Origin of the sequence: Janthinobacterium sp. SUN033 (assembly GCF_030397595.1) — a bacterium.
In the GTDB taxonomy this organism is placed as follows: Bacteria; Pseudomonadota; Gammaproteobacteria; order Burkholderiales; family Burkholderiaceae_D; genus Janthinobacterium; species Janthinobacterium kumbetense.
On sequence record NZ_JAPQNV010000004.1, the window covers coordinates 284,121 to 399,463 of the forward strand.

Below are 115,343 nucleotides of genomic sequence, written 5' to 3' on the forward strand. Positions count from 1 at the left end.
GCCGTCGGCGTAGCACAACAGAGCGATATTCGCGGTGCGGTTTGGATCGTATTCGATACGTTCCACTTTCGCTGGAATACCATCTTTGGTGCGCTTGAAGTCGATCAAGCGATAGTGTTGCTTATGACCACCACCGATATGACGGGTGGTGATGTGACCGTTGTTGTTACGACCAGCGGTCTTGGATTTCTTTTCAACCAGGGCAGCGAACGGACGACCTTTGTACAGGTCGGCATTCACCACCTTTACCATGCCGCGACGGCCTGGCGAGGTTGGTTTCATCTTAACGAGTGCCATTATGCAGCCTCCTCGGAGAAGTTGATTTCCTGGCCAGGCTTCAGGCACACGAAAGCACGCTTGGTATGGTTACGACGACCGTTGAACTTGCCGGTGCGCTTTTGCTTACCTTCGCGGTTTGCAGTTTGCACGGACAGAACTTCAACCTTGAACAGCAGTTCGACCGCTGCCTTGATTTCAGGCTTGGTTGCATCCGGCAATACGCGGAATACAATTTGCTCGTTCTTTTCCGCGACCATGGTGGCCTTTTCGGAAATCACGGGCGCCAACAGCACCTTCATCAAGCGTTCTTCGCTATGTTTCAAAATCGCGCTCATGCCAGCATCTCCTCAATCTTGGCCAATGCAGCTTTGGTGACCAGGATCTTCTTGTAGAACACCAGGGACATCGGGTCTGCGTGACGTGGCTCAACGACGAGTACGTTAGGCAGGTTGCGCGATGCCAGTTCCAGGTTTTCGTTCAGAACGTCGGTGATGATCAGAACCGAATCAAAGCCCAGGCCGTTCAATTTTTGCGACAGCAGCTTGGTTTTTGGCGCGTCGATCGTCAGATCGTCGATGACGATCAGGCGCTCTTCGCGAGCCAGCTGCGACAGGATCGAGCAGATACCTGCGCGATACATTTTTTTGTTCACTTTGTGGGTGAAGTTTTCGTCAGGCGAGTTCGGGAAAATCCGACCACCGCCGCGCCACAGTGGCGACGACGACATACCAGCACGCGCGCGGCCGGTACCTTTTTGGCGCCATGGCTTTTTCGTCGTGTGGTGAACTTCTTCACGGTCTTTTTGCTTGCGGTTACCACTACGTGCATTCGCTTGATAAGCGATGACGACTTGGTGGATCAGCGCTTCATTGTAGTCACGGCCGAAAATCGTATCGGCTGCAGCAACGTTCGAGGCGGCTTGACCTTGCGCATTCAGAAGCTTGAGTTCCATCGTTTAAGCTCCCTTCTTGGCTTTGGTTTTGATGGCTGGCGAGACAACTACCTGGCCATTTTTCGCACCTGGAATCGCGCCTTTGACCAGCAACAGCTGACGGTCGGCATCGATACGGGCGATCACGAGGTTCTGGATCGTACGGTTAACGTCACCCAGATGACCGGTCATGCGCTTACCAGGGAAAACGCGACCTGGATCTTGTGCCATACCGATGGAACCTGGAACGTTATGCGAACGCGAGTTACCGTGCGTTGCACGGCCAGAAGCGAAGTGGTAACGTTTGATAACGCCTGCATAGCCTTTACCGATGGTAACGCCTTGCACGTCGATCTTTTGACCGACTTCGAACAGGGAAGCAGCGACAACATCGCCAGCTTTCAGTTCAGCGGCTTTAGCAGCGTCAACGCGGAACTCTTTCAACAGAGTACCGGCTTCAACACCAGCTTTAGCGTGATGACCAGCAACAGCTTTGGTCACGCGGGAAGCGCGACGTTGACCGAATGCGACCTGAACAGCGGAGTAACCATCTGTTTCAGGGGTTTTGATTTGCGCAACACGGTTGTTCGATACGTCCAACACGGTGACAGGAATCGAATCCCCTTCATCCGTGAAAATGCGCATCATACCAACCTTGCGACCGAGAAGGCCTAGGCTCATTTTTTCTCCATTCCCACCTGCGATTGGGCGGGGCTTGTTTAACTACAAAGTAACGTAGGACTCAAAAAAGACGAATCCATACCGAAGCCGGCTAGTATATAGCACAAAAACCCTTGACGCAACAAGTTAACACGAGGTATGTCAAAGTGTTGCGCGACGCCCCTGCAGGAGTTGTCGAACACCTCCCGCAATTGTCGCAGCGCCTCGTCAAAATGAGCATCCATGCGCCCTGACGCCACAAAAAGAAGGGCGCGGACCAGGCCTGTGCCCCGTCCGCGCCCATGCGTCATGCGAGTCGCTGGTCTAGCCGTTGCAGCGCTCCAGGCAATGTTGGAGCAGGTCACGGCAAATCGGGCTGCCGCCCAATGAACCGGTGCAGCCAACATAGCTGCTGTCGCAGCGCGAACGGCATTGCCAGACATCCTCACTCGCCGCGGCATACGCGTAACCGGCACTCAGGCCACAGGCGAAGAGGAAAAAAGCCAGTTTCTTGATCATGGTGCTGTCTCCAGATTGTTATGTTGGAATGAAAGGAACTGCCCGGTGGCGGCAAGCCATCCTTCCTGCCGCCCGCTATTACTCCCGCAAACCGCAACACACAATACCGTGCTGCCCGGAAAGCAATACCAAAGACTACCGTAAACAATACCAACTTAAAACCAATTATTTTCCAAATCAGCAATCTTTTTCATGCCTCACTGGAGCAGGCTCTGACGATTGCTGCCCTCCCCTGCCTACCTGATACCAGTCCACCTTGCGCGTCGCCACCATGATGGCGGCCAGCACGGCGAACAGCAGGATGCTGCCCATCACCAGCGCATTGTTTTCCGAGCTCAGCAAGCCATACAGGGCGCCATACAGCACGGTCAGCGCCACGCCGAAGCCGATGCCGCGCCAGGCGTTGTGCAGCACGTGCACCAGGTAAAAGCTGGTCAGCACGATGCACGCGGCGCTGGCGATCAGATAGGCGGCCAGGAAGGCGATATGCTCGGCCAGGCCCACCAGCAGCAGGAAGAAGATCACCAGCGACAGGCCCACCAGCAAATATTGCACCGGGTGGATCGGCAGGCTTTTCAGGATTTCAAAGATGAAGAAGGCGGCAAAGGTCAGTGCCACGAACAGCAAGCCATATTTCGTGGCCCGGTCCGACTGCGAATACACGTTCACCGGCTCGATGAAGCCCACGCTGAAGCGGTCGATCTGGCCCAGCGGGGCGCTGTCGGGCACCTTGAATTCCCCTTCGATCGTGCTCAGTTGCGTTTGCGCATTGGTGGCCAGCGACGAGATATTCCACGCTACATTGAAGCCCTGGGCATCGATCTGGCGATTCTTCGGCGACGGCAGGAAGCGCCCGCCAAACTGCGGATGGGGCCAGTTCGACTTGATCTGGATCTGACTGTTCTTGGCCACCGGCACGAAATGCTGGCGTTCGATGCCATCGAGGCCCAGGTCAAAGCTGAAGCGCACCTGTTGCGGCGCCGCCAGAGGCATGGCGCCCAGCGGCGCATGCAAGCCGCTGCGGAAGGCAAGCAGGTCGGTACCCTGCTCGAACTCGATCTTTTGTCCGCCCCAGTCGATTTTCGGAATATTGCGGATGCCGCGCACGTCCTCGATGGAGAGGGCGACGAAAGGCTGGCCCAGGGTCACGCGCGAGTCCGGCGACTTGCGCGGCAGTTGGCTGCTGGCCGGCACCGTGAAGTCGCCCTTGAAGGCATGCTGGCCGCTGTAGACCAGCACCTGGTGGATGCCGCGGTAACGGCGGTCCGTCTCGATGTTGCCGTTGATCTGCAGATCGTTCGGGTACACGAGCAGGCGACGCTGCACCAAGCGGCGCAGCAACTCCGTGCGCGCAGGCGCTTTCGCTTCCTTGTCATCACCCTTGGCCACTTCCACGCGCTCTTCGTACTGCTCCGTGTAGGGAATCACGAGGATGGGGCCGATGATGGTTTGTTCGCGCACCGAATCGGCGGCGATGCTGTTGACGGCTTCCTGGCGGAACTCCATCCGCTCCTTGATCGTTTCCTGAATCATCAGCAAAGGCAAGCCGATTAACAACATCAGGCCGAACACGATCATCGCTTTGACTAAGAGAGTTTTTTGCATGGCGCATCCTTGAAGTAAGGCGGCCAGTGTAGGAAAGCTGTATGCGCTGACGATGCAGTCTGTGTGAAGCCTGTAAATATAGTGCGCTAAGCCAGCGGCAGACACAGGCACGCGCAGGCACCGCCTTCCGCATGATTGAGCACCTCGACCGTGCCGCCATGCAGGGAAGCGACCTCGCGCACGAAAGGCAGGCCCAGGCCCGTGCTTTTACCGGCGCTCGGGCGCGGCAAGGAGTAGAAGCGCTCGAAGACGCGTTCGAGCGCATATGCGGGGATGCCCGCGCCGCGGTCACGCACGGCAATTTCCACCTGGCTGCCCTGGCGCCGCGCCGTCAGGTCGATGCAGCTGCCGGGCGGGGCGAAGCCGGCCGCGTTATCGAGCAGGTTGCCCAGCGCCTGGCGCAGCAACAGGGGGTCGCCCGCCACGCTCGCCTCGTCGTGCTGCAGCTGCAGACGCACGCCGCGCGCCGCCAGGGTGGCGGCCGCATCCTGCGCCACTTGCGCCAGCAGGGGCGCCAGCGCGATGCGCTCAGGGTTATCCAGGCGCTGCTGCTTTTCCACGCGCACCAGGGCCAGCAGCTTGTCGATCAGTTGCCGCTGGCGCGCATTCTGCTCCAGGATGCTGGCGAGAAACTGGCGGCGCTCGGCCGGCGGCATGTCTTCCTGCAGCAGCTCGGCAGAGGCCTGGATGGCGGCGATCGGGCTTTTCAATTCATGCGCCAGCGTGTGCATCAACTGCTCCACATACTCCTTGCCCTCCAGGCGTGTGCGCATCGCCTCCAGCGCCCGCCCCAGGGTGCCGATCTCGTTCTGGCCCAACGCCGGCAGCGCCACCTTGCGCCCCGCTTCCACGTCGCCGATGTAATGCATCAACTTGCCCAGCGCATGGTGCAGCCACCAGGCGAATGCCAGGCCGATCAGCAGCGACAGCAGCAACAGCACGGCGCCGCGCTGCAATATCTTGCGCTGGCTGCGCTCGACAAACGCCTGCACGCTGGCATTCGGCTTGGCCACCGTCAGCACGCCGATCACCTCATTGCCGTCGCGGATCGGCGCGGCCACGTGCATGACCGTCGACATCTCGTCGTCTGGCCGGCTGCGCGTGCTGCGCGCGCCATACTTGCCCTGCAAGGTGAGGTACACGTCATTCCAGCGCGAATAGTCGCGGCCCACGTCGCGCCCGCTGGAATCGAACAGCACGATGCCATGCCGGTCCGTGATGGTGATGCGGTAATCGAGCGTGCGCTTGCGCACGCCGTTGATATTGACGTCCACGCCATGGCGCGCGTAATCCTGCATGCGTTCTGCCACGGGCGACTGCGCCAGGCTGCCCGCCTTCACGTCGGGCGCCACCAGGCTGGCCAGCAGCTGCGAAGTATCAACCAGGGTGTCTTCCAGGGTCGAGCGCACACCGGGCTTGACCTGCTCCATGAAGACGTTCAGCAGGAACCATGCGGCCAGCCCGACGATCAGGAAGTAGCCGAGCAGGATGCGCAGGCCGATCTTCATGCGCCGGCCAGGCTGTAGCCTAGGCCACGGTGGGTGTGGATGGGGTCGACTTGCGCATCGATGGCGCGCAGCTTGGCGCGCAGCGATTTGACGTGCGCGTCGACGGTACGCTCGAGCGTGTCCGGCGCCCCGCTCCACACGCGCTCCATCAGCTGCGCGCGCGACAGCACGTGGCCGGGATGCGCGAGCAGGGTTTTCAGCAACAGGTATTCATAACGGGTCAGGTCCAGCGGCTGGCCGTGAAAGAGCACCTTCGCCTCCAGCGCGCGCAATTCGAAGCGCGCCGACGCGGCGACAGGCGCGACTATCGTCATGCCAGTCTCGCGGGGAGCTTGCGCGACACCTGCGCGGCGCAGGATGACGCGGATGCGCGCCACCAGTTCGCGTGGCGAAAACGGTTTCGTGACGTAATCGTCGGCGCCGATTTCCAGGCCGACGATACGGTCGATCTCGTCGCTGCGGGCCGTCAGGAAGATCACCGGCACCTCGGAAAACTGGCGCAGCCGGCGGCACACTTCCAGCCCGCTCATGTCGGGCAAGCCCACGTCGAGCACCACCAGAACGGGCATCTGCGCGGCTTCGCCGGGCGTTGGGCGCAACGCGGCCAAGGCTTGCTCGCCCAACATCACATGGCGCGGCGCAAAGCCGTCCGTGCGCAAGGCATAGGCGATGCTGTCGGCAATCGCCTGTTCATCTTCCACGATCAGGACAGTCTTGGACATGGCGGCGGCACGCAGTAGTGGACAGACCCGGAGTATCCCTGAAGCACGCAAGCGGCGTCAATCGCGCGCCTTGCCGCGCGCCGGCAAAAAGCCACCCACCCCAAAAAACTTATAGTATATTTATCGCAGCATGACTCCACTGATACACCGTGTCCAACACCCGTCCGAGGAGACTATGAAGAACCATACCATCAGCCTGCTATGCGCTGTCAGCCTGCTGGCCGCCTGCGCGGTGCCAGCGACGATCACCACCTCCAACGCACAACAAGACGCCTGCAACGCGGCCGAACTCAAGGGCCAGTTTGGCGAAGCGGAACTGGCTTGCGTACAGGCGCTGCGCAGCGCCGAGCAGGCTGGGGCCAGCGCGGACATCCTCTCGCAGCGCCAGTACAACCTCGGCCGCATCAAGCGCTTGCAAGGCAAGAATGCCGAAGCGGAGCAACTGTACCGGCAAGCCCTGGCCACGGAAGAAGCGGCGCAGCCACGCAGCGATGCGCGCGTTGGCCGCCGCATGGTGGAACTGGCGTCGGCCCTGGCCGCGCAAGGCAAGTGGCAGGAAGGCACGGGCTACCTGGAACGCGTGCTGCCGTTGCTGCCGAAGCTGTCATCCGCGTCGCGCACGTATTCGGCGGAAGTGTTGCGCCAGTACGCCAGGCAGCTGCAAGGCGGTCCGCAGGCGGCACTGGGGGGGCGCTTCGACGCGGTGGCGGCCAGCCTGCAATAAGCAACTCCCGGGCCCGGCCTAGGGCTGGGCGACGTGGATGCTGGCCTTGATGTGCTTGAGGTGGGCCACGATGGTGAAGGTCATCACCACCAGCAGCGACCAGGAGCTCCATTTGCTGACATGCACCACCGACCAGGCGCCAAGCTGGTTCGGATAGCGCCACACGCCCCAGAAAGTGCTGATGTTTTCAGCCAGCCAGATGAAGAAGCCGACCAGCACGAAACCGAGCAGCAAGGGCATGCTGCGGTCGCGGTCGAGCGGACGGAACACCACGGTGGTGCGCGCGTACAAGCCCAGCGCGCAGGCGGCCAGGTACCAGCGATAGTCGCCGATGTAATGATGAGTAAAGAAGTTGGCGTAGATCAGAACAGCGATCAGCACCGCCATCCAATATGGCGGATGGTGGCGAATCCGCATGTCGAGCAGGCGCCAGGTCTGGATGATGTAGCTGCCGACCGCCGCATACATGAAGCCGGAAAACAGGGGAACGCCGAACACTTTGGTATAGGCAAAGTCGGGATAGCTCCACGACTGGATCGTCCCCGATACCTTGAATACTTCCAGCGCAAAGCCGACCGCATGGAACAGGCAAATGGCTTTCAGCTCATCCCACGTTTCCAGTCCGCTCCAAACCATCGCCGCCTGGATCGCCAGCGCCACCAGCAGCAGCACGTCATAGCGCGGCAGGCCGAACAGGCCGGCGCGCGGCACCAGGAACACGGCAGCAAAAAACAGCCCCACGAACAGGCACGACCTCGCCTCCTTGATGCCGAAATACAGGAATTCGGTCAGGAAGCGCGGCCAGCCGCGCAGGCGCTGGCGTGGAGTCGCATTTAACAGGTGGGTATCGAGGGCATTGAGCATGCAGCAACTTTATCGACGGGCTGCAGCACTGTAAAGCGATTTTGCACGCAGGCAGGTGGCGCCAGTACTGGGCAGGCACCAATAGCAATGGGGCCGGGCGCACTCACGATCGTGAGCAGGCCCGGCCCCATCATCAGGCAGCGGGACACCCCGCCGGCCTGGAACAGCTGTCAATACCTGATGCTACGGTGTTGTCAGCTGCCCTGAAAACTCTTATTGCAGTTTGATTTCGACATCAACACCAGCTGGCAGATCCAGCTTCATCAGCGCGTCAACGGTTTTGTCCGTTGGGTCAACGATGTCCATCAGGCGTTGGTGCGTACGGATCTCGAACTGATCGCGCGAAGTTTTGTTGACGTGCGGGGAACGCAGCACATCGAAACGTTGAATACGGGTAGGCAGTGGTACTGGGCCTTTGACGACAGCGCCGGTGCGCTTCGCGGTTTCAACGATTTCCAGAGCGGACTGGTCGATCAGCTTGTAATCGAAAGCCTTCAGGCGGATACGGATTTTTTGGTTTGGTGCCGACATGATATTTCCTTAAAAGAACGAACCGCGCAGTCTGCACGGCAATGAGGTCATACGGGAATTTCTGACGCTACAACCGTCAGGGTCGACATGATAGCACCAAAATGCTTGCCAACCCCGGCAGTTGAATAAAAAGAAGGGCGCCGGGCGACGACGCGTCTTCTTTTCTATTCGCTTAATAATTAAGCGATGATTTTGGCAACAACACCAGCGCCGACGGTACGGCCGCCTTCGCGGATAGCGAAGCGCAGACCTTCTTCCATCGCGATCGGGTTGATCAGCTTGACGGTGATCGACACGTTATCGCCTGGCATGACCATTTCTTTGTCTGCTGGCAACTCGATCGAACCGGTTACGTCCGTCGTACGGAAGTAGAACTGTGGACGATAGTTGTTGAAGAATGGCGTATGACGGCCGCCTTCGTCTTTCGACAGAACATAGATCTCGCCGGTGAAGTGAGCATGCGGCTTGATCGAGCCTGGTTTTGCCAGAACTTGACCACGTTGCACGTCTTCACGCTTGGTGCCGCGCAGCAGCAGACCAACGTTGTCGCCTGCTTGACCTTGGTCCAGCAGCTTGCGGAACATTTCCACGCCGGTGCAAGTCGTTTTGACGGTATCGGTGATACCAACGATTTCGATCTCTTCGCCGACTTTAACAATGCCGCGCTCGATACGACCGGTCACAACGGTACCGCGACCCGAGATCGAGAACACGTCTTCTACTGGCATCAGGAAGGCGCCGTCAACAGCGCGCTCTGGCGTTGGGATGTAAGCATCCAGCGCATCGGCCAGACGCAGCACTGCGTCAACACCCATTTCGCCTTCTTTGCCTTCCAGCGCCATACGTGCCGAACCTTTGATGATTGGCAGGTCGTCGCCTGGGAATTCGTACTTCGACAACAGCTCGCGCACTTCCATTTCAACCAGTTCCAGCAGCTCTGCGTCGTCGACCAGGTCGCACTTGTTCAGGAACACGATGATGTATGGAACGCCAACTTGGCGGGCCAGCAGGATGTGTTCGCGGGTCTGTGGCATTGGGCCGTCAGCTGCGGAGCACACCAGGATCGCGCCGTCCATCTGGGCAGCACCGGTAATCATGTTTTTGATGTAATCGGCGTGGCCTGGGCAGTCAACGTGCGCGTAGTGACGCGTTTCCGTTTCGTACTCGACGTGGGCGGTGTTAATCGTGATACCGCGCGCTTTTTCTTCTGGAGCTGCATCGATCTGGTCGTATGCTTTAGCTTCGCCGCCGAATTTCTTCGACAGAACCGTTGCGATTGCAGCGGTCAGCGTGGTTTTACCGTGGTCGACGTGGCCGATGGTGCCGACGTTGACGTGCGGCTTGGTCCGTTCGAATTTACCTTTTGCCATTTTATTCTTCCTTAGAACAATGATTTAAATGTAGGGACCGGCATTCTCGTGAAAGCCGGCCCGGAACTTCTATTACTTAGCTTTCGAGCTTACGATTGCTTCAGTCACATGCTTAGGTGCTTCAGCATAGTGCTTGAATTCCATCGTGTAAGTCGCACGACCTTGGGTCGACGAACGCAACGACGTAGCGTAGCCGAACATTTCCGACAGAGGCACTTCGGCCTTGATGATCTTGCCGCCACCGCCAGCAATTTCATCCATACCTTGCACCATGCCGCGACGCGACGACAGATCGCCCATCACGGTACCGGCGTAGTCTTCCGGCGTTTCCACTTCCACGGCCATCATCGGCTCCAGGATGACTGGCGATGCTTTGCGGCAGCCATCTTTGAATGCCATCGAAGCGGCCATGCGGAATGCATTTTCGTTCGAGTCAACATCATGGTACGAACCGAAGAACAGCGTGACTTTAACGTCAACGACTGGGTAGCCAGCCATCACGCCCGAAGTCAGCGTGTCGCGCACACCTTTTTCAACTGCAGGGATGTATTCGCGAGGAACGGTACCGCCCTTGATCGCGTCAACGAATTCAAAGCCCTTGCCCGGTTCTTGCGGTTCGATCTTCAGAACCACGTGACCGTATTGACCACGACCACCCGATTGCTTGACGAATTTGCCTTCCGACTCTTCGCACACTTTACGGATCGTTTCGCGGTAAGCCACTTGTGGCTTGCCGACGGTGGCTTCAACGTTGAATTCGCGCTTCATGCGGTCAACGATGATGTCCAGATGCAACTCGCCCATACCGGCGATGATGGTCTGGCCCGATTCTTCATCGGTACGCACGCGGAACGATGGATCTTCTGCTGCCAGACGGTTCAGCGCCAAGCCCATTTTTTCCTGGTCGGCCTTGGTTTTTGGCTCAACCGCTTGCGAAATCACTGGCTCAGGGAAGACCATGCGCTCCAGAACCACGCTTGCCTTGTCGTCGCAAAGCGTATCGCCAGTGGTGGTGTCTTTCAGACCCACAACGGCGGCGATGTCGCCAGCGCGCATTTCCTTGATTTCTTCGCGTTCGTTCGCTTGCATCTGCACGATACGGCCGATACGCTCTTTCTTCTGCTTCACGGAGTTCAACACCGAGTCGCCCGAATTCAGGGTACCCGAGTAGCAACGGATGAAGCACAGCTGGCCCACGAACGGATCGGTTGCGATCTTGAACGCCAGCGCCGAGAATTTCTCGTCGTCGTCAGCTTTACGCTCGACAGGCTGTTCATCTTCATCCAGACCAGGTACTGGCGGAATGTCGATTGGCGATGGCAGGTACTCGATGACCGCGTCCAACATGGCTTGTACGCCCTTGTTTTTAAAGGCGGTACCGCACAGCATTGGAACGATTTCGCTGGCGATGGTACGTTGACGCAGAGCAGCCTTGATCTCGGCTTCCGACAGGTCGCCTTCTTCCAGGTACTTGTTCATCAGGTCTTCCGACGCTTCAGCAGCGGCTTCAACCATGTTCTCGCGCCACTTGGCAGCATCAGCGGCCAGGTGTGCAGGAATGTCTTCGTATTCAAACTTCATGCCTTGCGAAGCGTCGTCCCAGATAACCGCTTTCATCTTGACCAGATCGATAACACCGGTGAAGACGTCTTCAGCGCCGATAGGCATCTGAATAGGTACTGGGTTGGCTTTCAGACGCGAACGCATCTGATCGTAGACCTTGAAGAAGTTGGCGCCGGTACGGTCCATCTTGTTCACGAAGGCCAGACGTGGCACTTTGTACTTGTTAGCCTGACGCCATACCGTTTCCGATTGTGGCTGCACGCCGCCGACTGCACAGTAAACCATGCAGGCGCCATCCAACACGCGCATCGAACGTTCCACTTCAATGGTGAAGTCAACGTGGCCTGGGGTGTCGATGATGTTGATGTGGTGAGCTGGGAAGTTGTTAGCCATGCCTTTCCAGAAGCACGTAACAGCAGCCGAGGTAATCGTGATACCGCGCTCTTGCTCCTGTGCCATCCAGTCGGTGGTGGCAGCGCCATCATGGACTTCGCCCAGCTTGTGGTTCACGCCTGTGTAGAACAGGACGCGCTCGGTCGTGGTCGTCTTACCTGCATCGATGTGAGCGGAGATACCGATATTACGATAGCGCTCAATGGGGGTCTTGCGGGCCATAATTAATCCTAAATGAATGGACAAAACCGAGCAGCATTTTTTTGCAAAAATGAGCCCGGCCTCGAACAACAGATGCTTGACAGCCGCCTTGCGGTAGCTGGCTTTATATTAGAAGCGGAAATGCGAGAACGCTTTGTTCGCTTCAGCCATACGATGGACTTCGTCGCGTTTTTTCATCGCGCCGCCGCGGCTTTCAGCCGCTTCCATCAGCTCACCGCCGAGGCGTTGTGGCATCGATTTTTCGCTGCGCTTGTTAGCAGCTTCACGCAACCAACGCATGGACAGAGCCATACGACGGACTGGGCGAACTTCGACCGGCACCTGGTAGTTTGCACCACCGACGCGACGGGATTTCACCTCAACCAACGGCTTGGCGTTGTTGATTGCGGTAGCAAAAACTTCGAGTGGATCTTTACCCGATTTTGCTGCGATGTGCTCGAAAGCACCGTAGATGATGTTTTCTGCAACCGATTTCTTACCGGACAGCATCAGCACGTTTACAAATTTAGCGACATCAGTGTTGCCGAATTTTGGATCTGGCAAAATTTCGCGCTTGGGTACTTCACGACGACGTGGCATATCAATTCCTTTCAATCTTCAGTTGAGCGCGCGTTCTTCGCACACTCGCGGACGACCATCATAGTCCTCCACTTACTCGACCAGATGCGGTCGACTACATTCACTTAGCTAGTTGCCACTGAGCGAAACTTGGGTTTGCTGCGTACAACCTATTACTTCTTGCCTGCTTTAGCGCGCTTGGTACCGTACTTCGAACGCGATTGCTTACGGTCTTTAACGCCTTGGGTATCCAGGGCACCGCGAACCATGTGGTAACGCACACCCGGCAAATCCTTAACGCGACCGCCGCGCAACAGCACAACACTATGCTCTTGCAGGTTATGGCCTTCACCGCCAATGTACGAAATGACTTCGAAACCATTGGTCAGACGAACTTTAGCGACTTTACGCAGAGCCGAGTTAGGCTTCTTTGGAGTCGTGGTGTAAACACGTGTGCAGACGCCACGTTTTTGCGGGCTGTTTTCCAGCGCCGGCGATTTGCTCTTCACGGTCAAAGCGACGCGTGGATTGCGAATCAATTGATTGATGGTTGGCATCGTTATAAATCCAACAAAAAACTACGATTAATAACCCGGGCAAGATGCCCGGCGACTAAAACCTCGTCCCGCTTTCATCTACTGCGCACCGGAGGCGCCCGCAGCCACTCGATAAGGAGCGGCCATGAAATGCCAAGCAATACGTAAACGATGAGCAGAATAAAATCGAGAACTCGCTAGTTTAGACCTTGTGTTACAGGGGGTCAATCAGTTTACCGCTTTTTGCTATAAAAAAAGGCAAAAAAGCGGCACTTTTGTGGCATTTTGACTAATCTTTGGGGGCGGCGCGCGGGCGCCGGCACCTCGCAGCGCTTGATGATTTGGCATTCTTTCTCTACAACCAAGCATCGGGGCCACACATTCTTGTATGACCGCAAGACAACAAAAGGATTGATAATAGCGGACATTTTTCGCTGCCCTCCTTTATGCGCCCCTTGCTTCGCCCCGCCAATCTGTTCCTGCTGCTGACCTACGCCTTGCTGACGGCCGTGCCCTTCATCCCCGCGCTGCTGGGACGTGCGCCCGAGCATCCCTGGCAGATGCTCACGTTCGAACTGCTGGCCTGGCTGGCCGTCTGGAGCGTGTTCAAGCGCCCCGCATATTTCCACTGGCTGCTGGTGCCCGCCTTCCTGGCCCTGCCGACGGAAATCTACCTGTTCATCTTCTATGGCCAGGGCATTTCCACGCACCACCTGGGTATCATCTTCGAAACCAGCCCCAAGGAAGCGATGGAATTCCTCGGGCAAAAAGTATGGCTGATGGGCGCCGTCATGCTGAGCGTGATCGCCTGGTGCGCTGCCAGTTGGTTTGCGGCCGCGCGCACGCGCGACCTCGACTGGCGCGGCAAGACGCGCCCGGCCGCCTTCGTGCTGTTACTCCTGCTGGGCGGTTTCTGGTGGTATGGCTATGAATTCGGTTTCGACGCCAAAGTCCTGCACAGCGCCCCAGCATCGGCCAAGGCCGGCAACTCGGCGGCCAGCGGCAAGGCGGGCGCCTCCGGCTTCGGCGACGCCAGCTCGGCCGATGACGAAACGGCCGAGGAAGACGAGGAAAGCAGCAAGCCGGAAAACGCCAGCATCGCCGGCGCCGATGAGACGGGCCTGGGCTGGCCCAGCCTGCCTCACTGGGCGCGCCTGCCCTACGCCTTCGACACCGTCAGCAATTCCTGGCCCTTCGGCCTGGCCGCGCGCGGCTTCGATTTCTACAAGGAACGCAAATACCTGGCCGAACTGGGACAGAAAAGCAGCAGCTTCCGTTTCGGCGCGCACCAGCAACAGCCCGATCCCCATCCGGAAGTGGTGGTCATGGTGATCGGCGAATCGTCGCGCTACGACCGCTGGAGCCTGAACGGCTATGAGCGCGACACCAACCCGCTACTGAAACAGGAAAGCAACCTGGTGCCGCTGGCCGACGTCATCACGGCCGTTTCCGCCACGCGCCTGTCCGTGCCCGTCATCATCTCGCGCAAGCCGGCCACGCAAAGCCTCAAGGATGGCTTCTCGGAAAAATCCTTCCTCACCGCCTACAAGGAAGCGGGCTTCAAGACCTACTGGCTGTCGAACCAGATCTCGTTCGGCCAGTTCGACACGCCCGTGTCCGTGTTTGCCAAGGAAGCGGACGTGGTGCAATTTCTGAACCTGGGCGGCTTTACCAACAATTCGAACTTCGACCAGATCCTGTTCGATCCGTTCAAGAACGCGCTGGCCGACCCGGCGCCGAAAAAACTCATCGTGCTGCACACGCTGGGCAGCCACTGGAACTACAGCCAACGCTATCCCAAGCAATTCGACAAGTGGCAGCCGTCGCTGTTCGGCGTCGACAAGCCCGTCTACACGGACACGGCCATCAAGCCGCAGCTGAACAACAGCTACGACAGCTCCATCCTGTACACGGACTGGTTCCTGTCGCACGTGATCGGCATGCTGAAGGACGATGGCCAGCGCACCGCCCTGCGCAGTTCTCTCGTCTACGTGGCCGATCACGGCCAGACCCTGTACGACGGCACCTGCCGCCTGGCCTTCCATGGCCACAACACGCAGTTCGAATTCCACGTGCCCGCCTTCGTCTGGTATTCGCCGCAATTCCAGCAGCACTATCCGGACAAGGTGACGCAGCTGCGGCGCCATCAAAAGGCGCGCCTGTCGACGGAAAACATGTTCCACACCCTGCTCGACCTGGGCGACATCCGTTTTGCCGGCGAACAGCCCGAATGGAGCATCGCCAGCCCCCGCTTCAAACAGCACAAGCGCTACGTCGACAGCTATGGCTGGACCAACTACGACAACGCCATCATCCGCGGCGATTGCCGCGAAGTGATCGACAAGAGCACGCCGGAGAAACAGGAAAAGTAAGCGCGGCCATCAGGCCCGTTCGAGAACGCCGCCGCAATCGGCCGGCTGCGCCATGTGCGTGCTGAGCCAGTCGAAGACGCGCCCGGCCTTGTCCGCGATGCCGGCGTCAAACCCGCGCTGCGCCAGCAGGGCGATGCCATTCGTGGCCTGCAGCACGCCGGGCGCCAGCAGCAGCGCGCCCTTGTCATCACGGCGCACGCACCATGACGCCAGACAGTCTTCCAGCAAGGGTCCCAGCACGAGGTTGTGCGACGAGACGATCACCAGGTGCTCAGCGGCCAGGCTGTGCAGCACGGCGGCCGCCGCCGCCACCGATTCGAGATGGTTCGTACCGCGGAAGATTTCATCGATCAGGAACAGCGCCGGCGCACCCTCCTCGGCCAGCGCCAGCAATTCGCGCGCGCGCCGCAATTCGGCAATGTACAAACTTTCGCCGCCATCGAGCGAGTCTTCATTCTGCATGCTCGAATACAGGGGCAGCATGGGCACCCGGGCCGCCTGCGCATAGCAAAAGCCGAAGGCGCGCGCACTGATCAGATTGAGCCCCACGCCGCGCAACAAGGTACTTTTGCCCACCGCATTCTGCCCCGAAATGAAGGCGCCGCGGCCATCGAGCCGCAGCGACAGGGGCTTGGCGCCGTCCAGCAGCGGATGCACCATCGCGTCGAGCGACAATTGGCGCGCATCGCTTTCCTGCGCCCAGCAAAACTGCGCGCGGCCGCGCAGGTGGCGCGCCAGGGCCAGGTCTGCTTCCAGCTGGGCCACCCGGGTAAAGCTGTCGCGCAAAAAGGGCAGCTGCTGCGCCGCCAGCTGGCGCGTGCGGAAATAGCGCTTGACGTTTTTCAGCAGGAGCCAGTCGCCATATTCGACTAGTACCGTATCGATGAAGGGCACGTAATGCAGCAGCGAACGCTCGATGGCCCGCGTCAGTTTTGCCGCCTGCGCGCCCTCCGCAGCCAATGGCAAGGCTGCCGGCACATCGAGCCGCGCCAGAGCGGCACGGGTTTTCAGCAGGTACCGCAAGGTATCGAGCGTGCGCTCCCACGCCTTGGCGCTTTCGTAAAAACGCGCCTGCACGGTCATCAGCGCCACGCAGGCGGCCACCACGCCAAACAGGGCCGGCCACCCCGTCAGCCAGGTAGCGGCGATGGCCAGCAACAAGGCCAGCGGCACCAGCCAGAGCCAGGCGCGCCACCAGGGCGCCGGCGCCAGCGCCGCACCAAACAGGGTTGCGCACACTTCCGTATCAGCCTGACGCAAGGGCAAGCAGGCGCGCTGCAGGCTGGCCGCCTGGGCCGGATCGTCCAGCAATTGCCGGACGCGCGCAATGGAGGCAGGATCAGCCTGGCCGCCGCTCAGACGCCGGTGCAGCTCCTGCTGGCCGAAGATGCTGGTCTCGCGCGCCAACTGCGCCGCATACTGGTCGAGCAGCAGCTCGTCCCAGGTCTGCTCATCCAGCGCTGGCGCCTCGCCCGCCAGCCGCTGCAGCATTGCCACGTCGCTGCGCGCAAAAGGATAATCGAGCGCCGGCGCGAAGACACGGGCAGGGAAAAGTTGCTGGAGGAACGGATGCATGGCGCCTGTGGAGGAGTCTATGAAAGGTATGTTCCCGCAGATGCAGGCGATTGCCAATTTATCAAGTGCAACCTGCGCGGACGGACATGCTGGACAGCGCGGACACGGCGGACAGCCGGACGAAAAATATTTTTCCCATTCAAATCAATGACTTAGCAACTGGCACGGATCGTGCATTGAGAAAGGTATCCTTCACGAGACCTGACCATGATCCGCGATACTTCCTCCCAAGACGCCGTCCTGTCCGCCCCGCCGGGCCAGCGCCACAAGCAACGCGCCCTGCTGCTGGCCGGCGCCGCCGTCGTCATCAGCGCCGCCATCGCTGCCGTTGCGGGCTGGCGCAACAGCGAACATTCCGTCAATGCCGACCGCCTGCGCATCGCCGACGTCACGCGCGGTACCCTGATCCGCGACGCCGCCGTGAACGGACGCGTGGTCGCCGCCATCAGCCCGACCCTGTACTCGACCACGGTGGCCACCGTCACGCTGAAAGCGAAGGCCGGCGACACCGTCAAGAAGGGTGACATCCTGGCCGTGCTGGAGTCGCCCGACCTGTCGGACGCGCTGAAACGCGAGCAGTCGAGCGTGCAGCAGCTGGAAGCGGAAGTGGCGCGCCAGCAGATCCTGGCCAAGAAACAGAAACTGCTGGCCCGGCGCGAAGCGGACACGGCGGAAATCGAGCGCCTGTCCGCCCAGCGCACGCTGGAGCGCTATGAAAGCGTGGCGCAGGTGGGCATCATCGCCAAGATCGATTACCAGAAGGCCAAGGATGCCTTGAATTCCGCCGAGATCCGCAGCAAGCACGCTTCGCAGGCGGCGGGCCTGGAAGGCGAGGACGTGACCCTGGCGCTGAAGACCCGGGTCAACGAACTGGAACGCCAGCGCCTGAGCCGCGACAACGCCCAGCGCAGGGTCGACGAGCTGACCGTGCGCGCGCCCGTCAATGGCTTCATCGGCACACTGTCGGTGGCCAACCGCAGCGTGGTGCAGGCCAACACGGCCCTGATGACCCTGGTCGACCTGTCGCAGCTGGAAGTGGAGCTGGAAGTACCGGAAACGTATGTGGCCGACATCGGCCTGGGCATGAGCGCCGAGATCGAAACGGGCGCCATCCGCGCCTCCGGCAAGCTGTCGGCGCTGTCGCCCGAAGTGGTCAAGAACCAGGTGCTGGCGCGCGTGCGCTTCAACGGCGAACAGCCGGCCGGCCTGCGCCAGAACCAGCGCGTCTCGGCACGCCTGCTGATCGACGAGCGCCCCAATGTGCTGATGCTGGCGCGCGGGTCCTTCGTCGAAGCCGAAGGCGGACGCTTTGCCTACGTGGTGCGCGATGGCGTGGCCGTTCGCACGCCCATCAAGCTGGGCGCCACCAGCATCTCGGCCGTCGAGATTCTGGGGGGCCTGAAGCTGGGCGACAAGGTGGTGGTCGCCGGTACGGAAAATTTCGCGAACGCGGCCCGCGTCGCACTCAATTAATTTCAGTCAACAAGGAGGCTTCCCATGCTGCGCATGCAAAACCTGAGCAAGATCTACCGCACCCACATGATCGAAACGCACGCGCTGCGCGGCTTCGAGATCCACGTTCGCCAGGGCGAATTCGTCACCGTCACGGGACCGTCCGGCTCCGGCAAGACAAGCTTCCTGAACATCGCCGGGCTGCTCGAGGAATTCACCGATGGCGAATACATCCTCGACGGCGTCAACGTCAGGGGCATGGACGATAATGCCCGCTCGCGCCTGCGCAATGAAAAACTGGGCTTCATCTTCCAGGGTTTCAACCTGATTCCCGACCTGTCGCTGTTCGACAACGTCGACGTGCCGCTGCGCTACCGGGGCTTCAACAGCGCCGAGCGCCGCGAACGCATCGAGGATGCGCTGGCCAAGGTGGGACTGGCCTCGCGCATGAAGCATTATCCGGCCGAACTGTCGGGCGGGCAGCAACAACGCGTGGCGATCGCACGCGCGCTGGCCGGCTCGCCGAAACTGCTGCTGGCCGATGAACCGACGGGCAACCTGGACACGCAGATGGCGCGCGGCGTGATGGAACTGCTGGAGGATATCAACGCGCAAGGCACGACCATCCTGATGGTGACGCACGATCCCGAACTGGCGCTGCGTTCGCAACGCAACGTGCACATCATCGACGGCCAGGTGTCGGACCTGGTGCAGCATGGCGCCACGCTGTCGGCCAGGCCACAGCACGCGACCGCCTAGGAGCCGCCATGTTCCACTACTATTTCAAGCTGGGCCTGCGCAACCTGCGCCGCAATCCCGCCCTGACGGCATTGATGGTGCTGACCCTGGCTGTCGGCGTGGCCGCCAGCGTGGCCACCGTGACCATCCTGCACGCCATGTCGGGCGACCCCTTGCCGCACAAGAGCGACCGCATGTTCGTGCCGATGATCGACGTAGTTCCCTTGAAAGGCTATACGCCGGGCACCAAGCCCAGCTTCGGCCAGGCACAACTCGCCTATACCGATGCGAAGAACTTCATGGCCAGCAAGATAGGCATCCGCCGCAGCGTCATGTACGGCGTGGCCGGCCCCGTGGAACCGGCGCGCAGGGACCTCGGCGCCTTCCGGGCCCAGGGCCTGGCTCCCACACGCGATTTCTTTGCCATGTTTGAAGTGCCCTTCCTGTATGGCCAGCCATGGAGCGAGGCCGACGACGACAGCGGCGCCGACGTCATCGTCCTGAGCCGCGCCCTGGCGGAAAAGCTGCTGGGCACAGTCAATCCCGTGGGCCAGCGCGTGACGGTGCTGGGACGTCCCTATCTGGTCAGCGGCGTGCTCGCTCAGTGGGACCCCGTGCCGCGCGTGCACCGCATCATCGGCAGCAAGGGTGCTTTCGGCACGGAGGATGAATTCTTCATTCCGTTTGCCAGCGCCATTCGCCACGAAACGGGGCATGACGGCGGCATGGCCTGCAGCGGCGTCGAGCGCAGCCCCGGTTACCAGGGTATCCTGGCATCGGACTGCACCTGGCTGCAATTCTGGTTTGAAATGGCCAGCGCCGGCGAACGGAGCGAACTGCAGGCTTATCTCGACAGCTATGCGGCCGAACAGCGCAAGCTGGGCCGCATGCCGCGCCATGCGCCCAACATGCTGTACGACGTCAGGCAGTGGCTCGATTTCCTGAACGTTGTCGACAACGACAACAAGCTGGCCGCCTGGCTGGCCTTCGGCTTCCTGCTGCTCTGCCTGGTCAACACCATCGGCCTGCTGCTGGCCAAGTTCTCCGTGCGGGCGGCGGAAGTCGGCATCCGCCGCGCGCTGGGCGCCACGCAGCGCGACATCTTCCGCCAGTTCCTCATTGAGACAGGCGTCATCGGGCTGGCCGGCGGCGTGCTGGGCCTGTTGCTGGCCTATGCCGCCCTGGCCGTGGTGAGTTCGCAGTCGAAAGAGCTGGGCACCGTGGCGCACCTGGATGTCCCGATGCTGCTGCTGACGTTTGCCGTTTCCGTACTGGCGGCCTTGCTCGCAGGGCTGTTGCCCACCTGGCGCGCCTGCCAGGTCACGCCGGCCATGCAGCTCAAATCCCAATGACACCCACCTTTTCACAATGAGGCCCAACATGGAAATCCGCCCCATCCTGTCGGCGCTGATGCGCAACAAGACCGGCGCCGTGCTCGTCGCCGTGCAAGTCGCCATCAGCCTCGCCATCCTGGCCAACGCCTTGTACATCGTCAACCTGCGCCAGGCCATCGCCGCCCGTCCCACCGGCGTGGTAGCCGAAAACGACATCTTCTATGTCAAAGTCCAGAGCATGGACAAAGGCAGCCCGCAACGCCAGATAGCCGAGCAGAAGCGCCAGGCCGCGATACTGCGCGCCCTGCCGGGCGTGGTCTCCGTGGCGCAAACCACGCAGGCGGTTCTGTCGCGCTCCGGCAGCAGCACCAACGTCGCGGCCAAACGCGGACAGGCCGCGGCCAGCGCCAGCACCTCGATGTACGTCACGCCCGATTCGCTGGTCAAGACATATGGATTGAAGCTGGTGGAAGGGCGCGATTTCCATGCCGACGAGGTCCCGGAAATCAATGAAGACGTCGATGAAAGCTTCCCCAAGGTGGTGATCGTGACGCGCGCCGCGGCGCAAAAGATCTGGCCCGGCGAAACCAGCTTTGTCGGCAAACCCCTGTTCAATGGCACCGGCGACAACGATGACGAGATGCGCGTGATCGGCGTGGTGGAACGGCTGCAGACCCAGGTCGGCCAGGTCGGCGCCCAGGGCGAGTATTCGATCATCCTGCCGGCGCGCCTGACGGGCGGGCGCGATTCGCTGCTATTTGCCGTGCGGGCAGAACCAGGCCAGCGCGACCGCCTGATGAAAGAGGCGGAACAAGCGATCCGCAAGTCCAGCAGCGAGCGCCTGCTGGTGCGCACGGATACCCTGGAACAGCACCGCAAATCACGTTATCTGGCCGACCGGGGCTTGTCCTGGATGCTCATCGCCGTCAGCACCCTGCTGCTGCTGGTGACGGCCAGCGGCATCGTCGGCATCGCCAGCCTGTGGGTCTCGCAGCGGCGCAAGCAGATCGGCGTGCGGCGCGCGCTCGGCGCGCGCCGCATCGACATCCTGCGCTATTTCCTGACCGAGAATTTCATGATCACCAGCGTCGGCGTGGCATGCGGCGTGCTGCTGGCATTGGGCTTGAACCAGCTGCTGGTAAGCCAGCTGGAAATGGCGCGCCTGCCGCCCGGCTATCTGGTGGCCGGTGCGCTGGTGTTCTGGCTGCTGGGCGTGGGCGCCGTGTACGGTCCGGCATGGCGCGCGGCCAGTATTTCGCCGGCCACTGCCACCCGCAGTACCTGAGCCGGCACCTGAGTGATATGCTGCGCGCATGCCTACCGTACTGATTATTGACGACAATGCCGCCGTGGCCATCGCGCTCGACGTGCTGTTCTCCCTGCACGAGATCGACGCCGTGCGCGCCGCCTCGCCCGAGGAAGGCCTGCAGCTGCTCGAACGCCACGCCATCGATCTGGTGGTGCAGGACATGAACTTCACGGCCGACACCACCTCGGGCGAGGAAGGCAGCGCGCTGTTCCACGCCATCCGCGCGCGCTACCCGGACCTGCCCGTGGTCCTGCTGACGGCCTGGACGCAGCTCGACGCGGCCGTCGACCTGATCAAGTCCGGCGCGGCCGACTACCTGGCCAAGCCATGGGACGACCGACGCCTGATCGCCAGCGTGCAGAACCTGCTGGAGCTGGGACAAGCCAACCGCGCGCTGCGCCAGCGCGTGGTGGCCGAGCAGCGCCAGCGCCATGCTCTGGAACACGACTTCGACCTGCGCGGCATGGTGTGGCAAGACCCGGCCACCGAACGCGTGGTGCACCTGGCGTGCCAGGTGGCGCGCGCCGACGTGCCCGTGCTCATTTCGGGGCCGAACGGCAGCGGCAAGGAACGCATCGCCGCCATCGTGCAAGCCAATTCCCAGGTCGCCAGCGGTCCTTTCGTGGTGCTCAATTGCGGCGCGGTGCCGGTGGACCTGATCGAGGCGGAACTGTTCGGTGCCGAGGCCGGCGCGTACACGGGCATCACCCGCGCGCGCGACGGCAAGTTCGATGCGGCCGACGGCGGCACGCTGTTCCTCGACGAGATAGGCAACCTGCCGCTGGCCGGGCAAATGAAGCTGCTGCGCGTGCTGGAAACGGGACGCTTCGAGCGCCTCGGCTCGAACCGCGAGCGGCAGGTGAAAGTGCGCGTCATCAGCGCCAGCAACGCCGACCTGCCGGCGATGATCAAGGCCGGCACGTTCCGCGAAGACCTGTTTTACCGCCTGAACGTGATCGAACTGCGCCTGCCGCCGCTGGCCCAGCGCCCGCTTGACATCCTGGTACTGGCGCGGCATTTCCTGGGCAGCGAGAAAACGCTCGATGCGCAGGCGCAGGCGACCCTGCTGGCCCATGGCTGGCCGGGCAATGTGCGCGAACTGAAAAACGTCATGCAGCGCGCCAGCCTGCTGACGGCAGGTCCCGTGATCCGCGCGCAGGAGACGGGCTTGCCGCTGGCAGGCGTGCCATCGCTGCGCGCGCCGCAGGATGGCGCCGCGACGGAGCCGGACCGCGACAGCGTCACCGCGGCGCTGGCGCGCGCGCAAGGCGTGGTGGCGCAGGCGGCGCAGGAACTGGGGCTGTCGCGCCAGGCGCTGTACCGGCGCATGGAACGCCTGGGCATCGCGCGCGGCTGATGGCAAACCGCCCCATGCGCCTCTCCCTGCTCACGCGCTGGACGGCGCTGATCGTTACCTTGCTGGTACTGGGCATCGTCATCGCCCTGCTGCTCGCGCATTTTTTACCCGACCAGCCGCTGCTGGTGCTGGCGGGTACCCTGCTGTGCGTGTTGCCGGTCGCCGTCATTACCATCCGCGCGCAGCTGCAGGCGATGCTGTCGCTGTTTCGCGCCCTGAGCGGCACGGTCGCCAGCTACCAGGACGGCGACTTCGGCTTCAGCTTGCGCTGGCCGCAGAACGATGAACTGGCCGACCTGGTGGCGGCCCACAATGCGCTCGGCGACGTGCTGCGCAAGCAGCGCCTGGACCTGGTGCAGCGCGAACTGCTGCTCGACACCATGGTGCAAAACACGCCGGTGGCCATGCTGCTGGTGGCCGAGGGCAGCGCCATCGTCTACGCCAACCTGGCCGCGCGCCAGCTGCTGCACCATGGCCGCCGGCTCGAAGGGCATCACCTGGCCGACATCGTGCAGCAGGCGGCACCGGCCTTGGCCGAGGCGCTCGCGCGCCGCAACGACGGCCTGTTTACCAGCGGCGAGGGGGAACAGGAAGAGGTGTATCACCTGGCGCGGCGCAGCTTCAGCCTGAACGGGCGCAAGCACGAACTGCTGCTGTTGCGCCAGCTGACACTGGAACTGCGCCGCCAGGAAGTGCAGACCTGGAAAAAAGTCATCCGCGTCATCAGCCATGAACTCAACAACTCGCTGGCGCCGCTGGCCTCGCTGGCCCATTCCGGTGCCGAACTGGTACGCCGCGGCCAGACGGAACGCCTGCCGCAAATCCTCGCCACCATCGAAGAGCGCACGCGCCACCTGGAAACCTTCATCCTCGGCTATGCGCGCTTTGCCAAGCTGCCCGCGCCGCGCCTGGCGCCGTGCGAGTGGCAGCCTTTCCTCGATGGCCTGGCCTCGCAGGCGGCCTTCAGGCTCGACTGCCCGCCGCCCGCGCAGGCGGCCGTGTTCGATGCGGCGCAAATGCAGCAGGCACTGCTGAACCTGCTCAAGAATGCGCTGGAATCGGGCTCGCGGGAAGAGCACATCGGCCTGCACGTCAGCCTGGCGCAAGGGCAGTTGCGCATCGAAGTGCGCGACCGCGGCCCGGGCATGAGCGGCGCCGTGCTGGAAAACGCGCTGGTGCCGTTTTATTCCACCAAGCGCAGCGGCACGGGACTTGGCCTGGCGCTGGCGCGCGAAATCGCCGAAGCCCATGGCGGGCGCATCACGCTGGCCAACCGCGAGGACGGCGGCCTGGCGGTAACTCTAATTCTTCCCTTGCTGGACAGAAATTAGTTACTGGCGCAACGATTTTTCCATCACATGCTGCGCAATTATTTTTCAGTATTATATTGATAATTAGAGTTTTTAATATTGCAACATAACGAGCGCCATGCCCGTGTATTAGAAATAAGCTATTTAAGTTTGCATAATGATATAAAAATAGCTCATTGACAATGAAATGTCCTGGCGATAATTTATCTGAGCGGTACGGTTTTTTTGAAACATTAATCGTTTTTTCGCGGGGATAAAAATGAAACTGAAATCACTCATAGCAGTAGCACTCTTGAGCGCGGCTACCATCGGCGTAGCGCAGGCGACAGCGTACAACGTGGACCTGACCAACACCACCGGCAACCTGTGGACGGGCGGCTTCAACGCCACGCCCGATCCGCTCGGCGCCTTTACCGACACCTTCACCTTCACGCCCGACGCCACGTTCGGTTCGACCGCGCAAGCCTTCCTGGCCAACCTGTCGGTCACGGGCAGCGATGCTTCGTCCATCAACTTCAGCAGTGCCAACCTGAACGGCATCGCCCTGACGGGCTTTGGCGGACCCACCGTCTTCGGCTATGCCCAGGGCGAAGTGCTAGCGCCAACCAACCTGCTGTTCAACGGCCCGATGGTCCTGACCGTGATGGGCAACAGCAATGGCGGCAGCTATGGCGGCACCTTCAACCTGAACCTGGCTCCCGTTCCTGAACCAGAAACCTATGGCATGCTGCTGGCCGGCCTGGGCGTACTGGGCTTCCTGGCACGACGCCGCAAGCAATCTTGAGCTCCCCACCAAAAAGACGCTGCGGCGTCTTTTTTTCAGCCGGCTGCTAAACTGGCGCCATGACGACCGACTTCACCTCCACCAGCCATACCGCTTTCAGCCACCCGGGCCACCCGCCTGCCACCACCACCGAACACCGCGGCATCCGCTACCTGCACCTGGGGACCAAGTGGGTGCAGGGCGCCATGCGCCTGGACAAACCCGACGCCATCGAGCTCGAATACGTGCAGATGATGATGATGTGGATGCTGTTCAAGACGCAGCCCAAACGCATCGTGCAGCTGGGCCTGGGCAGCGCCGCGCTGACCAAATTCAGCTACCGCCGCTTCCCCGACGCCACGGTCACGGCCATCGAACTCAATCCGAACGTGATCGCCATCTGCGGCGCCCAGTTCGCGCTGCCGCCGAACGACGCGCGCCTCGACGTGCGCGAAATGAATGCGCTCGACTTCGTGCTTGATCCGGCCAACCACGGCACCGTCGATGCGCTGCAAGTGGACCTGTACGACGAAGACGCGCGCGGCCCCGTGCTCGACACGCCCGAGTTCTACCAGGCTTGCTTCGACTGCCTGACGGACGACGGCATCATGTGCACGAATGTCTTCGGCGACTTCCCCAACTACGACAAGAATCTGCAGGCGATGGAGCTGGTTTTCGACGCCGTCGTCTGGGTGCCGGAAATGGAAGATGAAAACATCGTCGTGCTGGCCTTCAAAAAATCGCCGTCGCTCGACTTCAGCGATTTATACGAACGCGCCGCCACCATCAAGAAGCAGTTCAACCTGCCCGCCAAGAACTGGGTCAACGGCTTGAAGCAGTGGATGCAGGACCAGCAATAAGGTAGCTGCATCACGCCGGCAGCAACCTACCCAGGCGGCGCGCCAGGCCATCCATGTTCTCGGCCGGCACCTGGGCATAACCGAGCAGGAAACCATTCCAGCCCCCCGCATCTCCCGTGCCATGCGCGGACAGGGCCAGCGCCACGATGCCGTCCTGCGCGGCGCTGCGGCTCAGCGCCAGGTCATCCCATGCGCCATCATGGAAACGCAGTGCCAGGTGCATGCCGGCCGTGCCGCCATGGATGGATGCGCCCGCGCACGCATGGCGCTGCAGCGCCTCGCTCAAGGCATCGCGGCGCTGGCGATACAGCCGGCGCATGCGCCGCACGTGGCGCGCAAACAGGCCGCTGCGCAGGAACTCGGCCAGCGCCAGCTGTTCCGCCACCCTCCCCCGCGCGGCACCCTGCGCCTGCATCTGTGCGAAGACCCCGGCCAGCGCGGCCGGCACGACGATAAAGGCGATGCGCAAGGCGGGAAACATGGTCTTGCTGAAGGTACCCAGGTACACGACGGGCGCGTCAGCCACCAGTCCCTGCATCGCGGCCAGGGGTGGGCCGCCATGGCGAAACTCGCTGTCGTAATCGTCTTCGATAATCAGGGCGCCGGCCACGCGGGCGCGTTCGAGCAGCGCCATGCGGCGCGCGGGACTGAGCACGCTGCCCGTCGGATACTGGTGCGACGGCGTGGTGTAGATGAGGCGCGGCGGCGTGTCGCGCCAGTCGTCATCCGTCGGTGCGATGCCGTCCATGTCGACCGCGATACCGGTCACCTGCAAGCCCGCGCCACGGCCCGCCGCCAGCGCGCCGCCATAGCCTGGATGCTCGATCCACAAGGTGTCGCCCTGGTCGGCAAAGGCGCGCAGGCAGACATCGAGGCTGCTTTGCGTGCCGTCCGTGATGAACACCTGGCCCGCATCGCAGACGACGCCGCGCGCGGCGCGCAAATGCTCGGCAATGGCCATGCGCAACGACGGCTCGCCGGCCGGGTCGCCGTAATTGAGCTGGCGCGGCGTCAGCGCGCGCCAGGCGCGGTCCAGCATGCGCCGCCACTGCGCCAGCGGAAACTCATCGAGCGCCGGTACGCCAGGCGCAAACGCGCCCATGGCGTCGGCGGGAAACACGACCGACGCATTCACATCCTGTCCCGCCACGCCGCGCAAATGCCGCGCGCGGCGGGACAAGCCACCGTTGCCCCCTGCCGCAGGCGCGGCCGCAGGCACACCGGCGCTGCCGGCGACGACGGTGCCGCGCCGGTCCGGCAAGACAAATCCTTCGCTGGCCAGCTGCTCGTAGGCGTACAGCACGGTATTGCGCGCCAGTCCCAGTGCGGCCGCCAGCACGCGCGTGGCGGCCAGCCGCGTGCCGGGCGCCAGCTGGCCGCCGCGGATCGCCGCGCGCAGGCATTCATGCAGCAGGCGCTGGCGCGACCAGCCCCGCCCGCGGTGCGTGCGCTCGAACGCATTCAGCAGCAAAGCGAAGTCCATGCTTCCCCTTCATTGTGGCTCTAAATTATTTATCGGTTCTGGATCTTTTTTCAGGGCCAGATGCCGATTATAGTGCGACCTGCTTCTTCAACCAACGGGACTTCCACCATGACCGCTACCGCCCTGCCCCCCAGCCCCCGCACCCGCGTGCGCCGCGTCGCCGAACTGGCCAGCTATGAACAGACCACCCTGCACGCCATCCTCGATGCCGCCTATCTGTGCCATATCGCTTTTCGCGACGACAAGGGCAGCCATTGCATCCCGACCGCCTGCTGGCGCATCGGCGGCCACCTGTACATCCATGGCTCGAACGGCAGCCGCATGCTCAAGCAGCTCTTGCTCGACGGCGGCGCGTGCGTGACGGTCAGCCATCTCGACGGCCTGGTGCTGGCGCGCTCCGCCTTCAATCACACCATGAACTACCGCTCGGCGATGGTGTATGGGCAGTTTGAGAAAGTAAGCGACATCGGCCAGCAGCATGCGGCCATGGACGCGCTGATGGAGAAGCTGGCGCCAGGACGCCTGACACAGGTGCGCGGCGGCAGCACCAAGGAGTACGCGGCCACCACCGTGCTGCGCATCGCGCTCGACGAATGCGCCGTCAAGCAGCGCACGGGCGGCCCGCTCGACGATGCGGGCGACATGGCGCATGCCGTCTGGACGGGCGAACTGCCCTTTACGCACGGCCGTGGCGCGGCCATCGCCGATGCGCTCAACACCTGCGACATACCCGCGTATGCCGCCGCCTGGGGTACGGAATCCGCTTGACCGGCCAGCGTGCTTGCCCGATGATCGGCGTTGATGGCGATCGCCACCAATTGACCAACCGATCCAATCACGCATGGAGCAAATGATGATGAAGCGAGTATCCCTGGCCACGGCCCTGACGGTCATGCTGGCCTGTGGCGGCAGCGGCGCGGCGCTGGCTGCCGATGCGGGCGACGCGGCCCTGAAGGCCGCCATCGCCGGCAGTGCGCGCACGCCGGCCAACGCGCTGCGCGACAGCGCCCGCCACCCGTATGAAACGCTGACGTTTTTCGGCATCAAGCCGACCATGACGGTGGTGGAGCTAGCGCCCGGCGGCGGCTGGTACACGGAAATCCTGGCGCCCTACCTGCGCGACCACGGCAAGCTGATCGCCGCCGGCAACGACCCGCAGTCAAGCAGCGAAGGTGCACGCCGTGGCGCGGCGCGCTTCCAGCAAAAACTCGACGCCAACCCGAGCGCTTTCGGCAAGGTGGAACTCGGCGCCTTCGCACCCCCCACCACCTACCGCATCGCGCCCAAGGGCACGGCCGACATGGTGCTGACCTTCCGCAATATCCACAACTGGATACCGATCGGCGACGAGGGCATGAAAACCCTGTTCAAGGAAGTGTATGACAGCCTGAAACCGGGCGGCGTGTTCGGCGTCGTCGAACACCGCCTGCCGGCGAACAAGGCGCAGGATGCCACGGCCAGCAGCGGCTACATGCACGAAGCGTATGTGATCAAGCTGGCCGAAAGCGCAGGCTTCAAACTGGCGGCCAAGTCGGAAATCAACGCCAATCCCAAGGATACGGCGGACCATGAGGGCGGCGTCTGGGCACTGCCGCCCACCTACGCCAACAAGGATGTGGAGCGCGCCAAGTACACGGCCATCGGCGAGAGCGACCGCATGACCCTGAAGTTCGTCAAGCCATAGCGTAAAAAAGGCCACCTTGCGGTGGCCTTCTGCTTTTACTTCTTGCCTTCCTTCGCCTTCACCGGCACCAGGCTCAAGTCCTGGAAGTCATAGCTGAAATCCGTCTCGGCCGACACGGGCGCCATCTTCACGCGGTCGATGCTGCCATCGGGATTGAGCGAAAACGTCACGTACGCATCGGCGTTGAAATTGCGCTCTTTCCAGCGCACGATGAAGGTGTCGTGCTGCCAGTGTTCCAGCTCGCCCGTCAGGTCCGGCGTGCGCGTGAAGCTGAGGATGTGTTTTTTTCCTTCCGGCTTGATCACGACCTTGCCATACCAGGCATCCTCGTACTCACCGTCGTACGCCGCCAGCGGCAGCGACGGCTGCGATTTGGCTGCGCGCGCGCTCGACGCCTTGCCCTGCTTTTTGACTTCCTCGGCATGCTGGTCCTGCTCCACCTTGGCCACCAGCGCCAGCCAGTCCGACGGCGCCGCCTGCAGGTAATGGTCGAGGATGCGCCATTGCAGCGCCGTCATGGAACCGCCATTTTCCGCATTGGTCAGAATGGCCACGCCCAGTTTTGCTTCCGGCACCATCACCACGCGCGAATAAAATCCCTGCAGCGCGCCGCCGTGCATGGCCACTTTCATGCCCTTGTAGTCGCGCAGCTGGAAGCCCAGGCCATATGCGCTGAAGTTCGGCTTCGTCGCGGCCAGCGCCGGCTTCGGCTCGGCAATCTTGATCGGCGTTTGCGCCGTCCACATTTCGCGGCCCTGCTTTTCGCTGAACAAACGCGCTTCCTTGCCGTCCTTGTCCTTCACGCCGGCGATCTTGCCGCCGTCGAGCAGCACCATCATCCACTTGGCGATATCTTCCGCATTCGTGTTGATGCCGACGGCGCCCACGGCGTTCGGCACAGGCATGGACTTGACGGCGGTGATCTTGCCGTCGATCTTGCTGTGAGCACTGGCGACGTCGGGCTTGCCCACGTTTTCAAGCAGGCTGGTGGTGGTGCCCGTCATGCCCAGCGGCGCCAGGATGCGCTCATGCATGGCCTCGCCCCAGCTCTTGCCCGCCTTGTCGGCGATGATCTTGCCGGCCACGATATACAGCAGGTTATCGTAGGCATAGCTGTTGCGAAAACTCGTGGCCGGGCGGATGTAGCGCAGCTTCTCGATGATCTCGTCGGTGCTGAAGGTGGTGGTCGGCCACCACAGCAAGTCGCCCGCGCCCAGACCCAGGCCGCTGCGGTGCGTCAGCAGGTCGCGCACGGTCATGGCGCCCGTCACGTAGGAATCGTGCATCTGGAAGCCGGGAAGGTGCTTGGTGACGGGATCGTCCCAGGCCAGCTTGCCATCGTCGACCAGCATGGCCAGCGCGGCGGCCGTGAAGCCCTTCGAGTTCGATGCTACCTCGAACAGGGTCTGCGCATCGACAGCGGCCGGCTCGCCGAGTTTACGCACGCCAAAGCCCCTGGCGGTGATGACCTTGCCGTCCTTGACGATGGCGATCGCCATGCCGGGCACGTCGAACACTTTCAGTGCGGTGGCGACGTCGCGGTCAAGGTCGAAGGCGGGCGCCGGCGCGGATGCGGCGGCAGCGACAGGTACGGCATCGGCTGCCAGCACCGGCACGGTGATGCCGGAAAACGCCAGCATGATGGCGGCGGCGAGACGGTTCATGGTATGCATGGTCAGGATGTCCAAAGAAGGTTCAATGCGCTTGCGCGGCCATCAATTTATCGACGCTTTCCTGCGTCACCGGGTGGTAGCGTTCGCGCGCCTGCGCATACACGTCCTTGGCCCAGGCATGGCCCTGCGGCGTCTTCATCAAGGCGCTGTACAGGGGCACGACGAACTTCTGACGGCCCACGCTCATCAGGAACGCCTGCAAGGGCTGGCGCACGTCATAGCCGGCGTTCACGGAGGCCAGATAAAAGCGGTAGGCCACTTCATTGTTGCCGCTCTTGCCCACGCCGTAGACCTGGTCCAGCTCACGCAATTGCGCCGCGCTGGCCTTGTTGTTGATATCGTTCAGGAAGTGCATCGATTCGATGGCGATCCACTTGTCCATGCCCAGGTCCTTCGTCGCCAGCTCGCCTTTCAGCCAGGCGTCGCGGTGCTGGTCGAGCAGCGCCAGGCGCGGCGAGACGACGCGCTGCGCGCTGGCCGGCACGCCGGTGCCATACAGCCATTCATCGAGTTCCGCTTCCGGCATGACGTCCGGATGCTGCGCCAGCAGGTTCTTGCGCAGGTAGGAGATGAACTGCTCCGTCGTCACGCTCTGGAACGCGTGCTGGTCGAACCAGCCGCGCAGGAAGGGGTCGAATACGGCGCGGCCGGCACGGCGCTCCATGGTCGCCAGGAACCAGGCGCCTTTCGGGTAGATGATGCCGTCGTCCGTGTACGTTTCCGCCGGATTGGCGTCCGCATCGCGCGTGATCAATGCCGTTTTCGCTGCCGGCAATTCCTTGATCGAGGCCGCCAGTTCTTCCTGGTCGACCTGCACGCCCATCTGCGCCACTTCGCTGCCATACAGCTGTTCGACGATGCGCGTCGTGACGTAGGTGGTAAAGCCTTCGTTGAGCCACATGTGCTTCCACGACGCGTTGGTGACCAGATTGCCCGACCACGAGTGGGCCAGTTCATGCGCGATCAGGTCGACCAGGCTGCGGTCGCCCGCAATCATGGTCGGTGTGAGGAAGGTCAGGCGCGGGTTTTCCATGCCGCCGTAGGGGAACGATGGCGGCAGCACGATCATGTCGTAGCGGCCCCAGCCATACGGGCCATACAGGGCCTCGGCGGCCTGGATCATCTTTTCCGTGTCGGCCAGCTCGTATTCGGCGGCCTTGATGCGCGGAGGTTCCGCATACACGGCCGAGCGGGGGCCGAGTTTACGCACTTCCAGTTCGCCGATGGCGATGGCCAGCAGGTACGAAGGAATCGGCTGCGGCATCCTGAATTTCCAGCCGCCCTTGCCCGTCGCCTTTTCATCATTCTCGGCGCTCATCACGACGCGCATGCCCGCTGGCGCATCGATGCGCGCGCTATAGGTAAAACGCACGGCCGGCGTATCCTGCGACGGCACCCACGAACGGGCATTGATGCTTTGCGACTGGCTGAACATGAAAGGCAGCTTGCCCGACATGGTCTGCTGCGGCGTGAGCCACTGCAGCGCGATGGCATTGGGGGCCGTGTGATAGTAGACGCGCACTTTGCCCGGCTGGCCCGAGGTGGTGATGCGCAGCGCCTGGCCTTTTTCCGGGTCGGCCTTGTCCAGCTGGTACGGCGCCATCTGCCATGCGCCGCGCTTGTCCTGTACCTGCACCTTCGCGATCGACAGGTCGCGCGTATCGAGCACCAGGGTGCGCGCCGCCGGGTCGATCCAGTTCAAGGACAGCTCGGCATAGCCGCTCAAGGTCTTTTGCTTGAAATCCGCTTTCAGATCCAGCTGCAGGTCGCGCGTGCGCACCTGGTCGTAGCGCGCGTAGCTGAGCGGGTCGGCGTGCGCGGCCAGGGTCACCTGGCAAAGTAGCGCACAGCCCAGCGCGCGCAGGAAGGTCAAAGTTTGCATGGTCGTCTTTTGAATGATTTGCGAAAGCCCCGGTCCGTGTGCGCCGGGGCGTCGCGCAGAATAGCACTTCCAGCGCGGACCTGGCAGAAAAAGCGCCGGACTGGCCGGCGCTGTTTCCCTATTTTGCTTCCGGCCTGGCTTCGGCCTTGGCCTCGGGTGCCTTCAGCGGCACATTAACATCCTTCATCAGGTTGTTCTTGTCGCGGTCCTGCTTGAACAGCTCCAGGCGCGATGGCGTGATTTTTCTCGGCCAGGCGTTATTGCTGATGTCGATGTCGGCCGTCTCCCAGTACGGGTCCTGCACCAGCCCCACCATCGGCTCGTCCGTGATGATGACCTTGCTGATCTTGTGCGGCGAGTAGCGCCACACTTCGGCCGGCACGCGCTCGACAATCTTCTTGCCGCTTTTCAGTTCGATTTCCAGGATCAGCGGCATCACCAGGCCGCCGAGATTCGAGAAATCGACCAAGTACAGATGCTTTCCCATGTTGTGCTGTTCCAGCAGCTTTCTCTCCCATGGCTCCAGCGTTTCCTGTTCCTCCGCATAGCTGTTGCGGTCCTTGTTGGTGACCGTGAATTCATCGTGCCGGTTATAGAAATCCTTCAGCGCAGGATCGAGGTCGATCTTCTTCGGCAGCGCCTTGTTGCGCTGGTCCGAGATCGATATGGGCTGCGCGGCCTTCTGCGCCTTCTTCCACGCTTTTTCGATTTCCGGATTCTTCGTGCTCACGCCATATTCGCTGATGCCGTCGATGCTGATGTCGACCGCGTCGGTGGTATAGAACCAGCCGCGCCAGAACCAGTCCAGGTCGGTGCCGGACGCATCTTCCATGGTGCGGAAAAAGTCGGCGGGAGTCGGGCGTTTGAATTTCCAGCGCAAGGCGTACTGCTTGAAGGCGAAGTCGAACAGTTCGCGCCCGAGGATGGTCTCGCGCAGGATGTTGAGCGCCGTGGCCGGCTTGTCGTAGGCGTTCGCCGTGAACTGCAGCAAGGACTCGGAGTTGGTCATGATGGGTACCTGGTTCTGGCTGCGCATGTAGTCGACGATCTTGCGCGGCTCGCCATTCCAGGACGGAAAATGCTCTTCCCACGCCTGCTCGGCCAGGTACTGCAGGAAGGAATTCAGACCCTCGTCCATCCACGTCCACTGACGCTCGTCCGAGTTGACGATCATGGGAAAATAATTATGCCCCACTTCATGGATGATCACGCCGATCAGGTCATACTTGGTCGTCTTCGAATACGTGCGTTCCCCCGTCTTCTTGTCCTTCACGGGGCGCCCGCCATTGAACGAGATCATCGGATACTCCATGCCGCCGACGGCGCCGTTGACGGACATCGCGCTCGGATACGGATAGTCGAAACTGTACTTGTTGTACTGCTCGATCGCGTGCACGACGGCGCGCGTGCTGTACTGCTGCCACAGCGGATTGCCCTCGTTCGGATAGTAGGACATGGCCATCACGCGCTTGCCGCCGCTATTCAAACCTTGCGCATCCCAGATGAACTTGCGGCTCGACGCCCACGCCACGTCGCGCACATTGGCCGCCTTGAAGTGCCAGGTTTTCATGCCCGTGGCTTTGCCCTTTTCCGCCGCCATCGCCTCTTCCGGCGTGATCACCAGCAGCGGCGTATCGCTGTTTTTCGCCCGCGCCAGGCGCTCGCGCTGCGCCGCGCTCAAGACGGCGGCAGGATTTTGCAGCTCGCCCGTGGCGGCCACCACATGGTCGCCCGGCACCGTCAGATACAGCTCGTAATCGCCAAACTCCAGCGTGAATTCCCCTGAGCCGAGGAATTGCTTGTGCTGCCAGCCGACGGCGTCGTAATACGCGGCCATGCGCGGAAACCACTGCGCGATCTGGAAGATCGCGTTCTTGTCGTCCTCAAAATACTCGTAGCCGGAGCGTTCGACCAGCACCTTCTGGTCATTGATCTGATACGACCAGTCGATGTTGAACGTGATGCTCTGGCCAGGCGCCAGCGCCACCGGCAAATCGATGCGCAGCATGGTCTGGTTGACCACATACGGCAGCGGCTTGCCACTGGCCGCTTTCACGGCGGTGAGCTTGAAGCCGCCGTCAAATTCGCGGCCCGCATGGATGGCGCGCAAGTCCTCGAATTTCAGCGCCTCCTCTTCGCTGCTGCTGAGCCAGGCCTGGCGCGACGGCGCGCTCAGGACGCGGCGCTGGTCGGCATCCTTGCGCAAGCCATTCTGGTCCAGCTGCAGCCACAGATACGCAAGGCTGTCGGGCGAGCGGTTGTGATAGGTGATCTGCTCGCTGGCCGTGATTTCGCGGCGCGCTTCGTCCAGGGTAGCGCGGATTACGTAATCGGCGCGCTGCTGCCAGTAGGCGTGGCCAGGCGCGCCGGACGCCGTGCGGTAGGCATTCGGCGTGGGCAGCAATTCTTCGAGCTGGCGGAACTTGTCGTCGAAGGACGCGGCGGCGCACAGGCCGGACAAGGGAGCAAACAAGGTCAAACACAAGGCAAGCAAGCGGACAAGGACCGGCATGGCGCATTCCATCTGGGAGTCGTGGACAGACTGCATTCTAAGTCGAGTCTGTTTGCAAATCGATCATTGTTGTCGAAGTCCCACACACCAGGCCGCAGTATCCCCCGCCGGCACTGGCGCCGGCGCGGGCATTGGCGTATGATGCGCCTCGAACATTGGGGAGTAGTCGTCCTGCGGTCCTGCCGCAGGAACCTGTATCAACATAATTGGCCCGCAGGCCATGGTGCAGGTGGTTGCAAAACTTGACGAGACCATTGATCCAGGGCGGCCGCATGGGCCGGAGTCGCCCGTGGATCATTGGTTAATTCGTCCGGCCCGCGTACCTCTTGCAATCTCATGGAAGCATTCCTCATCTCCACCGGCATCGTCGGTCTCGCTGAAATCGGCGACAAAACCCAACTCCTGGCCTTTTTGCTGGCCGCCAAATTCCGCAAGCCCTTGCCCATCGTGCTGGCGATTTTCGTCGCCACCATCGCCAACCACGCGTTTGCCGCCGCCGTCGGCGCCTGGATCACCAGCATGCTGGGGCCCGACGTGCTGCGCTGGGTACTGGGCGTCTCCTTCCTGGCGATGGCTGCCTGGACCCTGATCCCCGACAAGCTCGATGAAGACGAAACCAAATTGGCCAAGTACGGCGTCTTCCTGACCACCCTGATCGCCTTCTTCATGGCGGAAATGGGAGACAAGACGCAGGTCGCCACGGTGGCGCTGGCGGCGCGCTACCACGACATCTACTCCGTCGTGCTGGGTACCACCTTCGGCATGATGCTGGCCAACGTGCCGGCCGTGTACCTCGGCGACAAAATCGCCAACCGCGTCCCGCTGCGCCTCGTGCATGGCATCGCGGCGCTGGTCTTTGCCGTGCTTGGCGTGGCCACCCTGCTGGGCGCGGGCGCGGCCCTGGGGTTTTGACTCAATCTTAAATAATTTCTCATTTACAATGTTCATGTCTATAATTACAATGTCGCCGACATGAATACTGGCGCGGTGCCACCTGGTGGTCACCGCGCTTTCTTGAGGAATCTATGCATTTGAATGGAAAGATGGCAGCGCTGTGCCTGGCCGCCTGCGCAAGCCAGTTGCCCGCTGCCACGGCGGCACCTACGCCCCCTCAGCTCGCAACGCAATCCGAGCCCGCCGTACGCACGCGCGACCTGCTGTTGCTGGGCGCCGGCCTGATCCTGCTGCTTGGCAGGCGCCGGCCCGAATACGATACGTGGCAGGTACGGCGGCAGGACTAAACCAGCAGTAGCACCACGTACTCGCGGCTCTCGTCGCGCAGGGCGATGCTGTTGCCCCCCTGCGCCACGCCATCGAGCGACAAGCCCGCAGGCCGCCCCTGCGCCTGTTCCACCGTGATGGCATAGCTGCTGGCGCCGAAGCGGTAATGCAGCTTGAAGCTGTCCCACTCTGCCGGCATGACCGGCACCACGCGCAGCACGTCCGCTTCGCGCGTCAAACCGAGCAGGGATTCGACGATCAGCCGGTACAGCCAGCCCGACGATCCCGTGTACCAGCTCCAGCCGCCCCGTCCCACGTGGGGCGCCACGGCATACACGTCGGCCGTCACCACGTAGGGCTCGACCTTGTAGCGCTGCACCGCCTGCGCGTCAACGCCGTGGCGCACGGGATTGATCATGCGCAGCAGTTCCCACGCTTTTTCGCCATCGCCCAGGCGGGCAAACGCCATCGCCGTCCAGATGGCCGCATGCGTGTACTGGCCGCCGTTCTCGCGCACGCCCGGCACGTAGCCGCGGATGTAGCCGGGGTTCAGGCTGGATTTGTCGAATGGTGGATCGAGCAGCTGGATCACGCCGGAATCACGGCGCACCAGGCGTGCATCGACCTGGCGCATGGCGCCGGCGACCCGTTCCCTGTTGGCCGCGCCCGACAGTACACCCCAGCTCTGCGAAATCGAATCGATCTGGCATTCCTCGTTCATGTGCGAGCCGAGTGGCGTGCCGTCGTCGAAATACGCGCGCCGGTACCACTCGCCATCCCACGCATGCTCCTCGACATTCGCCGCCAGTTTCGCCGCTTCATCGCGGCAGAACTGGGCAAACGCGGCATCGCCGCGCAGCACGGCCACCTCGGCGAAACGCTGCAGCACTTCGTACAGGAAGAACGCCAGCCACACGCTCTCGCCCTTGCCGTGTTCGCCCACCTTGTCCATGCCGTCGTTCCAGTCGCAGGAGCCCATCAGAGGCAAGCCGTGCACGCCCAGGCGCAAGCCATGGCGGATGGCGCGCACGCAGTGCTCGTACAGGTCGGCCGACTCGCCCGAGCGCACGGGCAGGTCGTAATACGAATCCTCTTCCAGCTTGACGGCGCGCCCCTCGATGAAGGGCGCCACTTCCGACAGCACGTTGACGTCGCCCGTGGCGATCACGTAGCGGCAAGTAGCCAGCGGCAGCCACAGATAGTCGTCGGAACAGTGCGTGCGCACGCCCCGGTCCGACGGTGGATGCCACCAGTGCTGCACGTCGCCCTCGACAAACTGGTGCGCCGCGCACAGCAGCAAGTGCTTGCGCAGCAGCTGCGGCGCCGTGTGGATCATGGCCATCGCATCTTGCAGCTGGTCGCGGAAGCCGTAGGCGCCACCCGACTGGTAATAGCCGCTGCGCGCCCACAGGCGGCAGGCGATGGTCTGGTACATCAGCCAGCCATTGGCGATCACATCGAGCGATGGATCGGGCGTCTCGATGCGCACGGCACCCAGAGTGCTTTCCCAGTGCGCACGCACCGCGTCGAGCGCCATGCGGGCCGCTTCCTTGCCCGCATGGCGCTGTACCATGGTGCTGGCGTCCGCATTGCGGCGCCCGCCCACGCCGAGCAGGAAAACGATTTCGCGCTCCTGCCCCGGCTGCAGTTCAAACGGTACCTGGATCGCTGCGCACGGGTCCAATCCCGTGCCCGCCTTGCCGGACAGGCGCACGCGGCGCAAGGCGGCTGGCTGCGCCAGACTGCCATTGCGGCCGATGAATTCATTGCGGTCGCAAGTGATGGAACGGATGCTGGCATCCGTATTGAAAAAGCCGACCCGGCCCGAAAACTCCGTGTTGTAGTTATTGCGCGCAAACAGGGCGCCGCTGATCGTGTCGACTTCGGTGGCCACGTGCATGCCGGACTTGGCGCGCAGGTCGGCCATCACCCATTCCACGTAACCGGTGACGGACAGGCGGCGCGGCACGCCGCTGTCGTTGCGTACTTTGATCACCGAGTATTTGACGGCCGCGTCCAGCGCCACATAGGTGCACAATTCGGTGGCGATGCCCCCTTCGCTGTGTTCAAAAATGCTGTAGCCGAAGCCGTGGCGCGTGACGTAGTCGCCGCTGCCGCGCGCGGGCAGGGACGACGGCGACCAGAACTGGCCGCTCTGCTCATCGCGCACATAGAATGCTTCGCCGGACAGGTCGGAGACCGGGTCGTTCTGCCATGGAGTGAGGCGGAATTCATGCGCATTTTCGCTCCACGTATACGCCTGGCCGGCTTCAGACACCACGGTGCCGAATTGCGCATTGGCCAGCACGTTCGACCATGGCGCCGGCGTCTGTTTATTTTCTCCCGTGGTGATCACATATTCGCGCCCGTCGGGCGTGAAACCGCCCAGGCCATTTTCCAGGATCAGCTCGCGCCTTGGCGCCCGGTGCGGCACGCCGCCATGGTCGCGGGCCGGGTCCTGCAGCAGCGGCGGCATGCGCAGCACGGGGCTGGGCGGACGCTTGACCTGCTCGGCCAGGGTGCCGCGCAAGTCGCTGATGATGGCGCGCGCCACCGATTGCAGCAAGATGCGGTCTTCATTGGCGATCTGCTCGGCCAGGCGCACGAAGATGCCGCCCGGGCGGTCGATCGCCTGCGCATCGATGCCCGAGGCGATCAGGCCCATGATCTGGTCGTGCAGCAGCTGGCGGTAGCCCGACTGCTCTTCGTACCAGATCACCAGGTCAACCACCAGCCCCTTCAGGCGCCAGTAGGCATGCGCCTGCACCATCTGGCGCGCCAGTTCGATATTGGCCGAATCGCGTATCTGCAGCAGCACGATGGGCAAGTCGCCGGAAATGGCATACGCCCACAGGCCGGACTGGCCGCGCTGGTTCTTGATCAGGATGCTGGCCTCGGCACGCAGGGCCGCATTCGGATAGATCACGGCATTGGCCAGGCGCGCATACAGCTGCGCGTCCGCTTCGCTGGCATTCAACTGGCGCAGCACCACCTGGCTGTGCGTCCAGGCCAGTTCGAACACGCGGTCGGCCAGGTGGCGGTCCTGGTATTTGTCGATCAGGTGCAGCGCCGCCTCGCGCTGCTCCACCATGCCCGTCACGCTGTCGACCGTCACGGCCTGGTCGGGGGCCAAGGTGATGACGTAGCGGATGGCCACGACGGGGTCGAGTACGGAACCGTGGCCGCCACTGAGCGGCCCACTTTCCTGCAGCGCCAGCGGCAATTGCGCCGTGTTGCCACGGCCGATGAAGCGCGCGCGGTCCGTCTCGAAGGAGACTTCGTAGCGCTCGATATCGTGCACGGTCATCACGTGCAGCAGCCACGGTATCTGCTCGTCTTTCGAGCGGGGCCGGCGCGTACATAAAATCGCCTTTTCATGCGGGAGGATTTCCGTCTGCACGAACAGCTTGCTGAACGCGGGATGGGCCGCATCGGCCGCCGCCGGCGCCATCACCACTTCGGCGAAACTGGTGATCTCGATGCGCCGCTGGCGGTTCGAATTATTGCTGATGCGCGTGCGCCGGATTTCAATGTCGTCCTCGGGCGAGACGACGATTTCCGTGTACAGGTCCAGGCCATGGTCGGCGCGGCGGAACTCGGCCCGCCCTTCCGAAAAAATCACTTCGTATTTCTTCGGCTCGGCCAGGGTCGGCTGGTACATGGTGGACCAGACGGCACCGTCGTCGAGGTCGCGCAGATAGCAGAAATTGCCCCAGTTATCGCGCGTGCTGTCTTCGCGCCAGCGCGTCACGGACAGGTCTTTCCAGCGGCTGTAGCTGCCGCCCGCATTGCTCACCATGACGTGGTAGCGGCCATTCGACAGCAGCTGCGTTTCCGGCACGGCGCTGTTGGCTTGCGTGAGGATGCGCATCGGCATGGCCTGTTCGGGGACGCCGCTGCGCAGCACCGCCAGTTCGGCCGTGTTCGAGTAAAACGCGCCGGCCTGCGGCGTGCGTTCCTGCAGCACCAGCAAGGCCGATTGCAGCAGCGGATCGGACTCGAAACGGCGCTGCATCGGGCGGTCGTGCAGCAGGTAACTGAGGGCCAAAAATCCCATGCCCTGGTGGTGCACCATGAAGGAGCGGATGATGGCGCTGCCCTGCCCGCGCGGCAGGCGCGCCGTGGTGAAATCGATGGCTTCAAAGAAGCCGTAGCGGCCCATATAGCCGGCCGCCTGCATGCGCTGCAGGTTCTGGCACGCCGCTTCCGGCTGCACCATCAAGCCCATCATGCTGGCGTACGGCGCCACCACCAGGTCGTCGGCCAGGCCCCGCTTCAAACCCAGCCCCGGCACGCCAAACGCGCGGTACTGGTAATTCAGGCTGGCGTCGACCGTGTTGTAGCCGGACTCGGAAATCCCCCACGGCACATCGCGCTGGCGTCCGTAATCGATCTGCGCCTCGATGACGGAGTGGTACGTCTGGTCGAGCAAGGTGTTCGGATAATTCGGCATCACCAGCAGCGGCATCAGGTACTCGAACATCGAGCCGCTCCACGACAGCAGCACGGGCTGGCCCGCCACCATGCACAACTGGCGGCCCAGAGCGAACCAGTGCTCCTGCGGCAGCTGCCCCTGGGCGATGGCGATGAAGCTGGCCAGGCGCACTTCGGAGGCCAATAAATCGTAGTAGCTGGGGTCCAGGCGCCGTTCGCTGACGTTGTAGCCGATGGCCAGCAGTTTTGTCGACGGGTTGTACAGGAACGCGTATTCGATCTGCGCAAAGTCGCGCGCCTGGCCCGCCGCATGGGCGATGTCGCGCATGTGGCGTCCTGCCTGGTCGCGGCCCTGCGCCAGCAAGGCGGCCAGCTCGGCAGGCAGGCCTTCCGGCGTTTCCAGGTTGGCCAGTTCGCGCAGGGTCGGCACGCGCAACCACGCAGGATCCACGCCCGCCTGCGCCGCCCATGGCGCCAGTTGCAGCAACTCGGCCAGCGCCGCGCGGCACTGGCGCGCCAGCGCACCGCACCACATGGACAGCTCGCCATCCTCGCTTTGCAAGGTCAGCGACAGCAGCGCGTCGGCAGCGCCATTCGCGGCGGTGAGATAGGCATGCCATTCGGCCAGGCTGGCGGGCGCGGCCTGCGCCTGCAGCAGGCTCATGCTGTCGCGCATGGCCTTGCCCTCGCCTTCGGCGGCGATGAATTCCTGCAGCACCTGCGCCGTCGTGCGGATGCCTTGCACCACCTGCGCGCCGATGATGGGCGCGTCGTACAGTTCCACCAGTCCCGGCTGCAAGGTCAGCAGATGGCCGGCCAGGTTGCCGCTGTCGACCGTCGAGATGTACATCGGTTGCAGCGCCTTGAGCGTTTGCGTGTCGTACCAGTTATAGAAATGGCCCTGGAAGCGTTCCAGTTCGCCCATGCTGTGCAGGGTGGCGCGGCTGCGCTCGATCAACTGGCCCAGGGTGAGGTAACCGAAATCGTAGGCCGTCAAATTCGCCAGCAGCGCCAGGCCGATATTCGTCGGCGAGGTGCGGTGCGCCACCACCAGGTTCGGATGCTCCTGCATGTTATCGGGCGGCAGCCAGTGGTCATCGGGACCGACGAAGGTATCGAAATACGCCCAGGTCTTGCGCGCCACGCCGTGCAGGAAACGTCCCTGCTCGGCCGACAGGCGCGCCACGGCCCGCTCGATGGGGCGGCTGATCCACCAGGCGATGGTGGGTGCAACGAGCCATAACAGCAGTACCATGGCGGCGGCCGGCAAAGCTTGCGGGCGCCAGGTCAGCAAGGCGCCAAAGGCGGCCAGCGCCAGCGCGGGCGAGCACCACATGGCGCGCCAGCTGTCGGCCTGCGAACCTGACGATGTGTGCAGGTTCGAGGCGCGCCAGTCGAGCAAGTGCTTGTGCGACACGCCCAGGCGCCACAGGGTGCGCACGATGGCGTCCAGGCTGATCCACGCTTCGTACGGCAGGAAGACGAGGGTCAGCATGGCGTGCGAAAACTGCACGCCGCAGCGCCGCTCAAAGGCGGCCAGATGCTGGCGCCACAGGGTGTCGCGCGGTTTGCGCAGCAAATCGTACAGGGCGGAAAACACGGGCGGCAGGAAGATGATGGCCAGGACCGCTGCGCTCCAGAAGGCCACGTGCGGCAGGAAGCCCCACACCAGCAGCAGCGACAAGGTGGTGGCCGGCGCCACGACGCTGCGGCGCAGGTTGTCGAACAGCTTCCAGCGCGACAGCATCGACAGGGGATTGCGTTCGCGCTTGCCGGCGCGGCCCGGCACCCGGCCCAGCAGCCAGCCGAGCAGCTGCCAGTCGCCGCGTATCCAGCGCTGGCGCCGGCTCACGTCGGCGTCATAGCGGGCCGGATATTCCTCGTACAGTTGCGAGTCGCTGAGCAGCCCGGCGCGCAGGTAACAGCCTTCCAATAAATCGTGGCTGAGGATCTTATTGTCGGGCAGACGCTGGCCCAGCACGCGCTCGAACATGTCGAGATCGTAGATGCCCTTGCCGATGAAGGAGCCTTCATAAAACACGTCCTGGTACAGGTCCGACACGGTGCGCGTGTAGGGGTCGATGCCTGGTTCACCGCCGCACAGCAGCTCGTAGCGCGACGCGTTCGCGCTGGGCAACGCCACGGCCACGCGCGGCTGCAGGATGCCGTAACCGGCCACCACGCGCGAGCCGGCCGCGTCCAGCACGGGACGGTTCAACGGGTGCATCATGGTGGAGATGAATTCGCGCGCCGCATCGCGCGGCAGCTGCGTATCCGTGTCGAGCGTGATCACGTATTTGATCGTGCGCAGGCCGCGCAACTCGCCTTCCACCAGCGAGAATTTGTCGCGCGCGCCGCCGCGCAAAAACGCGTGCAGGTCGGACAATTTACCGCGCTTGCGCTCCTGTCCCATCCACGCATTCTGCTGCGAATTCCACAGGCGCGGACGGTGCAGCAGCAGGAACGGCCCCACATGGCCCAGCTCTTCGTGGTCGGCCGGATCGCCGTTTTCCTTGAACGCGACACCCTCCACGCGGTATTTCTCGTTCAAGCCGCGGATGATGTCCTGCGCCTGGCGCAGCAGGGCTTCGTCGCCCGGCATCGTTTGCGCCTGCGCGTCGACAAAGTCCGTCAGCAGGCAAAAGCGCAGGTTCGGGTCGCGGTTGGCGAGATAACGCACTTCCAGCGCCTCGCACAGTGCCGCCACGTTGTCCTCGCTGTAGATCAGGGTCGGCACGACGACGATGCCGCGCGCATCCGATGGAATGCCGGCCTGGTAATCCATGCGCGGCAGCGGATGCGGCGACGTCATCAGGGTCGCCAGCCAGTTCACCACGGCCACGGCCAGCTGGCTGCTGCCCAGCAGTGCCAGCACGCCCAGCGCCGCCAGGGGCCAGCCCTGCACGCCATGGCGCACGGCGCGCTCAAGCAGCAAGGCGCTCGTCGCCAGGGTCAGGAACGAGATCGCGCCCAGGTAGACGGCCAGCGGCGCCGCGCGCGCCGTATGCTGCAGCGCCTCGATGAAGGGCAGCTTCGCGCCGGCCTGCTTTTCCAGCACCAGCACGCCGCGCCCCACCAGGTAAAAGCCGATGTGGCCGCGGCGCGCGTCATTGCCGTTGCCGTGCGTGTGCGCCAGCTGCACCACCATCTCGGCCACTTCCACTTCGCTGCGCGCGCTGCGCCTGGCGATGCGTTCGATGGCGTGGCGGTAGCTGTCGCGCGTGGCGAAATCCATCAAGCCATAGGTGCCGGCCGGATCGAGGCGCAAGGTCTGCTCAACCACGCTCATGGTCTCGACGAATTCCTGCCAATCCATGGTGCCGAGAAAACGCAGGCTGCCGATGCTGTTGGCGATCGACACCTGGTCGGCCGCCTGTTGCCCGATTTCGGACTGTATCTGCTGCTCGATCGTGAGGCCCGACTCGGCCAGCTTATGCGTCAGCCACGACAGCGCCAGGGTCAGTGACGAACTTTGTCCCTGCAGGCGGCGCGACAATTCGGCCACGAAGGCGCTGGTCATGGGCGGGTTCGAACGGGCCATGTCGGCCACCAGCAGGATCAAGCCGCTGGGATTGCGCTCGGCGATCTCCGTCATCTGGTCGGCCCAGGTATTGGCCAGGTCGCGCTGCATGCGGTCGTCGGCCACGCGCGCGGCGACGCGGCGCAGGTTTTCGATCAGGGCCAGGCGCAGCATGATGGGCACGGCCCACAGTTCACCCAGGGTCAAGGTGGCCACGTCCTGATAAGCCTCGACGAAGTGGCACAGGTTTTCCAGGTCGACGCGGCCATCGCCGTGCGAGATGATTTCCAGCGCGATCTTGTACACGCGCGGGCAGCCCGCGTCCGCGCCGGAAGTCAGGCGTGGCAACTCCTTGCTGTAGTTCTTCGGCAGGTGGCGCCGCGTGGTGCGGATCTGCTCTTCGATCAGATAGAAATTATCGAGCAGCCATTCCGAGGCGGGCGTGACCTGGCGTCCGCTCTTGACGGTCGCCGTCAGCTCGTTGACGGTGGCCGTGATCAGGGCCGCATTGTCGGCCAGGCGCGCCAGCAGGCGGTCGCGCCCATGGTGTCGTCCCACCGCATGGCCGGCAGCCACGTGCTTGCCGTGGGCAGCCATCTGCATGGCGCTGAATAATTCGGAACGCAAGGGCAAGGCATCGTCGCGCGCGGCGTCGAAGGTTTCCGGTGCAAGGGAATGGTCGCGGAAGATTTCTTTAACTTTGGAAATCTGTTCCTTGATCTGCTGCGTGACAACTGCTGTGTACTCTTTCAACTTGGCCTCGCTAGGTGCGCGCAGGCAGCCAGCGGCCGCCGTCACGCTGGCCCAGTCTGGAAGAACACGATCGGACACTGGCGAAGACGGAAAGCGAAGCGCCGGAGCGTTGCGACGAATCTCAGGGTGTAGGGAGATTTTCTCAACTTCATCGTAGGGGCGCCCTGGACGCAAGACCGTGCGCTAGCGTACATACCCGGCGCTTTAGGGGCGTGCCGGCAAAGAAATCAGCGAATGAAACGGGAGAAAGATTCCTGGAGGAAATGAATAGAGGGAAAGGAGTAGCGGCACCGTGCCAATGATGACACGGTGCAATATTTCAAGGAAGAAAGTTCAAGCCGCTCAGGCAGCGATGGCCAGCGGGTGACGCGTCGCCTCCGCCATCGCCATGCCGCCGTTGAGCTGCCATGCCGCGCCGTGACCGAGGCGGCGCAGGCAGGCGGCGGCGCGCGCGCTGCGGTTACCGCTACGGCAGAAAAAGACCAGCGGGCGCTGCGACTGCTGCAACCATTCAGCCACCTGTCCCGCCAGGCGGCTCAGCGGTACGCTGCGCACCTCGCAACCCTCGAATACCGTGCCGGCGCACGCCGCGTGTTCATACGCTTCGCGCACATCGACGAGGATGGCGTCGGGATGCTGGCGCAGGAAGGTCGGCAAAGCGGCCGCATCGAGCTGCAGTTCGGCGCTCGGCACGATACCGTCCCGTACGCTGCGCACGGTACCGCAAATGCCGCCATCATCGCTTGACGCGCACAGCACGGTGTCTTGCGTCACCAGCGCCGCATCCAGCAAGGGCGTCAACGCCTCGGGCGCCAGCGCGCCGATGAAGGCAAAGCGCTGCTCCAGCAGATACACATGGTTTTCGCCACACTCGACGCGTCGCAGGCGCTGCTGGCCCAGTGCCAGCTCACCGTCGATATCGATGCGGCCCACCTGTTCGATGGCGAGTTCCTGCAGCAAGGCCAGGCGCGCCACGCCATGGTCGGCCGGGGCGGCCGTGTGCACGATGGCGCGCAAGGCCAGGTGCTGGCAGCGGATGTAGGCGGCCAGGCGCGGCACCAGGGCGGCGACGGGATCGATGACGACGCAACTGGCGCTGGCTGCGTCGCTGAGCAGCCAGGTGCACTGGCCATCGACGCTCAACTGGATCACGCCGTCCTGCGGCGATGGCGCCAGCGCCGATGGCAGCAGGCAGCTGCTGCGCAGCGCTTCGCCGCAGCGCTCGATGCGCGCGCAGGCGGCCGTCACCGTCGCCGCATCGATCAGGGGGCCGAACGACAAACGGATGGCCGAGCTGGCGCGCCATTGCGGCACGCGCATCGCCTCCAGCACATAGCTGGGGAGCGCCTTGGCGGCGGAACAGGCGCTGCCCGAGCTGACGCGCACGCGCGCCGCGTCGAACAGATCCAGCAGCTCTTTCGACGACAAACCGGGCACGGAAAAATTGAGCGTCGTCGGCAAGGACAAGTCGAACGGCATATTGAACACGATGCCGGGGAAAGCGCGTTCCAGGCTGGCCACCAGCTGCTCGCGGAAAGCAGCCAGGTCGGCGTGGCTGCGGAAGGTCTTGCCATCGTCGAGCGCGGCCAGCACGGCGCCCAGCGCGGCGATGCCGGCCATGTTTTCCGTGCCCGAGCGCAGGCCCGCTTCCTGGCCGCCGCCCATCATCAGGGGGGTGAACGGCGCGCCGGCGCGCACATACAGCATGCCGATGCCCTTGGGCGCATACAGCTTGTGGCCGGAAAACGGCGCGTAGTCGATGCGCGTGGCGGCCAGGTTCAGCTTCAGCTTGCCCAGCGCCTGCACGCAATCGACCATCCAGTAGGCATCGGCACCCCGTTCCTGCAGCAGCTGGGCGATGGCGGACAAGTCGCTGACGACGCCCGTTTCATTATTCGCCGCCATCGTGCACAGCATGGCCGCGTCGCCGATCAGCGCATCGAGCGCCTGCAAATCGTGGCGTCCCTGCGCATCGACGGGCAGCTTGCGCACTTCCAGGTTCAGGCCCAGGAGCCGGTTCCAGTGCGCCAGGCTTTCCGGCACGGCCTTGTGCTCGGTCGCGCCATACAGCAGCAGGCTGCCGATGCGCTTGCCTGCGTCGCGCCGTTCGCGCAGCGCGCACAGGGCCGACAGCACGGCCGTCTGGATGCCTTCGGTGGCGCCGCTGTTGAACATCAACCGGCCGTCGCCCACGCCCAGCAGGCCGCTGGCGCGCTGGCGCACGCCATCCATCATGGCCTTGGCCTGCAATCCCGTCGCGTGGGTGCTGCTGGGATTGCCATAGCCCTGCTCCATCGCTTGCCGGGCGGCGGCAACGGCGGCGGGCAGCACGCAGGTGGTGGCATTGCTGTCGAGGTAGATTTCTTTCATGATGGCAGTCTGGGGATTCTATAAATAAAGGGGCAGCACTGGCGGCTGGCACGTATGAACAGTCTACCGGCCCCCGCCCGTGAAGATATGCCAAAAGACACTGCAAACACGGTAATATGCAGCATGTTCATGCTATAAAGACAGGAATAGTGAAATGCATTCACCAAACACTCCGCTCGACAAATTCGACTGCGCCATCCTGGCCGCCCTGCAGCAGGATGGCACCTTGTCGATCGCCGCCCTCAGCGAGAAGATCGGCTTGTCGAGCACGCCGTGCTGGAAGCGGGTCAAGCGCCTGGAGGAAGAGGGCTATATCGAGAGCCGCGTGGCCATCGTCAACCGGCAAAAAGTGGGTTTGCCCGTGACCGTCTTCGTCAGCGTGCGCACTGGCCAGCACGATGAAAAATGGCTGCGCCGCTTCGCCGCCGCCGTCATCGTCTTGCCCGAGGTGCAGGAATTTCACCGCATGAGCGGCGATATCGACTACCTGCTGAAAGTCGTTACCACCGACATCAAGGGCTACGACACCTTCTATAAAAAGCTCATCAAAGCGGTGCAGCTGACGGGCGTGTCGTCCGCCTTCTCCATGGAACAAATCAAGTGCAGCACGGAATTGCCGCTGGAATTGATCGCCCACGGCTTGCCTGCCTGAACGTTTTTCCGCGCAGCATGGGGACACATGAAAACTGCGCATGTTTACACCCAGCCATCGTTGCCATACGGCAACACATCTACATCAAATACGGGATTCCTCCCCTATATTCTCCCTATCCGTCGCTATACTGCGCACTTGCCTGTGCATGTTTGGCAACCTCTGCCAGTCGCGCAGGCCCATTCCCAGGGTCGTCCATGCATCTGCTTCGCCACCTTTCCATCCAGAAAAAATTGATGTTCAGCATGGGTTTGTGCCTGCTGCTGTTCATGGGCATTTCATCGTTCCTCAGCGTGCGCATGAGCAGCGATTATGTGCGCGAGCGCGTCGTCGGCCAGGAGCTGCCGGCCCAGGTGGGCGAAATCCGCAACGACGTGCTGCGACAGATCAGCCAGCCGCTGTCCGTGGTACAGACGATGGCGAATGATGTCTTTCTGCAAGATTGGGAAGACGCGGAGCTGGCCGACAGCGGCATGGCCACTTTCCAGCGCTACGCCAGGATGCTCAAGGAAAAAAACAAGGCGGCCGTCGTCAGCTGGAGTTCACAAGCTGCATCCAGGTACATGACCGATGCGGGCCTGATCCGCACGCTGGACAAGCAGTTGCCAGCCGATCACTGGTTCTTCAGCATGCTCGGCGAAAACAAACAGCACACGATCAATCTGGATCGCGATCCGGCCTCGGGCAGTTTCATGCTGTTCCTGAATGCGCGCGGCCAGACGGCCGGCGGCAAGGCCGTCATTGCAGGCATGGGCTTGAGCGTCGACGCGATGGCCGAGACCATCCGCAGCTACAAGGTCGGCCAGACGGGCCATGTCTACCTGGTACGCGCCGACGGCAACCTGCTGATCCACCGCGATCCGGCCTTGGCCGACGGCAAGCATCAGTTGAAGGACTTGCCCGGCTTTAGCGAAGCACTAAGCAAGGCTCTGCTGACCAGCAACAAATACACCTATGCCAGTTATGCGGCGCCGACCGGCAAGCAGCTCGTCGCCGCCTCCTTTGTGCCGGAATTGAATCTGTATGTGATGGCCGAAGTGCCGGAAGCGGAAGTGCTGGGCAACGTCACGCGTTCGGCCCTGATCGCCGCCCTGATCGCCGGCCTGGTCGGTGGCGGCATCGCCCTGCTCATCATTTATGTCATCAGCCGCGCCATCGCCGCCCCCGTCGCGCGCGCGGCCGACATGCTCAGCGAGATCGCCAGCGGGAATGGCGACCTGAGCCGCCGCATGCCCGTCGAATCCGAAGACGAGGTCGGCGCCCTGGCCGCCGCCTTCAACCGCTTCGTCGCGTCGCTGAATGTGACGATACGTGAAGTTCGCGACAGTACCGGGGCGATTGCCAGCGCATCGAGCCAGATCGCGTCGGGCAACATGGACCTCTCGGCGCGTACGGAAGCCCAGGCGTCAAGTCTGGAAGAGACGGCGGCGGCCATGGAAGAGCTGACATCGACCGTGAAACAGAACGCGGACAACGCGCGTCAGGCCAACCAGTTGGTGGTGTCGGCTTCAAGCCACGCCGTCAAGGGCGGCGAAGTAGTCGGACAAGTCGTGCAAACGATGGGCGCAATTACGGAGAGTTCGCGCAAGATCGCAGATATTATCAGCGTGATCGACGGCATTGCCTTCCAAACCAATATCCTCGCGCTGAACGCAGCGGTCGAGGCGGCGCGCGCGGGCGAACAGGGACGCGGCTTTGCCGTGGTGGCAACCGAGGTGCGCAACCTGGCGCAGAGGTCAAGCCAGGCGGCGAAGGAAATCAAGGACTTGATCGTCGACTCGGGCAGCAAGGTGGACGCGGGCAGCAAGCTGGTCGACTCGGCCGGCGCTACCATGCAGGACATCGTCGTCTCCGTGCAAAGAGTCGCCGACCTGATGGGAGAAATCGCTTCGGCCAGCCAGGAGCAAAGCCAGGGCATCGCGCAAGTCAATGCCACGGTCACGCAGATGGATGACGCCACCCAGCAAAATGCGGCGCTGGTGGAAGAAGCGGCGGCGGCAGCCCAGTCCCTGCAGGATCAGGCCGGGCGGCTGGCGCAGGTGGTCAGCGTCTTCAAGCTGGAAGAAACCGGGCATGCCGCGCAGCAGCCGGCCGGCAAGCCGGCGCTGCCCAAGCCGGCCCGTCCAGCACTGGCCAAGGCAGCAGCAGCGCGCCCGACAGCGCCGGCCAGCGATGCGTGGGAAGAATTTTAAGGGTGCTGGAAAACGCTTAAATCGCCGGCGCTTTCACGCTTGCCGCTTGCTTGAAGAAATCATAAATGCCGCTCTCGCTCATGCGGCGGGCATTCGCCAGTTCGCCGCCCTTGGTGGCGTACAGCACCTGGTTGTTGTCGCTCGATACGAGCACGGCGGCGGGGATGCCTTTCTTGAGCGGATTGCCATAGGCTTGCGCCACGTCAAGGTTATGGTCGAAGTTACCCACGTCGACCTTGACGACCTTGAACTGCTGTTGCATCAGCTCGGCATTCTTGCCTTCCTTCAAGGCCTTGTCGAGCGCGCGGCAATCCTCGCACCAGTTGGCGCCAAAGATCAGCAGGACTGGCACGTGCGCCGCCTTGGCCTCGGCCAGCGCGCGGGCCACGTCGGCCTTGGCATCGGCCGCCGCGTTATACGGCAAATGCGGCGTGGCGACGGGGTTGGCCGGCGTCGGGGCGGCGGCAACGGCGGTGCCGGAAAGCAGCAGGCTGGCAAAGAAAAGGGAAACGAAACGGGAAACGCGCATGCGGGACTCCTGAGAGAGATCGTGAAGCCAGCTGAACAGCTGCCAGCGGGCGTGATTGTCTAGAATATGCGTACCTGTAGGAAATATCCACCATTTAATTGCACTGTGCTTATGCGAAAAACGTATAAGCACGCCAAGGATAAGCCACTTGAACATGCCAGACAGCCTGCCCCCAACGCTATCCGGCGCCGCGCGCATGCTGTGCAGCGCCTATCCCGGCGGCATGCCAGACTCGGCGTACTTCGCCGTGCTGGACCTGTTGTATGAACACTTTTCCGACCGCAACCTGGCCGAGCTGATGGCCGCCATCGCGGCCGTCGGGAACTTGCTGGCGCGGCACGGCCTGCACGCCGTCTGCGCCGGGGATTAATGCCCGCAGGCAGCGAAATGGAACGCATGGGATAATATCGGGCTCACACAGAGCAACGCGGCCCGAACGCGCCCTCCCCATGACGACTTCTTTCCTGGCACGCTGGCTGCCGCAACCAAACAACGGCAGCCGCCGCGAACAATTGCGCGCCTGCGCGGGCGCCATCTGCGGTCTGTTGCTCACTGGACTCATCTGCCACTTCCTGCTGGCCCCCGACAGCGCCAGTGTCTACCTGATCGCGCCCATGGGCGCCTCTGCCGTGCTGCTGTTCTGCCTACCGGCCAGCCCGCTGGCGCAACCGTGGTCCGTGGTGGGCGGCAACGTCGTCTCCGGCCTGGTGGGCATGGCTTGCGTGAAGTGGCTGGGATCGAGCGTGGGCGTTGCGGCCCTGGCCGCCTGCCTGGCCATCGGCGCCATGTTTGCCCTGCGCTGTTTGCATCCGCCGGGCGGGGCCGTGGCGCTCACCACCGTGGTCGGCGGCGCCAGCGTGCATGCGGCCGGCTTTGAGTTCGTCTTCATCACCGTGCTGTTCAATTCCGCCGTGCTGGTCGCTTGCGCCGTGCTGTACAACAACCTGACGGGGCGTCGCTACCCGCACATCCAGCAACTGGTGGCACCGCATCCGCACGCCACCCGGGATGACGTGCCCAGCAACCGCCTGGGCTTTTCGCCGGACGACCTCGATGCCGTCTTGCGCCAGCACAGCGAAGTGCTCGACATCAGCCGCGACGATTTGCAAGCCATCTTCCTGCAAACGGAAATGCGCGCCTACCAGCGCCGTTTCGGCGTCGTCACCTGCGCCGACATCATGTCGAAGGATGTGCTCAGCGTGGAATTCGGCACGCCGCTCGATGCTGCCTGGCGTACCATGCGCGAGCACGAGGTGGGCGCCCTGCCCGTGCTGAACCGGGCGCGCCGCGTCATCGGCATCATCACGCAGACGGATTTCCTGCGCCATGGCGGCCTCGACGATTATCAAGGCATGCGCCAGCGCCTGCGCGGCTTGCTGCAGCGCAGCGGCCTGTCCCACGGCGACAAGCCGGAAGTGGTAGGCCAGCTGATGACGCCGTCGCCGCACACGGCCCGCCTGGGCACGCCCATCATCGACCTCGTGCCCCTGATGGCCGACGCCGGCTACCACCATATTCCCATCCTCGACGAGGATGAACGCCTGGCCGGCATCATCAGCCAGTCCGACCTGATGGCGGCCCTGTACGAAAGTCGCTTTGCCGAGGCCGCCGCATGACGCCCTTCCAGGCACTGCTGACCGGTCCCGATGGCGGCCCGGCTGGCACGCCCGTCAGCGCACATTTCTTTGGCACCCAACTGGCCATCGATGCGCCCGGCCATGGTGTCGACGTGGCGCAGCTGGTCGTCAGCGTGGGCGGCGTCGACGGGCCGGAACTGTTCCTGAACTGGCTCGACGAACAAGGACGACAAGCGTCGCTGAAACCGCTCGGCGCGGAGGACATCGCCATCGTCTTGCGCGAAGCGCCGGCGGCGCTGCAGCCGCCACTGCAGCGTTTGTGGGGCGAGCGCCAGCGCAACCGGCGGCAGGTGTCGGGCTGGCTGCTCGGTTTGACGGGCGCCACCGTCGTCGCCACGGCCCTGCTGTGGTGGCAAGGCGGCCATGCCGTCGGCGCGCTGGCGGGGCTGATTCCCCTGTCCACGGAAAAGCAGCTGGGCGAACTGGCCCTGGCGCAAGTACGCGCGCAAGGCGGCATCAGCGAGAGCGGCGTGGCGCAGCAAACAGTGCAGGAAATCGGCCGCCAGCTGACGACCGGTTCGCGCTACCAGTACCGCTGGCTCGTCAAGCAGGACGACACGGTCAACGCGTTTGCCATGCCGGGCGGCATCATCGTCGTGCATACGGGCTTGCTGCGCCAGGCGGGGGATCCGGGCGAGCTGGCCGGCGTGCTGGCGCATGAAGTGCAGCACGTGGAGCAGCGCCATTCGTTGCGACAAATGATCAGCAGCCTGGGCTGGGGCGCCCTGATGGGCGTGACCATCGGCGACATCAGCGCCGTGGCCGCCATGCTGGCGCACCAGGCCGGCACCCTGTATTTCAGCCGCGACATGGAAGAAGAGGCGGATCGCCTGGGTTTGCTGGCCTTGCAGCGCGCGCGAATCCGCCCGGACGGCATGCTGCGCTTTTTCCAGAAGCTCGACGACAAGGACAAGGCCAGCGTACCGGGATGGATTTCCTCACACCCGCAAACGGCGGCACGCGCGCAGCAGATCCGCAGCCTGATCGCTGCCACGCCCTGTCCTGCCTGCGTCCCCTTGGTCAGCCAGCACTGGCAGGCGATGAAAGCCCTGGTCGCGCCAGCGGACAAATAGCAACATTTCTCCCGCACAATTTATCCAAACGCACTGGGCAATGGCGTATGCTTACGCCCCGGCTGTTCCATCTTGAACGGCCACCCCGACCCCGCCAAGAACGCCTATCAAAACCTACTGCGCGTCGTAATTTGCGGTCTGCGATGCTCACTGTACCTTCGTACAGTTGCGCTTCTCGACCACAACTTCCTTCCGCTCGCTACGGTTTTATTAGGCGTTGTAAGCCTCCGTTCATTCCCTCCTTACAAAGGATCTCGCGCATGAAGCATCGTTTTGCCGCCGGCACCCTCGGCACCCTGGCCATCTCCCTGTTGCTCGCCCATGCGCCCATGGCGCAAGCGGCCCAGCCCGCAGCCAAAACCGTGGCCGTCAGCGCGCCCAAAGCGAAGCGGCAGCTGCAAGTGCTGGCCGACCAATACTACGATGCGCTGGCCCGTTTCGAGCCGATCAATGCCACCGAGAGCGGCGACAACCGTTTCGACGACCAGATCGGTTCAGCCATCGTGCCCGCCGCGCGTGCAAAACAATTCGCCCTGTACCGCCAGTACCAGAAGACCCTGCGCAGCATTGCCCGCGCGCAGCTGTCGCACCAGGACCAGATCAATTACGATATCCTCGACTATGAACTGGCCACGGCGCTGAGCTTCGAGCGCTTCCCCGAATACCTGTTGCCCTTGAACCAGATGGACAGCATGCCCGTCACCCTGGCCAATTATGCGGGCGGAGAGGCATCGCAGCCTTTGACCACGGTCAAAGAGTATGACGCTTACCTGAGCCGTATTGGCCAGTTGCCGGGCTGGATAGACCAGGCCATCGCCAATATGCGGGTCGGCATGCAAAAAGGCATCGTGCTGCCGAAGGCGCTGACGGAATCGGCCTTGCCGCAATTCAAGAAACTCGTCAGCGCCACGCCGCAGGACAGCGTCTATTACACGCCCATCAAGAACTTGCCGGCCAGCTTTTCCGACGCGGACAAGGCGCGCCTGACGCAAACCTACACCGTCATCATCGAGGCCAAGCTGATGCCTGCGCTGCAGCGTCTGTCCACCTTCATGGAACGCGATTACCTGCCGGCCGGCCGCACGAGCAGCGGCTGGAGCGCCCTGCCCGATGGCGCCAGCTGGTACCAGGCGCGCGTGGCCAGCAGCACCACCACGGATTTGAAGCCGGAGCAAATTCACGCCATCGGCTTGAAGGAAGTGGCGCGCATCCAGGAACAATACGCGATCGTGGGCCCGAAGATGGGCTACAACGGCCCTGCGGCCGGCTTGCCCGTGTGGGTGTCGGAACAGGCGAAATACCGCCCGTTCAAGACGGAGCAGGAAGTGCTCGACGTCTACCGCAAGCTGAACGTGCTGCTGGACAGCAAATTGCCAGCCCTGTTCACCCTGGTGCCGAAGGCGCCGCTGGACTTGCGCCTGGAACCTGAACTGAGCCGCGACACGGCCGCCGACCACTACACGGCGCCGGCCGCCGACGGTTCGCGCCCGGGCGTGTTCTGGTCCGTCGTCACGGATCCGAAACTGTATGGCGACACAGGCATGACCACCCTGTTCCTGCACGAAGGCAAGCCTGGCCACCATTTCCACCTGGCGCTGGTGCAAGAGATGGACTTGCCGAACTTCCGCCGTTTCGGCGGCAACAATGCCTTCACGGAAGGCTGGGCCCTGTATGCGGAAACCCTGGGCAAGGAAATGGGCCTGTTCGAGGATCCGGCCCAGTATTTCGGCCACTTGAACGACGAGATGCTGCGCGCCGTGCGCCTGGTGGTCGACACGGGCTTGCACACCAAGGGCTGGACGCGCGAGCAGACGATCAAGTACATGCGCGACACCCTCGGCTATGACGCCGTGGCGAAAAGCGAAACGGAACGCTACATGGCGTGGCCGGGCCAGGCGCTGGGCTACAAGATCGGTTCGCTGAAAATCGTCGAACTGCGCCAGCGCGCGCAGCAAGCGCTGGGCGACAAGTTCAGCCTGCCGAAGTTTCACGAAGTGGTACTCGGCGACGGCACCCTGCCCCTGAAGCTGCTGGAAGCCAAGGTCGACCGTTGGATCGCGCAGCAGAAGTAAGCGGCAGCGCCTGAAAACAAAACGGCAGCACCTCGATGGCGCTGCCGTTTTTTTTCGCCGCCGGCGTTTCCAGCTACACCAGCAGCGCGGCGCTCATCGAGTGTACTTCCTCGTTTGACTCGGCCAGGATGCTTTGCAGGGTCTCGTTGTCGATAATGAAATCTATGACGGAATCGGAGGGCGTGAGCATTTCCACGTACGTCAGCTGCAAGGGCGACGGCACGGGTGACAGTTGCTTGGCCAACAACAAGGTATCGAGCAGGGAGTCGGGCGGGATGGATAGCAAGCCATCGCGCAAGCCTTCGATGGCTTCGCTCACGGCCAGCGGGATCAGCAGCTTCTTCATGACTTCGCGGGAAATGATCTCTTCGGCGGACTCCATCCAGTGATCCGTATCGTCGTCGAGCAAGCCGGGGAACTCATCGGCACGCGACAGCAAATAAAAGCCTCCCACCTCATGCACGATACCGGCGAACAGCGCCGTGTCGGCATCGACGTGCGTCACGCGGCGGGCCAGCACGTGCGCCAGCGCCGCCACGTGGGCCGTGTGCTCCCACAGCTGGGTCGCCTTCTGGCGCAGGACGGGGTCGATGATCTTGCTGCCAAACTGGCGCACCACCATGGCCGCCACCAGCGCGTACAGATTGCGGTAACCCATGCGCATCACGGCGGCGCGCACGCTGGTCACGGGCGCCGCATCGCCGCGGCTGTACACGGCCGAATTGGCCAGCGCGACCGTGCGCGCCGCCAGCAAGGGTTCGCCCAGAACCAGCTTGATCGCATGATCGATATGGCAGTCCGGTTCAGCCAGGGCCAATTGCAATTGCAATGCGGAATTCACACTCGTGGGAAACGTTAATTCTCCCCGCACTGCCTGGGAAACAATTAAACCGAAAGCCTGTAGTTTATTCATCATACGATCAATCCGCCTCAGATATTTTTCCAGCCAAAAATTTCATATGTCAGAAATTGAATGCCAGGCCCGGCCTTTAGAATACAGATGGCGTGTCATTCGCCTGCATGGAAGAATCTGGCAATGCCAGCGCATGCAATTGTGATTCATCGCCGATGACAAACAACTTCGGCTGCTGTAATACCTGCAGCAGAAATGGCTGGCCTTCACGCAGACGCCGGCGATAATCGGCCAGCGTATATAAGTTGGGATTGATTTTACGCCTCAAGGTTCGCTCGGCCGGCGCCAATCCCGTCAACAGATCGCCATAATTGGCTTCTTCGCCCACCAGCAGCAAATCGATGGCGCTGCCAGGCATGTCCTGTCCCTTCGCCGTGGCACCCGACACGAATGCCAGGTGCAACTGGGCACGCAAGGGCGTCAGCGTCATGCTGAGGACGCCAACGATGCCAAAAGTTTTCTGCACCAGTCCGCTCAATTCCGGATACACGAGGCTTTCCTTGTTGGGCCAGAAGCGCCGCACATTGCCGATCCGCTCCGACGTGATCAGGCCGGACTCATGCAAGCGGCGCAGCTCCCGTTGCGCCGACGCGCTGCCAAGGCCGGTCAGGCGCATGATCTCGTTCAAGTGAAAGCCTTCATTCACGCGGACAAACAGCAATCCCAGCAGTTTCTGCTGGGCGGGAGTAAACAGGGCTTGGGCAATCATGCGCCAAATCTTAGCATGAATAAACTGATAATTGGCGTGGCCCGCTATCGACGGGGATTTGCGCAACATGTATGCCGGCCGCGACCAGTGGCGGCCGTGCTGGCGGGTACTCGGCATCGCCGGACACGCCACGGCACGCCCCGTAACGGCGCCGAGGAGGAAAATCAATGTGAGCGCTCACTGCAAAGCGAACAAGGCAACAGTACAATGCGCGAAAAAAGAGAAAGATGATTGAATATGCCTGGCCATCAAAATATATGGATGCCGGACAGATCAATTATATATACCTTGATTCGTTTTAATTTTTTCCCGCAAGCCGATCATAATCAAATCGAGACCCGCATTAAAACGGTCGTCGATTTCCGCATTAAAGATGGCATCCATGGATGCGAGCACGTGCGGATAATGGTCGGCCGCCATGGCGGCGAAAGCGGCACGCCGGTTCGATAATGCATACATCGCGGCGCTTCCCGGTCCCGTGCCTTGCGCTTCCATGACAAAACCGAGCACATAATAGAGCAGCGTAAATGCGCTCCAGCTGGCCAGTTTCTCCGATGCCCCGGCTGCACGCATCGGGCCGATTAACGCTTCGGCGACGCGAAACACGTTTTCCGATATCACATAGGTACCGCCAAAGACGCGCACGCCATCGCGGCGGGCCGATAACGCCGCGCGCAGTTGCGCCGCCACCTGGCGCAACTGCGCTTCCCAGCCCGCATCCGCATCGACGTTCCTTGCCACGTCTTCGATCAACACATCGGCCATGCCATCGAGCAAAGCCTGCTTGTTCGCAAAATGCCAGTACAGCGAAGCGGCCTTGATGCCCATCGCGTCGGCTAGGCGACGCATGGTCAAGCCTTCGATACCCACTTCGTCCAGCAGCTCGAGCGCCCTGGCCACCACGGCTTCGCGTTGAATTTTCATTTTCCTGTCATTTCCCTTGAAACTCTAACGTCGTTAGTTTACCATTTTACACAGACTAACAACGTTAGATTGAGAGTGACATGCACAATAGCGATATCGAAGTCATCATCGTCGGAGCCGGCCCCGTCGGCCTGACCCTGGCCTGCGAATTGCGTCTGGCCGGCATCCGCGTGGCCATCCTGGAACGGCGGCCGCAACGCAGCGCGCATTCACGCGCGCTGACCATCCATGGCCGCACCCTGGAAATGCTGGGCTTGCGGGGCCTGGACCAGCGCTTTGTTGCACTGGGCACGCCCTTGTCCGGCGGCCACTATGCGGGCCTCGATACCCGGCTCGACTTTTCCGGCTTCGACACGCCCCATCCCTACACCTTGTTCCTGCCGCAAAACACGACGGAACGCCTGCTGGAAGAGCAATTGCTGGAAGACGGCGTGGCAATTGTTCGCGGCGCGCTCGTGGAACAGACACAGCAGGATGACGATGGCGTCACAGTGGCCGGCACGCACGACGGCGCCCCATTCTGCCTGCGTGCCCGTTACCTGATCGGCACCGATGGCGCTCGCAGCCTCGTGCGCCAGCAGGCGGGCATCGCCTTCGACGGCGTGGCGGCCACGTGCAGCATGCTCATGGGAGATGTGCGGCTGCGCCATCCGCCCGCGTCACCCATGCTGTCCCTGACGAACGCAGCGGGTAGCCTGATGATCGTGCCGCTGGAGCAAGGCCGCTACCGCGTCATCACCCTGAATGCGCGCCGCCCCCAGGTTGCGGCGGCGGAAGCGGCCACCGTGGAGGAGTTATCGCAGGCCAGCACGGCCATCGCGGACTACGATTTCGGCCTGCATGACGCCAGCTGGCTGTCGCGCTTCAACGACGAAACACGGTTGGCCCGGCGCTATCGCCAGGGACGCGTCTTCCTGGCCGGCGATGCCGCCCACATCCACATGCCGGCAGGCGGCCAGGGCATGAACGTGGGCATGCAGGACGCGATGAACCTGGGCTGGAAACTAGCCGGCGTGCTCAAGGGCTATGCGCCGGACAGCCTGCTCGACAGCTACCATGCGGAGCGCCATCCCGTTGGCGTGTCGTTGCAGCACAATACCCTCGCGCAAACGGCCATGCTGACGCGTTTTGACGCGCGCACCCTGGCCCTGCGCGCCACCATCAGCGACATGCTGGCGCAACCGGACGTCAACCGCGCGCTGGCCAGCGAGTTGTCCGGCTTTGGCGTGCGCTATCCCATCTCGCTGGGCTCTGACGCGAGCGCCGGCAGCGCAGACTGGATCGGCCGGCGCGTGCCCGACTGGCTGCTGCGCCTGGCCGACGGCACGGCCGTGGGCATCCATGAACTGTTGCACGCGGGAAAATGGCTGCAGTTAGTCGTTGGCAATGCCGCGCACGCAGCACAACCGTATCGTTTCGATGCGGCCTGGCTCACCTCGCTGACCATCAAACCCGGCTGCCAGCCACTGGCCGGCATCAAAAGCCTGCTGATCCGGCCCGACGGCTATGCGGACCACGCGGTCTGATTGACTTATCTCAAGACGAAAAAAAACGGCACCCGAAGGTGCCGTTCTTGTCAGCTAGCAGCGCAGATTACGCTTCGTCGCCGTGGTGTTGCTGGGTTTCGATATCCTGCAGCGCTTCGGCAGCTTCGCCAGCCATCGAGGCTTTCTCGGCCAGCAGCAGCGCTTGACGCTCTTCCACTTCCCACGCTTCTTTTTCTTTGCGTGCGCGGTGGAAGGCCAGACCCGTACCGCCAGGAATCAGACGGCCGACGATGACGTTCTCTTTCAGGCCGCGCAGACCATCGCGCTTGCCCATGATCGCCGCTTCGGTCAGCACGCGGGTGGTTTCCTGGAACGATGCGGCCGAGATGAACGAATCGGTCGACAGCGATGCCTTGGTAATACCCAACAAGACGTTTTCGTAGGTCGCTGGAATCTTGTTCTCAACGGCCATGCGATCGTTCTCGTCCAGCAGTTCCGAACGCTCTACCTGCTCGCCAACAATGTAGTTGGTGTCGCCGGCATTGACGATCTGAACGCGGCGCAGCATCTGGCGCACGATCACTTCGATGTGCTTGTCATTGATCTTCACGCCTTGCAGACGGTACACGTCTTGCACTTCGTCAACGATGTAACGTGCCAGCGCTTCGATACCCAGCAGGCGCAGGATGTCTTGCGGATCGGCCGGGCCGTCCACGATCATCTCGCCCTTATTCACGACTTGGCCGTCATGCACCAGCACTTGTTTGTCCTTGGTGATCAAGAACTCATGCTTGTTGCCGTCCATGTCCGTGATTTCCAGACGCTGCTTGCCCTTGGTTTCTTTACCGAACGCAACCGTACCCGTGACTTCCGCCAGCATACCGGCATCTTTCGGCGAGCGCGCTTCGAACAGTTCCGCAACGCGTGGCAGACCACCGGTAATATCGCGCGTTTTTTGCGATTCGGTAGGAATACGTGCCAGCACTTCACCAACCGATACCTGTTGACCGTCCTTGACCATGATCAGCGCGCCAACCTGGAAACCGATCGCCACCGAGTGTTCGGTGCCGGCGATCTTGACTTCTTCGTTCGCGTCGTTGATCAGCTTGACTTGCGGACGCAACGTTTTCGTCAACGAACCGCGACGTTTCGCATCGATCGCCACCAGGGTGGACAGACCGGTCACTTCGTCGACCTGACGGGCTACGGTGACGCCTTCTTCGACGTTCTCGAAACGCACTTGACCGGCGTATTCGGTAATGATCGGACGGGTCAGCGGATCCCACGTTGCCAGGGCCGTACCGGCCTTGATGACCATGCCGTCCTTGACGATCAGGGTCGCACCGTACGGTACTTTATGACGCTCACGCTCACGGCCATGGTCGTCGGTGATCAGCACTTCGCCGGAACGGGAAATGACGATTTGCGCGCCCTTGCCGTTCGTCACATAACGCATGGTTGCCGTGAAGCGGATGGTACCGTTCGACTTGGCTTCCACCGACGATGCCACTGCCGCACGCGATGCCGCACCACCAATGTGGAACGTACGCATGGTCAGCTGGGTACCAGGCTCACCAATCGACTGCGCTGCCACCACACCGACGGCTTCGCCGGCGTTGACCAGCATGCCGCGGCCCAGGTCGCGGCCATAGCACTTGGCGCACAAGCCGAAGCGCGTGTCGCAAGTCAGTGGCGTGCGAACCTTGACTTCATCGATGGACAGACGTTCGATCTCTTCGACCATGTCTTCGTCCATCAAGGTGCCGGCTTCGTACAGCGTTTCCTGGGTTTCAGGATTGACGACGTCATGCACCACCACGCGGCCGAGGATACGGTCACGCAACGGTTCGATAACTTCACCACCTTCGACCAGTGCCTTCATGACGGCGCCGTTCATGGTGCCGCAATCGTCCTCGATCACCACCAAGTCTTGCGTCACGTCAACCAGACGACGCGTCAGGTAACCGGAGTTAGCCGTTTTCAGCGCCGTATCGGCCAGACCTTTACGCGCACCGTGGGTCGAAATGAAGTACTGCAAAACGTTCAGACCTTCGCGGAAGTTCGCGGTAATCGGCGTTTCGATAATCGAGCCATCCGGTTTGGCCATCAGACCACGCATACCGGCCAACTGGCGAATCTGGGCTGCGGAACCGCGCGCGCCGGAGTCGGCCATCATGTAAATGGCGTTGAACGATTCTTGCGTCGACTTGGTGCCGTCGCGACGGATCACGTCTTCGACTTTGAGCTGGTCCATCATGGCCTTGCCGACTTCATCCGAGGTCTTGCCCCAGATATCGACTACCTTGTTGTAACGCTCGCCGGCGGTCACGAGACCCGAGGCGTATTGCTGTTCGATCTGCTTGACTTCCGATTCGGCCGTCGCGATCAGGGTAACTTTTTGAGGCGGTACCAGCATGTCGTCGACGCAGATCGAGATACCGGCGCGTGTCGCCAGGCGGAAACCCGATTGCATCAGTTTGTCTGCGAACACCACGGTGGCGCGCAGGCCGCACTTGCGGAACGACGTGTTGATCAGCTTGGAAATTTCTTTCTTTTTCAGCGCGCGGTTCAGGACGGAGAACGGCAAGCCTTTAGGCAGAATTTCCGACAGGATCGCACGGCCGATCGTCGTTTCGTAGCGGGTAACCGTTTTCTCGAATTCGCCCGTTTCGGCGTTTTTCGGGTATTCGGTAATACGCACGGTAACGCGGGTCGTCAGTTCGACTTCCTTGTTGTCGTAGGCGCGGATCACTTCCGATACGTCAGGGAACATCATCCCTTCGTTCTTCGCATTGATCGCTTCGCGGGTCGCGTAGTACAGACCCAGCACGATATCCTGGGAAGGAACGATCGACGGTTCGCCGTTCGACGGGAACAGGATGTTGTTCGATGCCAGCATCAAAGTGCGTGCTTCCATCTGCGCTTCGATCGACAGAGGAACGTGGACCGCCATTTGGTCACCGTCAAAGTCGGCGTTGAATGCGGCGCAGACGAGCGGATGCAGCTGGATGGCCTTGCCTTCAATCAGGACCGGCTCGAACGCCTGGATACCCAGACGGTGCAAGGTAGGTGCACGGTTCAACATGATCGGATGTTCACGGATCACGTCTTCCAGGATGTCCCACACGACCGGCTCTTGAATCTCGACCAGCTTCTTCGCAGCCTTGATCGTAGTCGCCAGGCCCATCAGTTCCAGTTTATTGAAAATGAATGGCTTGAACAGTTCCAGCGCCATCAGTTTCGGCAAGCCGCACTGATGCAGTTTCAATTGCGGGCCCACGACGATGACCGAACGACCGGAGTAATCGACGCGTTTGCCCAGCAAGTTTTGACGGAAACGGCCGCCCTTGCCCTTGATCATCTCTGCCAGCGATTTCAGCGGACGCTTGTTGGCGCCGGTCATCGCTTTGCCGCGACGGCCGTTGTCCAGCAGCGAATCGACCGCTTCTTGCAGCATGCGCTTTTCGTTGCGCGTGATGATCTCTGGAGCGCGCAGCTCCATCAGGCGTTTCAGACGGTTGTTACGGTTGATGACGCGGCGATACAGATCGTTCAGATCCGAGGTCGCGAAACGGCCGCCATCCAGCGGTACCAGCGGACGCAGTTCCGGCGGCAGCACTGGCAGCACTTCCATGATCATCCAGTCAGGCTTGATGCCCGAACGTTGGAACGCTTCCAGCACTTTCAGGCGCTTCGCGTATTTCTTGATCTTGGCTTCGGATTTCGATTCCTTCAGTTCCACGCGCAGGGTTTCGGCATCGCGGTGGATGTCGATCGAGCGCAGCAGTTCACGGATACCTTCGGCGCCCATGAAGGCGGTGAAGTCGTCGCCGTACTCTTCGTACTTGGCGGCGTAGTCGTCTTCCGACATGATCTGGCATTTTTTCAGCGGGGTCATGCCTGGATCGGTCACGACGTATGCTTCAAAGTACAGCACGCGTTCGATGTCCCGCAGGGTCATGTCCAGGACCATGCCCAGACGCGACGGCAGCGACTTCAGGAACCAGATGTGCGCGGTAGGCGAAGCCAGCTCGATGTGGCCCATGCGCTCGCGGCGCACTTTGGCCAGCGTGACTTCGACGCCGCACTTTTCGCAGATTACGCCGCGGTGTTTCAGGCGCTTGTACTTGCCGCACAGGCATTCGTAGTCCTTGATCGGGCCAAAGATCTTGGCGCAGAACAGGCCGTCGCGCTCAGGCTTGAAGGTACGGTAGTTGATGGTTTCCGGCTTCTTGACTTCGCCGTAGGACCACGAACGGATTTTCTCAGGCGAAGCAAGACCGATCTTGATTGCATCGAAGGTCTCGTTGGTCTGTACTTGCTTGAATAGATCGAGCAGTGCTTTCATGTATCACTCCAGAGGTGATTAAATTTCTATATTCCTGAGACTACATTGCCCGGCGTGGTTTCCCAGCCGGGCTTTGTGTTTCCCAAACCAAATGACAGGTGGCTGTCTTTTAGTTGCGTTCGAGGTCGATATCGATACCCAGCGAACGGATTTCCTTGACCAGCACGTTGAACGATTCCGGCATGCCGGCGTCGATCACGTGGTCGCCCTTGACGAGGTTCTCGTACACTTTGGTACGGCCATTCACGTCATCGGACTTGACGGTCAACATCTCTTGCAAGACATACGACGCGCCATACGCTTCCAGTGCCCAGACTTCCATCTCACCGAAACGCTGACCACCGAACTGGGCTTTACCGCCCAGTGGCTGTTGCGTCACCAGCGAGTAAGGACCGGTCGAACGCGCATGCATCTTGTCATCAACCAAGTGATGCAGTTTCAGCATGTGCATGACGCCGACAGTAACCTTGCGCTCGAACGCTTCACCGGTGCGACCGTCATACATGGTCACCTGGTTTTTCGAAGCGGTCATGCCCAGGTTCTTGGCGATGTCGTCCGGATACGCCAGGTCCAGCATGCGGCGGATCTCTTCTTCATTGGCACCGTCGAACACTGGCGTGGCGAATGGAACACCTTTTTTCAGGTTTTCCGCCAGCTTCATGATCTCTTCGTCGTCGAAGTCGTTCAGCTCTTCGGCACGGCCGTTGTCGTTGTAGATCGTCGTCAGGTACTTGCGCACTTGCTCGACCTTGGTTTGCGCCTTCAGCATTTCGCCGATGCGGATACCCAGACCCTTGGCAGCCCAGCCCAAGTGAGTCTCGAGAATCTGACCAACGTTCATCCGCGAAGGAACGCCCAGCGGGTTCAGCACAACGTCGGCTGGCGTGCCGTCGGCCATGTATGGCATATCTTCCACAGGAACAATACGGGAAACCACACCCTTGTTACCGTGGCGACCTGCCATCTTGTCGCCCGACTGCAGGCGGCGTTTCACGGCCAGGTACACCTTGACCATTTTTTGCACGCCTGGTTGCAGCTCATCGCCTTGCGTCAGTTTCTTGCGCTTCTCTTCGAAGGCCAGATCGAACTGGTGACGCTTCTCGTTGATCGATTCCTTGATCGCTTCCAGCGCTACCGCGGCATCGTCGTCCGCAGGGCGGATGTCGAACCAGTGGTATTTGTCCAGATCGGCCAGGTATTCCTTGGTGATCTTGGCGCCTTTGGCCAGCTTTTTCGGGCCGCCGTTGACAACTTTTCCGATCAGCATTTTTTCCAGACGCTGGAAGGCATCGCCTTCAACGATACGCATCTGGTCGTTCAGATCCAGACGGAAGCGTTTCAGTTCGTCATCGATAATTTGCTGGGCACGCTTGTCGCGCACGATGCCTTCACGGGTGAAGACTTGCACGTCGATCACGGTACCGATCATGCCCGAAGGCACGCGCAGCGAGGTGTCTTTCACGTCCGACGCTTTTTCGCCGAAAATCGCGCGCAGCAGCTTCTCTTCCGGGGTCAGCTGGGTTTCGCCTTTAGGCGTTACCTTACCGACCAGGGTGTCACCGGCTTGTACTTCCGCGCCGATGTAGACGATACCAGACTCATCCAGACGAGCCAGCTGGTTTTCAGCCAGGTTCGAGATGTCGCGCGTAATTTCTTCCGCGCCCAGTTTCGTGTCACGGGCTACTACCGACAACTCTTCGATGTGAATCGAGGTGTAGCGGTCGTCCTTGACGACGTTTTCCGAGATCAGGATCGAATCTTCGAAGTTCAGACCATTCCATGGCATGAAAGCCACGGTCATGTTCTGGCCCAGCGCCAATTCACCCAGGTCGGTCGATGCGCCGTCGGCGATCACGTCGCGCTTGGCAACACGGTCGCCCACTTGCACGATAGGACGCTGGTTGATGTTGGTGTTCTGGTTCGAACGGGTGTACTTGATCAGGTTGTAGATGTCGACGCCCACTTCACCAGCGGTAGCTTCGTCATCGTTCACGCGAATCACGACACGGCCCGCATCGATGTAATCGACGATACCGCCACGCAGCGCTTGCACGGTCGTGCCCGAGTCGACCGCAACGGTGCGTTCGATACCGGTACCGACCAGCGCTTTTTCCGGACGCAAGCAAGGCACGGCCTGGCGTTGCATGTTGGCGCCCATCAATGCACGGTTCGCATCATCGTGTTCGAGGAACGGAATCAGCGAGGCAGCGACGGAAACGATCTGGCCTGGCGCCACGTCCATGTACTGGATGCGCTCTGGAGAGACCAGGATGGTTTCGCCGGCTTCACGGGCCGAGACCAGTTCATCGGACAGCATGCCTTCGTCGTTGATGGTCGCATTCGCCTGAGCGATGATGTAGCGGCCTTCTTCGATGGCGGACAGGTAGTCGATCTGATCGGTAATCTTGGAACCTTCGACCTTGCGGTACGGGGTTTCCAGGAAGCCGTATTCATTCAGGCGGGCATACAGAGCCAGCGAGTTGATCAGACCAATGTTCGGACCTTCCGGTGTCTCGATCGGGCAGACGCGGCCGTAGTGGGTCGGATGCACGTCGCGCACTTCAAAGCCGGCGCGTTCGCGTGTCAGACCGCCGGGTCCCAGAGCCGATACGCGGCGCTTGTGGGTAATTTCCGACAGAGGATTGGTTTGGTCCATGAACTGCGACAGCTGGGACGAACCGAAGAACTCGCGAATCGCGGCCGAAATCGGCTTCGAGTTGATCAGGTCGTGCGGCATCAGGTTGTCCGCTTCGGCTTGGCCGAGGCGTTCCTTGACGGCGCGTTCAACACGCACCAGGCCGGCGCGGAATTGATTCTCGGCCAGTTCGCCCACGCAACGTACGCGACGGTTACCCAGGTGATCGATATCATCGACTTCGCCGCGGCCATTGCGCAGTTCCACCAGGATCTTGATCACGGCCAGCACGTCTTCGTTCGACAGGGTCATGGCGCCCGTCAGTTCATCGCGGCCAATGCGGCGGTTGAACTTCATGCGGCCCACGGCCGACAGGTCGTAACGGTCCGAGTTGTAGAACAGGCCATTGAACAGCGCTTCAACGGAATCTTCCGTTGGCGGTTCGCCTGGACGCATCATGCGGTAGATCGCCACTTTCGCAGCCATCTGGTCGGCGGTGTCGTCGATACGCAGGGTTTGCGAGATGTAGGCGCCCTGATCCAGGTCGTTGGTGTACAAGGTCTGGATTTCGGAAATGTTGGCATCGCGCAAGCGACCCAGCAAGTCTTCGGTCAGCTCATCGTTCGCGGACGCGACGACTTCGCCGGTGTCGCCATCGACGATATTCTTCGCCAATACGCGGCCCAGCAGGTAGTCTTCCGGTACGGAAATGTGCTTGATGCCGGCAGCTTCGATATCACGCACGTGTTTCGCGTTGATACGCTTGTCTTTCAGCACCAGGGTCTTGCCCGACTTGTCGACGATGTCAAAGCGCGCCACTTCGCCGCGCAGACGTTCGGAGACGAATTCCATTTCCGCGCCTTCGGAGCGCAGGTTGAAATTGTCGAAGACAAAGAAATTCGCCAGGATTTGCTCGTGCGACATGCCGATGGCTTTGAGCAGGATCGTCACTGGCATCTTGCGGCGGCGGTCGACGCGGAAGAACAGGATGTCTTTCGGGTCGAACTCGAAGTCCAGCCACGAACCGCGGTAAGGAATGATACGCGCGGAGAACAGCAGCTTGCCCGACGAGTGGGTCTTGCCGCGGTCGTGCTCGAAGAACACGCCAGGCGAACGGTGCAGCTGGGAAACGATAACCCGCTCCGTGCCGTTGATGACGAACGAACCGGTGGTCGTCATGAGCGGCAATTCGCCCATGTAGACTTCCTGTTCTTTCATTTCCTTGACGACAGGCTTGGTTGGCGATTCCTTGTCCAGGATCACCAGGCGCACTTTCGCGCGCAGCGGCGACGCGAACGTCAGGCCACGTTGTTGACATTCTTTGACGTCAAAGGCAGGATCGCCCAGAACGTACGACAAGAATTCGAGACGCGCAAAACCATTGTGCGAAACGATAGGGAAAATCGAAGTGAAAGCCGACTGCAGGCCATCATTCTTGCGGCCGGACGGTGCTATGTCCTCTTGCAAGAAACTATGATAAGACTCGAGCTGGGTCGCCAGCAGGAACGGAACGTGGTGAACGTTGGCGCGCTTCGCGAATGATTTGCGAATGCGTTTCTTCTCAGTAAATGAGTAGTGCATGGACACTCCGTGAGTGACAGAAAGGATAGAAAATTCAGGTTTTGCAAGTGTTCGTTTGCACCGCTGCGTGTGACACAGACGAAACCTCAAGGCTCTGCTTTCCGGCTTGAATCGAACAAAACTGCTGCTACAAATACGATACAGACGACAAAGGAGCCAAAGTCGGATTCCCCCCCTTGCGAGGGGAAACCTCAGACTTTGACTCGGGCGCTAACTGACGCCGGTACAGATATTACTTCATCGAAGCGGTTGCGCCGGCTTCTACCAGTTTCTTAACTGCTGCTTCAGCATCAGCTTTCGACACTGCTTCTTTCACAGTTTTTGGTGCGCCATCGACCAGGTCTTTAGCTTCTTTCAAGCCCAGGCCGGTGATTTCGCGAACTGCTTTAATGACGCCAACTTTGTTTGCGCCGAAGGTGTCCAGAACAACGTTGAACTCGGTTTGCTCTTCAGCAGCTGCTGCTGGGCCTGCTGCAGGACCGGCCGAAGCCATCGCTGCTGCGGACACGCCGAATTTTTCTTCGAATGCTTTAACCAGGTCGTTCAGGTCCATTACGGACATGGCGCTAACTGCTTCCAGGATATCGTCTTTGCTAATTGCCATTTTGAAACTCCTAAATTTATTACGTTAGTTACATCAGATTGGTACTGAGAGAAAAAAGCGCGCGCAATTAAGCGGCTGCTGGGGCTTCTTCTGCTGCTGCTTCTGCAGGAGCTTCGGCGCCTTCGCCTTTTTTCGCTGCCAGGGCAGCCAGACCACGTGCAAAGCCCGAAACCGGAGCCAGCATAACGCCCAACAACTGCGAAATGAGGACTTCACGGCTAGGAATGCTCGCCAACGCGGTGACAGCAGCTGTATCCAGCGGCTTGCCTGCGTAGTTACCTGCTTTGATGACCAGTTTGTCGTTGGTTTTAGCGAAGTCAGCGATGACTTTAGCTGCTGCAACGGCATCGGCCGAGATCGAGTAGATCAACGGGCCGGTCATGGCATCTGCCAGGCTGGCGAATGCGGTACCTTCAACGGAGCGACGAGCCAGAGTGTTTTTCAACACACGCAGGTACACGCCTTGGGCACGCGCTTTAGCACGCAGTTGCGTCAAGTGACCAACCTGGATGCCACGATATTCGGCCACGACGATCGTTTGCGCATTTGCTACTTGTGCGGAAACTTCGGCGACGACGGCCTTTTTGTCATTCAGATTGAGACTCACGGTCAACCTCCTTAAATGATGTTCGGCAATCACAACCGAGTGGTTGAGCGCCTTGCATCGGTTCGAACACGGCGTCCGAAGTCAAGAAGTACTAAACTGAGCGGATGGATTCACGCAGCATGAGGACTACAAAACTTGTTCGGGTACACCATCTGCGTTGGGCACTTGCCGTTGCCGGCAAGCCTATTAACCTTCTGCATGTGCGATCGCAGTCGGCCCAACGGTCTTTGATTGTCTGCCTGCCCGGTGCGGACACCGGGCAGACAGCCCAAAGATGCGCCCGCAGCGCCCGAAGGCGCTACAGGACTTGATTCTGTTACTTAAGCTGCCAGGCTAGCCTGGTCAACACGGACGCCAGCGCCCATGGTCGACGACAGCGAAACTTTGCGCAGGTACACGCCTTTGCTCGATGCTGGCTTGGCTTTGTTCAGTGCGTCGATCAGTGCGACCAGATTCGACTTCAGATCTGCGTCAGCGAACGATTTACGGCCGATGGTAGCGTGGATGATACCGGATTTGTCGGTACGGTACTGAACTTGACCGGCTTTCGCGTTTTTCACGGCGGTAGCGACGTCAGGAGTAACAGTGCCAACTTTCGGGTTAGGCATCATGCCGCGCGGGCCCAGGATCTGACCCAGGGTACCAACGATACGCATGGTATCTGGCGAAGCGATAACGATATCGAAAGGCATGTCGCCGGCTTTGATCTGCTCAGCCAGGTCTTCCATACCAACGATGTCGGCGCCAGCTGCTTTAGCAGCTTCAGCTTTTTCGCCCGACGCGAATACTGCCACGCGTACGGTTTTGCCGGTACCAGCTGGCAGCACGACGGAGCCGCGCACCACTTGGTCGGATTTCTTAGGATCAACACCCAGTTGTACCGATACGTCGATCGATTCATTGAACTTGGCCGTTGCGCACTCTTTGATCAGAGCGACAGCGTTGTCGAAAGCGTACACTTTGGTACGGTCGACTTTGGCTTTCAAAGCCTTGATACGTTTGGATAACTTAGCCATTATACAACACCTTCCACCGTGATACCAATCGAACGAGCGGAACCAGCGATGGTGCGTACAGCAGCATCCATGTCGGCAGCGGTCAGATCAGGGGTTTTCAATTTAGCGATTTCTTCAGCTTGTGCGCGGGTCAGCGTACCGACTTTGTCGGTATGTGGCTTCGGCGAACCTTTGGTGATCGCAGCAGCTTTTTTGATCAGGTAGGTTGCTGGAGGCGTCTTCATCACGAACGTGAAGGACTTGTCCGCAAATGCGGTGATCACGACTGGAATCGGCATGCCTGGCTCCAGACCTTGGGTCTGTGCATTGAAGGCCTTGCAGAATTCCATGATGTTCAGACCACGTTGACCCAGAGCTGGACCGATTGGTGGGGATGGGTTTGCTTTACCAGCTGGCACTTGCAGCTTGATAAAACCAATGATTTTCTTTGCCATGATGGCTCCTATCTTGGATTGAGTAGTAGCGCCCCGCCGATCCTACCCTGGCGGGGCTCCTCTGACCGGATTTCGCTGAGACTGCCGCGACGCTCCTGGTGGCGCTTGATAATACTTAGACTTTTTCGACCTGGCCGAATTCGAGCTCTACCGGAGTAGCGCGACCGAAAATGGTGACCGAGACGCGCACTTTGGATTTCTCGTAATTGACTTCTTCGACATTGCCGTTGAAGTCGGTAAACGGACCATCCTTGATGCGTACTTGCTCGCCCACTTCGTACAAGGTTTTCGGACGGGGCTTTTCAACACCTTCCTGCATCTGCTTCATGATGCCGTCGATTTCGCGCGCGGAGATCGGCGTCGGCTTGTTCGACTTGCCACCAATAAAACCGGTAACCTTGCTGGTATTCTTGACCAAGTGCCAACTTTCGTCCGTCATTTCCATTTCAACCAGCACATAGCCAGGATAGAAACGACGTTCGGTGACGGACTTGACACCATTCTTGACTTCGACAACTTCTTCGATCGGCACCAGGATCTGGCCGAACTGGTCTTGCATGCCCGCGCGCTCGATGCGCTCGGTCAGTGCGCGCATGACGCTTTTTTCCATGCCGGAATAAGCATGCACGACATACCAGCGCTTGCTGCTCACTGGCACGCTCAGCGCTGCACCAGTGTCCGCTACCGGAGCGTCGCCCGGAACGGACTCGTTCGCCGCTTCATCATGCACATTTTCGCTCATTATTTTTTCCAACCCAGAATTACGTCATACAACAAAAACTCGAGCAATTTATCCGTGCCCCACAGGAAAATCGCCATGACCAGCACAAAGGCAAACACGATCGCAGTAATCTGCGTGGCTTCTTTGCGGGTAGGCCAAACGACTTTCTTGGTTTCGCGCACAGCTTCTTTGGCGAAATTGAGAAATTCACGGCCGGTCGTCGAGACATACAAGAGCGCAACAGCAATAACCAAACCAGCCACAAGCGCGCTTGCACGCACCAGAGCTGGTTGGCCTGCCAGGTAATAAAACCCGACTACTCCTGCAATCGCAGCCACTATTGCCAGCGCGACTTTTATCTTGTCACTCGACGTGCTAACGGTTTGCACGGATTGATTTGACATTTTTCTACTTTCGGTGCCCTGCACCTTGACGGTGGCAGGGACGGAGGGCATCGAACCCCCAACCTTCGGTTTTGGAGACCGACGCTCTGCCAATTGAGCTACGTCCCTACGTAAAACTTTCGAGGAGTGCTATTCTACCACCCAGGACGCCCCGGGTGGAAGCATAACATCTCCTTATGCGATAATTTTTGCAACCACGCCGGCGCCGACGGTACGGCCGCCTTCGCGGATAGCGAAGCGCAGACCTTCTTCCATCGCGATCGGGTTGATCAGCTTGACGGTGATCGACACGTTATCGCCTGGCATGACCATTTCTTTGTCTGCTGGCAACTCGATCGAACCGGTTACATCCGTCGTACGGAAGTAGAACTGTGGACGATAGTTGTTGAAGAATGGCGTATGACGACCGCCTTCGTCTTTCGACAGAACATAGATCTCGCCGGTGAAGTGAGCATGCGGCTTGATCGAGCCTGGTTTTGCCAGAACTTGACCACGTTGCACGTCTTCACGCTTGGTGCCGCGCAGCAGCAGACCAACGTTGTCGCCTGCTTGACCTTGGTCCAGCAGTTTGCGGAACATTTCCACGCCGGTGCAAGTCGTTTTGACGGTATCGGTGATACCAACGATTTCGATCTCTTCGCCGACTTTAACAATGCCGCGCTCGATACGACCGGTCACAACGGTACCGCGACCCGAGATCGAGAACACGTCTTCTACTGGCATCAGGAAGGCGCCATCAACAGCGCGCTCTGGCGTTGGGATGTAAGCATCCAGCGCATCGGCCAGACGCAGCACTGCGTCAACACCCATTTCGCCTTCTTTACCTTCCAGCGCCATACGTGCCGAACCTTTGATGATTGGCAGGTCGTCGCCTGGGAATTCGTACTTCGACAACAGCTCGCGCACTTCCATTTCAACCAGTTCCAGCAGCTCTGCGTCGTCGACCAGGTCGCACTTGTTCAGGAACACGATGATGTATGGAACGCCAACTTGGCGGGCCAGCAGGATGTGTTCGCGGGTCTGTGGCATTGGGCCGTCAGCTGCGGAGCACACCAGGATCGCGCCGTCCATCTGGGCAGCACCGGTAATCATGTTTTTGATGTAGTCGGCGTGGCCTGGGCAGTCAACGTGCGCGTAGTGACGCGTTTCCGTTTCGTACTCGACGTGGGCGGTGTTAATCGTGATACCGCGCGCTTTTTCTTCTGGAGCTGCATCGATCTGGTCGTATGCTTTAGCTTCGCCGCCGAATTTCTTCGACAGAACCGTTGCGATTGCAGCGGTCAGCGTGGTTTTACCGTGGTCGACGTGGCCGATGGTGCCGACGTTGACGTGCGGCTTGGTCCGTTCGAATTTACCTTTTGCCATTTTGAACTCCTAATGATTTGATTAGATTGCTCAGGCACACGCCCGACGGTCTGGTTTGAATTGCTTCTGTGCTGCCTGCTGCGAATTCTGGTGCCCTTGACGTGGATCGAACACGTGGCCTCTCCCTTACCAAGGGAGTGCTCTACCACTGAGCTACAAGGGCTGTAATTTGTTGCATGCGATGCATCAAGCATCTGAACGGAAACTGGAGCGGGTGAAGGGAATCGAACCCTCGTCGTAAGCTTGGAAGGCTTCTGCTCTACCATTGAGCTACACCCGCGAGGTATCGTTCACTTTATCTTCACTTACTTTTGCTACTACCCAGTTTTCCTTGCAAAAACTTGGTGGAGGGGGCTGGATTCGAACCAGCGTACTCATAGAGAACAGATTTACAGTCTGTCGCCTTTAACCACTCGGCCACCCCTCCGCGGGAACCGCAGAGTATGAAGCATCTACCCACAACTGTCAACCTTATTTACTGATGCCTGACTGCTGCATTTGCTTATAAAGAAGAAGTTGGCTGCTTCGGGGCGTGATTATAAGCTCCCGATTTGAGAATGTGCAAGGGTTGGCGCGAAAAAGTCTGCTTTTTTTGGATTTTTTTTATCCCCCCTGCCGGGAAACCGCATTTTCCCGTCATTTTCCCCTTTTACCGGGCGTCAGGCGGATGCATCCAGGAGTTGCCGAGAGGCTTATATTTACGCAACAACTGCTGATGCAAGCCCGACAGCACGGGCAATTTGGGGTTGCGCGGGTCCAGGCGGCGCACGCCGGCGATAAACGTCAGCGCCTGCTGCCCCATGCGCTCATCCCAGCCTTCGTGTTCCAGGCACTTCAGCACGGCCACGGCCGCATTGAACACCACTTGCGGATTATCGGGCAGGCGCGTGACGGCTTCGCCCATCAAATCGACGGCGCCGCGGAAATCGCCCTCTCCCGCCCTGGCGGCGCCGGCCGCCACCATGTCGGCCACTTCCTGGCGGCTTTGCCGCGCCAGCGCCTTGGCTAGCTCTTCGCGCCCAGCATGTTCGAACACGGCCATGGCGCGCGTCATGGCGGCGCTGTCGGGCGCATTGCGCATGACTTCACGCATCACCTCGGCGGCGCCGTCTTCGCGCCCATGCGCCAGGCAGTGGCGCGCCAGTTCGGTTTTCAGCATGTTCGAGCCGCCCACGCTGTGGCGGTTGGCGGCCAGCGCCGCGTCGAGCGATTGCTGCAGGCGCTCCTCGTTGCCCGTATGCGCATGCAGCATGGCGCTGCACAGCGCACTGCACAGCTCTGCATTCTTTTGCCCGCCCATCGACTTGTCGAGGTCGCGGATCACGGCGCCCACCTGCAGCGGGTCGCCCTTGCGCACCAGGGTCTGCACCAGGCGCACATGGTCTTCCGGATCGCGGAATTCCGAATACTTGGCCTTGCTGACGACCAACTTCAGGGATTTTTCCGCCATCTCGATATCGTCGGCAGCCAGGGCCGCCTCGCCCAAGCGGCGCAAGCGGCGCACGGCGTGCGGCGACAGGGCCACCGCTTCGCTCAGGGCGGCCTGCGCCAGTTCCGGCTTGCCTTGGGCCAGATGCGTGCGCGCCAGCCAGTCATATGCGTCGAGAAAACGCTTGTTGTTTTCCAGCAATCCCTCCAGGGTGCCTTGCGCCGCTTCGTACTCGCCCAGCAGGAACTGCGTCTTGGCCTGCCCCAGGCGCGCCCAGCCGATGGACTTGGCTGCATACAGGCCCGCGTAGATCGGCTCGGCGTCGGCCGCTTCGCCCAGCAGCAAATGCAATTCCGCGCGCAAGCGCAGAAAATCGGTGGCGTAGCGGGGATACAGGCTGGCGCCCTCCGCGCAGGCGGCAATCGCCGCGCGCTCATTGCCCACGTCGATCAACTCGTACACGGGCACGAAGGCATTGCGCTTGTCCAGCGCGCGGCCGATGCGTTCCAGCATGTTGTCAGCGGTGAAGGGCTTGAGGATGTAATCGGTGGGCAACAGCTCGACGGCGCTGACCACCTTGGCGAAGCTGCCTTCGCCCGTGACCATGAAAAACATGGTCGACGCGTGCATCAATTTGTGGTGGCGCAAGTCTTCCAGCATCTGCTGGCCATCCTGCCCGCCATCGAGATCGTATTCGCACAGGATCAAATCATACGATTTGCTGCCCAGCATGCGAATCGCCTGGCCCGAGCTGGCCGCGTCATCGATCTTCGCCAGGCCGCACAGGTTGAGCATATTGTGCAGGCTGGCGCGCATGCCCGGATGCGGCTCGATGATCAGTGCGCTAAGGCCCTTGAGTTCTTTCATGTCGTGATGTCCGAAAACTCCGCGGCGCGCCACACTGGTGCGTGGCGCCAGCCAGCATGAGGCTGCCGAGTATATGACGGCGCCGCGCGCAAGGGAATGGCGGCGTGCCGAAAAATGCCGACGACGTTGCTGCTCAAGCGACGGCGCGCTCCGGATGCCACAGTTGCGGCTCATGGTCGATCAGTTCCAGCAGCGCCGTCACCACTTCCGGATCGAACTGGCTGCCGCTGCGCTGCTCGATGTATTCGCGCACCTGCGGATACGGCCACGGCTCCTTGTAGGGCCGCTCGTGCAGCAAGGCATCGAAGACGTCGACCACGGCAACGATGCGCGCGGCCACGGGAATGTTGCGCCCTTTCAAGCCATTCGGATAACCGGCGCCATCGAAGTGTTCGTGGTGGCCGCCGGCGATCTGCGCGCCATACGTGAGATAGCTGACGCCGTCGACCATGTTGGCGGCCCGCTCGAGGATGGTGCGTCCGACGCTGGCGTGCAGCTGCATCTGCGCCCGCTCCTCGTCCGTATGCTTGCCGGGCTTGAGCAGCACGGCGTCCGGCGTGGCCACCTTGCCCACGTCGTGCAGGATGCTGGCCAGGCCTATCATGTCGAGCAACTGCGGGGTCAGCTCGTCGGCATACACGCCGCGTTGCTGCATGCGCCGGGCGATGGCGTCGGACAACAACTGCACCCGCCGCACGTGGCCGCCCGTGTCGCTGTCGCGGAACTCGGCCAGGTCGGCCAGCGCCACCACGGTCGCTTCCTGCGCCTTGCGCAGCTGGCCGAACATGTACAGGTTGTCGAAGGCGGCGGCGATACGCTGGCAAAATACTTCCAGCAAGTCGCGCTGGATCTGCGCCAGCGGCCACGGCGGCGTGACGGAGATGGCCAGCTCGCGGTTGCCTTCCGTATGGATGAACAGCACATTGGCCGGATGCTCGAACTGGCTGCGCTTTTCCGCGAATGCCTTGTCGATGGTGGACGTGAGGGCATGGTCGGCCGGCATCGCTTCGGACTCGGCCAGCACGGCATACGTGCCCGTGGCGGCCACCACCTCGGGCCGTCCGGCGCCGCCTTGCATCAGGCACAGCACGCCGTCGGCGCCCACGTCGAGGATGGCGCTGACCTGGTTCAGCACGCCGGAAGCGAATTCGCGCAGGGAATGGATCTGATACAGATTGGTGGCGCCGGCGAGGATCTTGCCCAGACCGATGCGGCTGCGTTCGAGCATCATCAGGCTCTCGTAGGCGCGCAGGGCCGAGATGACGGTGGTAAACAACTTTTGCGTCGTCAGTTCCGTCTTGGCCTTGTAATCGTTGATGTCGTATTCGATGATGACGCGCTGCTCGGGCGCCTGGCCCGGCTGGCCCGTGCGCAGCACGACGCGCACGATGGAGTTGTTCAGGTCGGCGCGGATGCGCTTGGCCAGGATCAGTCCCGCATCGTCCGTTTCCATCACCACATCGAGCAGCACCAGCGCGATATCGGGCGTGTCGCGCAGGATGTCGTACGCCTCGCGGCCGCTGTAGGCGGAAAACAGTTCCAGTTCGCGGCCCTTGAAACTGACATTGCGCAGCGCCAGCCGCGTGACCGCATGCACGTCGACGTCATCATCGACGATCAGGACACGCCACAGGCGCTGGTCGGGCGCGGCCAGCCCGGCAGGACTGGCCACCGGCTCATCTTCGTCGAGCAGCCAGTTATCATCTGCATCGGCCTTGAGGTCGGTCATGAATACTCCTAATGGATAAGTTCGATGTGGACGCTGCGTTGACGCATATCAAGCATAATCAGATTAGATGCTGCTTACAACAGGATTCTGCGTACCGCCTTCGCTGGCGGACGGCGACGACGCCGGCGCCGAGGCACCGCTGCGCGTGGCGCCGCCACAACTATCCTGGCCCGGCCCGACGGCCTGGTAGCGCACTTCATACTTGCCCGCGCTGAGCTGCTCCACCAGCAGCTTGTCGTACGCGAGGATGTACAGGTAGCGCACGTTCGAGCGCCGCTCCGTGTCAAACAGCTTGACGAACACGGGCGCCGCATTGCCGCTGTTGTCGATGCTCACGGCCAGCTCATCGCCCTTGTTACCGATCGGGAATCCATCGACATAGCCGGAATGGGTCGGCCAGGGTTCGCCATTCGGCGCCACCAGCGATGGGGACTCGGCCTTGCCAGCCCCATCGCAGGCGGGCTGGATACCTTTCAGGCTCAGCTGGGACACGGCCAGCACGCGGATCTCCGGCGTCTTCGCTTGCGGCGGCTCGGGCGCATACGGCTTGCCCACGGCCCAGCTGTCGACTGCCACCGCCTCGCCTTTCGACGACGACGCGGCACCGGCCGCCGGCGTGGCCGCTTCCGCATGGGGCTTGGCGCCGTCGCGGGCCAGGCCGCTCCAGGCCGACGCCAGCGCGGCAGGCACGGGCTGCGACGTGTCGAGCATCAGCAAGGCGCCCAGCCAGCCCAGCAACAGGCAGATAAACAAACTCAGCCACCAGCGCCAGTTGCGCCAGACGGGTTGCAGGCCGCGCCGCGGCTTGCCCTTCGGCGGCGGCACATCCTGCGCCCAGGCGTGTTCATGCGGCTGGGCATGGCCTTTCGCGCGGGCATCGCGGCTCTTGCCTTCTTCCTGGTGGGTGCTTTCCAGCCATTCGATTTCCCATTCCTCGGCGGCGATCCACTCGTCGTGTTCCTTGCGGCGTTGTGGATCGGACAAGGTGCCATAGGCGCTGTTGAGGATCGCCATGATGCGGGCGGCCTTTTCGTCGCCGGGATTCTTGTCCGGGTGGTATTTCTGGCTGAGGGCTTTGTACGCGGCACGTATGACTTCCTGCGGCGCCAGGCGCGCCACCTTCAGGTTGTCATAGTGTGTATGTATCTTTCCCATCGTTCTATCTTGAAATCGGTGCGCGGCGACGGGTTCTTGCAGGATGGAACCGTGCTGTGTCGGTCATCATATACGATATGACAAGATAATAACCACCGGCGGACAGGAAATTGCAGGGCGATACTGCCCTGCCTTGATATTGCAGGCGCTTACAAGCGGTGACTGCGGTCGCTGGACAACAGCGCTTCCGGCAACTCCACGCGGTGCCCCACTACCAGCACCTTGAACAATTCCCCCATCTCGGCGGGCGACACCAGTTTTTGCACGGCGCTCGCCTGCGGCAAATAGGTCTTGACCTGCTCCGGATCGGTGCGCAGCAGCAAGTCGCCGAGACCCGCGCCCAGCAGGAAGGACGCCTGGTTCATGTAGGCGAGCACATCGAGGCCCGCCTCCTGCGCCGCCACCGCCATCGCCGTAAAATCCACGTGGGCCGTGATGTCCTGCAAGCCGGGCAGATAAAACGGTTCCGCGTGGGCGTGATGGCGGTAATGGCACATCAGAGTGCCCGTGGCGCGCAAGTCCAGGTAATACTCATGCGCAGGGAAACCATAGTCGAACAGCACGGCCGCGCCGCCCTTGCCATTGGTCAGCATGCGCGCCAGCGAGCGCATGAAACCGCAGGCGACGCCATGAATTTCCGTGACATAGCCGACCGGCAAGGCGTCCGCCTCGGGCACCTGGGCGGCGATCTGCGCAGCCACGTCGGCGCCAGCGGGCCGTTCGGCAAACACGAACTGGCCGTCGGCGATGCTGACGTCGAGTTCGCACCAACCGGCGGGCGTCTTGCTGATCAGGTTGACGGGCATGGCGTCCAGCACTTCATTGCCGAACACGGCGCCCTCGAAACTGTCGGGAAATCCGTCGAGCCACACCACTTGCGGGAAGGCTGCCAGCGCCAGCTCCTGGCGCGCGCGCAATTCGCCGGACAATTCGACGATCGCATACTGTTCGACATGGATGCCGGCATTCGCCGCTTCCGTCAGGATATCGCAGGCCAGCTTGCCCGTGCCGGCGCCGAATTCGAGGATGCGCGGGGCCGTTTGCGCCATAATAGCGGCTGCCACATGGGCCAGGGTGGCGCCGAACAGGGGCGAAATCTCCGGCGCGGTTGTAAAATCGCCATCTTTGCCCAGCTTGGCGGCGCCGCCGCTGTAATAGCCGAGGTCAGGCGCATACAGCGCCAGCTCCATGAAGCGGACAAAGGGAATGGCGCCGTCATTGCGCGCGATTTCGGCGGCAATCTGGTGCTGCAAGGCATGGGACGCGGCCAGCGCGTCGCTATCGGGTGCGGGAAGAGACATTCCCGCATTGTAGCGAATCGGCGGCGCATGCCGCCAGTGTGGCGTCCACCGAATATCTCAACCATAGCAAAGACATGACAGAAGCAACGACAACGCCAATCGACAGCACACCCCGCGCCGCCCTCGTCACGGGCGCCGCGCGGCGCATCGGCCGCGCCATCGCGCTGGGCCTGGCGCGCGACGGCTGGGATATCGCCGTCCATTACCGCGATTCGCGCGACGAAGCGCTCAGTCTGGTCGCGGAAATCACCGCGCTGGGCCGCCGCGCGCAAGCGTTCCACTGCGACCTGGCGCAGGAAGCGGCCGTACGCCAGCTGTTGCCGCAGGCACAGGCGGCGCTGGGCCCCGTGACGTGCGTCGTCAACAACGCATCGTTGTTTGCATACGACAATGCGGGCGATTTTTCCGTCGCCGCGCTCGACGCCCACATGCACGCCAACCTGGCCGCCCCCATCCTGCTGGCGCAAGCCCTGTACCAGGCCACCCCGGCAGGCGGGCAAGCCGTGGTCATCAACTTGCTGGACCAAAAACTGTACAATCTCAATCCTGATTTTTTGTCGTACACCCTGTCCAAGGCGGCGCTGCTGTCGGCGACCACCATGCTGGCCCAGGCGCTGGCGCCGAAAGTGCGCGTGGTGGGCATTGCCCCCGGCATCACCATGGTCTCCGGCGAGCAGACGGAAGCGAACTTTGCCAAGGCGCATGAAAACACGCCGCTGGGACGTTCCAGCACGCCCGAGGATGTGGCCGACAGCGTCTGCTACGTGGCCGGCGCGCGCGCGCTGACGGGCACGACCCTGCTGGTCGATGGCGGCCAGCATTTGATCGGCTTGCCGCGCGACGTCATGTTTTTGACCAAATAATCAGCAGCCCTACCAAACAACCAGCACTCCAGCATTCCTTAAAAGGTAAAACTATGTCGTCCGCCCTGTCCCACCCTCGCCTGGCCGATTGCCGCCGCCTGTTCCTGCGCAATTACGAAGTCCTCATCAACATCGGCGTCTACGACTTCGAAAAAAAGGGCGAGCAGCGCGTCCTCATCAACGTCGACCTGTACATCCCCCTGGCCCTGTCGACGCCGAAGGATGACCAGCTGGAAGAAGTGGTCGACTATGACTTCATGCGCGAAACCATCGCCAAACGCATGGCGCAAGGCCACGTGCAGCTGCAGGAAAGCCTGGTCGACGACGTGCTGGCCGCCATGCTGGCCCACCCGCGCGTGCGCGCCGCGCGCGTATCGAGCATGAAACCGGATGTGTATCCCGACTGCGAAGGCGTGGGCGTGGAAGTATTCAAGATCAAGGATGAAGCATGAACAACATGAATGACACCGCCGTACTGGAAACGATGACGGCCGCCGTGGAAGTGCCGGCCAATGTGGAAGCGCAGAAACTGGCGCGCAAGAAGGCGGAAAAGATCGCCCTGGAAAACAACAAGCTGCACAAGCGCTTGTGCCGCCTGGTGGGACAAGCCATCGGTGACTTCAACATGATCGAAGACGGCGACAAGGTGATGGTCTGCCTGTCCGGCGGCAAGGATAGCTATGCGCTGCTGGACATCCTGATGACCTTGCGCGAACGCGCGCCGATTCACTTCGATATCGTCGCCGTCAACCTGGACCAGAAGCAGCCGAACTTCCCGCCGGAAATCCTGCCCGCCTACCTGACGGAACTGGGCGTCGCCTTCCACATCGAAAACCAGGATACCTACAGCATCGTCAAGCGCCTGATTCCGGAAGGCAAGACGACCTGCTCGCTGTGCTCGCGCCTGCGCCGCGGCATCCTGTACCGCGTGGCCGACGAGCTGGGCGCCAACAAGATCGCCCTGGGCCACCACCGCGATGATATTCTGGAAACATTCTTCCTGAATATGTTCTTCGGTGGCAAATTGAAAGGCATGCCGGCCAAGCTGCAGTCGGACGACGGCAAGCACATCGTCATCCGCCCGATGGCTTACGTGAAGGAAGAAGACACGCAGCGCTATGCGGAAGTCAAGGGCTTCCCCATCATTCCATGCGACCTGTGCGGTTCGCAGGAAAACCTGCAGCGCAAGCAGATCAAGGGCTTGATGCGCGAATGGGACAAGAAATTCCCCGGCCGCGTGGAAAGCATCTTCTCGGCCCTGTCGAACGTGGCGCCGTCCCACCTGATGGACCCGAAACTGTTCGGTTTCAAGGATTTGAAGGCGGACGGCGTGGCCAACCCCATGGGCGACATCGCCTTCGACGAAGAGCCGTGCTCGACGCCGACCACGTTCGGCACCATCGCGCTGCAACCGCTGTAAAAACCTCCTGTTGTTCCGCCGCCACCGTCCAGGTGGCGCGCGGTATCTTCCCTCCGCCTCTTTCCCCCCGCGTCCATTTGAGGTACCGTAGTCAGCTCTGCCGGTACGCGGTGCGTCACGCGCGCATCCCTGCACGGCGGTCAGCACGCATTCTTCCGACAACCTCACTGGAATGAACCATGACGCCATCCGCGCTCAAGCGCCCCCTGCTGTTTTCCCTGCTCGCTCTCGGCCTCTCCACCGCCTTCGCTGCGCCCGTCCCCACGCCAGGCGACCGGCAAGCCGACCGCTGGGACCTGACGGCGCTGTATCAAGACGACGCCGCCTTCGACGCCGACGCGAAAAAGCTGTCGGCGCAGCTGCAGCAACTGGGCGCCTGCAAGGGGCAGTTGAAAGCGTCGCCGGCCCGCCTGAAAAGCTGCCTGGACCTGTACGCCGAGGCGCGCAAGCGCGTCAACACGCTCACCACCTATGCGGCGCAATATTACGACCAGGATACGGGCGACAGCAAAGGCAACCAGCTGAACCAGCGCGCCGCCCTGCTGGGCAACGACTTCTCCCAGGCGACGACCTTCCTGCAGCCGGAAATCCTCGCCCTGGGCGGCAAGCGCATCGATGCCATGCTGGCGAAAGACAAGGGTTTGCAACTATACCGTTTTCAATTGAGCAACATGCTGCGCAGCGCGCCGCACACGCTCGACGCGGCTGGCGAACAGCTGGTGGCGCAGTTCGGCCTCGCAACAAGCTCGGCCGCCAGCGTCTACCGCACCCTGGCCAATGCGGAAATCCCGTGGCCCACCGTGAAACTGTCGGACGGCAAGGAAATACGTCTCGACCAGGCGGCGTACACGAAATACCGCGGTGACGACCAGCGCGCCGACCGCAAGCTGGTGTTCGACGCCTTCTTCGGCAAGTGGAAGGAATATGAACGCACGTTCGGCGAAACCCTGTACGGCCAGCTGAAGACGGACGCCGCGTATGCGAAAGTGCGCCGCTATGCCGATTCGCAAAGCGCGGCGCTCGACGCCGACCATCTGCCGCCCGCCGTCTACCAGACCCTGATCGCGCAAACCAACGCCAATCTGCCCACCTTGCACCGCTATTTCAAGCTGCGCGCGCGCATGCTGGGCGTCAAGGACCTCGCGTATTACGACATCTATGCGCCGCTGCTGAAAAGCGAGCGCAGCTTCCCGCTGGCCGACGGCAAGCAGATGATGCTCGATTCCGTCGCGCCGCTGGGCCACGACTACGTCAAGGCCCTCACCGCCGCCGTGGACGCGCGCTGGATGGACGTGTACCCGCGCCCGCGCAAGGTGGCGGGCGCCTACATGAATGGCGACGCGTACGACGTGCACCCGTTCGTGCTGCTCAACTACACGGACAATTACGAAGCCGTCAGCACCCTGACGCACGAATGGGGCCACGCCATGCACTCGGTGCTGGCCAACAAGGCACAGCCATCGGTCTATGCGCCGTACAGCATCTTTGTCGCGGAAATCGCCTCGACGACGAACGAGGCGCTGCTGCTCGACGCGCGCCTGAAGCAGGCCAAGGACGATGACGAGCGCCTGCTGTACCTGGGCGCGGCGCTGGAAAACCTGCGCGGCACCTACTTCCGCCAGGCCATGTTCGCCGAATTCGAAGCGGCCATCCACGGCAAGGTGGATAAGGGAGAATCGCTGACGGGCGAAGAGATCACGGCCATCTATGCCGGCATCCTCAAGCGCTACCATGGCGAGGCGCAAGGCGTCATGACCATCGATCCCGCCTACGCGCTTGAATGGGCCTACGTGCCGCATTTTTATCACGGCTTCTATGTGTTCCAGTACGCCACCTCGATCGCCGCGGCGCAGGATTTCGCGCAGCGCATCCTCGACAAGGAACCGGGCGCGCTGACCGCCTACCTGAAGATGCTCAGCTCCGGCGGTTCCGCGTATCCGTATGAGCTGGTGAAGGCGGCCGGCGTCGACCTGGCCTCGCCGAAACCGTACCAGGCGCTGGCAGCGCGCATGAACGGCATCATGGACCAGATCGAGGCGATCGAAAGCCGCCGGGGGAAATAAGCGCCCACGCAGGCCCGAATCAGGCCAATTGCTCTGATTCGGGCTTGTCCGCTTCCGCCGCCGCGAACGCCGCAGCATCGCTCTCGAACATGTCTTCCAGTTCCTCGCGCGCCTGGCGCGTGAGCGACATGACTTTTTGCTGGTCCTGGAAGTGCGGCGCCACTTCCAGCAAGGTTTTCAGGTTATGCCGGCCAAAGATGCCGGCCGCGCGCTGCGCCCGCTCCGGGCTGAAACCCACCTGCTGCAAGGTCTGCTCGCCCAGCAGCAGCGCCGCGGCGAACGTTTCGCGTTCGATCAGCGTCACGCCCCGCTTCATCAATTCATAGTAATGCGTGACGTTGCGCGCGCGCGCCAGAATCGTCAGTTCCGGCAGGCGCAGGCGCACGGCGTCGACCAGCGCCAGGCTGTCGTCCACATTGTCGATGGCGATCACCAGCGCCCTGGCCTTCTCGATACCGGCCGCCACCAGCAGGTCCACGCGCGTGGCGTCGCCATAAAACACCTTGAAGCCGAACTTGCGCAGCAGGTCGATCTGGTCCGGGTCGTGATCGAGCACCGTCACGCCGATCTTGTTGGCTGCCAGCAGGCGGCCGATGATCTGGCCGAAGCGGCCGAAACCGGCGATGACGATGGGATTGTCCTGCGCCTCGATATGGTCGTCGGGGCGGCGCTTCTTCTCGCCTTGCAGGCGCGGCGCGACGAATTTGTCGTGCAACAGCAGCAGCAAGGGCGTGGCCACCATCGACAGGGTCACCACCACGACCAGCAGCGCGGCCGTTTCCGGGGCAAACACGTGCGCGGCCTCGGCGGCGGCAAACACGACGAAGGCGAATTCGCCGCCTTGCGACAGCAGCAGCGCAAAGAACAGCTGCTGGCCGCGGGGAATGTCGACAAACTTCGACAGCAGGTACAGCAAGGCGATCTTCACCGCCAGCAGGCCCGCCACCAGGGCCAGGATCAGCATAGGCTGGGCGCGCAGCACGCCGAAATCGACGGACATGCCCACGGCAATGAAGAATAGGCCCAGGAGCAGTCCCTTGAACGGTTCCAGGTCGGAAATGAGTTCATGGCGGTATTCGGAATCGGCCAGCAACACGCCCGCCATGAAGGTGCCCAGCGCCATCGACAGGCCCACCGATTCCATCAGCACGCAGATGGCGATCACCAACAGCAGGGCAAAGGCCGTGAAGATTTCGCGCAAGTCCGTCCTGGCGATGAAGCGCAGGATGGGATTCACCAGGAAGCGACCGCCGATCACCAAGGCCGCCAGCACGGCGGCCAGCTTGGCCACGCGCAGCCAGCCCGGTTCGCCGCTGTGCGTGACCAGCCCACCCAACAGCGGCACCAGAGCGATCATGGGAATGGCGGCGATATCCTGGAACAGCAAAATGGAAAAGCCGGCGGAACCGGCCGGCGTGCTCATCAGCTTGCGTTCGCCCAGGGTGGCCAGCACGATGGCCGTCGACGACAGCGACAGGCCCAGCGCGCCGACCAGCGCCGTGCGCCAGTCCACGCCAAAGGCCATGGCCACGGCGCACAAGCCCGCGCTGACGACGCCCACCTGCGCCCCGCCCCAGCCAAAGATGGGACGGCGCAGCAGCCACAAGCGCTTCGGCTCCAGCTCCAGGCCGATCAAAAACAGCAGCAGCACCACGCCGAATTCGGAAAAGCTGAGGATCACCTCGACATTCTTGATCAGGCCCAGGCCCCAGGGACCGATGACGACGCCGGCCACCAGGTAACCCAGCACGGCGCCCATGCCCAGGCGCTTGGCCAGCGGCACCATGATGATGGCGGCGACCAGGTAAAACAGTATGTTGATGAGAAAGCTGTGGTGTTCCATGCGGATTCCGGAAAAACGTGACTGGAATCGCAATCATGCCTGAAGTGGCGCGCCAGCGGGGTATCAGGGTTGCGGTGCATCGATGCGTGCGCGTAGTTCGTCGACATTCACGCGCTGGAGGTAGCTTTCGATATTCTTCCACACGGCGTGGTAGCCGTAGCCGCCGTTTTTCAGCTCGTCGATCGCCTTTTCGCGCGGCCAGCCCTGGTACAGCATGCGGTACATGGCGGCCATCATGCCCGTGCGGTCGGCGCCGTGCAGGCAATGCAGCAGCACGGGACCCTGCTGTCCGGCGGCGCGGATGGCACGCATGGTGTCGATCACATGGCGGTCGCGGATGGCCCAGGTATTGATGGGAATGCGGACGGCGCGGATGCCGCTGCCTTCCAGCACCTGCGTATCGGAGTGGAAGGAGCGCAGGCTGATCACCGTCTTCACACCCAGCGCCTGCAACTGGGCCACGTCGGCGCTATCCAGCCTGGCGCTGCGGTACAGGACGGGCGTGACCTGGTGCAGGTTCGACACCTGCGGCAGCGGCGTGGCCCAGTCCGGATGTCGTGGCGGCGATGGTTGCGCCCCGGCCGGCGCGGCGGCCAGCCCCAGGGCGAGGGTCAACAGTACGACATGCAGCATCATGGTTTCCTGGTTATTGAAGAATGGCGCCGGCGCGCAGCACCTGCGCAAGCACGTCCTGGGCGGCGCGCGGGCGGCCCAGGGCCAGCGCCTTTGCGCGCATCGATTGCAACTGCTCGGGATGCTCGAGCAACAGGCGCACCCTGTATTCCAGGGTGACGGCATCGAATGCCTTCAGGGCCACGCCCTGCTCCAGCAGATAGTCGGCATTGCGCTCTTCCTGCCCGGGAATCGGCGAGTTGACGATCATGGGCAAGCCCAGCGCCAGGCATTCCGAGGTGGTCAGCCCGCCCGGCTTGGTGATCACCAGGTCGGCGCACGCCATCAGGCGCTCGACTTCGCTGGTAAAGCCTTGCGCCAGCAAGCGGCCCGGATACTGGCCGGCCAATGCCTGCAGCGCCGCCAGCGCGACGGTGTTTTTCCCCGCCAGCACGATCAGCTGGAAGTCACCCGGCAGCGCCAGCAGGCGCGCGGCGACCGTTTCAAGGCTGCCCAGTCCCGCCCCGCCGCCCATCAGCAGGATCGTCGTGCGCCGCGGGTCGAGGCCAAACGCCTGCGCGCACGACACGCGGTCGGGCGCCTGCGCGAATGCGGGCATGATGGGGATGCCCGTCACGTGGATGCGCCCGGCGGGGATGCCTTCGTGGCGCATGCGAAACGCCACTTCGTCGGTGGCGGCGAAATAGCCCTGCATCTGCTCGTGCACCCACATGCGGTGCAAGTCGAAATCCGTGACCTGCACCCACACGGGGCAAACCAGCTGCTGCTGGCGCAATGCGCGCGACAGCAATTCGGCCGGCAGGAAATGCGTGCAAATGATGGCGTCGGGCTGAAAAGCGGCGATCCGCGCCATCAGCGCGCGCGTGTTGAGGCGCTCGACGGCGCGGCGCAGGCGCTGCATCGAGCCGTCGCGCGGCGCATCGTGGGTGGCGTGATACAGATAGCCCCACAGCGCGGGCGCCTTGTTGACCAGCTTGATATACAAATCCGTGTACAGCTTGCGGAAGGCGGGCGTGACGAAATCCATCACGTCGAGATGCAGGGCCAGCGCCGCTGGGCCGCCGTCATCGCGCGCCGCATACGCCTCGATGGCTTGCGCCGCGCGCATGTGGCCGGCGCCGGCCGAGACGCTCAGGAGAAGAATTTTTTGTGTCATGAAAAACCGATGCGTGAACAGGTTGCGCGCGGACGCGGAAGATGCATTGGCAGGATAACATCGCTGCAAGCTGGCCGGTTTGATCTGGCCACGCGCGCGCTAGCCAATGACGGGGACGGGCAAGGCCGACACTTTCCAGCTGCCGTTGAGCTTGCGTTCCATCAAGGCCGGCAAGGCGCTGGCGTCGGGCGCGCCTTTTTTCGTGAACTTCACCGGCACCAGCAGATAGATGGTGACCTTGTCATCGTCGGCAATGTCCTCCTCCGGCTCCGCATTCCAGCGCTTGTCGATGGCCAGCAGCGCGTCGACGCCGTCCGGCCAGGCCAGATCCGCCAGGTGCGGATCGTCGCGCCGCAGCAGCTCGCCCGCCGCCAGGCTGGCCTGGTCGAGCGTGCGCCGTCCCAGGCGTGCCAGCAGCGCCACCGGAAAGCGCCAGGGGCTGTGCTGCGCGAAGCCGTGGACCGTCAGCGGCCAGCGGCCAGGCAGGCAGATGGCCAGTTCGGTCATCGGGGATTGCTGGAACAGGCCGACCGTAAACAACAGCTTGAAATCGCTCTTGCCGCCGATGCAGCTGATCCCCAGCGAAAAGCACGCATCGCCGCTGTCCGGGCTGAACACGGCCGGCAGCACCCAGCCGGCGCTGTTGTGCATGAAGGTGCGGATCGATTCCTGCGGCGAGGCGGCCGCTTGCTGCGGCACGTCGAGTATGCTGACGCCGCCGGCGGCAGCGAGCAATTGCGCGATCGCGGGAAAACCCCAGCCGGTGGCGATATCGACCGGCGCCTGGTTCCAGCGCGTATGCAGGCGGTTCGGATTGGCGCCCGACTGCAGCAGCAATGCCACCACGTCCTGGTGGCCGCCCACGCAGGCGCTGGCCAGCGGCGAGAGTATCTTGTCCGGCAAGCCATCGACGGCAGCGCCATGCCCGAGCAGCCAGCGGCAGGTATCCAGATGGCCATGGCCCGCCGCCACGTCCAGCGGCGTATGGTTGCGGTAACCGGGCAATGGCAGATCGATGTCCAGGCCCAGCGACACGAGCAGGGCGCAGACGTCGCGGCTACCGCCGGCCGCGGCCAGATGCAGCAGCGATTCGCCGTCATCCATGTTGTAGCGGCGCAAGGTCAACAGCGGCGGCGTGGCCTCGAGCAGGCTGCGCACCTGTTCCACCTGATTTTCGCCGACGGCGTCGCAGAGGCGAAAAAACGTCTCGCGGTGCTGGTTATACAGTGTCTTGTTGCCCATTCATGGTCTCTGCTCGTGGTGGCGGCGCCATCATCGAGCGGAGAATAGCATTTTCTTCCGATTAATCTGTGCGATTTGACAACTTCGGTGTGCGCGTCGGCGGCAATGCCAGGCCGGCCGGCGCGACATCCGTGCGCAGCACCGGATACAGGTTCAGGCGTTCATCCCAGGAAGCGTGGCGGCGGGCGAAGAATTCCAGGCGCGCGGCCGGGCTCTTGGCAAATGCGGGATCGCTGGCCAGCTTCTGCTGGAACTGCGCCGCCAGCGCCGGGTCGGCCGCCAGCTGGGCGCGCGCCACGTCTTCGGCCACGTATTCTTCCATGTACTCCTTACGCTCGAAGGCCGTATTGAAACTGCCCCAGGCCAGCAGGGAATCGGGCGCGCGCGGTTCGAGCAGGGCCACGACCAGGCGCGCCTTGGCCTGGTTGACGGGCACGTACAGCGCGCCCGCACCGACCACGCGCACCTCTTTCTGCCACTCGCCCTGCACGGCCGCCGTCTGGCGTCCCTCGAACGACTGCGCGCCGAATTTCACCTGCGTGGCGCGGAAGGTCTCGACCGGCAGCTTGCCCGGCGCGCCAGCCAGTACCTGGTACGACACGCCATGCTGGCGCAGCTTGGCCGCCACCATCTGCGCCTGCGCGGCGGGCACCAGATAGCCGGCCTGCGGCGCGGCCTGCTGCAGGTCGGGCACGATCTCGTCGCGCAGCGGTACGTTCCAGATCTGCGGCGTGGTTTCATCGTAGCGCGTCATCAGCGCGCCCGACACTTCGGACGGCGTACGCGTGTAGGCGTAGCCGCGAAACGCGATCATGCGGCTCTTCTCCGTGGTTTTATACGTGAGCGGCAGGGTGGTGCCGGCCAGCTGCGCGGCGCGTGCGTCCGCCTCGAGCGCCGTTTGCCGCCACTGCGCGCCATGCAGCGCCACTTGCGACAGCAGCGAGACGATGGTGTTGCGGGTGATGCGCACGCGGGTCGGATAATCCTTCCACGAATGGGTTTCCACCAGCATGCCGAAGCGGTTGCGCAGCTGGAAATAGCCATGCGAGAAGCGGGGATTCGGCGCCGAATCGACAAAACCCGATTGCGGATTGTCGTTCTCGGCAAACGAAATATAGTATGGTTTCGGGTCCGAGCCCTGCTTTGCCAGGTCGGCCAGCACGCCGTCGCGCAGCGCCGTTCCCGCCACGCGCAGGGCCGCATCGCCCGCATGCACGGGTTCGACCTGGATCGAGATATCGGGTTCGAACTGGGCGCCGTCGGTGACGTGCAGGTCGACGTAGGCCAGCGGGTCCCAGGCGTTCACCAGCGCCAGCATGTGCTGCATCTCGGGCGTATCGGCCTTCATGTATTCGCGGTTCAGATTGTAGTTTTGCGTCGTGCTGCGCCAGCCCATTTCCACGGGACCGCGCTGGTTCGGACGGTTCCACTGGCCGAAGCGCTCATGGCCATCGACATTGAAGACGGGGACGAACAGCAGCACCTGCTTGTCCAGCGCGCCGGGCGCCGCCTTGCCCTCCAGGACTTCGCGCAAGGCCAGGAAGCCCGCATCCTTGCCATCGATTTCGCCCGCATGGATGCCGCCCTGCACCAGCAGCACGGGCAGCTTGCGGCGCGCCGCTTCGGCCGGCGTCAGGGCGCCCGTATTCGTCACGGCCAGCGCCAGCATGGGGCGGTTTTCCGGCGTGCGGCCAAATTCGATACAACGCACCTGCTTCGGATAGCGCGCCTGGAACTGGCGACACAAAGCTTCCACTTCCGCGTAGCGGCCCGTATTCAAAAAGCCCGAGCGTTCGGCCACCGTCGTCAGGACGGGAGCGGCGTGTGCGCTGGCGGCAAACACGGTCAACAGGGCGGTGGACAGCAGGGCGTGGCGTAGCATGGGTCAAACTCCATCGAGAGAGAACAAGCGGGCAATTATAGAGTGGCGGTCGGATAAAAACGCGCCGGAAAATAAAAAAGCCGGAACAGCGTCAGCTGCTCCGGCCTTGCTTCGGCAAGCGTGAATTACGAGCCAAAATGGTAGTTGAACTCGACCCACCCCTGGCGGCCTTGCGGGCTGTAGTTGCCGATCAGGTAGTACGGCCAGCCGTTGCTGCTATCGCGCTTGATCTTGTCGAACACGTTGTTGACGATCAGCGAAACGGTGGCGCGGTCGTTGATGCGGTAGACGGTGCTGATGTTGGCCAGCGCCGTCGGCGTCAAGTAAGCCTTGCCGGCGGCATTCGGCACCTTGCCGTAACGGCTGACCAGCAAGGTATTCGACCAGTCGCCCGCGGCCCAGTTGACGCTCAGGTTCAACTTGTCGGGCCAATCCCTGTTGGTCATCGATTTGGTTTCGTCGGTCTCTTCGTCACCGGCAAATTGCTGCGATTTCTTGCTCAGCACCTTGGCGTAGTTGGCCTTGAAGGCGAAGCGGCCATAGTCCGTCGTGCGCAGCAGATACTTCAGGCTGACATCGATGCCGCTGCTGCTTTGCTTGGCCGCGTTGATCGGATTGACGGTGATGGTCTTGATCTCGCCCGCCTTGTTCAAGGCATTGGCCGCGTAACGCTCGATACGGCCCAGGGTATCGATACAGGTCGGCGAGCCGATATCGGCCTTGCCGAGGCGGCAATCGGATTCGTCGCGCAGCAGCTTGTCGGCGTCCAGATTCGTCACCAGGTCGTCAATCTTGATGTTCCAGTAATCGACCGAAACGTCGAAATTGGAACTCGGCGACCAGACGGCGCCCACGCCGAAGGACTTGCCCTTTTCCGACTGCAGGTCGCGGCTGCCGTTCTGCACGTAATCGGCACCCGGCGATTTATTGGCATACTCGCAGCCGTCGATGGCCTTGCCCGCAGCATCGCAACGGTAATAGTCGGTGGTGCTCGCATAATAGCCTTTGCCGCGTGCCTGGTAGATGTAATTCATGTCCGGCGCGCGGAAGCTGGTGGCATAGTTGGCGCGGAACAGCAGCTCCGGCGCCGGGCGCAATTCCAGCCCGCCGTTGTAGGTGAACTTGCCTTCCTTGCGGCCGGCAAAGCTGTAGCGGTCATAGCGGCCGGCGACGGTAGCGGTCAGCTTTTCATGCAGCGGCACATTCAACTCCGCACCCAGCGCATAGCGCGAACGGGTGCCGGCCGTGACGCCCGAACCGGTGGCGACATTGAAATAGCCCTGGTCGATGCGCGCGTCGGGTTCGTTGCTGAAGCCCTGCTTGCTCGCTTCGGCAATCGTGGCGATTTTCACCGTGCCGGCGGGCAGCTGGAACAGGTCGCCATTCGTGGCCAGGCTCAGGGTATTCGTCCAGGCCTTGTCATGGCTGGTGCTGTAGCCGCTGATACTGTCGAATTCGGCCGGCGTCAGGCGCTGCGACAGGCGCGCGGGATCGGCTGCGTAGATGGCCACGCCCTTGGCGTCCGTGCCCAGCTTCGGTCCCAGGAAGAAGCTGTCGATGTTCGACAACATGCGCGGCGTGTGGCCTTCGCTCTTGTAGATGGACGCGTTGTAATTGGCTTCATACTGCCAGGCGCTGCCCGGAATGCGGCCCTTGGCACCGAGCGAGATGGCCGTGGCCAAGTCGTCCCAGCTGCGGTTGTAGCGCTGCACGCCGCCGATTTCCTCGGGCGAGATAAAGCGCGTCCACTCTTCGTAGGCGCCGCTGTTCTGGTTCAGGAAGGAATTGCCGTTCAGCGAAGCCGAGGCCCACGACGGGCCGCGCGTATTGTTGACGGTCTTGTTCTTGCCGATCAGAACATCGGCAAACAGGGTGGTGTCGGCATCGAGCTCGTAATTGGCGCTGCCGAACACGTTCTGGCTCTGGTTCTTCGTCTGCGTGGTCCAGAAGGTGGGGCGGGCTTTCGGGCTAGCGCAATAGCTGCCGTTTGCCGCCGTGTACTTGCTGACGCTACCGCCGAACATGTCGCCGAACTGGCCGCAGGTGTCGCCCAGGTCGACATATTTGTCTTTTACCAGGGTGCGGCGCGCGGCGACCGTCGTCGGCACGCCGGAGCGGCTGGTCATGAAGTCGCGGTCCATGCTCCACAGCGGGTCGCGCTGGCTCAGTTCCACGCTGAACAGGGTATGCAGCTTGTCGAAATTGCCGCCGCCCGTCAGCTGCACGCGCTGGTTGCCGGCGCCGCCGCGCGAGGTGCCGCCCAGCTTGACGTTGATATCGAAACCGTCCGTCTGTTTTTTCAGGATCACGTTGACCACGCCGGCGATCGCGTCCGAGCCATAGATGGCCGAGGCGCCGCCGTTGAGGATTTCGATGCGGTCGACAATGCTCGACGGGATGTTCGCCAGGTTGGTGAAGTTGACGGCGCCGTCATAGGCGATGGGGAAGTCGGCCAGGCGGCGGCCGTTCAGCAGGATCAAGGTATGGTTCGGGCCCAGGCCGCGCAGGCTGATGGTATTGGCCGACGGCGTGAAGGTATTGCCGTAATCCTCGCCCTGCGTAAAGCCGCTGTTCTGCACCTGGCTGGTCAGCGCGTCGAAGACGTTCTTGTAGCCCTGCTTGGTGATTTCGTCGCCGGTCAGGATGGTGACGGAAGACGGGCCTTCCAGGCTGGCGCGGGGAATGCGCGAACCGGTGACCACGACGGCTGGCGGGGTGGCCGCAGCTTGCTGATCCGCTGCGGGCGCTTGCGTTTGCGCGTGCGCCTGCCATGCGGTGCCGCCCAGGATGGCCAGTACGCCAAGGCTGAGCTGTGTTAACTTGAACTGTTTCGACATCGTTGCGCTTCTCAAGGTGGGAGAAAAGCGGCAAGATAGCAAAATGTCAGTCATTCCAGAACGAATGGATTCATCTTTCTATATATCGAAATTGTTATATAGAAAGATTTCTGAGCAGGAAAACGCCAGGCGTCCTCGTTAGCCTATGGCAGGAACATGCGCGTTAATGGCGCCTGATGGCAATTTCCTTGTAGGACGGCCGCAACAGGCGCGCGGCCGTGTCGGCCGGACTCTCCATCGAACTCAACAGCCTGGTGGCCCCCATGGCCGGCGTGCAGCTGCCGCTGCTGCGGTAGCGCAACGCCGCCGCCAGCATGCCTTCCGCCGCGTCGCCTAGCGCATGCTGGTAATCGTCCGCCACGTCGCAGGTCGGCGCCATGCCATCGGCAAAGTCGCCAAAACCCTTGGCGTTGACGCCCTGGAATTGCACGGCGAAATATGTGGTGCCGCAATTCGGCGCGGGATAGAAACCGTAGGGCTTGCCACACGTCGTGCCGCCGATCAGGTTGACTTGCACGTCCACGCCGCGCAAGCCGTTGATGATCGCTTCGCTGGCCGAGCAGGTGTTGCCCGTTGTCAACAATGTCACCCGCTTGAGCCCCAGCGAAGGCAGCGGCGTGCCCTTGGGCAGGGGATTCTGCGCGGGAAAGCCCTGGCTTTGCGCATGGAATGGCACGGGCGCTTCCGGCCGCGTCTTGTCATTGAAGAGCACCTGCTCGAAGGTCTTGCCGGTGGTGACTTGCGGACCGGCGATCATGTAAGCGAGTTCGCTGGCGACATCGAGGTAACCGCCGCCGTTGTAGCGCACATCGAGCACCAGGTCGCTGATGCCGGCCGCCTGGAAGCGGGCCATGGTCTCGACCAGCTGGCGTTCGGCCACGTTGTTGTGCGTGTTGAAGGTCAGGTAGCCCACCTTGCCCGTGGGCGTGTCGATGATGCGCTCGTTCTGCACGGCGCTGGTGCTCACGTCCACCGCCGTCAGGCTCACCGACAGGGGCGCGCCGTTACGGCTCAATCCCAGCGTGTGCGCGCCTTGCGCCTTGGGGAACAGGCCGGCGTTGAGGATAGCCACGCTGGCCGCGTCGGGGACATTGACGAAATCGACGCCATCGACGGTTTGCAGCACGTCACCGCGCCGCAAGCCCGCCAGTGCCGCCGGCGAGCCTGGCTCGACGATCGAGATCACCGCCTTGCGCGGCGGCGTGGTACGCGTCAGCGCCAGCAGCATGCCGTAACCCAGTTCCACGCCATTGAGCGAAGCTTCCCATTCGGCCGTCGTGTACGTGAAATGGAACTGATCCTTCGGCTTGCCGGACGCCGTCGTGGCCGTTGTTTTCAGCACATCGAAGTACGCGACGGGCGTGACGAAGCTTTGCGCCTGGTAAGTGGTCGGCACTTCGCGGTACCACAGATACGTTTCATCGATCCAGCTGCGCACCCACGTCAGTTCATCGAGCAAGGTGCCCGGCTTGTCGATGCTGCTGCCGCCGCGCGGCGCCGCGCAGCGGTTCGCGACCGTGGACGAAGCGACCAGCGCCGCCGGACCCGCCGGCGTCACGGGCGGCACGACGGGCGCGCTGTCGCTGCCGCCGCCACCTCCACCGCAGGCACTCAACAACAATACGAGAGGAACCGCCAGGGCGGAAAAGCGCAGGGAAGACATGACGAACTTTCCGAAAAGAAATTATCGAAAAATTATAAGACGTTTTACAAACAGGCGTTGTTTTCTTTGATACAAAAAAATGGCGCCCGCAGGCGCCATTGCTACAGCGTGGAGCTCACCCCATCACGCCACGGTGGCCGCCACGGGTGCCGCCACGACGGGCGGCAGCGGCGTCGGCGCATTGAAGGCGATCAGCAAACTGGCTTCCTTCTCTTTCGCCGCCTTCAGATGACGCTCCTTCACGTGGCCATAGCCGCGGATGTCTTCCGGAATGCTGGCAATCGCCACGGCTTGCGCCAGCTTGGCCATCGTCAGTTTCGGCAGCAAGCCACCCACCGTCGTGCGGTACTCGAGTATCAGCGCCCGTTCCATCTTGCGCTCGGCCGTATGGCCGAACACGTCGAAGGCCGTGCCGCGCAAGCCCTTGAACTTGGCCAGCACGCCGAAGGCCTTCAGCATCCACGGGCCATATTCCTTCTTGATCAAATGGCCATGGGCATCCGTTTTCGCCATGATCGGCGGCGCCAGGTGGAACTTGAGCTTGATGTCGCCCTCGAACATGGCGGCGATCTTCGCCTGGAAGGCGCCGTCCGTGTACAGGCGCGCCACTTCGTATTCGTCCTTGTAGGCCATCAGCTTGTAGAAGTAGCGGGCCACGGCTTCCGTCAGGCGCAGGTGCGGGCCATTCAGCGCGCTTTCGGCGGCGCGCACCTGGCCGACGAAGTCCAGGTATTGCTGCGCATACGCGCGGTCCTGGTAAGCCGTCAGCAGGGCCACGCGCTTTTCGATCAGGTCGTCGAGCGTTTCGATGCGCTTGAATTCCACCACCTTGGCTGGCGTCGTCATGCGCACCAGGCTGGCCGCATCGTGGGCGCCCGCGCGGCCCCAGTTGAAGGCCGCCTTGTTGAACGCCACCGAGACATTGTTCAAGTCGATGGCCTTCATGATGGCAGCTTCCGACAGCGGCACTTTGCCTTTTTGCCAGGCGTAGCCGAGCATGAACATGTTCGTCGCGATGGAGTCGCCCATCAGCGCCGTGGCGATCTGGCCCGCGTCGATGAAGTCCACGTGGTCGCTGCCGCACGCCTTTTCGATTTCCATGCGCGCCGAGGCGCCGGGGAATTGCCAGTCCGGGTTTTTCACGAACGCGGCCGTCGACGAGCTGGTCGAGTTGATCATGGCCCAGCTGCGGCCCTCTCCCATGCGCGACAGGGCGTCGCGGCTGGCCGTGACGATCAAGTCGCAGCCGATGACCAGGTCAGCCGCACCGGTACCCACGCGCGTCGAGTGGATATCTTCCTGGCGGTCCGCCAGGCGCACGTGCGACATCACGGGGCCGCCCTTTTGCGCCAGGCCGCTCATGTCCAGCACGGAACAGCCCTTGCCTTCCACGTGGGCCGCCATGGCCAGGATCTGGCCGACGGTAACGACGCCCGTGCCGCCGATGCCGGTGACCAGGATGCCGAACGGCTCGGCCGTCGACGGAATGACGGGCGTCGGCAAGGCCGGCGCCGCTGGCGCGTCCTTGTCGGCGGCAGCCGCCTTCTTCGGCTTTTTCAAGCCGCCGCCTTCCACCGTCACGAAGCTGGGGCAGAAACCCGTCGTGCACGAGAAATCCTTGTTGCAGGACGACTGGTTGATCTGGCGCTTGCGCCCCAGTTCCGTTTCCAGCGGTTCCACCGACAGGCAGTTCGATTGCACGGAACAGTCGCCGCAGCCTTCGCAGACGGCTTCGTTGATGACGGCGCGCTTGGCCGGGTCCGGGTATTCATTGCGTTTCCGGCGGCGGCGTTTTTCCGAAGCACAGGTCTGGTCGTAGATCATGGCCGATACGCCGGGCATGTCGCGCAGTTCGCGCTGCACGTCCATCAGTTCCGAACGGTGGCGCACGGTGACGCCTTCCGCCCAGGCGTAATCGTCCGGGTACTTTTCCGGTTCATCCGTGACGACGATGATGGGACCGACGCCTTCGGCGGCGATCTGGCGCGAAATGATGGCCGGCGACAGGGGGCCGTCGAATTCCTGGCCGCCCGTCATGGCCACCGCATCGTTGAACAGGATTTTATAAGTGATGTTCACCTTGGCCGAGACGGCCGCGCGGATGGCCAGGATGCCCGAGTGGAAATACGTGCCGTCGCCGAGGTTGGTAAATACGTGCTTTTCATTCGTGAACGGCGCCTGCCCCACCCAGGTGACGCCTTCGGCGCCCATGTGGGTGAACGTCGACGTTTCGCGGTCCATCCACAGCACCATGTAGTGGCAGCCGATGCCGGCCAGCGCGCGCGAGCCTTCCGGCACCTTGGTCGAACTGTTGTGCGGGCAGCCGGAGCAAAAGAACGGCGTGCGGTCCTTTTGCGGATCGGGTTTCACGCTGATGGCCTTGAGGACGTTTTCCTTCGCTTCCAGGTAGGCGATGCGCTCCTTCACGCGCTGCTCCACCGGGTGGCCGGCGTAGTAGCGCGAAATGCGGCTGGCAATGGCGCGGGCGATCATGGCCGGATTCAGCTCATACGTGGCCGGCAGCAGCCAGTCGCCGTGCCCCGTCCCCTTCTGGTTGCTCCATTCGCCCGTGTCGTCGAACTTGCCGACCACGCGCGGACGCTCGCCGTCCTTGAGGTTGTAGAGTTCTTCCTTCAGCGCGTATTCGAGAATCTGGCGCTTTTCTTCCACCACGAGGATTTCATCGAGGCCCTTGGCAAATTCATGCACGCCGTCCGCTTCCAGCGGCCAGGTCATGCCGATCTTGTACAGGCGGATGCCGATGTCGGACGCCGTCTGCTCGTCGATGCCCAGGTCGGCCAGCGCCTGGCGCGTATCGAGGTAGGATTTGCCGGCCGTGATGATGCCGATGCGCGCCTTCGGGCTGTCCCAGATGATTTTATTGAGCTTGTTGGCACGCGCATACGCCAGCGCCGCATACCATTTGTAGCTGTTCATGCGTACTTCTTGTTCCAGCACCGTGTCGGGCCAGCGGATGTTCAAGCCACCGGCCGGCATCTCGAAGTCGGTCGGCAGGGTGATCTGCACGCGGTCCGGGTCGAAATCGACGGCGGCGCCCGATTCGATGATGTCGGTCACGCATTTCATCGACACCCATAGCCCCGTGTAGCGGCTCATGGCCCACGCGTGCAAGCCGTAGTCGATGTATTCCTGCACCGACGACGGGTACAGCACGGGGATGCCGCAAGCGTTCAGGATATGGTCGGACTGGTGCGCCGTGGACGAGGATTTTGCCGCATGGTCGTCGCCGGCCAGCACCAGCACGCCGCCATGCTTGGCGGAGCCGGCGTTATTGGCGTGCTTGAACACGTCGCCGCAGCGGTCGACGCCAGGGCCCTTGCCGTACCACATGCCGAACACGCCGTCGTATTTCGCGTCTTCGAACAGATTCGTTTGCTGCGTGCCCCAGACGGCTGTGGCGGCCAGGTCTTCGTTCAGGCCCGGATGGAATTTGACGTGGTGTTCATCGAGGTATTTCTTGGCCTTGATCGCCGTCATGTCGACGGACGTCACAGGCGAACCGCGGTAACCGGTGATGTAGCCGGCCGTATTCAGGCCAGCCTTCAAATCGCGCTCGCGCTGCAGCATCGGCAGGCGGATCAGCGCTTGCGTGCCCGTCATGAAGGCGCGGCCACGCTCCAGCGTGTATTTGTCGTTCAGGGAAATTTCGGACGCGTGCGCGCCCGGCTCAAGACTCGAGCCCTTGATTGGTGCATTCATTACTTGTCTCCATTATTCTCTGTGCTACGCGTGCAAAGTCGGTTGAACTCACACGTACCGGCTGTGCCTTGTGGACAATGCCGGTGCGGAAAAATGACTTGTTTGTCGTAGACTACCACAGGAATGCGCGCAGTTCTTTGCTGCGCTGCACTCCGGTGCTGCTGCCTTTTTTACTACTATTTGTTACAAAGCAACATTACGCCGCGTTCGTATCTTTCAGCACGCCGCGCTTGATCTGGTCCAGCTCGATCGATTCGAACAGGGCGCGGAAATTGCCTTCGCCGAAGCCCTGGTCGCCCTTGCGCTGGATGATCTCGAAGAAGATCGGGCCGATCACCGTCTGCGTGAAGATTTGCAGCAACAGTTCGCGTTCGTTTTCCGTGCTGTGGCCATCGATCAGGATGCGCAGGCGGCGCAGTTCTTCCAGCTGCTCGCCATGGTTGGGCAGGCGGCGGTTGACCAGCTCATAGTAAGTTTCAATCGTATCCTGGAAATCGATACCCGTATCGCGCATGCCTTGCACGGACGCGTAGATATTGTCCGTACCCAGGGCGATATGCTGGATGCCTTCGCCATGGTACTGGTCCAGGTATTCAGCGATCTGCGACTTGTCGTCCGACGATTCATTGATCGGAATGCGGATCTTGCCGCACGGCGAAGTCATGGCCTTCGACTTGAGGCCCGTCAACTTGCCTTCGATGTCGAAATAGCGCACTTCGCGGAAGTTGAACAGGCTTTCATAGAACGTCGCCCATTCCTTCATGCGGCCACGGTGCACATTGTGCGTCAGGTGGTCGATATACGTCAGGCCATGGCCGACGGGGTTGGCGACGGCGCCGGGAATGGCGACGAAATCGACGTCATAGATGCTGATGTCGCCGATGCCGCCAGGTGCGGCCGCGTCCGGCTTGTCGGCGCCCTTGCCGCGCCAGCGGTCGACGAAGTACAGCAGGGAATCGCCCACGCCCTTGATGGCGGGGATATTCAGCTCCATCGGACCTGTTTTATTGTCGAAGCCCCAGGCGCCCAGTTCCAGCGCGCGGCGGTATACGAAGGCCGCGTCGTCGACGCGGATGGCGATGGCGCACACGGACGGGCCGTGATGGCGGGCAAAACGCTGCGCGAACGAATCTTGTTCGGCATTGATGATGAAATTGATGTCGCCCTGACGGTACAGGGTCACATCCTTGTGGCGGTGGCGCGCGATGGCCGTGAAGCCCATGTTCTCGAACAGCTTGCCCAATGCTTTTGGGTCTGGTGCTGCATACTCGACGAACTCGAAACCATCGGTACCCATCGGGTTATCCCAAGGCTGAAATTGCATGATGTCTCCTCCAAGAAGTAGCGCACAGTATAGGCGCGGTCTGTGGGCATTAAATGCCAAAGATCTCCCGAACAATCATGATTTGCGCAATAATATTGCGTGAAAGTCGAACCACCGGAGGAAGCATGAGCAAAATTACGCTGGATAAAACGGATCGCAAGATCCTCGCCGTCCTGCAGGCCGATGGCCGCCTGTCGAACCAGGACGTGGCAGAGCAGGTCAGCCTGTCGCCGTCGCCATGCTTGCGCCGCGTCAAACGGCTGGAAGAAGCGGGCGTGATCCGCCAGTACGTGGCCCTGCTGGACCCGGAAAAGATCGGCCTGGGCTTGCTCGCCTACGTCAACGTGCGGCTGGAAAAGCACAGCGACGCCACGGCGCACAGCACGGCGCGCGTGCTGGCGCCGAATCTGGTGACGAATACCTCGCCGCGCGCCGACTTCGCCGTGGCCGTGGCGCAATGGCCGGAAGTGGTGGCCTGCTATGCGATGACGGGCGAAATGGATTATCTGTTGCGCGTGCATGTGGAAGACATGGAACACTTTTCGCGCTTCATGATGGCGACCCTGCTGCGCCACCCGGCCGTGCTGGACGTGAAATCGAGCTTTGCCTTGCAGCGCATCAAGGATACGACGGCCCTGCCCTTACTGTGACGGCGGTGACGGCGGCCCGGGCTTCTTCTTGCGCCCCGGCAAGCGATCCCACAATTTGAACGCGGCACGCGCGTTGGCCTTGAACGTGTAGTCGAACATGGCGAACTGTTCCTGCACGGCTTCCTGCAGCATGCTGGTCGGGTTCGGCGGCAACAGTTTCAGATATGCATCGGCTTCGCCATAGTCGCGCTGGATTTCCATGCCCGCCTTCTTGGCGATATGCATCATCGTCTTGTTCGACGACAAACAATGCATATACAGGGTATCGACATCGTTGTTACGGCAGTGAATCGCCGCCCGTTCGAACAATTTCGACCCGACCCCCATGCCGCGCATGGATTTCGACACGGATACGCCAAACTCCGCCACCTGCTCCTTGTCCGTCACCACGCTTTTCGCCGGCGACTGGTCCTTCGGCGCAAACGCCAGGTGCCCCACGCCCACCAGCTTGAACAGGCTGTTGTAGACGCCGTAAATCATGTCGCGCGAAAAATCCATCTTTTGCACGTACTGGGCCACGAGTTCATCGGGCAAGGCGCTGCCGAAGCGCAGCAGGCGGTCGCTTTTCTCGAGCGACAGGAAATGCTTCATCATGCGGCGCCGGTCGCGCTCATGCAATTGCTTGACGAGCACGGTCGGACGCCCGCCACCGCTACGGCTAAGCCAGCGGCGAAACGGGTTTTGAAACAGCTTGGGTAAGGTCACGTCGACTCCTGGGGGCGGTGCTGCGGCACGTCAGGCTGGTATTGTGCGGTGCAACATTGTGGCGCCATTGTAGCCTATTCCCGCCACTCAAGCCTGGGCCAGGAACGCCTGCACGGCCGCCACCCGCGCCGCGTGGATGACTTCGGGGATGCGTTTCGGCTCCGCACAGCCTTGCGCCAGCGCACCCGCATTCACGGCGCGCGCCGCGTCCAATCCGCCCTGCAGCCGCGCCGCCTGAGGGAAATCGCCAGTGACCAGCCCGTCGCAAGCCACGGCTTGCAACAGTTGCGCAAAGCGCTGCGGCTTGCGCAAGCCGTCGCAGCGCTCGCACAAGCTCACCACGGCTTCGGCGCTCAGCGCCAGCGCGCCATCGATATTGTCCCGTTCGCGCGCCGCCATGACGGCCAGCTCGCGGCACTCATTGGGCACGCGCAAGCGCTCGCTCAGTTTCTCGATGGCATCTTTGCTCATGCGCAGCATCAAGGCCGCAAAACGCACGGGCAAGTCATGACCTTGCGCTGCCGCATGGTCGACGACTTGCAGCAAGCGTTCGCTCAGCGCGATTTCGCCCATGATGCGCGCCAGGGCGCCGCATTCGTGCAGCACCGTCAGCATGCGCGAAGGATGGCTTTCCATCAGCCCCTTGGCCACTTCCTGCCACACGCGCTCGGCCACGAGGGCGTCGACTTCGCCGTCGGCCACCATGCGGCGCATCAAGGTCAGGGTAGCGGGCGCGACAGTAAAAGTATGAAAACGGGCGGCAAAGCGGGCCAAGCGCAAGATGCGCACGGGGTCTTCGCCAAAGGCGTCGGAGACGTGGCGGAAGATTTTGTTGCGAATATCCTCGATACCGCCGAACGGGTCGGTCAACGTCCCGTCCTCGGCCCGGGCGATGGCGTTGATGGTCAGATCGCGGCGCACCAGGTCGTCTTCCAGCGTGACGTCGGGCGCCGTGTGGAAGACAAAGCCCCGGTAGCCGGGCGCCGTCTTGCGTTCCGTGCGGGCCAGGGCGTATTCTTCCTGCGTCTTCGGGTGCAAAAACACGGGGAAATCCTTGCCGACTGGGCGGAAGCCCTGGCGCAGCATGTCTTCCGGCGTGGCGCCCACGACGACGTGGTCGTGGTCTTTCACGGGCAAGCCCAGCAGTTGGTCGCGCACCGCGCCACCGACCGTGTAAATCTTCATAACACTCTTTTCTTATTCAGGTAATTCCGCGTCGTGCTTGGCAGCGACTTCCGTTTCCGCCAGCGCTTCCGTGATCCAGCGGGCCACGGCCGGGTGCGCCTGCACGCGCTCGCAATACGCGTTCAGGGCCGGCGCCAGGCTCACGCCATACGTGCGGAAACGCATGACGACGGGGGCGAAATACGCGTCGGCGATGGAAAAGTCGCCAAACAGGAACTGGTGGTGGCCAAAGCGCGACAGGCACTCTTCCCAGATTTCGCTGATGCGGCCGATGTCGGCCTGCGCGGCGGCCGTGCGGCCACGTCCCGGCAATTTTGCCTTGATATTCATCGACATATCGGTGCGCAAGCCGGTAAAGCCGGAATGCATTTCCGCGCAGATACAACGTGCCATGGCGCGCGCGGCCACGTCTTGCGGCCACATGTGTTTATCGGGAAACTGCTCGGCCAGGTATTCGCAGATGGCCAGGCTATCCCAGATCGTGATCTCGCCCGCCAGCAACACGGGAACCCGGCCGCAGGCCGAATATTCGGCGATCTTGGTGGCCGTGTCGCTCTGGTCGAGCAGCACGCGCACTTCCTGGAACGGGATGCCGAAGGCCGTCATGGCCACCCACGGGCGCATCGACCACGATGAGTAATTCTTGTTGCCGATGATGAGGGTCAGGCCCGGCTCGCGCGCGGCGGCCAGGGTTTGCGTCAGGCTGGGATCAAGGATGGTCGTTTGCATGGTCGGCGGACTTTAGTTAGATGATGGCAAATCGGCGGAAACGGCGCTGTTTTTCGGTCCCACGGTGCCCAGGCGCGCCTTCAGCGACTGCGGGCTCTTCTCGAACAGGGCCGCATAATACGTGGCGTTGGCCATCACGTTTTTCACGTAGCCGCGCGTTTCCGTGTACGGAATGATTTCGGCAAAGACGGCGCCTTCCAGCGGACGCGTCATGGTGGCGCGCCAGATGCGCAGGCGCCCCGGTCCCGCGTTGTAGGCGGCGCTGGCCAGCACTTGCGAACCGTCAAGACCGCCAAGCACCATGTTCAGGTAATTCGTGCCCAGCAAGACATTGGTGCGCACATCGCTCAACGTTTCCGTGACGAAATCGGTGAGGCCGATCTTCTTGGCGACATAGCGGGCCGTCGACGGCATGACCTGCATCAAACCGGAGGCGCCCACGTGCGACTGCGCATCCATGATGAAGCGTGATTCCTGGCGGATCAAGCCATACACCCAGGCCTTGTCCAGACCCAGGGTTTGCGTGGCCGGATGCATGACGTCGTCGTGCGGCGTCGGGTAGCGCTGCGTATAGTCCACTTCCAGGCGCGTGCGGTCCGAGGTATTGACCATGCGGTCGAGCACATTGTTCTGGCGCGCAAATTCCGCGGCCGCCAGATGCTGGCGGTCCGTCATCGAACGCAATTCCCAGTTCCACTCGCGCGTGCCTTCGAAGCGCAGGCGCATGTTGAAGAATTTCAAGGCGCGCTGCAAGCCCGGATTGGCGGCCATGGCGGCGATTTCCGTCGGACTGACCGGCTGGCCCGGCGGCGGCAAGACCAGATGGTTGCCCAGCTCTTCATTGGCCAGCAAGCCATAGAAATTCGACTGGTCGGCAATCGTGCGGTACAGGGCGTCCGCCTGCGGGTTCGGGCGGCCCGGCGTTTCCGCCTGCTGTGCGCGCGCCAGCCAGTACACCCAGGTGGGATCCGTGCGCAAGGACGCCGGCATGGCCTGGATGGCGGCCTTCACCAGTGGCCAGTTGCCTTCACGCAAGGCGATACGCGCCTTCCATTGCATCTGCTCCTGAGTCAGGGGCGCACCATTGGTTTTTTGCCAATATTCGAACGCTTCCGGCGCCAGCGCATACGACGCTTGCAAGGCCAGGCTGGCCCAGCCGATGGCCTGTTCCTGCGGCGTCAATTGCGCGCTCGCCTTTTGCAGGGCCACGACGCCCAGTTTCAAGGTGCTTTTCGCCATGCGGCCGACGGCCACCAGGTACATCTCGTGGTCGGCACGGCTGGCGCCCGCGCCCTTGGCCAGCACCAGCGCCGGCAAGTCGATGGCTTGCGCCATCTTCGCGTCGGAGGCGCCCAGCAGCAGCGCGATGCGACGGGCCGGGCCGGTAGCGTTGGTCTGACCCGCCAGGCGGATCTGCGCCCACAGATCATTCGTGTCGAACTGGCCATTTTGCGCCAGTGCCGCGATCAGGCTGCCGCACGCTTCGCCGTAGCCTGGCGGCGAGACGAGCAGGTTGCGCGCCTCGGACGCCACGTTCTGCCCCTTGGCGGCGCGCGACATCAGCGCGTAGCACTTGAGCTGGGTGTCGTCGTCGAGGGCGAATTGCGGGTATTGTTCATCAAACACGACCCAGTCGCGCTTGCGGCCCAGTTCCAGCAGCCAGTCGTTGCGGAAGCGGTCGGCGATGGCGCTGCCCTTGTAGCGGTTCAGGTAATCGCGAAATTGTGCCTCGGTCAACTGTTTGATGCGCGGTTTCAGCCGATAATAGTCGACATACGAAGGAATCTGGTAATTCGTCAGGCGCCCCGCATAAAAGTCGGCTTTTTCGACGTCATCCTTGCGCGCGGCGTCGCGCAGCAGCAGGAAGGCATCGTCCTCGCTGCGCGTGTCGGGAGCGGCGGGCGTTACGGTGGCGGACACCTGGGCCAGGGCGGCCAGGGGAGACAAGGCCGATGCAACACACAGCATCGTGCCGGCAATCCATTTCAGTGGGGAAATCAATGTACGACTCTCAATCTTAACTTGATGGTGATATGAATAGCGACCCTAGAATAACATGCGATCCGGCTGCACGGCCACCCATTGCGCCACAGGAAAAAGCCGGCTTGCGCAAAGCCTTGCTGGCGGCCCGGCGCGCCCTGCCCGACGCCACGCGCGCGCAGTGGGATGCGGCCATCGCGCAGCGCCTGCTGGACTGGTGCGCGCAGGAAAACATCGAGGAACTGGGCGTGTACTGGCCCCTGCATGGCGAGCCGGACTTGCACGACGCGTATGCGCAGCTGGCCGCGCGCGGCGTGCAATTAAGCTTGCCGGTGGTGCTGGAAAAGCATGCGCCGCTGGCGTTTTCCAGCTGGACGCCGGGAGAAGCGATGGTCAAGGATGGCATGGGCGTGGCCGTGCCCGCCGAATTGCGCCTGCGCCCGGCGCCCGCCACCCTGCTGGTGCCTTGCCTGGGATTCAATGAGCAACGGTACCGGCTCGGCTATGGCGGCGGGTATTACGACCGCACCCTGGAACACGCGCCACGCCCCCGCACCCTCGGTGTGGCATACGGCTGTCTGAAGGCGTCATTTGCCAGCGGCACATATGACATCGCCCTCGATCACATCGTGACGGAGGGCGATCTGCTCTGACGGATCAGATGAAAGTTACTTGACCAGGCGCTGCCACAGTGCGGTCGTAGGCGCCGCCTGGTTCATGCTATAGAAATGCAAGCCTGGCGCGCCGCCTTCCAGCAGGCGTTCGCACAAGCCCGTCACCACGTCCAGGCCAAAAGCCTTGATGGACGCGCTGTCGTCGCCGAAGCTGGCCAGTTTCAGACGCACCCAGCGTGGAATTTCCGCGCCGCACATGTCCGAAAAGCGCATCAGCTGCGTGTAATTCGTGATCGGCATGATGCCGGCCACGATGGGCACGTTGATGCCCATCTTCTGCGTCTGCTCGACAAACTGGAAATACGCGTCGGCATTGTAGAAGTACTGGGTGATGGCCGCATCGGCGCCGGCCTGCACCTTGCGCGCGAACGCGTTCAGGTCGTCCTGCGGCGAACGGGCTTGCGGGTGCACTTCCGGATAGGCAGCCACTTCGATATGGAAATGGTCGCCCGTCTCGGCGCGGATGAATTCCACCAGCTCGTTGGCGTAGCGGAACTCGCCCGAGGCACCATAGCCGCTCGGCAAGTCGCCGCGCAAGGCCACGATGCGGTTCACGCCGGCCGCCTTGAAGTCGGCCAGCACGGCGCGGATCGATTCGCGCGAACCGCCCACGCAAGACAGATGGGGCGCGGCCTGTTCGCCGGCCGCCAGGATCTCGCGCACGGTGTCCAAGGTACCCTGCTGCGTGGTGCCGCCGGCGCCAAACGTCACCGAGAAATACTTCGGATGCAATTCAGACAACTTGACACGCGTGGCGCGCAGCTTTTCCGCCCCTTCCGGGGTTTTCGGCGGGAAAAACTCAATACTGAAGTTATGCTTTTCCATCGTCGTTGCTCAAAAGTAAGGTCGACAAGGCCCAGGAAATGATGCTGTACAGAATGGCACCGCCCACGGCCGACCAGAAACTGGCGACATGGAAACCAGCGATCATCTGCGCCACCAGCCAGAACATGAAGCCGTTGATGATCAAAATGAACAGGCCCAGCGACAAGAACGTCACGGGCAGGGTCAGCAGGATCAGCAAGGGACGGATCAGCGCATTAACCAGCCCCAGCACGGCAGCGGCCAGCAGCGCGGTCCAGCCGCTGCTCATCGTCACCGAGTGCATCAGGTAAGGGACGGCAAACAGGGCCGCCGCATTGATAAACCAAATCAGTAGCAAGCGCATTTCTCTAGCCTGTCAAAAGTGAGGTCAGGCCGGCGCCAGGCGTCGGCCCTCGGAGGGTGAGTGACAGCCCCGGACTACCGATCAGTAACGGTAGTGTTCAGGTTTATAAGGGCCTTCCGTGCGCACGCCGATGTAGTCGGCTTGCTCTTGCGTCAGTTCCGTCAGCTGCGCATTCAACTTTTTGAGTTGCAAACGAGCGACTTTTTCATCGAGGTGTTTCGGCAAGGTGTACACGCCGACCGGGTAGTTGGCCGTGTTCGCGTACAGCTCGATCTGCGCGATCGTCTGGTTGGCGAACGACGAGCTCATCACGTACGACGGGTGGCCCGTGCCGCAACCGAGGTTGACCAGGCGGCCTTCGGCCAGCAGGATGATGCGGCGGCCCGACGGGAAGATGATGTGGTCGACTTGCGGCTTGATGTTTTCCCACTCGTATTGTTTCAACGAAGCAACGTCGATTTCATTGTCAAAGTGACCAATGTTGCAGACGATGGCCTGGTCTTTCATGCGCGTCAGGTGATCGTGCGTGAGGATATGGTAGTTGCCGGTGCAGGTGACGAAAATGTCGCCGTGTTCGCACGCGTAATCCATGGTCACGACGCGGTAGCCTTCCATCGCCGCCTGCAGTGCGCAGATCGGATCGACTTCCGTCACCCATACTTGCGCCGACAGGGCGCGCATGGCCTGGGCCGAACCCTTGCCCACATCACCGTAACCGGCGATGACGGCGACCTTACCGGCGATCATCACGTCGGTGGCGCGCTTGATGCCGTCGACCAGCGATTCGCGGCAGCCATACAGGTTGTCGAACTTCGATTTCGTGACGGAATCGTTCACGTTAATCGCAGGGAAAGCCAGCTTGCCTTCCTTGTGCATTTGATACAACCGGTGCACGCCGGTGGTGGTTTCTTCCGTCACGCCGAGGATTTCAGGCAGACGCTTCGAGTACCAGGTCGGGTCGGCCAGCAAGTGTTTCTTGATCGAGTTGAACAGGCAGATTTCTTCGTCCGAACCGGGGTTGGCCAGTACCGACAGGTCGGTTTCCGCGCGCACGCCCAGGTGCAGCAGCAGGGTGGCATCGCCGCCATCGTCGAGGATCATGTTCGAGTAGACGGCCTTGCCATCCACGTTCGGCCATTCGAAGATGCGGTGCGTGTATTCCCAGTAGTCGTCCAGCGACTCGCCCTTGACGGCGAACACCGGCGTGCCGGCGGCGGCGATGGCGGCGGCGGCGTGATCTTGCGTGGAGTAAATGTTGCACGATGCCCAACGCACTTGCGCTCCCAGTGCTTCCAGGGTCTGGATCAGCACGGCGGTCTGGATGGTCATGTGGATGGAACCGGTGATGCGCGCGCCTTTCAGAGGCTGCGCTGCCGCGAATTCTTCGCGGATGGCCATCAGGCCAGGCATTTCCGTTTCAGCAATCTTGATTTCTTTGTCGCCCCATGCGGCCAAGGTGATATCGGCGATGGTGTAGTCGTGTTGCGATTTGAGTACGGCGTTCATCACGCCCTCCTTTCAGTTGTTGAAAAAGGTACGTGAGCGCAGTTGCAGGATATTCCGAGCCTGGCGAATTTCTTCGTCGCAACGCTCCTCGGACACGGGATTTTATCATTGTCAAGGCCGCCGCGCCAGCCTGTTTGCACGGCATTGCCACGTAACAACACATAAAAAAAGCGCCCGCGGCCAGCAGGCCGGGGCGCTTTTCTTGCAAATCCAACTAGATTACTTCAGGCCGGCAGCGTCGCGCAGCAGGGCGACCTTGTCCGTGCGTTCCCACGTGAATTCCGGCTCTTCGCGGCCGAAATGGCCGTAGGCGGCGCTCTTCTGGTAGATCGGGCGCAACAGGTCGAGCATTTGCACGATGCCTTTTGGACGCAGATCAAAGTGCGCCAGCACCAGCTTGGCGATTTCCGCGTCGGGAATCACGCCCGTGCCTTCCGTGTAGACGGTGATGTTGATCGGCTTGGCCACGCCGATGGCGTAGCTGACCTGCACCTGGCATTGGCGCGCCAGGCCGGCCGCGACGATGTTTTTCGCCACGTAGCGGGCCGCGTACGCTGCCGAACGGTCGACTTTCGACGGGTCCTTGCCCGAGAACGCGCCGCCGCCGTGCGGGGCTGCGCCGCCGTAGGTGTCGACGATGATCTTGCGGCCGGTCAAGCCGCAATCGCCTTGCGGACCGCCGATGACGAAACGGCCCGTCGGGTTGACGAGGAATTTGGTCTCCGTCAGCCATTCGCGCGGCAGGATCGGCTTGATGATTTCTTCGATGACGGCTTCTTCGATCTGCTTGTGCGAGATTTCTGGCGCATGCTGGGTCGACAGCACGACCGTGTGCACGCCGACCGGGCGGCCATCGACGTAGCGCAGCGTGACTTGCGATTTCGCATCCGGGCGCAGCCATGGCAAACGGCCATCCTTGCGCAGCTGCGACTGGCGCTCGACCAGGCGGTGCGCGTAGTGGATGGCGGCAGGCATCAGCTCGGCCGTTTCATCGCAGGCGTAACCGAACATCAAGCCCTGATCGCCAGCGCCTTGATCCAGGTCAATGCCCGCACCTTCATCGACGCCTTGCGCGATGTCCGGCGATTGCTTGTCGTAGGCCACCAGCACGGCGCAACCCTTGTAGTCGATGCCGTATTCCGTGTTGTCGTAGCCGATGCGTTTGATGGTTTCGCGCGCAACTTGAATATAATCCACATTGGCGTGCGTGGTAATCTCGCCAGCCAGCACCACCAGACCGGTGTTGCACAGGGTTTCGGCAGCCACGCGGGCGGCTGGATCCTGGGTCAGGATGGCGTCAAGAATGGCGTCGGAAATTTGATCGGCAACCTTGTCGGGATGGCCTTCCGAAACGGATTCGGAAGTGAAGAGATAGTCGTTTGACATTGCAAGCTCCTGTTTACTATGTGAATGTTCTGTCGCAGTAAAGAGGATTTTGCCTGCGACGCTTTAGCGAGATTTATATTCCGCATCGCAAGTTGTCTATTAACTCAGCGGTTACTGCATACGTGGTATTTTACGCTTCTTAAAAAATTTTGGCACGGCAACACGCCATTCCTGGAAACAGCTTATACATGTTAGTCCCAATTTTCCGCTTCTTATCGATCTTTCCCCTGCCCGTCCTGCATGGTCTGGGCGCTGCGCTCGGCTGGGTAATTTACGCCATTTCCCCGTCCTACCGCCGCCGCATGCGCGAGAACCTGCAAGGTGCGGGGTTTTCGCAACACTTGCACACGGCCGTGGCCGAAGCGGGCAAGAGCGTGCTGGAACTGCCGTTCATCTGGTGCGCGCCAGCCGAACGCGTGGCGCGCCATGCGACGGTGGAAAACTGGGAACTGGTGGAAAAAGCGCTGCAGCACGGCCGCGGCATCGTCTTCCTGACGCCGCACCTGGGCTGCTTTGAAATCGTCGCCCAGCAAATCGCGCTGCGCACGCCGCTCACCGTGATGTACCGCCCGCCCAAGCGCGCCGCATTGAAGCCGCTGATCGAAGGGGCCCGCGCGCGCGAAAACCTGATGCTGGCGCCGGCCAATATGTCGGGCGTGCGCATCTTCGCCAAATGCCTGAAGAAGGGCCAGCCCATCGGCCTGCTGCCCGACCAGGTGCCGCAGGAAGGCGAAGGCGTGTGGGCCGATTTCTTCGGCCGCCCCGCCTACACCATGACCCTGCCCGCCAAGCTGGCGCAGATGGGCGGCGCCGAAGTCATCATCACCTACGCGGAACGCCTGCCGGGCGGGCGCGGCTATGTCGTGCATTTCGTGCCCTTCACCGAGTCCCTCGACAGCACCTCGGCCGAGCAGGCGCGCACCATCAATGCGGCCATGGAACAATTGATCGCGCGCAGCCCGGCGCAATACCTGTGGAGCTACAATCGCTATAAAGTGCCGCGCGGCGCGCCGCCGCCCACGCCCGCCGCGCCCGATGCCGCCGGGGAGCAGGCATGAGACTGCTGATCGCCTTCATGTGGCTGCTGCACTGGCTGCCCTTGCCCATCCTGGGCCGCTTCGGCGTGGCCGTCGGCAGCCTGCTGTTCATCGCCATGCCCACGCGGCGCAAGATTGCCCTGACGAATCTGCGCCTGTGCATGCCGGAATTGACGGAAGCCCAGCGCGTGGCGCTGGCGCGCCAGCATTTCCAGGCGTATTCGCGCAGCGTGTGGGAACGCAGCATCCTGTGGTGGTCGTCGGAAGAACGCCTGAACCGCCTGATCAAAAAGGTGCCCGCCTTCCCGGGCCTGCAGATCGCGGCCAAGCCGACCATCCTGCTGTGCCCGCACTTCGTCTGCCTCGACGTGGCCGGCGCCGCCACGGCCATGGAAATTTCCGCCTCGTCGATGTATGTGCAGCAAAAGAACGCCGCCTTCGACCAGGCCTTGCGCAACGGCCGTTCGCGCTTCAAGCCGCCCAAGCTGTTTACACGCCAGGACGGCATCAAGACGATCCTGCGCGCACTGCGTGACGGCTTGCCGTATTTCATGCTGCCGGACATGGATTTCGGCGAAAAAGATGCGGAATTCGTGCCCTTCTTCGGCGTGCCCGCCGCCACCCTGACGGCCACGGCGCGCCTGGCGCTGGCCGCCAAGGCGCAAGTCATTCCCGTCATCGCCACCTTCCTGCCCAATTACCAGGGCTGGCAAGTGACGTATTACCCGGCGTGGGACGATTATCCGGGCGACGACATCACGGCCGCCACGCGCCGCATGAACGAATTCATCGAAGAGCGCGTGCGCGAAGCGCCGGCCGAATATTTCTGGACACATAAACGCTTCAAGACGCGTCCGGAAGGCGAAGCATCGTTCTACAACCAGCACAAGTGATACGGCAGACCATGAAACTCCAATTTACCAAAATGCATGGCGCCGGCAATGACTTCATCGTCATCGACGCCATCCATCAAGACATCGACTTCACGCCAGCCCAGTGGCAGCGCCTGGCCGACCGCCGTTTCGGCATCGGCGCCGACCAGATCCTCGTGGTGGAAAAACCGCGCCTGCCCGGCTGCGACTTCCGCTACCGCATCTATAACAACGATGGCGGCGAAGTCGAGCAATGCGGCAACGGCGCACGCGCCTTCGTCAAGTTCGTCAGTGAAAAAGGCTTGTCCGACAAGACCAGCATCCGCGTGGAAACCATGGCCGGCATCATCGCGCCGCGCCTGGAGATCGACGGCAGCATCACGGTCGACATGGGCGCGCCCGTACTGGAGCCAAAGCTGGTGCCGTTCGACGCCAGCGGCATCGATGGCGTGGCGCAAGGCAAGGACACCGTGTGGCCGCTGGATCTGGCGCTGCCGGGCCAAACGTCGCCCGTGCTGGTGTCCGTCGTCTCGATGGGCAATCCGCACGCCGTGCAAGTGGTTGACGATGTCGATGCGCAAGACCTGGACGCGACGGGCCCGCGCATCGAGCACCACCCGCGCTTTCCCCGCAGGGTCAACGCCGGCTACATGCAGATCGTCGACCGCCAGCACGTGAAACTGCGCGTGTTTGAACGGGGCGCGGGCGAAACCCTGGCATGCGGCACGGGCGCCTGCGCCGCCGCCGTGGCGGGCATCTTGCGTGGCTTGCTCGATTCCCCCGTGCGCATCAGCGCGCGCGGCGGCGAACTGTCGATCGCCTGGCAAGGCCCCGGCCATCCCGTCCTGATGACGGGCCCGGCCGTGACCGTGTTCGAAGGCACGATCGAGCTGTAAGCGGGTGAAAGTCAGGCCACCAGGAACTGCTGTTCCTGCGCAACGTCGAGTTCCGCCAGGTAGCACTTCAGGCGGTACAGGCGCTGCCGGTAATTGCCTTCCGGCCCCGCCACGCCGCAATCGACGCGCTCGAACAGGCGCACCGCCTGGTCGAGCAACTGGCGCTCCTGCGCCGTGCGGATCAATGCCAGGCGCCGCTTGCCGCGTCCATGCGTGGCGCTGATATCGATCAACAGACAATGCCCTTGGTCGGCCGCGTGTATATCGAGCAGCAATGCCTCGGCACGCGACAGATGAAAGCAGCGCGCCAGCGCCAGCCGCATCGCCAGCAGGGGATGGCTCTGGCCCAATTGCCGTAAATGCCCATCGGCGTGCATGGCGGCGCACTGGCCCCAGTCGCCGGGTTCGCCTTGCGGCGCGATCTTCGCCAGCGCCGCCTCCGCCTCGCGGCTGCCTTGCGCCTGCGCCTGCAGCAGCCAGTACGCGGCCCGCACATCGTTGTTGACGCCATCGCGGCGATTACGCCAGGCATGCATGCCGCACTCGAGCTGGGCCGGGCCATGCCCGAGGTCGGCGGCACGCTCCAGGCAGGAATGGGCTTCGACCACATTGCGCTGGGAAAATTCCGGTTTCGTATAGATGCGCGACAGCACGAACCAGGCTTCGGCCAATCCCTGCTCGCCAGCCTGCGTCAGCCAGCGCACGGCCCGCTTGAAATTGGCCGCGCCGTTGCGCGTGGCCAGCCGCTGGCCATGCGCATCCATGCGCGCATAGCCGAGTCCCAGCTCCAGCTGCGCAGTACGGTCACCGCCATGCGCGGCCAGCTCGCAACACTGCCAGCCTTCGGCATCGCCGCCAGGCGCCAGGGCCTGGGCGCAACGCGACAGCAACAGCACCTGCTGCGCGTCGAGGGCGATCGTGCGCGCCCCGGCCGCCGCCTGGCGCTGCAGCAGCTCGCGCGCCAGCGGCAAGCCTTGCGACAGGAAACCCGCATGATTGCCCTGGCTCCAGGCCTGCTCCAGCCACGAGTACAGCGGCGCGTCGCCATCAAGGACTTGCTCGCCAGCAAGGCTGGTGTCCGGCCCGGCAGCGGCAAGCGATCCCTCTTGCATGGACAACAGCCATTGTGCATCGGGCAAGCCGGCCCGCACGGCGGCGTCCAGCGCCACGCGCGCCTTGGCGCGCAAGGCTTCACAGTGGCTGGCGGCATTGCCCAGCACCAGTTGCGCCAGCACCAGGCCCGCCTGCACCAGGCCCGCATCGAACGCCTGCGCGTAATACGGAATCAGCGCCTTGGCTGCCGGCTGCGCCACTTCGAACGGCACATGCGTGCCAATCAGCAAGCACGCTTCCTCGCTATCCTCCTGGGCCGCCCGCGCCAGCCAGTGCAAGGCCGTGGGCAAGCTTTGCGGCACGCCCTGCCCAAACAGATACACCCGTCCCAACGCCAGCTGGCAAGCGACATCGCCCGCGCGTGCGCCCTTGATCAATCCTAATGTTTCGCGATTTGCCATCGATTCTCGATATTGAGTCAATGATTCTAATAATAGTGAGCCATCTCCAGGCCCATCCATGCAGGCCGTCCCTTAGTGTAACGTCCTTGTGTCATAAATCCGACTAAGCCCGCTTAAGAACTTGATTCAACGCAACAATGTCCTGGCCCTGACACGCCAAGATGGCGAGGCGCCGCTGGCGCAACGATGGAAGAACGCTGACCCTCGGCGCGGGATCGGCAGAAACCGTGCGTTACGAAAATACAACAGGGGCATGCAGTTATGCCGCTTTTCACCAATCTTTTCACGCACATTTGACCAATCCCGCACGTCTTGCGCGCCGACGAATTAAGGTTCATTCATCGAAACGCGACAGTTAGCGCATTTCAATCTGCTCGGATCTCGGACGGAACTCACTTTTAATAGGGAATAAGACATGAAAAAA

General features: G+C 62.1%; 88 protein-coding genes, 4 tRNA genes and 2 riboswitches (2 of these 94 cut by a window edge). Of the genes, 32 read left to right on the forward strand and 60 right to left on the reverse strand.

The window, feature by feature from the left end:
* The 8 genes from rplB to creB all read right to left on the reverse strand — a co-directional run.
* Positions 1–297: the beginning of a 50S ribosomal protein L2 gene (rplB, locus tag OX460_RS18425; protein WP_034753198.1), read on the reverse strand. Its footprint begins 531 nt before the window's first position; 297 of the gene's 828 nt are visible here — the first part of the coding sequence; its start codon is at positions 295–297; the stop codon falls past the left edge of the window.
* Positions 297–614 (reverse strand): 50S ribosomal protein L23, encoded by a 318-nt coding sequence (gene rplW / locus OX460_RS18430; RefSeq protein ID WP_010394398.1) that lies wholly within the window; start codon positions 612–614, stop codon positions 297–299. The genes rplB and rplW overlap by 1 nt, the downstream gene beginning before the upstream one ends.
* Positions 611–1,231, reverse strand: a complete 621-nt coding sequence (rplD, locus tag OX460_RS18435; RefSeq protein WP_034753197.1) for a 50S ribosomal protein L4 — start codon at positions 1,229–1,231, stop codon at positions 611–613. Before rplD ends, rplW begins: the two co-directional genes overlap by 4 nt.
* 3 nt (positions 1,232–1,234) lie before the next feature.
* Positions 1,235–1,891 carry a 50S ribosomal protein L3 gene (rplC, locus tag OX460_RS18440; RefSeq protein ID WP_010394393.1) on the reverse strand — a complete coding sequence of 219 codons (657 nt, stop codon included), beginning with the start codon at positions 1,889–1,891 and terminating at the stop codon, positions 1,235–1,237.
* A 303-nt stretch (positions 1,892–2,194) separates the two neighbouring features.
* Complete coding sequence (locus OX460_RS18445; RefSeq protein WP_077398840.1) at positions 2,195–2,389, reverse strand: hypothetical protein; 195 nt, start codon at positions 2,387–2,389, stop codon at positions 2,195–2,197.
* A gap of 177 nt (positions 2,390–2,566) precedes the next feature.
* Entirely contained in the window at positions 2,567–3,994 is a 1,428-nt protein-coding gene (gene creD, locus OX460_RS18450) for a cell envelope integrity protein CreD (RefSeq protein ID WP_289899526.1), read from the reverse strand.
* Positions 3,995–4,080: 86 nt separating this feature from the next.
* Complete coding sequence (gene creC, locus OX460_RS18455; RefSeq protein ID WP_289899527.1) at positions 4,081–5,502, reverse strand: two-component system sensor histidine kinase CreC; 1,422 nt, start codon at positions 5,500–5,502, stop codon at positions 4,081–4,083.
* Positions 5,499–6,224, reverse strand: a complete 726-nt coding sequence (gene creB, locus OX460_RS18460) for a two-component system response regulator CreB (protein WP_251349397.1) — start codon at positions 6,222–6,224, stop codon at positions 5,499–5,501. Before creB ends, creC begins: the two co-directional genes overlap by 4 nt.
* Positions 6,225–6,399: 175 nt before the next feature.
* On the opposite strand from creB, the gene OX460_RS18465 reads away from it, so the two are divergent.
* Complete coding sequence (locus OX460_RS18465) at positions 6,400–6,948, forward strand: tetratricopeptide repeat protein (RefSeq protein WP_289899528.1); 549 nt, start codon at positions 6,400–6,402, stop codon at positions 6,946–6,948.
* Between the two features lie 18 nt (positions 6,949–6,966).
* Here the strand turns inward: OX460_RS18465 and OX460_RS18470 are convergent, their stop codons facing one another.
* The 6 genes from OX460_RS18470 to rpsL all read right to left on the reverse strand — a co-directional run bounded on the left by OX460_RS18470 (position 6,967) and on the right by rpsL (position 13,006).
* Positions 6,967–7,812 (reverse strand): DUF817 domain-containing protein, encoded by an 846-nt coding sequence (locus OX460_RS18470; RefSeq protein WP_077398829.1) that lies wholly within the window; start codon positions 7,810–7,812, stop codon positions 6,967–6,969.
* A gap of 213 nt (positions 7,813–8,025) precedes the next feature.
* Positions 8,026–8,343 (reverse strand): 30S ribosomal protein S10, encoded by a 318-nt coding sequence (gene rpsJ / locus OX460_RS18475; RefSeq protein WP_010394389.1) that lies wholly within the window; start codon positions 8,341–8,343, stop codon positions 8,026–8,028.
* 179 nt (positions 8,344–8,522) lie between these two features.
* Positions 8,523–9,713: an elongation factor Tu gene (gene tuf / locus OX460_RS18480; protein WP_077398776.1), complete on the reverse strand. Its 1,191-nt coding sequence runs from the start codon at positions 9,711–9,713 to the stop codon at positions 8,523–8,525.
* Between the two features lie 72 nt (positions 9,714–9,785).
* Positions 9,786–11,891 carry an elongation factor G gene (gene fusA / locus OX460_RS18485; protein WP_077398827.1) on the reverse strand — a complete coding sequence of 702 codons (2,106 nt, stop codon included), beginning with the start codon at positions 11,889–11,891 and terminating at the stop codon, positions 9,786–9,788.
* A gap of 108 nt (positions 11,892–11,999) precedes the next feature.
* On the reverse strand, positions 12,000–12,470 hold the full coding sequence (gene rpsG / locus OX460_RS18490) for a 30S ribosomal protein S7 (protein ID WP_010394377.1): 471 nt from the start codon (positions 12,468–12,470) through the stop codon (positions 12,000–12,002).
* Between the two features lie 152 nt (positions 12,471–12,622).
* A complete protein-coding gene (gene rpsL, locus OX460_RS18495) occupies positions 12,623–13,006 on the reverse strand; it encodes a 30S ribosomal protein S12 (protein ID WP_010394376.1) in 384 nt (127 codons plus the stop codon).
* A gap of 425 nt (positions 13,007–13,431) precedes the next feature.
* Here rpsL and OX460_RS18500 point away from each other — a divergent pair, with 425 nt between their 5' ends.
* Positions 13,432–15,357 carry a phosphoethanolamine transferase gene (locus tag OX460_RS18500; protein ID WP_289899529.1) on the forward strand — a complete coding sequence of 642 codons (1,926 nt, stop codon included), beginning with the start codon at positions 13,432–13,434 and terminating at the stop codon, positions 15,355–15,357.
* Positions 15,358–15,366: 9 nt separating this feature from the next.
* On the opposite strand, the gene OX460_RS18505 is transcribed toward OX460_RS18500, so the two are convergent.
* Positions 15,367–16,932 carry a DNA mismatch repair protein MutS gene (locus OX460_RS18505; RefSeq protein WP_289899530.1) on the reverse strand — a complete coding sequence of 522 codons (1,566 nt, stop codon included), beginning with the start codon at positions 16,930–16,932 and terminating at the stop codon, positions 15,367–15,369.
* A gap of 19 nt (positions 16,933–16,951) precedes the next feature.
* Here OX460_RS18505 and OX460_RS18510 point away from each other — a divergent pair, with 19 nt between their 5' ends.
* From OX460_RS18510 to OX460_RS18550, 9 genes are all read left to right on the forward strand, one after another.
* Positions 16,952–17,083 (forward strand): hypothetical protein, encoded by a 132-nt coding sequence (locus OX460_RS18510; protein WP_289899531.1) that lies wholly within the window; start codon positions 16,952–16,954, stop codon positions 17,081–17,083.
* Between the two features lie 56 nt (positions 17,084–17,139).
* On the forward strand, positions 17,140–18,405 hold the full coding sequence (locus OX460_RS18515) for an efflux RND transporter periplasmic adaptor subunit (RefSeq protein WP_289899532.1): 1,266 nt from the start codon (positions 17,140–17,142) through the stop codon (positions 18,403–18,405).
* A 24-nt stretch (positions 18,406–18,429) separates the two neighbouring features.
* Complete coding sequence (locus tag OX460_RS18520; protein WP_251349402.1) at positions 18,430–19,143, forward strand: ABC transporter ATP-binding protein; 714 nt, start codon at positions 18,430–18,432, stop codon at positions 19,141–19,143.
* Between the two features lie 8 nt (positions 19,144–19,151).
* A complete protein-coding gene (locus OX460_RS18525; RefSeq protein WP_251349403.1) occupies positions 19,152–20,474 on the forward strand; it encodes an ABC transporter permease in 1,323 nt (440 codons plus the stop codon).
* A 28-nt stretch (positions 20,475–20,502) separates the two neighbouring features.
* Positions 20,503–21,741 (forward strand): FtsX-like permease family protein, encoded by a 1,239-nt coding sequence (locus OX460_RS18530; protein ID WP_289899533.1) that lies wholly within the window; start codon positions 20,503–20,505, stop codon positions 21,739–21,741.
* A gap of 28 nt (positions 21,742–21,769) precedes the next feature.
* Positions 21,770–23,122 carry a sigma-54 dependent transcriptional regulator gene (locus tag OX460_RS18535; protein ID WP_099665748.1) on the forward strand — a complete coding sequence of 451 codons (1,353 nt, stop codon included), beginning with the start codon at positions 21,770–21,772 and terminating at the stop codon, positions 23,120–23,122.
* Between the two features lie 14 nt (positions 23,123–23,136).
* Positions 23,137–24,453, forward strand: a complete 1,317-nt coding sequence (locus OX460_RS18540; RefSeq protein ID WP_289899534.1) for a PAS domain-containing sensor histidine kinase — start codon at positions 23,137–23,139, stop codon at positions 24,451–24,453.
* A gap of 238 nt (positions 24,454–24,691) precedes the next feature.
* Positions 24,692–25,216, forward strand: a complete 525-nt coding sequence (locus OX460_RS18545) for an FxDxF family PEP-CTERM protein (protein ID WP_289899535.1) — start codon at positions 24,692–24,694, stop codon at positions 25,214–25,216.
* 59 nt (positions 25,217–25,275) lie between these two features.
* On the forward strand, positions 25,276–26,055 hold the full coding sequence (locus OX460_RS18550; RefSeq protein ID WP_289899536.1) for a spermidine synthase: 780 nt from the start codon (positions 25,276–25,278) through the stop codon (positions 26,053–26,055).
* Positions 26,056–26,065: 10 nt separating this feature from the next.
* Here OX460_RS18550 and OX460_RS18555 read toward each other — a convergent pair whose 3' ends face one another.
* Complete coding sequence (locus OX460_RS18555) at positions 26,066–27,538, reverse strand: PLP-dependent aminotransferase family protein (RefSeq protein WP_289899537.1); 1,473 nt, start codon at positions 27,536–27,538, stop codon at positions 26,066–26,068.
* Positions 27,539–27,598: 60 nt separating this feature from the next.
* Here OX460_RS18555 and OX460_RS18560 point away from each other — a divergent pair, with 60 nt between their 5' ends.
* Together OX460_RS18560 and OX460_RS18565 are read left to right on the forward strand one after the other, a co-directional pair.
* Positions 27,599–28,306, forward strand: coding sequence for a pyridoxamine 5'-phosphate oxidase family protein (locus tag OX460_RS18560; RefSeq protein WP_354669833.1), 708 nt, complete (start codon positions 27,599–27,601; stop codon positions 28,304–28,306).
* Between the two features lie 88 nt (positions 28,307–28,394).
* Positions 28,395–29,222 (forward strand): methyltransferase, encoded by an 828-nt coding sequence (locus OX460_RS18565; protein WP_289899539.1) that lies wholly within the window; start codon positions 28,395–28,397, stop codon positions 29,220–29,222.
* Between the two features lie 35 nt (positions 29,223–29,257).
* On the opposite strand, the gene OX460_RS18570 is transcribed toward OX460_RS18565, so the two are convergent.
* The 3 genes from OX460_RS18570 to OX460_RS18580 form a co-directional block, all read right to left on the reverse strand.
* On the reverse strand, positions 29,258–30,895 hold the full coding sequence (locus OX460_RS18570; RefSeq protein ID WP_289899540.1) for a serine hydrolase: 1,638 nt from the start codon (positions 30,893–30,895) through the stop codon (positions 29,258–29,260).
* Positions 30,896–30,917: 22 nt separating this feature from the next.
* Positions 30,918–32,777: a M1 family metallopeptidase gene (locus tag OX460_RS18575; protein ID WP_289899541.1), complete on the reverse strand. Its 1,860-nt coding sequence runs from the start codon at positions 32,775–32,777 to the stop codon at positions 30,918–30,920.
* A 118-nt stretch (positions 32,778–32,895) separates the two neighbouring features.
* Positions 32,896–35,289: a M1 family metallopeptidase gene (locus OX460_RS18580; RefSeq protein WP_289899542.1), complete on the reverse strand. Its 2,394-nt coding sequence runs from the start codon at positions 35,287–35,289 to the stop codon at positions 32,896–32,898.
* 145 nt (positions 35,290–35,434) lie between these two features.
* A riboswitch (yybP-ykoY riboswitch) is annotated at positions 35,435–35,616 on the forward strand.
* A 9-nt stretch (positions 35,617–35,625) separates the two neighbouring features.
* Between OX460_RS18580 and OX460_RS18585 the strand changes: the two genes are divergently transcribed.
* Positions 35,626–36,201, forward strand: a complete 576-nt coding sequence (locus OX460_RS18585; protein WP_251349414.1) for a TMEM165/GDT1 family protein — start codon at positions 35,626–35,628, stop codon at positions 36,199–36,201.
* 113 nt (positions 36,202–36,314) lie between these two features.
* Positions 36,315–36,530, forward strand: a complete 216-nt coding sequence (locus tag OX460_RS18590; protein WP_251349415.1) for a hypothetical protein — start codon at positions 36,315–36,317, stop codon at positions 36,528–36,530.
* Here the strand turns inward: OX460_RS18590 and OX460_RS18595 are convergent.
* Positions 36,527–45,217 carry a glucoamylase family protein gene (locus tag OX460_RS18595; protein ID WP_354669834.1) on the reverse strand — a complete coding sequence of 2,897 codons (8,691 nt, stop codon included), beginning with the start codon at positions 45,215–45,217 and terminating at the stop codon, positions 36,527–36,529. The genes OX460_RS18590 and OX460_RS18595 overlap by 4 nt on opposite strands.
* A gap of 342 nt (positions 45,218–45,559) precedes the next feature.
* Complete coding sequence (locus OX460_RS18600) at positions 45,560–47,587, reverse strand: aminotransferase class V-fold PLP-dependent enzyme (RefSeq protein WP_289899543.1); 2,028 nt, start codon at positions 47,585–47,587, stop codon at positions 45,560–45,562.
* Between the two features lie 154 nt (positions 47,588–47,741).
* Here OX460_RS18600 and OX460_RS18605 point away from each other — a divergent pair, with 154 nt between their 5' ends.
* Both OX460_RS18605 and OX460_RS18610 read left to right on the forward strand, forming a co-directional pair.
* Positions 47,742–48,239 carry an Lrp/AsnC family transcriptional regulator gene (locus OX460_RS18605; protein ID WP_099665758.1) on the forward strand — a complete coding sequence of 166 codons (498 nt, stop codon included), beginning with the start codon at positions 47,742–47,744 and terminating at the stop codon, positions 48,237–48,239.
* Positions 48,240–48,436: 197 nt separating this feature from the next.
* A complete protein-coding gene (locus OX460_RS18610; RefSeq protein ID WP_251349417.1) occupies positions 48,437–50,431 on the forward strand; it encodes a methyl-accepting chemotaxis protein in 1,995 nt (664 codons plus the stop codon).
* A gap of 16 nt (positions 50,432–50,447) precedes the next feature.
* Here OX460_RS18610 and OX460_RS18615 read toward each other — a convergent pair whose 3' ends face one another.
* On the reverse strand, positions 50,448–50,960 hold the full coding sequence (locus OX460_RS18615) for a thioredoxin family protein (RefSeq protein WP_218965289.1): 513 nt from the start codon (positions 50,958–50,960) through the stop codon (positions 50,448–50,450).
* 148 nt (positions 50,961–51,108) lie between these two features.
* Between OX460_RS18615 and OX460_RS18620 the strand changes: the two genes are divergently transcribed.
* The 4 genes from OX460_RS18620 to OX460_RS18635 all read left to right on the forward strand — a co-directional run bounded on the left by OX460_RS18620 (position 51,109) and on the right by OX460_RS18635 (position 55,742).
* Positions 51,109–51,330, forward strand: a complete 222-nt coding sequence (locus OX460_RS18620) for a DUF3349 domain-containing protein (protein WP_251349418.1) — start codon at positions 51,109–51,111, stop codon at positions 51,328–51,330.
* A gap of 79 nt (positions 51,331–51,409) precedes the next feature.
* A complete protein-coding gene (locus OX460_RS18625; RefSeq protein WP_251349419.1) occupies positions 51,410–52,576 on the forward strand; it encodes an HPP family protein in 1,167 nt (388 codons plus the stop codon).
* Positions 52,573–53,670 carry a M48 family metallopeptidase gene (locus OX460_RS18630; RefSeq protein ID WP_251349420.1) on the forward strand — a complete coding sequence of 366 codons (1,098 nt, stop codon included), beginning with the start codon at positions 52,573–52,575 and terminating at the stop codon, positions 53,668–53,670. The genes OX460_RS18625 and OX460_RS18630 overlap by 4 nt, the downstream gene beginning before the upstream one ends.
* Before the next feature lie 260 nt (positions 53,671–53,930).
* Complete coding sequence (locus tag OX460_RS18635) at positions 53,931–55,742, forward strand: DUF885 domain-containing protein (protein WP_251349421.1); 1,812 nt, start codon at positions 53,931–53,933, stop codon at positions 55,740–55,742.
* Positions 55,743–55,815: 73 nt separating this feature from the next.
* Here the strand turns inward: OX460_RS18635 and OX460_RS18640 are convergent, their stop codons facing one another.
* The 3 genes from OX460_RS18640 to OX460_RS18650 all read right to left on the reverse strand — a co-directional run bounded on the left by OX460_RS18640 (position 55,816) and on the right by OX460_RS18650 (position 58,288).
* Positions 55,816–56,655, reverse strand: coding sequence for an HDOD domain-containing protein (locus OX460_RS18640; RefSeq protein ID WP_289899772.1), 840 nt, complete (start codon positions 56,653–56,655; stop codon positions 55,816–55,818).
* 76 nt (positions 56,656–56,731) lie between these two features.
* Positions 56,732–57,433, reverse strand: a complete 702-nt coding sequence (locus OX460_RS18645) for an ArsR family transcriptional regulator (RefSeq protein WP_289899544.1) — start codon at positions 57,431–57,433, stop codon at positions 56,732–56,734.
* Between the two features lie 204 nt (positions 57,434–57,637).
* On the reverse strand, positions 57,638–58,288 hold the full coding sequence (locus OX460_RS18650; protein ID WP_289899545.1) for a TetR/AcrR family transcriptional regulator C-terminal domain-containing protein: 651 nt from the start codon (positions 58,286–58,288) through the stop codon (positions 57,638–57,640).
* 80 nt (positions 58,289–58,368) lie between these two features.
* On the opposite strand from OX460_RS18650, the gene OX460_RS18655 reads away from it, so the two are divergent.
* Positions 58,369–59,814: an FAD-dependent monooxygenase gene (locus OX460_RS18655; RefSeq protein ID WP_289899546.1), complete on the forward strand. Its 1,446-nt coding sequence runs from the start codon at positions 58,369–58,371 to the stop codon at positions 59,812–59,814.
* Between the two features lie 67 nt (positions 59,815–59,881).
* Here OX460_RS18655 and rpoC read toward each other — a convergent pair whose 3' ends face one another.
* From rpoC to OX460_RS18740, 17 genes are all read right to left on the reverse strand, one after another.
* A complete protein-coding gene (rpoC, locus tag OX460_RS18660; RefSeq protein WP_034753138.1) occupies positions 59,882–64,123 on the reverse strand; it encodes a DNA-directed RNA polymerase subunit beta' in 4,242 nt (1,413 codons plus the stop codon).
* 109 nt (positions 64,124–64,232) lie between these two features.
* The gene (rpoB, locus tag OX460_RS18665) at positions 64,233–68,339 is read right to left on the reverse strand and encodes a DNA-directed RNA polymerase subunit beta (protein ID WP_077398780.1); all 4,107 of its coding nucleotides are present in this window, start codon (positions 68,337–68,339) and stop codon (positions 64,233–64,235) included.
* 232 nt (positions 68,340–68,571) lie between these two features.
* Positions 68,572–68,943 carry a 50S ribosomal protein L7/L12 gene (rplL, locus tag OX460_RS18670; protein WP_070223390.1) on the reverse strand — a complete coding sequence of 124 codons (372 nt, stop codon included), beginning with the start codon at positions 68,941–68,943 and terminating at the stop codon, positions 68,572–68,574.
* Between the two features lie 67 nt (positions 68,944–69,010).
* Entirely contained in the window at positions 69,011–69,550 is a 540-nt protein-coding gene (rplJ, locus tag OX460_RS18675) for a 50S ribosomal protein L10 (RefSeq protein ID WP_034753621.1), read from the reverse strand.
* A gap of 320 nt (positions 69,551–69,870) precedes the next feature.
* Positions 69,871–70,566: a 50S ribosomal protein L1 gene (rplA, locus tag OX460_RS18680; RefSeq protein WP_034753134.1), complete on the reverse strand. Its 696-nt coding sequence runs from the start codon at positions 70,564–70,566 to the stop codon at positions 69,871–69,873.
* A complete protein-coding gene (gene rplK / locus OX460_RS18685; RefSeq protein ID WP_034753131.1) occupies positions 70,566–71,000 on the reverse strand; it encodes a 50S ribosomal protein L11 in 435 nt (144 codons plus the stop codon). Before rplK ends, rplA begins: the two co-directional genes overlap by 1 nt.
* A 115-nt stretch (positions 71,001–71,115) precedes the next feature.
* Entirely contained in the window at positions 71,116–71,742 is a 627-nt protein-coding gene (nusG, locus tag OX460_RS18690) for a transcription termination/antitermination protein NusG (protein WP_077398778.1), read from the reverse strand.
* On the reverse strand, positions 71,742–72,125 hold the full coding sequence (gene secE / locus OX460_RS18695; RefSeq protein WP_010394308.1) for a preprotein translocase subunit SecE: 384 nt from the start codon (positions 72,123–72,125) through the stop codon (positions 71,742–71,744). The genes nusG and secE overlap by 1 nt, the downstream gene beginning before the upstream one ends.
* A gap of 32 nt (positions 72,126–72,157) precedes the next feature.
* Positions 72,158–72,233, reverse strand: a tRNA-Trp gene (locus OX460_RS18700).
* A gap of 66 nt (positions 72,234–72,299) precedes the next feature.
* A complete protein-coding gene (gene tuf, locus OX460_RS18705; RefSeq protein WP_077398776.1) occupies positions 72,300–73,490 on the reverse strand; it encodes an elongation factor Tu in 1,191 nt (396 codons plus the stop codon).
* A gap of 88 nt (positions 73,491–73,578) precedes the next feature.
* A tRNA-Thr gene (locus OX460_RS18710) sits at positions 73,579–73,653 on the reverse strand.
* A gap of 43 nt (positions 73,654–73,696) precedes the next feature.
* Positions 73,697–73,770 (reverse strand) — tRNA-Gly (locus OX460_RS18715).
* Between the two features lie 62 nt (positions 73,771–73,832).
* A tRNA-Tyr gene (locus tag OX460_RS18720) sits at positions 73,833–73,917 on the reverse strand.
* Between the two features lie 222 nt (positions 73,918–74,139).
* Positions 74,140–75,786, reverse strand: a complete 1,647-nt coding sequence (locus OX460_RS18725) for a tetratricopeptide repeat-containing response regulator (protein ID WP_077398774.1) — start codon at positions 75,784–75,786, stop codon at positions 74,140–74,142.
* A gap of 133 nt (positions 75,787–75,919) precedes the next feature.
* Complete coding sequence (locus OX460_RS18730) at positions 75,920–77,515, reverse strand: DUF3369 domain-containing protein (RefSeq protein ID WP_099665767.1); 1,596 nt, start codon at positions 77,513–77,515, stop codon at positions 75,920–75,922.
* Positions 77,516–77,578: 63 nt separating this feature from the next.
* A complete protein-coding gene (locus tag OX460_RS18735) occupies positions 77,579–78,670 on the reverse strand; it encodes a DnaJ domain-containing protein (protein WP_289899547.1) in 1,092 nt (363 codons plus the stop codon).
* Between the two features lie 149 nt (positions 78,671–78,819).
* Positions 78,820–79,971 (reverse strand): SAM-dependent methyltransferase, encoded by a 1,152-nt coding sequence (locus OX460_RS18740; protein WP_289899548.1) that lies wholly within the window; start codon positions 79,969–79,971, stop codon positions 78,820–78,822.
* Positions 79,972–80,045: 74 nt separating this feature from the next.
* On the opposite strand from OX460_RS18740, the gene OX460_RS18745 reads away from it, so the two are divergent.
* The 4 genes from OX460_RS18745 to pepF all read left to right on the forward strand — a co-directional run bounded on the left by OX460_RS18745 (position 80,046) and on the right by pepF (position 84,317).
* Complete coding sequence (locus OX460_RS18745) at positions 80,046–80,834, forward strand: SDR family oxidoreductase (protein WP_289899549.1); 789 nt, start codon at positions 80,046–80,048, stop codon at positions 80,832–80,834.
* Between the two features lie 53 nt (positions 80,835–80,887).
* Entirely contained in the window at positions 80,888–81,286 is a 399-nt protein-coding gene (locus OX460_RS18750; protein ID WP_046682033.1) for a dihydroneopterin aldolase, read from the forward strand.
* 32 nt (positions 81,287–81,318) lie between these two features.
* The gene (ttcA, locus tag OX460_RS18755; protein ID WP_251349712.1) at positions 81,319–82,254 is read left to right on the forward strand and encodes a tRNA 2-thiocytidine(32) synthetase TtcA; all 936 of its coding nucleotides are present in this window, start codon (positions 81,319–81,321) and stop codon (positions 82,252–82,254) included.
* Positions 82,255–82,433: 179 nt separating this feature from the next.
* Entirely contained in the window at positions 82,434–84,317 is a 1,884-nt protein-coding gene (pepF, locus tag OX460_RS18760) for an oligoendopeptidase F (RefSeq protein WP_289899550.1), read from the forward strand.
* Positions 84,318–84,336: 19 nt separating this feature from the next.
* Here the strand turns inward: pepF and kefC are convergent, their stop codons facing one another.
* From kefC to hppD, 9 genes are all read right to left on the reverse strand, one after another.
* Entirely contained in the window at positions 84,337–86,160 is a 1,824-nt protein-coding gene (gene kefC / locus OX460_RS18765; RefSeq protein WP_289899551.1) for a glutathione-regulated potassium-efflux system protein KefC, read from the reverse strand.
* 63 nt (positions 86,161–86,223) lie between these two features.
* Positions 86,224–86,796, reverse strand: coding sequence for a dual specificity protein phosphatase family protein (locus tag OX460_RS18770; RefSeq protein WP_099665773.1), 573 nt, complete (start codon positions 86,794–86,796; stop codon positions 86,224–86,226).
* A 10-nt stretch (positions 86,797–86,806) separates the two neighbouring features.
* Positions 86,807–87,949 (reverse strand): glycosyltransferase, encoded by a 1,143-nt coding sequence (locus OX460_RS18775; RefSeq protein WP_289899552.1) that lies wholly within the window; start codon positions 87,947–87,949, stop codon positions 86,807–86,809.
* A gap of 99 nt (positions 87,950–88,048) precedes the next feature.
* Positions 88,049–89,191: an ankyrin repeat domain-containing protein gene (locus OX460_RS18780; RefSeq protein WP_289899553.1), complete on the reverse strand. Its 1,143-nt coding sequence runs from the start codon at positions 89,189–89,191 to the stop codon at positions 88,049–88,051.
* Positions 89,192–89,252: 61 nt separating this feature from the next.
* The gene (locus OX460_RS18785) at positions 89,253–91,073 is read right to left on the reverse strand and encodes a M14 family zinc carboxypeptidase (RefSeq protein WP_289899554.1); all 1,821 of its coding nucleotides are present in this window, start codon (positions 91,071–91,073) and stop codon (positions 89,253–89,255) included.
* A gap of 125 nt (positions 91,074–91,198) precedes the next feature.
* Complete coding sequence (locus OX460_RS18790; RefSeq protein WP_289899555.1) at positions 91,199–93,910, reverse strand: TonB-dependent receptor; 2,712 nt, start codon at positions 93,908–93,910, stop codon at positions 91,199–91,201.
* A 163-nt stretch (positions 93,911–94,073) separates the two neighbouring features.
* Positions 94,074–95,573: a S41 family peptidase gene (locus tag OX460_RS18795; RefSeq protein ID WP_289899556.1), complete on the reverse strand. Its 1,500-nt coding sequence runs from the start codon at positions 95,571–95,573 to the stop codon at positions 94,074–94,076.
* A gap of 123 nt (positions 95,574–95,696) precedes the next feature.
* On the reverse strand, positions 95,697–99,293 hold the full coding sequence (locus OX460_RS18800) for an indolepyruvate ferredoxin oxidoreductase family protein (RefSeq protein ID WP_289899557.1): 3,597 nt from the start codon (positions 99,291–99,293) through the stop codon (positions 95,697–95,699).
* A gap of 196 nt (positions 99,294–99,489) precedes the next feature.
* Positions 99,490–100,617: a 4-hydroxyphenylpyruvate dioxygenase gene (hppD, locus tag OX460_RS18805; RefSeq protein WP_099665780.1), complete on the reverse strand. Its 1,128-nt coding sequence runs from the start codon at positions 100,615–100,617 to the stop codon at positions 99,490–99,492.
* A gap of 125 nt (positions 100,618–100,742) precedes the next feature.
* On the opposite strand from hppD, the gene OX460_RS18810 reads away from it, so the two are divergent.
* Positions 100,743–101,267, forward strand: coding sequence for an Lrp/AsnC family transcriptional regulator (locus tag OX460_RS18810; protein ID WP_034753092.1), 525 nt, complete (start codon positions 100,743–100,745; stop codon positions 101,265–101,267).
* On the opposite strand, the gene OX460_RS18815 is transcribed toward OX460_RS18810, so the two are convergent.
* The 4 genes from OX460_RS18815 to OX460_RS18830 form a co-directional block, all read right to left on the reverse strand.
* Positions 101,259–101,972 carry a GNAT family N-acetyltransferase gene (locus OX460_RS18815; RefSeq protein WP_099665781.1) on the reverse strand — a complete coding sequence of 238 codons (714 nt, stop codon included), beginning with the start codon at positions 101,970–101,972 and terminating at the stop codon, positions 101,259–101,261. The genes OX460_RS18810 and OX460_RS18815 overlap by 9 nt on opposite strands.
* An 87-nt stretch (positions 101,973–102,059) precedes the next feature.
* Positions 102,060–103,157, reverse strand: a complete 1,098-nt coding sequence (locus tag OX460_RS18820) for a multifunctional CCA addition/repair protein (RefSeq protein ID WP_289899558.1) — start codon at positions 103,155–103,157, stop codon at positions 102,060–102,062.
* A gap of 12 nt (positions 103,158–103,169) precedes the next feature.
* Positions 103,170–103,886, reverse strand: coding sequence for a glutathione S-transferase family protein (locus OX460_RS18825; protein ID WP_289899559.1), 717 nt, complete (start codon positions 103,884–103,886; stop codon positions 103,170–103,172).
* A 12-nt stretch (positions 103,887–103,898) separates the two neighbouring features.
* Complete coding sequence (locus tag OX460_RS18830; protein ID WP_289899560.1) at positions 103,899–105,887, reverse strand: lytic transglycosylase domain-containing protein; 1,989 nt, start codon at positions 105,885–105,887, stop codon at positions 103,899–103,901.
* Positions 105,888–105,991: 104 nt separating this feature from the next.
* Here OX460_RS18830 and OX460_RS18835 point away from each other — a divergent pair, with 104 nt between their 5' ends.
* Entirely contained in the window at positions 105,992–106,519 is a 528-nt protein-coding gene (locus OX460_RS18835; RefSeq protein WP_289899561.1) for a 5-formyltetrahydrofolate cyclo-ligase, read from the forward strand.
* Between the two features lie 15 nt (positions 106,520–106,534).
* On the opposite strand, the gene metF is transcribed toward OX460_RS18835, so the two are convergent.
* The 4 genes from metF to metK form a co-directional block, all read right to left on the reverse strand.
* Positions 106,535–107,365 carry a methylenetetrahydrofolate reductase [NAD(P)H] gene (metF, locus tag OX460_RS18840; RefSeq protein WP_034783533.1) on the reverse strand — a complete coding sequence of 277 codons (831 nt, stop codon included), beginning with the start codon at positions 107,363–107,365 and terminating at the stop codon, positions 106,535–106,537.
* Positions 107,352–107,708 carry a phage holin family protein gene (locus OX460_RS18845; protein ID WP_099665786.1) on the reverse strand — a complete coding sequence of 119 codons (357 nt, stop codon included), beginning with the start codon at positions 107,706–107,708 and terminating at the stop codon, positions 107,352–107,354. The genes metF and OX460_RS18845 overlap by 14 nt, the downstream gene beginning before the upstream one ends.
* 81 nt (positions 107,709–107,789) lie before the next feature.
* Positions 107,790–109,214, reverse strand: coding sequence for an adenosylhomocysteinase (ahcY, locus tag OX460_RS18850; RefSeq protein WP_092713571.1), 1,425 nt, complete (start codon positions 109,212–109,214; stop codon positions 107,790–107,792).
* Positions 109,215–109,241: 27 nt separating this feature from the next.
* A riboswitch (S-adenosyl-L-homocysteine riboswitch) is annotated at positions 109,242–109,310 on the reverse strand.
* A 123-nt stretch (positions 109,311–109,433) separates the two neighbouring features.
* Positions 109,434–110,600 (reverse strand): methionine adenosyltransferase, encoded by a 1,167-nt coding sequence (gene metK / locus OX460_RS18855; RefSeq protein ID WP_034783537.1) that lies wholly within the window; start codon positions 110,598–110,600, stop codon positions 109,434–109,436.
* A gap of 188 nt (positions 110,601–110,788) precedes the next feature.
* Here metK and OX460_RS18860 point away from each other — a divergent pair, with 188 nt between their 5' ends.
* Genes OX460_RS18860 through dapF form a run of 3 tightly spaced genes read left to right on the forward strand, consistent with a single transcriptional unit; the run spans position 110,789 to position 113,405 of the window.
* On the forward strand, positions 110,789–111,658 hold the full coding sequence (locus OX460_RS18860; protein ID WP_099665787.1) for a lysophospholipid acyltransferase family protein: 870 nt from the start codon (positions 110,789–110,791) through the stop codon (positions 111,656–111,658).
* Positions 111,655–112,530: a lipid A biosynthesis acyltransferase gene (locus OX460_RS18865; RefSeq protein WP_289899562.1), complete on the forward strand. Its 876-nt coding sequence runs from the start codon at positions 111,655–111,657 to the stop codon at positions 112,528–112,530. Before OX460_RS18860 ends, OX460_RS18865 begins: the two co-directional genes overlap by 4 nt.
* Positions 112,531–112,541: 11 nt before the next feature.
* A complete protein-coding gene (gene dapF / locus OX460_RS18870) occupies positions 112,542–113,405 on the forward strand; it encodes a diaminopimelate epimerase (RefSeq protein WP_289899563.1) in 864 nt (287 codons plus the stop codon).
* 11 nt (positions 113,406–113,416) lie between these two features.
* Here the strand turns inward: dapF and OX460_RS18875 are convergent, their stop codons facing one another.
* Positions 113,417–114,919 (reverse strand): hypothetical protein, encoded by a 1,503-nt coding sequence (locus OX460_RS18875; protein ID WP_289899564.1) that lies wholly within the window; start codon positions 114,917–114,919, stop codon positions 113,417–113,419.
* A 415-nt stretch (positions 114,920–115,334) separates the two neighbouring features.
* Between OX460_RS18875 and OX460_RS18880 the strand changes: the two genes are divergently transcribed.
* On the forward strand, positions 115,335–115,343 hold the 5' portion of the coding sequence (locus tag OX460_RS18880; protein WP_099665790.1) for a porin. Its footprint extends 1,029 nt past the window's final position; 9 of the gene's 1,038 nt are visible here — the first part of the coding sequence; its start codon is at positions 115,335–115,337; its stop codon lies beyond the right edge, outside the window.

What these genes read in the sequence shown, in the direction of transcription:
- OX460_RS18795 (WP_289899556.1), bottom strand. Translation starts at nt 95,573, where the DNA reads ATGTCTTCCCTGCGCTTTTCCGCCCTGGCGGTTCCTCTCGTATTGTTG.
- tuf (WP_077398776.1), bottom strand. Translation starts at nt 73,490, where the DNA reads ATGGCAAAAGGTAAATTCGAACGGACCAAGCCGCACGTCAACGTCGGC.
- OX460_RS18740 (WP_289899548.1), bottom strand. Translation starts at nt 79,971, where the DNA reads ATGTCTCTTCCCGCACCCGATAGCGACGCGCTGGCCGCGTCCCATGCC.
- OX460_RS18865 (WP_289899562.1), top strand. Translation starts at nt 111,655, where the DNA reads ATGAGACTGCTGATCGCCTTCATGTGGCTGCTGCACTGGCTGCCCTTG.
- OX460_RS18810 (WP_034753092.1), top strand. Translation starts at nt 100,743, where the DNA reads ATGAGCAAAATTACGCTGGATAAAACGGATCGCAAGATCCTCGCCGTC.
- rplK (WP_034753131.1), bottom strand. Translation starts at nt 71,000, where the DNA reads ATGGCAAAGAAAATCATTGGTTTTATCAAGCTGCAAGTGCCAGCTGGT.
- OX460_RS18635 (WP_251349421.1), top strand. Translation starts at nt 53,931, where the DNA reads ATGAAGCATCGTTTTGCCGCCGGCACCCTCGGCACCCTGGCCATCTCC.
- rplA (WP_034753134.1), bottom strand. Translation starts at nt 70,566, where the DNA reads ATGGCTAAGTTATCCAAACGTATCAAGGCTTTGAAAGCCAAAGTCGAC.
- OX460_RS18825 (WP_289899559.1), bottom strand. Translation starts at nt 103,886, where the DNA reads ATGCAAACGACCATCCTTGATCCCAGCCTGACGCAAACCCTGGCCGCC.
- OX460_RS18550 (WP_289899536.1), top strand. Translation starts at nt 25,276, where the DNA reads ATGACGACCGACTTCACCTCCACCAGCCATACCGCTTTCAGCCACCCG.
- OX460_RS18800 (WP_289899557.1), bottom strand. Translation starts at nt 99,293, where the DNA reads ATGAATGCACCAATCAAGGGCTCGAGTCTTGAGCCGGGCGCGCACGCG.
- OX460_RS18530 (WP_289899533.1), top strand. Translation starts at nt 20,503, where the DNA reads ATGGAAATCCGCCCCATCCTGTCGGCGCTGATGCGCAACAAGACCGGC.
- rpsL (WP_010394376.1), bottom strand. Translation starts at nt 13,006, where the DNA reads ATGCCAACCATCAATCAATTGATTCGCAATCCACGCGTCGCTTTGACC.
- ahcY (WP_092713571.1), bottom strand. Translation starts at nt 109,214, where the DNA reads ATGAACGCCGTACTCAAATCGCAACACGACTACACCATCGCCGATATC.
- OX460_RS18500 (WP_289899529.1), top strand. Translation starts at nt 13,432, where the DNA reads ATGCGCCCCTTGCTTCGCCCCGCCAATCTGTTCCTGCTGCTGACCTAC.
- OX460_RS18615 (WP_218965289.1), bottom strand. Translation starts at nt 50,960, where the DNA reads ATGCGCGTTTCCCGTTTCGTTTCCCTTTTCTTTGCCAGCCTGCTGCTT.
- OX460_RS18785 (WP_289899554.1), bottom strand. Translation starts at nt 91,073, where the DNA reads ATGCTACGCCACGCCCTGCTGTCCACCGCCCTGTTGACCGTGTTTGCC.
- creC (WP_289899527.1), bottom strand. Translation starts at nt 5,502, where the DNA reads ATGAAGATCGGCCTGCGCATCCTGCTCGGCTACTTCCTGATCGTCGGG.
- OX460_RS18645 (WP_289899544.1), bottom strand. Translation starts at nt 57,433, where the DNA reads ATGTTGCGCAAATCCCCGTCGATAGCGGGCCACGCCAATTATCAGTTT.
- OX460_RS18630 (WP_251349420.1), top strand. Translation starts at nt 52,573, where the DNA reads ATGACGCCCTTCCAGGCACTGCTGACCGGTCCCGATGGCGGCCCGGCT.
- metF (WP_034783533.1), bottom strand. Translation starts at nt 107,365, where the DNA reads ATGGAAAAGCATAACTTCAGTATTGAGTTTTTCCCGCCGAAAACCCCG.
- OX460_RS18640 (WP_289899772.1), bottom strand. Translation starts at nt 56,655, where the DNA reads ATGAATAAACTACAGGCTTTCGGTTTAATTGTTTCCCAGGCAGTGCGG.
- OX460_RS18540 (WP_289899534.1), top strand. Translation starts at nt 23,137, where the DNA reads ATGCGCCTCTCCCTGCTCACGCGCTGGACGGCGCTGATCGTTACCTTG.
- OX460_RS18515 (WP_289899532.1), top strand. Translation starts at nt 17,140, where the DNA reads ATGATCCGCGATACTTCCTCCCAAGACGCCGTCCTGTCCGCCCCGCCG.
- fusA (WP_077398827.1), bottom strand. Translation starts at nt 11,891, where the DNA reads ATGGCCCGCAAGACCCCCATTGAGCGCTATCGTAATATCGGTATCTCC.
- rpsJ (WP_010394389.1), bottom strand. Translation starts at nt 8,343, where the DNA reads ATGTCGGCACCAAACCAAAAAATCCGTATCCGCCTGAAGGCTTTCGAT.
- OX460_RS18775 (WP_289899552.1), bottom strand. Translation starts at nt 87,949, where the DNA reads ATGACACAAAAAATTCTTCTCCTGAGCGTCTCGGCCGGCGCCGGCCAC.
- tuf (WP_077398776.1), bottom strand. Translation starts at nt 9,713, where the DNA reads ATGGCAAAAGGTAAATTCGAACGGACCAAGCCGCACGTCAACGTCGGC.
- OX460_RS18570 (WP_289899540.1), bottom strand. Translation starts at nt 30,895, where the DNA reads ATGCATACCATGAACCGTCTCGCCGCCGCCATCATGCTGGCGTTTTCC.
- secE (WP_010394308.1), bottom strand. Translation starts at nt 72,125, where the DNA reads ATGTCAAATCAATCCGTGCAAACCGTTAGCACGTCGAGTGACAAGATA.
- OX460_RS18520 (WP_251349402.1), top strand. Translation starts at nt 18,430, where the DNA reads ATGCTGCGCATGCAAAACCTGAGCAAGATCTACCGCACCCACATGATC.
- OX460_RS18580 (WP_289899542.1), bottom strand. Translation starts at nt 35,289, where the DNA reads ATGCCGGTCCTTGTCCGCTTGCTTGCCTTGTGTTTGACCTTGTTTGCT.
- rpoC (WP_034753138.1), bottom strand. Translation starts at nt 64,123, where the DNA reads ATGAAAGCACTGCTCGATCTATTCAAGCAAGTACAGACCAACGAGACC.
- creD (WP_289899526.1), bottom strand. Translation starts at nt 3,994, where the DNA reads ATGCAAAAAACTCTCTTAGTCAAAGCGATGATCGTGTTCGGCCTGATG.
- kefC (WP_289899551.1), bottom strand. Translation starts at nt 86,160, where the DNA reads ATGGAACACCACAGCTTTCTCATCAACATACTGTTTTACCTGGTCGCC.
- metK (WP_034783537.1), bottom strand. Translation starts at nt 110,600, where the DNA reads ATGTCAAACGACTATCTCTTCACTTCCGAATCCGTTTCGGAAGGCCAT.
- rpsG (WP_010394377.1), bottom strand. Translation starts at nt 12,470, where the DNA reads ATGCCACGTCGTCGTGAAGTACCCAAGCGCGAAATTTTGCCAGATCCA.
- OX460_RS18875 (WP_289899564.1), bottom strand. Translation starts at nt 114,919, where the DNA reads ATGGCAAATCGCGAAACATTAGGATTGATCAAGGGCGCACGCGCGGGC.
- OX460_RS18585 (WP_251349414.1), top strand. Translation starts at nt 35,626, where the DNA reads ATGGAAGCATTCCTCATCTCCACCGGCATCGTCGGTCTCGCTGAAATC.
- OX460_RS18535 (WP_099665748.1), top strand. Translation starts at nt 21,770, where the DNA reads ATGCCTACCGTACTGATTATTGACGACAATGCCGCCGTGGCCATCGCG.
- OX460_RS18730 (WP_099665767.1), bottom strand. Translation starts at nt 77,515, where the DNA reads ATGACCGACCTCAAGGCCGATGCAGATGATAACTGGCTGCTCGACGAA.
- OX460_RS18510 (WP_289899531.1), top strand. Translation starts at nt 16,952, where the DNA reads ATGAAAGGTATGTTCCCGCAGATGCAGGCGATTGCCAATTTATCAAGT.
- OX460_RS18605 (WP_099665758.1), top strand. Translation starts at nt 47,742, where the DNA reads ATGCATTCACCAAACACTCCGCTCGACAAATTCGACTGCGCCATCCTG.
- OX460_RS18555 (WP_289899537.1), bottom strand. Translation starts at nt 27,538, where the DNA reads ATGGACTTCGCTTTGCTGCTGAATGCGTTCGAGCGCACGCACCGCGGG.
- nusG (WP_077398778.1), bottom strand. Translation starts at nt 71,742, where the DNA reads ATGAGCGAAAATGTGCATGATGAAGCGGCGAACGAGTCCGTTCCGGGC.
- OX460_RS18445 (WP_077398840.1), bottom strand. Translation starts at nt 2,389, where the DNA reads ATGATCAAGAAACTGGCTTTTTTCCTCTTCGCCTGTGGCCTGAGTGCC.
- OX460_RS18525 (WP_251349403.1), top strand. Translation starts at nt 19,152, where the DNA reads ATGTTCCACTACTATTTCAAGCTGGGCCTGCGCAACCTGCGCCGCAAT.
- creB (WP_251349397.1), bottom strand. Translation starts at nt 6,224, where the DNA reads ATGTCCAAGACTGTCCTGATCGTGGAAGATGAACAGGCGATTGCCGAC.
- OX460_RS18590 (WP_251349415.1), top strand. Translation starts at nt 36,315, where the DNA reads ATGCATTTGAATGGAAAGATGGCAGCGCTGTGCCTGGCCGCCTGCGCA.
- OX460_RS18735 (WP_289899547.1), bottom strand. Translation starts at nt 78,670, where the DNA reads ATGGGAAAGATACATACACACTATGACAACCTGAAGGTGGCGCGCCTG.
- OX460_RS18505 (WP_289899530.1), bottom strand. Translation starts at nt 16,932, where the DNA reads ATGCATCCGTTCCTCCAGCAACTTTTCCCTGCCCGTGTCTTCGCGCCG.
- rplC (WP_010394393.1), bottom strand. Translation starts at nt 1,891, where the DNA reads ATGAGCCTAGGCCTTCTCGGTCGCAAGGTTGGTATGATGCGCATTTTC.
- OX460_RS18725 (WP_077398774.1), bottom strand. Translation starts at nt 75,786, where the DNA reads ATGAAAGAACTCAAGGGCCTTAGCGCACTGATCATCGAGCCGCATCCG.
- rplW (WP_010394398.1), bottom strand. Translation starts at nt 614, where the DNA reads ATGAGCGCGATTTTGAAACATAGCGAAGAACGCTTGATGAAGGTGCTG.
- ttcA (WP_251349712.1), top strand. Translation starts at nt 81,319, where the DNA reads ATGACGGCCGCCGTGGAAGTGCCGGCCAATGTGGAAGCGCAGAAACTG.
- hppD (WP_099665780.1), bottom strand. Translation starts at nt 100,617, where the DNA reads ATGCAATTTCAGCCTTGGGATAACCCGATGGGTACCGATGGTTTCGAG.
- OX460_RS18780 (WP_289899553.1), bottom strand. Translation starts at nt 89,191, where the DNA reads ATGGGCAACAAGACACTGTATAACCAGCACCGCGAGACGTTTTTTCGC.
- OX460_RS18790 (WP_289899555.1), bottom strand. Translation starts at nt 93,910, where the DNA reads ATGTCGAAACAGTTCAAGTTAACACAGCTCAGCCTTGGCGTACTGGCC.
- OX460_RS18465 (WP_289899528.1), top strand. Translation starts at nt 6,400, where the DNA reads ATGAAGAACCATACCATCAGCCTGCTATGCGCTGTCAGCCTGCTGGCC.
- OX460_RS18845 (WP_099665786.1), bottom strand. Translation starts at nt 107,708, where the DNA reads ATGCGCTTGCTACTGATTTGGTTTATCAATGCGGCGGCCCTGTTTGCC.
- OX460_RS18770 (WP_099665773.1), bottom strand. Translation starts at nt 86,796, where the DNA reads ATGATGCTGCATGTCGTACTGTTGACCCTCGCCCTGGGGCTGGCCGCC.
- OX460_RS18750 (WP_046682033.1), top strand. Translation starts at nt 80,888, where the DNA reads ATGTCGTCCGCCCTGTCCCACCCTCGCCTGGCCGATTGCCGCCGCCTG.
- rpoB (WP_077398780.1), bottom strand. Translation starts at nt 68,339, where the DNA reads ATGCACTACTCATTTACTGAGAAGAAACGCATTCGCAAATCATTCGCG.
- OX460_RS18565 (WP_289899539.1), top strand. Translation starts at nt 28,395, where the DNA reads ATGAAGCGAGTATCCCTGGCCACGGCCCTGACGGTCATGCTGGCCTGT.
- OX460_RS18860 (WP_099665787.1), top strand. Translation starts at nt 110,789, where the DNA reads ATGTTAGTCCCAATTTTCCGCTTCTTATCGATCTTTCCCCTGCCCGTC.
- OX460_RS18820 (WP_289899558.1), bottom strand. Translation starts at nt 103,157, where the DNA reads ATGAAGATTTACACGGTCGGTGGCGCGGTGCGCGACCAACTGCTGGGC.
- dapF (WP_289899563.1), top strand. Translation starts at nt 112,542, where the DNA reads ATGAAACTCCAATTTACCAAAATGCATGGCGCCGGCAATGACTTCATC.
- rplL (WP_070223390.1), bottom strand. Translation starts at nt 68,943, where the DNA reads ATGGCAATTAGCAAAGACGATATCCTGGAAGCAGTTAGCGCCATGTCC.
- OX460_RS18575 (WP_289899541.1), bottom strand. Translation starts at nt 32,777, where the DNA reads ATGCAAACTTTGACCTTCCTGCGCGCGCTGGGCTGTGCGCTACTTTGC.
- OX460_RS18470 (WP_077398829.1), bottom strand. Translation starts at nt 7,812, where the DNA reads ATGCTCAATGCCCTCGATACCCACCTGTTAAATGCGACTCCACGCCAG.
- OX460_RS18545 (WP_289899535.1), top strand. Translation starts at nt 24,692, where the DNA reads ATGAAACTGAAATCACTCATAGCAGTAGCACTCTTGAGCGCGGCTACC.
- OX460_RS18610 (WP_251349417.1), top strand. Translation starts at nt 48,437, where the DNA reads ATGCATCTGCTTCGCCACCTTTCCATCCAGAAAAAATTGATGTTCAGC.
- rplD (WP_034753197.1), bottom strand. Translation starts at nt 1,231, where the DNA reads ATGGAACTCAAGCTTCTGAATGCGCAAGGTCAAGCCGCCTCGAACGTT.
- pepF (WP_289899550.1), top strand. Translation starts at nt 82,434, where the DNA reads ATGACGCCATCCGCGCTCAAGCGCCCCCTGCTGTTTTCCCTGCTCGCT.
- OX460_RS18655 (WP_289899546.1), top strand. Translation starts at nt 58,369, where the DNA reads ATGCACAATAGCGATATCGAAGTCATCATCGTCGGAGCCGGCCCCGTC.
- OX460_RS18560 (WP_354669833.1), top strand. Translation starts at nt 27,599, where the DNA reads ATGCCGATTATAGTGCGACCTGCTTCTTCAACCAACGGGACTTCCACC.
- OX460_RS18600 (WP_289899543.1), bottom strand. Translation starts at nt 47,587, where the DNA reads ATGAAAGAAATCTACCTCGACAGCAATGCCACCACCTGCGTGCTGCCC.
- OX460_RS18745 (WP_289899549.1), top strand. Translation starts at nt 80,046, where the DNA reads ATGACAGAAGCAACGACAACGCCAATCGACAGCACACCCCGCGCCGCC.
- OX460_RS18625 (WP_251349419.1), top strand. Translation starts at nt 51,410, where the DNA reads ATGACGACTTCTTTCCTGGCACGCTGGCTGCCGCAACCAAACAACGGC.
- OX460_RS18650 (WP_289899545.1), bottom strand. Translation starts at nt 58,288, where the DNA reads ATGAAAATTCAACGCGAAGCCGTGGTGGCCAGGGCGCTCGAGCTGCTG.